We start from the raw sequence: 110,963 nt of genomic DNA, 5'->3' as shown, positions 1-110,963 counted from the left end.
GCCGGATCGACTTCAAGAGCTTATCGAGCAGTGGCGCGACGACCCTTCGGCGACTTATCAGACGTGGTTCCTGTGGGATGAACGGCTGAAGAATTTCCGGTCCATCCGCCGGGGCATCGGTCAGGTCGTCGAGGAGATCGAGGCGGGCCGGTTCGGCGTCGCCTATCGTGGCTCGTCGCTGGAGACCATCGTCCATTCGGTCGCCGAACAACGCCAGATATTCAGGGGCGCCGACCACGCGTTCCTGTGGAAGCCCAAGCTCCGGATTCCCGACATCTACGAGAACCCGCCCAACCAGCGCGCCTTTGGCCGTCTGCTGCATCACTGCAGCTGCTGTTCAACCGGCACCGAGATCCTGTCCGGCATCCGCACGATCGATCAGCTCAAGATCAAGGGCCTCGGGCCGGCCGTGGCCAACCTGATCTACTTCCTGCATCCCACGCACGCCCCGCCGTTCAACACCGCCATCGTCAATGGCTACAACGCAATCACCGGGTCGAAAGTGAAGCTGGGCAGTTGGGAGCACTATCTGGCCATGCGTGAGGGAATTCTGGAACTCAACGCCCGCTATCGCGACCTGCTGTCAAACGACCTGGGCGCCATCGCGGGCTTCCTGTTCGATGTCGGGTCAGGACGATACCCCGCTCCGCCCCTGGAAAGCGAAGATCTCTCTGACCGTGACTGGGATCGGCGGCTGGCTGAAGCCCGGGCTGAAGCGGTGAAGTTCGAGAAGACCGCGCTGCAGCAACGCGACACTGATCGCACCCACACCGAAGTTCAGGCATGGATCCGGGATCTGGGGCGAGCGCTCGGCTATCGCGTGTGGATCGCCGCCAATGACCGCAGCCGGCCTTATGACGGCGCGCGTCTCGGTGAGGGTTGTCTGGACCAGCTGCCCGCGGCGCTGGCGAACGGCGCGGGTGCAGAGTCGATCCGCCTCATCGACGTCCTCTGGCTGGAGGCCGGCGCGGATCGCGTGACAGCCGCCTTTGAGGTCGAACACTCCACCACGATATATTCTGGCGTCGTGCGCATGCTGGACCTCGCCCTGTCTGGCGAGCTCCATACGTCCGCAGGCCTGTTCCTGGTGGCGCCAGAGAGCCGCGAGGGCGATGTCCGCGCCCAGTTGCGGCGGCCCGCCTTCAGCCGGATCGCGGACCTTGACGTGCGCTACCTTCCCTATGGCGAACTGGAACGGCACCGGGCTTCAATCGCCCGCTTCGGGACCGACCTCCGGGCGCTGACCGAAATTTCGCACCGTCTGATCTAGATCGGCATAGGACCGACAAGGAGACCGCCGCGAAAAACGCCGACCTGGCCGAAGGCGAGCGGCAGGATGGCGATCTCAGGCGACGCCAACCAATGGTTGGGATGCCGAACCTGGCGTCGCTCACAATCGCGGGCCAGTAATCGCGCACGACACGAATGGGTCGGAACACATAGCGATGCGGTCGCCGTCACCCCCCGTCCTTCAACCGAGCTCGGCCTGTGTTTCCAGTGGCGCGCGAAGTCGCTTCGGCGACTACCTTCTCATGCTGAGCACATATGCGCGGCCAGAGAGCCGCGGCTTCGGGGCAGACGATGCCGAACACCCGCCGAAGACTGGCGACGTAAGCCTCTGCACCGTCGAGCAGGCGCACGGTTGTTCGCTGGCCTTGCAGCCGGCATAGGCCGCGCCCCAGAAGCAGCACTATGCCGCCGTCGAGGTGCCGCTGGCAAACAGCGTTGCGAAGGTGGGGCGAAGCGGAGGACGTCCGCATCCATTCCGACGCAGCGATCAGACGCGCGCGATCTACGGGCTCCAGGGTAAAGTCGTAGTAGGGGATGCTGGCATTCGCGTGATTGTGAAGCCGCCACCATTCTGAATCGAGAGGTTCGAGCCAGAAGTTCAGTTTTCCTTGTCGATGCAACCCAGAACGAAGTGGAATGGGCTCGCGCAGGCCATCGCCAAAGCCGACATCGGCCAAGTAGGGTTGGTCGAGATCAATACGAAGGAGCGGATGTACTCCCTCTTCGGAACGGTTCCATCGATCACGCTTGATGACGGCCGCCAAGGTTCTCACACGATATCCCGCCGCCTCGAGCGCACCCGCGAACAATGCGTTCATCTCGAAACACCAACCGCCTCGATTGCCCCTTACAAGCTTGTCAAAAGCTCTGTCACCATCAACGCTTAGCTCGCGACCGAGCAGCACATCGAGGTTTTCATAGGGGATAGTCCGCAGATGGGCGCGATGCATGCGCCGCAGGAATGCCAGGTCCGGCGCACAGCGTCGTGGAATGCCGATACGTTGCAAGTAGGCGTCGAGGTCCACGGGGCTGAAATCCTTTTATGTTTCGATCCGGAGGACCCAGACCAGCATCGGGAGAATGGTTAATGGGATCGCTGGGCCGGGCCCGCATCGACGCCGGGTCCGCCAGCGCCAGGGCAGGCGCGCTGCGGCCAGGCCAGAGTCAGGGTCCATGCTTCTCGACAATGGACAGCAGCTTTCAAGCGCTGCGCCGCTCTACCCCCCGATCGGTCAAGACGCGCTCCTCGATCCGCACCCGCCAGGCGATCAGCAGCGCGTTGAGCAGGCTGAACCCCACGACGACGCCGACCTGGCCGAAGGCGAGCGGCAGGACTGCGATCTCAAGCGACGCCACCCAATAGTTGGGGTGACGCACGAACCGGTAGGGTCCCGTCCTGACCAGAGGCGCGCCCGGCAGGCTGACGATGCGGGTGGTCCAGAACCGGCCCAGGGTGGCGATGACCCAGACGCGGGCGAGTTGCAGCAGCAGATACAGACCCAGCAGCCAGAGGTTCGGCGTAGTGTTCCAGGGCGTGAAGATAGCGATGGCCGCCAGCCAGCCGCCGTGCAGCAGGATGAACAACGGATAGTGGCCCGCGCCGATCTCCACGGCCCCGGCGGCTTTCAGGCGGCGGGTGTTGCGGGCCGCCAGCCACAGCTCGGCGAGCCGCTGGGCGACCACCAGGGCGAGGACGGCCGGCAGCCAGATCATGGATGGATCAGCATCACGGCGGTGGTGAACCCGGGCCCCAGGGTGGTCAGCAGCAGTGGGCCGGGCTCGTCGGCGTCCAGCGCCGCCTTCAGCACGAACAACACCGTGGCCGAGCTCATGTTGCCGTGGGCGCGCAGGGTCTCGCGAGTGTGGACCATCGCGCCGGCGGTCAGGGCGAAACAGTCCTCAAGCGCGTCGATGACCTTGGCCCCGCCGGGATGGCAGACGAAGCCGCCGACGTCGGCTGTGGTCAGTCCGTTCCGGGCCAGGAACGTCTCGGCGATGGGCTTGAAGTCGTCCTGAACCAGGCTGGGAATGTCGCGGCTGAACACGACCTTCAGCCCGTCGTCGGCCACGTCCCATCCCATGACGTCCAGGCTGTCGGGCCAGGTGTGCTCGTGCGACGCGCCGACGACCGGCCCGATCGCGTCTTCGCGACACGAAACGACGGCCGCCGCCGCCCCGTCCCCGAACAGGGCGGTGGCGACCAGATTGGATTTGGAACGGTCCTGAAAGCGGAACGTCAGGGCGCACAACTCGACCACCAGCAACAGCACCCGGCTGTCCGGCGCGGCGCGGGCCATGCCGGCGGCGCGGGCCAAGCCGATGACGCCGCCGGCGCACCCCAGGCCGAAGATCGGCAAGCGGCGCACATCGGGGCGGAACGGCATGACTTGCATCAGCCGCGCCTCCAGCGACGGCGTGGCGATGCCGGTGGAACAGACGGTGATGATGGTGTCGATCTGACCGGCCGTCAGACCGGCCTCGTCCAGGGCCTTCTGAGCCGACTCGGCCATCAGCGCCACCGCATGCTTCAGGAACAGGTCGTTGCGTTCGGAGAAGCTGTGCGGCTTCAGATACCAGTCGATCGGGACGCAGGAGTGCCGCGTCTCGATCAGGGCGTTGCGATAGATCGGCGCCAGGCGCTCAAAGCCGCCATGCGTGGTGGCGAACATCTCCGCGCCGTTGGCCGCCACCTCCTCCTGACGCAGGAGGTGCGCCGGCCAGGCGGTGGCGAGACTCGCCAGATGCGCTTCAGGCGACCGTCCGGCGTCGCCGCTCCCACGAGAGCAGTTCCCCGTCGGGGTTGGAGCCGAGGTCAAGGCGCCCGTTTTCGAGCCGCGCGCGCCGTCTTCACGTCCCTCGAAATCCGGATCCACAACAGGATGAACCCCGACACGACGATGCTCAGCGTCAAGGCCGTGGTGATGATGATCAGAGGGTGATTGAAATCCTCGCCGTCGTTCCAGTCCATGACGTGGAGACGCCAGAAGAAGTCGAAAATCCGCCAGACGCCCGAGCGGCGCGTCACCACCTCGCCGGTGGCGGGCGACAGGTAGAAGGAGGTCTTTTCGCGGTCTGCGAAGTCCACCCGCCAAAGCGGCCCGGTCCGTCCCGTCTCCTCTGGCGCCGTTGTCAGGAGAACGGCGCCCGAAACCCCCGCCTCACCCTTGTAGGCGCGCTTGGCGAAGGCCGAGACCTCGGCGGCGGACATCGGTCCGAACGGCCGACCTGTCGCGGCGGACACGATGACCGGCTCGCCCGCCGCCGGCTTCAGGGTCCAGGCCGGCCCCCTCGGCGTGGAATGAAGCTCCGCCTGGACGGGCGCGACGCCGGCCCGACGGGCGATCTCGCCGAGGGCCGGAAGCGCGCCGAGCTCCAGCGGACCCGGCTTGAGTTCGACCGCGCGATGTTCGCCGCGCACCGTCTCGATCGGGATGGCCGTCATCACCAGACCGCCGCCGACCCAGAACAGCACCTGAAGACCGACGACCAGCGCGATCCATTTGTGCAGCTGGGTGGAGAGCTTGAGAATCTTCATGCCCTAGCCGTGACGCGCGAACACACGCGTGCCGCCGCTCTTGAGGATCAACAAGGTCTCGTAAGGCTCCCGCCGGCCGTCGGGCGTCTCCATCCCGGGCGATCCCAGCGGCATCGCCGGCACCGCGAGACCCACGGCCTCCGGACGTTCAGCCAGGAGTCTGCGCACATCCTCCGCCGGCACATGACCTTCCAGCACATATCCGCCAATCAAGGCCGTATGGCAGGACGCCAAGGACTCGGGAACGCCTTGGGCGCGGCGGACCGAGCCGGGGTCGGTCACCTCGGTTATCCGCGCCTGAAACCCCGCCGCTGTCATGTGTTCGACCCATGCGCCGCAGCAGCCGCAGGTGGGCGATTTGTAGACGGCGAGGTCGGACGAAGGACGAGGGGTTTGAGCGCAGGCCGCTGCTGCCGAGGCGCTGACGCCGAGGATCAGAAGGGAGCGGCGCGAAAGCGACTTTATCATTGGCTCATTACTCTGGTGATCGGGAGGCCGGGCAACCCGTTTCCGCGTCTTCAGGTCGCCCGGCGCAAGGGCCGAGCCGAAGAGTGATAGATGGCGAACCTCCACTCGTCGCCCCGCTTGCGCAGGACGCTTGTGGCGACGCCGCGGCGCTCGATCGGTTCGCGCGCCGTGTCCTTGAAGGTGATGTGATAGGTATAGGTCTCGCTCACGAATGCGGTATCGCCGTCGATCTCCACTGTCATCTCGTGGTTGCGAAACTCGAAACCCGCCAGATCGGTAAACTCGGGTCCGAGATGGTGCTCGAGGTAATAGGCGAAAGTCCCCTCTACGCCGCCGTTCTCGAAAATCGCCGAGTCCTCCCAGAACAGAGCCGGGGTCTGTGACACGTCCATCCGGGTAATGGCGTCCTTGTAGGCGGCGACGACGGTTCGGACCTGCGCCTCGTCAGCGGCTTGCGCATGGCCGGGAGCGTGTGCCGAGCCTGGGGTGTGGGCCGAGCCGGGGGCGTGAGAGTGGGGCGCCTGGGTCTGGGCCTGGGCGGAGGTAGCGAGGACGGCGGCGAGCGCCGATCCGGCGAGTGCTGAACGAAACGACATGGATCAAAGCTCCTGGTTAGCCGCGGCCGCGAAAGCGTCCTGGTCCGGCGAAAGTGGATGGAAAACTATGGGGCGGGCGACGCGTGTCCTTGAGGCCGTCAGAACATAAGATGTCTCACGCCGTGGGTCAGCATCCCGCCCAGCAGGCCGTTGACCATCACGGCGGCGGCGGTGAGCGTCAACAGGCCGACGTAGATCAGCTCACGCCGGCGTCCCGGTCGGCGGACCCAATGCTCCTTCGCCCACCAGCTCAACAGGCCCAGAACGGCGATCGAGGTGCCGAGCCACCGGTGATAAGCGTGGGTCGCGTCGTCCTTGCCGGGGAGGCCCATGGCGAACCACCCCAGCGCCACCGCGGCGAGCGCAGAGATCGCGGCCAGGGCGATAATGACGCGGGCGCCCTGGGTCAGGACAGGCCGGCGGAGCGTCAGCGCGGCGATCTCGAGAAGGGCGGCGACGAGGAACAGCGCGATGGGGAAATGCACCGCGGCCGGATGCATGGCCCCGAGCCAGCGATACAGGCGCTCGGGCATGGGCTTGGGAGCCTCGTCCGCCATCATGGCTCCGTGGTCCATGTCCTGGGCCATGCCCGGCATGGCCATCACGCCGCCGTCCGGAACGGCGGCCGTCGGCGTGGCGACCTGGGCCCGAGCTGCTGCGGCCTTCTCGTGGGCCTCATGCGCGTACGCCGGCGCGCTGACTGAAAGCGCCAGCGCCAGGGCGAGCCCCGGCAGAAATTTGCGTATCGCCATTGTTCTCTCACATCCTGTGCCTTCTGCTAACTACGCATCCGGGAAGCCGTCCCCTCGATTGAGGGATTCCGCCCGTTTCGGCGTAGTAGGGATTAGGGGCGCTAGGAGAGTGTTCGATGACGCGTAATCTGGATGATCTTCTGAATCGATCGGCGGCCATGTCCGCCGGTCGGTCGCTCGACGGGCTCGAGCCGCTCGTCTGGCGCCGGGTCGACGCGCTTCGCGGCGAAAGGCTGACCGGGCAACTGCGCCTTGGCGCCGTCGCCATGGCCCTGGTCACCGGCCTGACCGTGGGCGGCGTCGGCGCGGTCGCCGCTCCCCGACCGCGTGGGGATATGGCCATCTTCACGGTCGATGCGGGTCTGTCGCCCCTGGTGCGTCTGGAAGCCGGCCGGTGATGCGCGGCTGGCGGGCGATCGCACTGACCGCCGTGCTGGCGGCTGTCGCCAGCGGCGCGGGCACCTGGATCAGCGCCAGTTGGGTGCTCAGCCGGCGCGAACCGCCGTCCCTGCACGACATCGTCCACCATGACTTGAAGCTCTCGCCTGATCAGCTGACCCGTATCGAGGCCGTCGAAGCCCGGTTCGCCGCCCGCCGGCCCGCGCTCGAAGCCGACATCCGCGCGGCGAATCTGGAACTGGCGCGCGCCATCCAACAGAGTGATGGCGACGGACCCCAGGTCCAGGCCGCGGTGGACCACTTTCACGTCGCGATGGGCGCCCTGCAGAAGGAGACCATCACCCACGTCTTCGAGATGCGGTCCGTGCTGACGCCGGCCCAGGCGGAGGTCTTCGACGACCGCATCGTCGCGGCTCTTACGCCCAACGAAGACTAGCGGTCCGGGTGGAGAGTTCAGCGGACCTGTCAGCCCGCGCCGCCGGGGGCGACCGGGCGGCCTTCAGCGAATTGATGCGGCAGACCAAGACGGCTCTGTTCCGCTTCATCCGGCGCTATGTCGGCGACGAGCAGGAGGCATGGGATCTGTTGCAGGAGACCTATGCGGCGGCCTGGATCAACATTCGCCGTTACGATCCGACGCGCCCCTTCGAGGCCTGGATCCGGACCATCGCGCTCAACAAATGCCGGGACTGGAGCCGCCGCGGTCTTGTCCGACGGCTCATCCGGGGCGGCGTCGATCTCTCGTCGCCGGAAGCCATGTCCGTGCCGGACGGGGCCGAGTCGGCGGATGAACGGATGGAGGCCCGCGACCGGCTCGCCCGGCTGAACGAGGCGATGAGCCGTTTGCCCCCTCACCTCAAGGCGCCGCTCCTGCTCACCACGATCGAGGGACGCAGTCAGGCGGAAACGGCCGGACTGCTTGGCGTCTCTACAAAGACGGTAGAGACCCGCGTGGCGCGCGCCCGTCGCAAATTGTCTGAGGCCCTGGACGGCACGGCCGCCTTTCGGGCCGTTCCGGACTGAAGGCTTCCGGCCGTTCGTCTATGCTCGCTGATCGCTGCATTCCTACGGGAGCCAGGGCCGGTCGATCCATATCGGGCGAGGGCTGCGGCTCGCGCCCGCGTACTCCATTATGAAGGCGTCGCTCACTCTCGCTCGACGGCCGCCCATTTCTTCAGGAGCTTGCCACATGAGACTCTCGATCCTCGCCGCCGCTGCGGCGTTCACCCTGGGCGCCTGTCAGCCGGCCGCCGAACCTCAGCCAGTCGAGGCCCAGCCGGCGCCGGACGCCTCGGCAGCGACGCCGATGGACGCCGCGCCGGTGGTTGCGCCCGAGCCGACACCGCAGCCGCAGGCCGCCGCGCCAGCGCCCGCCACGGCCCCGCGGGCCTCGACACCGCAAGCCCCGGCGGCCCGGCCCGCGCCGGCTCCCGCTCCGACGCCGCCGCCCGCCGATCCGATGGCCGGCCATGACATGTCGAAGATGGACGGCATGACCATGCCGCCCAAACAATAGTTCGCGTAAGCATCAGGAGCTTTCTCATGAACCGTTCAATCTTCGCCAGCCTCGCCGCCGTGGCGGCGCTGGCTCCCGTCTCACTCGCCCACGCCCAGAGTCATTCGCACGCCGGCGTGTCAGCCCAGGAACACGCCGCCGTGCAGGCGCCTGCCAACGGCGTCGTCACCGCGCCGGCGGACAACGCCATGCTGGCCGCCGCCCCGACGGCGTTTTCGGCGACATTTCCGCACGCCATGACCCTGACGTCGCTCAGGCTGACGGGCGCCGCGGGCCAGCCGGTCGATGTGGTGGTGTCATCCGAGGCGCCGCCGGCCACAACCGTCACCGCGCCTCTGCCCACGCTTGCGCCGGGATCCTATTCCGCCGCCTGGGCCGCGAAGGGCGCCGACGGCCATCAGATGAACGGCGTCGTCCGTTTCATGGTTCACTGAGGAGTCGGCCTCCCGCCCCCTTGGGGGGCCGACGCCTGATGTGGAGGAACGCCGCGCAACCTGCTGCGCGGCGTTTTTCGTCGTGGATGGGCTTCCGTCGCCTCCCGGTCCGGGCGCCGGAGGTCACCCTCCGCCGTGAGCATTGTCGGCTCCGGGCGGTCGCAACCCGGCGCGATCACTCGCTCCAAGGCGGCCTCGCCGCTCCGGGGAGATGGGTCGCCAGGCTCGCCAGGGTCCGGACCACGACGTGGGCGTCCCCTGAACCGCGTCCAACAGCTTCGCCAGCCTCCGGATCGTACAGAATTGTGAAACAGCCCAGCGCCATGGCCGGGCGAATGTCCCATACCAGACTGTCGCCGACGACGCAGACCTCTGCCGGTTCGACGGCCAGGGCGGCGAACATTCGCCTGAACGCTGCGGGATCGGGCTTCCCCACGCCGACCTCGCCTTCAATCTGGATGTGGTGGAAATGCGAAGCCAGGCCGAAACGCTCGATCTTGGCGCGCTGCAGGGGACCGGCGCCGTTGGTGAGAAGCGCCAGCCGGTATCCGGCATCCCGCAGATGGACCAACACGGCGTCCGCCCCGGGTTCGAGCCGCATCTGCCGGTCGCGATGAAGGCTGAAGGCGTCGGCGAGGCGTTCGGCGATTTCCGGAGAGGGCGTCGCACATCCGTCGCGCCGCAGGGCCTCAAAGGCCTTGGCCGCGATGATGCGCCTGGCCTGCCTCGGGGCTCCGCGGCCGATGGCGTGGCTTTCCGGATCGCTCCAGAAAGCCCGCCCCGCCTCCGTCAGGGCCCGCGCCGCATGGTCCGGAGCCAGGTCGCCAAGCTCGGTCTGGTACAACTGACAGACCCTACGCCACGCCAGGTCCGGGCGGCGATAGGCTGAGATCAAGGTGTCATCCAGATCGATAGCGACGGCCCGGGTTCGCCGAGTCGCTGTCATTGGACCCCACCCGGCCGGACACCAGCGTGCGCAAGACACTGGCTATAGTGGCGCACTGACCCACGCGAGGGCATCCTCATGCCCCCCCGCTGGTTGACTGCGCGGGCCCGGCGCCAAGATGAACCCGCCAGCCTTCGCTAGAACCAGGCCCGAATGCCGACGACCAGTCGGGTGTCTTCCGCGCTTCGCCCGTCAGCTTCCAGAAAGTCCGCCGTATTGCCGAAGCTCCTGGTCCATTCCACGCCGACGTAGGGCGCGAACTCCTTGCGGAATTCGTACCGCAGCCGGGCCCCAACCTGGAGCGAGGACAGGCCAGATCCGATACGGAGCTCGGGGATGTCCTCCGCCGACAGCACCACCTCGGCCCGGGGCTGGACGATCCAGCGATTGGTGATGCGCTGATCGTATTCGGCCTCTCCCCGCGCTGTCAGTTCGCCCTTGTTGGACAGGAAGACAGCTCCATCGACCTCGAACCAGTAGGGCGCCAGCCCCTGAATGCCGACGACGAGATCTGTCCGGTCGCCTTCGGGCCGGTAGGTCTGCCGCAGGCCGGTCTGGAAGTCGAAGAAGGGTCGGAACGCCCGGCTGTAGAGGGCTTGGATCTCGGCCTCCTCGACCTCGCCGCCAAAAGCGCCCTCCCCTTCCGACTTCCACCAGAAGCGATTGATGTCGCCGCCGCTCCAGCCCTGGGCATTCCAGGCGTAGCCTTCCTCGTCGTCCCCGAAGGTCGCTTCCAGCTGGTCGAGGATGACCGCCGTCGTGCGGACGTTTCCATGCTCGACTCGGAGCTGGGCGCGGGCCGCCGCCATTTCGGCGGGGTCGAACAGCAGGTCGGCGGCGTTGGTCGGCCCACTTGTCGCGCCCGCCGGAGCCGGGGTTTCCGGCGGACGTCCCGGATTGTCCGCGCTGGTCGGGACGTCAGGCGGCATGGCCATTGCGGACATGTCGTAGCCCGCCGGCGTCTGGCCCATGGTCGACATGTCATGACCCGCCGGCATTGCTGGAGCGGGAGTCTGGCCCATCGTCGACATATCGTGACCTGCGGGCATCGCCAGCGCGGGCTGGGTTTGACCCATCGTTGACATGTCGTGCCCCGCCGGCATCGCCGGAGCGGGCGGGGTCTGGCCCATGGTCGACATGTCATGGCCAACATGCGGGGACGCGGCGGCCGGAGCCGGCTGCGTCTGGCCCATCGTCGACATGTCATGGCCGGCGTGAGGGGACGCAGCGGCCGGAGCCGGTTGGGTCTGGCCCATAGCCGACATGTCGTGCCCCGCCGGCATCGCCGGAGCGGGCGGGGTCTGGCCCATGGTCGACATGTCATGGCCAGCATGCGGGGACGCGGCGGCCGGAGCCGGCTGCGTCTGGCCCATCGTCGACATGTCATGGCCGGTGTGAGGGGACGCAGCGGCCGGAGCCGGTTGGGTCTGGCCCATAGCGGACATGTCGTGCCCGGCACGAGCGGACGCCGCGGCCGGAGCAGGCGTCTGGCCCATGGTCGACATGTCGTGTCCCGCCGGCATCGCCGGAGCCGACAGACGGACGGGCACCGCGCCCGTCGGGCACGTCGGCGCTCCGGGCATGCCTATCCGGGATGCATCGGCGGTGGGGGAGCCGCGCGCGACGCAACCCCCCGGAAGCGCCTGACGAACAGGCGCGGGCATGGCATGCCCGGCGTGGCTCTGCGCCAGCGCCGGTGTCCCCGCCGCCGCGGAAGCCGCTGCGAGGATCAGGGGAAGGATGGCGACCGACGTCTTCACGATGCGGCTCCTTCCATCGGACGGACCGTGACCACGTTGAACATCCCGGCATGCATGTGCAGCAACAGGTGACAGTGGAAGGCCCAGTCGCCCGGATTGTCCGCGGTCAGGTCGAAGCTGACCTTGCCGCCCGGCGGGACGTTGACGGTGTGCTTGAGCGGCTGGTGACCGGCCGGGCCGCCGGTGACCAGCTCGAAGAAATGGCCGTGCAGGTGGATCGGGTGCGCCATCATGGAATCGTTGACCAGGGTCACGCGCACCCGCTCGTCCCGCTCGAACCGGATCGGCTCGACCAGCTCGCTGAATTTGCGGCCGTCGAAGCCCCACATGAACCGCTCCATGTTGCCGGTCAGGTGAATCTCCATCGTCCGGGACGGGGGACGCTGATCCTTGTTGGGCGCGAGCGACACCAGGTCCGTGTAGACGAGGACGCGATGCGGCACGTCCTGAAGCCCGATCGGCCGCTCGCCCATGCGATTGGCCGGCGCCATGGCGATGGCGTCGACGCCCACCCCCACCGCCATGTCGGGCGGGGCGTTCTCCGGATCGCGCATGTTCATGCCGGACATGGAGCCGTGGTCCATACCGGACATCGTCCCGGCGGGGGCCTGGGGGGCCATGGCGCCGTGATCCATGCCCGCCATGGCCGCGCCGGGCGCGCCCGTCATAGCCCCGTGGTCCATTCCGGCCATCGCTCCGCCCGACTGGGCTCCCATGGCCCCGTGATCCATTCCGCTCATGCCCCCCATGTCTCCCATGCCCATGTCCTTCATGGTCAGGTTGGGAACCTCGCGAAGCGGCGGAACCTCGGCCGTCATGCCGAGGCGGGGCGCCAGGGTGGCGCGGCCCATGCCCGAGCGGTCGATGGCTTCCGACACGATGGTGTAGGCGCGGTCCTCGGTCGGCCGAACGATGACGTCATAGGTTTCGGCGGCGGCGATCTGGAACTCGTCGATCTCGATCGGGCGCACGTTCTCGCCGTCGGCCTGGACCACCGTCATGGGGAGGCCGGGGATGCGGACGTTGAAGATCGACATGGCCGAGGCGTTGATTATGCGCAGCCGCACCCGCTCCCCGGGCCGGAACAGGCCGGTCCAGTTCTCCTGGGGCCCATGGCCGTTGATCAGATAGGTGTACGTCGAGCCGTTGACGTCGAGGATGTCGCGCGGATCCATCCGCATCTCGCCCCACATCCGGCGCTCCTCCAGGCTCATCCGGTCGCTGCCGTCCAGCAGGCCGGCCAGGGTGGTGCGCTGCCGGTTGAAGTAGCCGGGACTCTTCTTGAGCTTCTCGAAGATTTCGTGCGGATGCATGAAGCTCCAGTCCGACAGCACCAGCACGTGCTCGCGGTCGTAGCCGACCGGATCCGCCCCGGCCGGATCGATGACCAGGGGTCCGTAGTGGCCGAGCGCCTCCTGCAAACCCGAGTGGCTGTGGTACCAGAAGGTGCCCGACTGCCGGACCGGGAACTCGTAGACGAAGGTTTCGCGCGAGCGGATGCCCGGGAAGCTGACGCCGGGGACGCCGTCCATCTGGAACGGCAGCAGAATGCCGTGCCAGTGGATCGAGGTGTCCTCGTCGAGCTGGTTCGTCACGGCCAGTCGGACGTTCTGCCCCTCGCGAAGGCGAAGCACAGGAGCCGGGAGCACGCCGTTGATCGTCGTCGCCATGGCGGTGCGCCCGTTCACGGTGAACGGCGTCTGGCCGACCGTCAGATCGATGTTCGGGCCGGTGAGGGTCGGCAGGTCCGCCCGCAGCCCCGGAGACCCCGTCTGGGCCCAGGCGGGCATCAAGCCCTGCAAGGCCGCAAGACCGCCTCCGGCGACGGCGCCGCGCAGCAGCGCTCGACGATCCAGCTTCATGGGATACTCCTGAAAGTCATGGTCGCGCCTCCTGAGGCGCGATCTAAAAGGTTTTACGCAAGCGGCGCGGCCCGCCCTCGCGACACGCTGCCGCAGAGCCGACCGCGCCGGCGGCCCTCGCGGCCGCCCGCCGGATTACCGCCGCGCCAGAAGGGCCTTCATCTGGGCGATTTCCCGCGCCTGGGAGCTGACGATCTCCTCGCACAGACCGAGCACCTCGGGATCTTTCAACTCCGCTTCGTTGCACATCAGGATGGCGCCGGAGTGGTGGGGTATCATCGAACGCAGGAATTCCGCATCCCCGACCGCCGCCTGGGTCCGCATGCCCCAGAAGCTGACCGCGAACACCAGGGCGGCCGCCCCGCCGATCAGTAGATTGGTCCGCTTCGACGGATACATCGATCGCATGAACACCAGCATGAGGATGGCCATGGGAGAGACCATCATCAGGGTCATGTAGACGTTGTTGAGATTGAAGTAGAAGTGATCGAGGGATGCGATCATCGTGTACATCACCAGGTACATGATGATGAAATCAAGGACGAGCTCGATCGCGAATGATCGATAGCTGCCCTTCATGGCCTGCGTGTGATTCATGCCCGTCATCTTTTCCATGTCCCTGCCCCTCTTTCAGTCAAACACGCTCCGCCCGTGAGAGCCGCGTCAGGACCCGCCGACCGGGTGGGCCGCGAGCCAGGCGCGCATCTCGGCGATGTCGGCGGTCTGCATCTCGATCGTCTTCTGCGCCATGCGCCGGATGCCGGCGTCCTGGCTTTCGCGGAGCGCCACCTGGGACATCTCGAGCGCGCCCTGGTGGTGAGCGATCATCTTGCTGGCCCACATCCGGTCCGTGTTGGCCCCGGTCGCCGACATCATGGCGTCCTTCATCTTCGTTTCGGCCGGCGCGAAGGGAGGTTCCCCGCCCCCGCCCGGCGCGGCCGCGCCGGCGGCGGCCCCGACCCGCGTCTCGAGCCAGCGCCGCAGCTCGGCGATGTCCGTGGTCTGCATTTCGACGGTTTTCTGGGCCATCCGGCGAATGTCGGCGTCCTGGGTGTCCCGCAGCACGATCTGGGACATGTCGAGCGCGCCCTGGTGATGCGGGATCATCTTGCGCGCCCAGGTTTCGCCCGCATCGGCTCCCGTCGCCGCCATCATGGCCTCGTGCATCCTGGTTTCGGCGGCGGAGAACGGCGTCTGCGCCATCGCCATGGGCTCCGAAGCGTGCGCGGACTCTTCGGCCTTGGACGTTGCGGGCGGCTCCGCCGCGGGGCTGCACGCCGTCAGGACGAGCGCGGAACAGCCGGCGAGCAGGAGGGACGGGCGGGTGACGATCGGGTTGAACATCGGGGATCTCCGCTTGGGACGGTCGCCAGCCGGATCGCCAGGCGGCCAGACAATGAGGTGCGCCCGGCGACGCTGCATCCGGGCGGGCGTTGCGCTCGCCCGGACGACTGTCCCCACCGGACATCGAAGCCAGCGTAATCCGGACCCGCCGCCACGGTTCCACCACGATTAAATATGCCCGAACACCGTCGGATCATGCGAGGGATCAACCGCCGGGATGCGTAATGGGCTGACGGCTGTCATGGTTTTCCCCGGCGGTCTCGAGCGCGCCAGTCGATGGTCAAAGCCTGACCGCCCGAAGCCGCAGCGCATTGCCGATGACGCTGACGGATGACAGGGCCATGGCCAAGGCCGCCAGGGCCGGCGACAACAGCAGGCCGAAGACCGGATAGAGCAGGCCCGCCGCGATCGGGATGCCGAGCGTATTGTAGCCGAACGCGAACACGAGGTTCTGACGGATATTGCCCATCACCGCCTTAGACAGTTTGCGCGCCCGGACGATGCCCTGCAGGTCGCCCCCCAGCAGGGTGACGCCGGCGCTCTCGATCGCCACATCCGACCCCGCGCCCATGGCCACGCCGACGTCGGCGGCGGCCAGGGCCGGGGCGTCGTTGACCCCGTCGCCGGCCATGGCCACGACCCGGCCCTCGGCGCGCAGACGCTCGACGACGGCGGCCTTGTCCTGGGGCAGGACCTCGGCCTGGACGTCGTCGATGCCGAGCCGGCGCGCCACGGCCTCGGCCGTGGTGCGGTTGTCACCCGTCATCATCACAAGGCGCAGCCCCGCCGCCTTCAGATCGCGGATGGCCTGGGCGGTCGTCGCCTTGACCGGATCGGCGATGCCGAGGACGCCGGCCGCGGCCCCGTCCACGGCCACAAAGATGGCGGTGGCGCCGTCCCGGCGAAGCGCCTCGGCCTCGGCCTCGAGCGGCGCGACGTCGACCCCGATTTCCCTGAGGTAGCGGCCGTTGCCGAGGGCCACGCGGCGGCCATCGACCATCCCGGTGACGCCCCGTCCGACCGGACTGTCGAACTCCGACGCCTCCGAGAGGACGAGGTTCCTGTCGCTGGCAGCGCGGACGACGGCGTCGGCCAGGGGGTGCTCGCTGCCCCGCTCAAGGCTGGCGGACAACCTCAGAAGCTCGACCTCGTCGAAACCGGCCGCGGGCCGGATCGCCGTGACCGATGGCCGTCCCTCGGTCAGGGTGCCGGTCTTGTCGAGCACCAGGGTGTCGACCTTCTCGAAGCGCTCCAGCGCCTCGGCGTTCTTGATCAGCACCCCGGCCTGGGCCCCGCGTCCCACCCCGACCATGATGGAGATGGGCGTGGCCAGGCCCAGGGCGCAGGGACAGGCGATGATCAGCACCGACACCGCGGCCACGAGGGCGTACGACAGGCGCGGCTCGGGTCCGGCCAGGCCCCAGACGACGGCCGCGAGAACCGCGATCGCGATCACCGCCGGGACAAACCAGCCCGACACCTGGTCGGCCAGCCGCTGGATGGGCGCGCGGCTGCGCTGGGCCTGGGCGACCATCTGGACGATCCGGGCCAGCAGGGTGTCGGCGCCCACCTTGTCGGCCCGCATCACGAACGAGCCGGTCTTGTTGAGCGAACCGGCGACGACCTTGTCGCCGACCTCCTTGGTCACCGGCATGGATTCTCCCGTGACCAGAGATTCGTCGATGGTCACCCGGCCGTCCAGGATTTCGCCGTCGACCGCCACCTTTTCGCCGGGCCGGACGCGCAACCGGTCTCCGACGGCGACCAGGTCGAGCGTCACATCCTCGTCGCCGCCGTCGTCACGCACGCGGCGCGCGGTCTTCGGCGTCAGATCCAGCAGCGCCCGGATAGCGCCGGACGTCTGTTCCCGCGCGCGCAACTCCAGGATCTGGCCCACCAGAACGAGGACGGTGATCACCGCCGCCGCCTCGAAATAGACCGGCGCGCTGCCGTCCATTCGCCGGACTGCCGCCGGGAACAGGCCCGGAGCCAGAACCGCGACCACGCTGTAGACCCACGCCGCGCCAACGCCGATAGCGATCAGCGTGAACATGTTGAGGCTGCGGTTGCGGATCGAGGCCCAGCCCCGCTGGAAGAAGGGCCATCCGGCCCACAGCACCACCGGCGTCGCCAAGGCGAACTGGATCCAGTTCGAGGTCTGTCCCGGTATCCGCATCATCAGGCCGGTCAGATGCCCGCCCATCTCCAGAGCGAAGACCGGCAGGGTCAGCACCAGGCTGACCCAGAAGCGGCGGGTGAAGTCGATCAGTTCGTGATTGACCGGCGCCTCGGCGGTCACCGTCTCCGGTTCCAGCGCCATACCGCAGATCGGGCAGGAGCCGGGGCCTTCCTGGCGCACCTCCGGATGCATCGGGCAGGTGTAGATCGCGCCCGGGACGACGGGCGCAGGCTGCGGCTTCTCGCCCAGGTATCGGTCCGGCTCGGCGACGAATTTGGTCCGGCAGCCCGCCGAGCAGAAGAAATAGTCCCGGCCTTCGTGAGCGGCGCGATGCGCCGCGGTCGCCGGATCGACGGTCATGCCGCAGACCGGGTCGACGGCCTTCGCGCCGCTGTCGGCCGTGTGGGTCGAACAACCGGCGTGACCGTCCGGATGGGAATGCGAGGACGTGGACATGGCGGGCTCCTGAATCGGCTGGACGCCAAATATACCCCATTGGGGTATCGCGCAAGATACCATCATAGGGTATAGGGAATGACTGGAATGAGGAATTGGATGCAGACCCTGACCAAGCCCAAGGTGATGAACCGTCTCAACCGGATCGAGGGACAGGTGCGCGGCATCGCCCGGATGGTCGAGGATGACCGATACTGCGTGGACGTGCTGACCCAGCTGCAGGCGGTGCGGGCCGCCCTGCTGCGTGTCGAGAGCGAGGTCCTCAAGGATCACCTCGACCACTGCGTCATGGGCGCGATGACCGGCGACGATCCGGCCGAGCGCAAGGCCAAGGCGAACGAACTGATCGAGCTGCTCGGACGCGCCTCGCGCTAGTGCGACAGGGTGTCAGACACCCCGTCGGAAGGGTTCGGCGAGTTGCCGGAGATATCCTCTGGGGTAGTCGGGCCGACCGGACACGCCGATCTGGCCCGTCCGAGGCGTGTCGGCCCCCGACCGGAACGTTCCCAGCAGATGGTCCCACAGGCTGGTGAACAGGCCGAAATTGACGTCACCCTCGGTCTGCGACGCCAGATGATGGTGTCGGTGGGCCGGGGCGACCGCCCATATGTAGATCAGCGGTCCGATCTTCATATCGACGTTGGAGTGCTGAAGGATCAGTTGGATCGCCACGGCGAAGGCCAGAAGCCAGGCGACGTCCGAGGGCATGCCGAGGAGCACCAGCGGCGCAACACCGGCCGTCAATTCTATCGCCTGATGGAGGGGATGTTTCAGCAGGCCGTTGAAACCATACATCCGTTCGACGGAATGATGCACGGCGTGCAACGACCAGAGCGCCGGGATGCGATGGCTGGCGTAGTGCGCCAGGGTGATGCCGAAGTCCGCCGCCACTATGGCGACCGCCAGTTGTCCCCATAGCGGCCAGCCGGACGGCCAGACGTCGAGACCCGGGATCACGCCGGACACAAGGGGCAGGGCCAGAACCGAGAGGACAATCGACGCCTCATTGACCGCCGCATGGATCAAATCGCGGCCGGCGTCCCCGTGGGGTTGATTCCAGACGGGTTCGTAGGGCGCCAGACGCTCGGCGGCGAACGAGACCGCCAGCGCCAGCCCGAGCAGGATCGGCAGACTCCACGGGGGCGCCCCGCGCTCGGCCAAGGTCACCGCGGCCCCAAGGAATCCCGCGAAGAACACCGGCGCATAACCGAGACGGACGAGAAACCGGGCGAGGGGCATCGGAGGGCTCCAGGGACGCCCCAGGATGACGCGGCCGGCGGGCGGCTTATTGAACGAACCGATTGTCCGCAGAACGCACGACGCTCGACGCCTGCAAGGGCGTCACGCCGAACATGCGTTTCGTGACGCGGTTCAGATGCGCCTGGTCGGCGAAACCGCCGGCGATCGCCGCCTCCACCAGGCCCGCGCCCGACGCCATCTCATGCCCGGCCCTCTGCAGCTTTCGCCATAGCAGCCATTGCGACAGCGGAGCCTGCATCTGCGCCTGGGCCAGAACCCGGAGGCGCGCGGGGGACAGGCCGACCGCCCGGGCCGCCCGGGCGACGGCGCCGGGCGCCGGGTCTTCGGACGCCTTGAGGAGCGCCCCTTCAAGGCGTGGATCCAGCTTCACTTCCTTGACGCCGAGCCCTTCTCTGAGGCCCGCCACGATGCGGTCCGGCTGGGCCTCAGGGCTCAACAGGGCCGTCACGGAGGGCGGAGCGACGGCCGCGACGGCCGGCGCGATCAGCGCCAGAAGGCTCGAGGCCAACGGCGTGTGCGTCTCCAGGTAAAACAGCAGGACCGACCCGCCCTCGTCGGTCATCCGATGGCGAACCCGCGGGCCGATGACGATCGCCTGACCGCTCAAGGTGCGATGGTCTTCCAGAACCACGCGGACCGAGCCCGTGCGGGCCACGGCCAGCTGTATCGCGACATGGGCGTGAGCGGCGTGCGCTTCATGCGGGCCCGCATAGGCGGCCCATCCGTCGCCCATGGCGAAAACTGCGCTCGATGAAGGCGAAGCCATAGTGTCGCGGCGTCCGCGCCGGTCCCATCGCCGACGGCAGTTGTCATCGCGCCTTCCGGCGAAACCCGCAAGCCGCGCACCATGAGCCCCTCGCAACGGGTAGGAGCGGACCATCGCCGCTTTGCCGGGCCCACGGCACCGCTGGACTGGCGCCTGACGCGGCGGGACGAGGGATGTACGTATCCGATGCGTATCCCAGATAGGTGGACCGTCGTGTTCCGCCCGCCTTGGGGGGGCCATTGCTCATGACGTCCGTACCGCCGACCCGCGACGGCTATCCGGCCGAGCTGAGAGCCCTGACCAGTCTGCGGGCCTTCCTGGCCGTGGGCGTGGTGCTGTTCCACTACCAGCTCCAATGGGATCCGGCCTTGGGCTTCAGCCCGATCATCGAGCGCAGCCGGCTGGCGGTGGACGCCTTCTTCATGTTGTCGGGCTTCATCCTGGCCCACGTCTACGGGCCGGCGTTCGCCGCCGGGACCTTCAGCTACAGGCGCTTCCTCATCGCCCGCTTGGCGCGGCTCTACCCCCTACACGTCTCGGTGCTGGCCAGCGTGCTGGTCATGGTCCTGGGCGCCACCGCGGCCGGGGTCCGGTTCGACGCCGACAGCTATCCGCCGCTGGCCTTCTTCCAGACCCTGTTCCTCGTCCAGGCCTGGTTCCCGACGGACGCGGTCATCCACTGGAGCGGACCGAGCTGGTCGCTGTCGGCGGAATGGTTCGCCTATCTCCTGTTCCCGGCCTTCGCATGGCTGGCCCTGCGGTTCCGGGCTCGCCCCTGGGCGTTGCTCGGGACGGGGGCGGTGGCGTTCGTCGTGTTCGACGCCCTGTACGTTCAGGCGTTCGGCAAGGTCCTGCCCCGGGCCGAGGATTCCCTCGGCATTCTGCGGATCGTCCCGGAATTTCTGATCGGCATGGCGCTTTACGCCCTGGGCCATCGCTGGCGCTGGAGCCGGCCCGTCGCCATCGCCGCAGCCCTGTTCACCACCTTGGTCCTGCTCGGCGCCATGCAGCTGTCGCTGGATGACCGCATCATCGTCGCCCTCTCAGCCCCCGTGATCCTGACCTGGTCCCTGCTTGCACGCGCGGACTGCGAGGGCCCCCTCGCCGCCCCGGCCCTGGTCTTCGCCGGCGAGGCGTCCTTCGCCCTCTATCTCGTGCACATGCCGGTGATCGTAGCCTGGAAGGGCGTCGTCGCTGAACTCCGCGGCATCGACAGCGCCTTCCGGATCACACCGATCGAACTGACCGGGTTGTTTGTCGCCACGGCGTTGATCGCGGCCGCCCTGCATCTGCTCGTCGAGAAACCCGGCCGCGCCTGGATTCGACGCCGGTTCGAAAGTCCTCGGACCTGCCCCTGACGCGAGCGAGGCCCCGGGTCAGGCCGGCCGGCGCGAACTCCGAAAAAGAAGGTTTCCATCGGCGGAAGGGCGGTGAGGCTTTTAATCGGGAGCCCTGAGGGTCCGGGCGTTATTCGGTTGGAATCTGACCCATCATCGGAAAGCGCGTTCTTCATCGAACGCCTCGCTCAAAGCACCGCCCCCTCCGACACTGCCGACAAATCCGAACCTTTGGCGGGCTGGGCTCCCGCGCCGTTTGCTTTGGATCAAAGCGCCGTTCGCCAGCGCCGGTAGAAGGGAATCGAAGACTGTCTTCGGGAGGACCGGCCACATGAACAAATCCCTTGCTCTCGTGAGCGCCCTGGCGCTGGCCGTCAGCGTTTCAGCCTGCGCGACCACCGCGCCCCCGACGGCCGAACAACGGACGTCGTGCGAACAAATGCTCCGCACCATGGGCGAAGGCGCGACCCACAGTCACAGCGCTGAAAAGAGCGGCGGCGTGAGCCCGATGGGAATGACCCACGCCCAATGCCGACGCATGCTGGGCCGGTAGCGCCGGGTCAGCGAGCCATGACTGTTCGATGACGTCCGCAAAGGACAACGACAACGGCCGAGCACCTTGAGATCCACCGGCCGCGCCGCGGAACGACCCCGCTTCGTTCGGCGGCCACCGGCGCGACCTTGCTCAGCCTTTTTTTGCCCTTTGCGCGAGCGCTATTCGCCGGTGACGAGGACGATCTCATCCGGGGACATTCCCGGCCGAACGCTCATGCCGCGATAGCTGACCTCGACATCGGAGGAGCCGGGATAGTCGGGCGCCGGCGTCAGCCCGACCTCGCGGCAAAACTGGTCCCACTGATCGAAACCCACCGTGACGTACTGCAGGTCGTCGCCGTGATAGACGTCCATCGCATGATCAACCTCGTCCCTGATCGTCATCTGGACTCTCTCCGAAAATCGCATGCCTGCTGACCGACAACGTCGGCGAGGATAGAACGCTCCCCTCAGATCGCCACGGCGATCATTGTGCGCGGTCGAGCTAGATTGGCCAGACCCTGCGCATCTGGCTTCCCCGGTCCGGGGACATCACGCCGCTGCGGCATCCTTTCGCCTGCGCACCCCGGGCAAGCCGGATGGCGGCCTCTTCAGCATCCACCTGATAGTCGAAACTTCCTCGCGCGACGCCCTCGGACATGACGGTCCACCGATCGCCGCTCCTCAACACAAACAGTTCGACGATTTCGCCCGTCACCACCGTCTCCTGGATAGGCGCCGCTAGTGCGACCGCCGCAAATGATCCGGAGCATAGTCCAGAGTTTCGCCCAAAACAGCCCGGAGGCTGGCGGCCAAATCCTTGTTCAAGACGAAGGCGATGGATGCGCGGCCCCACGCCATCTACCTAACCGCAACAGGCCTTCCCATCCACCTGTATCGGCGGACACGGGACATCCGCGTAGGAACAGAAGACGCAGCAGTCGCCGTATTTGGGCTTCAGCATCCGACCGCAGCCCAGGCAGTCGTAGAAATACAGGCAGGCGTCGGTCGGCATGGTCTCGGTCGCCTGATGGCCGCAATGCGGACAGACCAATGTCGACCGCAACTGCACTTCCGCCGTCATTGGCCGGCCGCCAGGCGAAGCAGGATCCAGGGCTCTATCAAGGGCTGCCAGGCCAACGATAGCATCACCAGCACCGTCGCGGCGACGAGGAGCCCGGCGGCCAGTCGCGACGGCCGTCGGCAAGCGTCCTCGCGCCGGCACATGCGGAGGCGGCGCCAGTGCAGCATCCATCCCGCCAGCAGGGCGACGACCGCCAGGACGGTCAGCCAACCCCGCATGCCGGCGATCAGCGCCGCGCCGGCGAAGGATAGACCCGCGAGCGAAAGCGCCAACGGGAGAACGCAACAGGCCGCCCAGGCGAACACGGACGCGGCGGCGCCAACGGCGGCCGTCGCGCTGACAGCCATTTCCGGTCGTCCCGCCCGGCGTGTTTCTGGCAAGTCCACGGTTTCTCCTCGGTCCATCGACCGGTACGATGCAACCCGTAGCGACTACGGGATCAAGCAAAAATGTCGGGACGCGGTTTGACGATCGGACGGCTGGCGGAGAGCGCCGGCGTGAACCTGGAAACGGTGCGCTACTACGAGCGCATCGGGCTGATGCCCGAGCCCGGTCGGACGCCGGGCGGTCATCGCAGCTACGAGCCCGAGCACCGACAGCGGCTCCGGTTCATCCGCCGCTCTCGGGAACTGGGGTTCGGGCTCGACGCCATCCGACGCCTGATCGCCCTCAGTGAATCCGGGGTCGAAACCTGCCGCGAGGTGCGCGACATGGCGCAGGATCATATCGCCAGCGTCGATGCGAAGATCGCGGATTTGCAGCGGCTGCGGCGGGTATTGAGACAGGCCGTCGCCGACTGCAGCGACGGAGTGGCGGTCCGCTGTCCGGTCATCGAAGAGTTGGGAAGCTGAGTCCCGACGACGGCCCGCCAGGCGAGCCCGGTCCCCGGCATCGGATCATTTCGCGGCTTCCTGCAGCGACTGACCGGCTGGCCCCCGCCACAGGACGATGGCGGGCGGCTACGCCATCGACAGATGTGCCCCGGCCAGCGACGCCGACCGGCTGCTGTGCGACAGTCCGGCCGCCAAGGCGCTTGGCGCCCCCGCATGCCAAGGGCTCGGCACGGACCCTGCACCACCGGTGTCGATCCTCAGTGACGGTTCAACCCGGGTGTTCGACTGTGACGACGGCGCCTGACGCCCTGGACGCGACGCGCGTCGTCTCCGCATCCATGGCGGCGCGGTTCGCGCCAGAGGTTTTGAGCCAAGTCTGGACGGGGCGGTCGAAGCTGTAGCGGAACACGGCGGCGGCGGCGAAGGCCCCGGCGAAACCCACGGACCAGAGCGCCCAGCGGACGCCGGACGTCAGAGACTCCTGACCGAGGGCGTCGAGCAGGCCGAACCAGACGATGCGGGTCACTTCATTGGTGAGGAACATCGAGAACGACATCAGGGCCAGATGTTCGATCAGGCGCGAGGGCCTGACCACGGGGATGGCTCCGGCAGCCCAGATGATCGCTGTCATCAGGCCAAGAGACAGCAGGCTGAAGCCGCCAAAGGCCTGCAACATGACCAGTGCGACGGCGGCGCTGACGCCGATCCCCGCCGCAAGGCGCGGCGCGACATGGACGCGCGCGCCGTAGAAGGCCGCTGCGACGCCGAGCAGGAAGAGCGGCAGGGCGCGGAGGATGCCGTACCGCATCGGCAGGCGATAGATCGGATCGCCGAGCCACAGCGAGGCGGCGAAATCAGCGACGACGACCACCGTGACCGCTCCGATCACCACCAGGGCGGGCGGCCAGCGCCAGAGCGCGCGACATATCCATGGCAGGAGGAGATAGCAGCCGATCAGGGCCGAGAGCGTCCAGGTCGGGGCGTTCCACCCCTGCCCGCCTGGCACGCCATAGGCTTGGACCAGCAACACCTGCGCGGGCAGTTGCGACCAGTCGAACCATCGCGGATTGCTGGGCGCGACGCCCGCCAGCGCGGCGCCGCCGACGATGGTCACGAGGATGAGACTGACCACAAGGTGGGCCGGAATGACGCGCAGCAGGCGCTGGCGTGCATAGGCGCGCAGCGAGGCCTGCCCGGCGGCGAGGCGGTCGCCATAGATGCGGGCCAGGACGTAGCCGGAGTCGATGATGAAGAAGTCGGTGAGCAGATAGCCGCGGTCGAACACCGGATGGATCTGCGGCAGCGGAACCGGCGAGGCCTCGCGGAAATGGTAGAGGATGATCAGCGCCCCGACGATGAACCGGAGCGCGTCGAGCCAGCCGCCGCGGGCGATGCGCGTCGGGATCGGCTTCATCGGCTCGTCGTCGGCGCGAGACATGCCGAACCCTAGTCCCGGAGCGGCCAAGGAAAGGTTAGCGGCCGCGCACCGTGGACCGGCGGAACCTCAGCCCTCCGCCTTGTCCGCCCCGACGGGCTGGGCGGCAGTCGTATGCCGATGGGGAGGTATGACGATCTCCGCTCGGGCGGCGAACAGGCCTGCCGATCCGATCAGCCAGAGCACGCCAATCGCGCCTGCGATCATCCGTCCTCCGCGATCCCGAGGCCCCAGAATCAGACAGGCGACGCCGACGCCGCCCAGGATCACGGCATAACCCAGATACAGGGGGACGCCGTGAGACCCGGACAGGATGAAGGCGAGGCAGAAGACGACGCCGGCCGCCGCGAGGCTTGCCACCCCTGCGACCACCAGATCCAGGGTCAGATTTGGCTTGGGCGGGGGCCTCGGCCGCGACCGTCTGGTCTTGGCGCGGCCCTCCTTCCAGCGAATGTCGCGACTCCGGACGGTGAACCGCTTGCCGGCCACGGCGTCAGGGCCTGACGCCAGGGAGCGGGACGTCCTCATGGCGCGCCAGCAGGATCCTCATCCTGATGATCTCGGCCTCCTGGGCGGCGATGATCTCACGCGCGAGGCTTTGGACGTTCGCGGCCTCGCCGTGCTCGACAGCGATCTTCGCCATGGCGACGGCGCCTTCGTGATGCGCGACCATGCCGCGAAGGAAGTCGATGTCGGCGTCGCCCGTATAGGCGATGGCCATCTCCCGGTGCATCCGGTCATTCGCTTCGCGATAGGCCTGTGTGGAGGGTGCCTCCCCTGGCGTTGCGCCCTGGGTCTGATGACCACCGACAGCCCGGGTGGATGACGGGGGCGTCGAGTCCGCTGCAGGCCGTGACCGTGCCGTCAGCATGCCGTAGGCGAAGGCCGACAGCGCCAGGAACACGGCGATAACGGAAACCCATCCGATGCGCTTCATGACGTCGCTCCCTTCGGGTCCGGAGCCGCGGTGGCGGGCCCCTCAGTCGACCGGGCCGCCTTAAGGTGGGGGTCGCGGTAGCCGAGGAGCCGAAGCGCATTGAACACGACCAGAAGGGTCGAGCCCTCGTGCATGGCCACCGCCGGTCCGATGCCCAGTCCGAAGATGGTGGCGGGCACGAGGAAGGCGACCACCCCAAGGCTGACGACCAGGTTCTGCAGGATGATGCCGCGGGTTCGGCGACTGAGGCCGACGGCGAAGGGCAGTTGCGAGAGATCGTCGGACATCAGGGCGACATCCGCCGTCTCCAGGGCGACGTCGGACCCGGCGGCGCCCATGGCGATGCCGACAGTCGCGGTGGCCATCGCGGGGGCGTCGTTCACGCCGTCCCCGACCATCGCGATCTTGCCCTCGGCCCGAAGCCGCTTGATGGCGTCGACCTTGTCCTCGGGCATGAGATCGCCCCAGGCCTCGGTCAGGCCGACCTGGCCGGCGATGGCCTGAGCCGCCTTCTGGTGGTCTCCCGAGATCATGATCATCCGTGACACCCCCAGCCCGCGCAGGGCGTCCAGCGCCGTACGCGCTGCAGGCCTCGGCGTGTCCAGAAGGCCGATCACGCCGAGGTCGCGTTCGCCCCGGCGCACGACCATCAGGGTGCGACCCTCGAGCCGCAGGCGCGTGACGGCCGCCTCCGCCTCATCGCTGAGCGGGCCGACCCCGTCCACGCCGAACATCTCCGGCTTGCCGATCCAGACCGGCTCGCCTTCGAACCGGGCGGTCACCCCCTTCCCGGTCAGGCTTTTGAGCTCCGAAGCCGCAACGATCGCCCCGCCCTTGAGGCGCTCCAGCCCGTCGCGGGCGATCGCCTCTGCCAGGGGGTGATCGCTCAGCCGCTCGACGGCGACGGCGGTCGTCAGGAGGTCAACGTCCTTCGCGCCGCCCACAGGAACGAGGTCGGTGATGCGGGGGCGTCCTTCCGTCAGGGTGCCGGTCTTGTCGAATGCGATGGCGTGGAGCGAGCCGAGGTTCTCCAGGGGCGCGCCGCCCTTGATCAGCACGCCGGCCCGGGCCGCGCGCGCGACACCCGAGAGGACGGCGCTGGGCGTGGCGATGGCGAGGGCGCAGGGACTGGCCGCGACCAGAACGGCCATGGCCCGGTAGAAGCTGTCGCGGAACGGCTCGTCGACCACAACCCAGGCGAAGAGCAGGACGAAGGCCAGGCCGAGGACCACGGGCACGAAAATCCGTTCGAAGCGGTCCGTGAACCGCTGCGTGGGAGACTTCTGGGTCTCGGCCTCGCTGACCATGCGGACAACCTTGGCCAGGGTCGTGTCCGTGGATTTGCGCGTCGTCTCGATCTCGATCGCGCCGGCCCCGTTGATGGTGCCCGCGAAGACGATGGAGGCGAAGCCGATCTGCGCCGGCCGGGCGCGGGCCGCAGCGGCGTCGGGAACCGGCTGCTTGTCGACCGGCATGCTCTCGCCGGTGACCGGGGCCTGATTGATGCTTGTCGCGCCGACCACGACGAACCCGTCGGCCGGCAGCCGTTCGTTGGGACGCACGACCACCGTGTCGCCGACCGCGACCTCCTCGACCGGAACTTCCACGACCTGGTCGCCGCGCCGAACATGCGCTGTACGGGGCGCGAGGTCGGCCAGGGCTTCGATCGCCCGTTTGGCGCGGCCCATGGCGTAGTTCTCAAGGGCGTGGCCGATGCTGAACAGGAACAGGAGCAGCGCGCCCTCCGCCCAGGCGCCCAGAGCCGCCGCCCCGGCGGCGGCCACGAGCATCAGCGTGTCGATCTCGAAACGCCTGTTTCGGAGGTTTTCGAAAGCCTCACGAGCCGTGAATAAGCCGCCGAAACCATAGGCGATCACATAGAGGGACAGAGGCAGCCAGACCGGGACGCCGGGCGCTAGCTTTTCGAGACCGAAGCCCAGGGCCAGGGCCCCGCCGCTCGCCAGGGCGAAAATCACCTCGGTGTTGGACCCGAAGACGCCGCCGTGCGCGTGCGGGTCAGCTCCCGCCTTTTCGCTCGCATGGTCGTTTTTGTCGCCCTCGGCGTGACTGTGACCGGCCATCAGCGTGTTCCCTCTTCTCGGGATTTTCGGGCGTCTTCCAGGATCTCAAAGCCGCCCTTCGCGGCGATCAGCGCCACGAGGGCGCCGACCACCAGGTCCGGCCAGGATCGGCCCAGCCAGAGAACGAGGCCGCCCGCGACCAGGATGCCGCCGTTGGAAATGAAGTCGTTGAAGCTGAAGGTCTCGGCCGCCCGCATGTTCACATCGTCGACCTTGATCCGTTTCAGTAGCAGCAGGCACCACAGGTTCACGCCGGCGGCCACCACGGCCATGACCATCATGGTCGGCCCGAGCGGCTCGGCCCCGGTCAGCCACCGCCGCACGACATCGGCGATCACTCCGGCGGCGAAGATCAGGAGAAGGACGCCCGAAGCGCCGGCGGCGCGGGACTTCCAGGTCTCGGAGCGGCCCACGGCCAGGAAGCTGATCAGATAGACGACGCTGTCGGAGGCGTTGTCGAGCGCATTGGCCAGCAGGGCGCTGGAATCAGCCAGCCAGCCCGCCAGGCCGAGCCCGACGAACAGGGCCGCGTTGAGCACCAGCACCCACAGGAGGGTGCGTCGCTGATCACGTTCGGCCGCTGGGGTGCTCACATCATCGCTCCGCTCAAGCCGGATCGCTCGCCGCGTCCGGCCAGCGCAGGACTTCGACGGCTTCCAGGGTGACCGGGCCGAGGTGTTCGAGATCGGCCAAGGTCTCCAGGAACGCCCGGAGTCTGGATTCGTGATCGAGCAGTTCGACGATCAGCGACTGATCGTCGTCCAGCACATGGCGGCGGTGCAGGTGGGGCGTGTGGCCGAAGCCGACAAGCGCCCTCAATACAGTGGCGCCGGCCACGCCGGCGGCCCGCGCGCGCTCCGTCACGATTTCAAAAACCTTGCGGTCGCCGAAATAGGCGGCCTCGTCGGTGTAGATGCGCATCAGTTTGATGGGGTCGGACATGATCGCCTCCTGAAGGGGAATCCCCGCCGCCGATGCGACGGCGGGGACCGTGACTATTCCGCCGGAACCGGCTCTGCGGCCGGCGCGTCGGTGGGTCTGGAACGCCGCCCCTCGGTCAGACCGAGGACCAGCCGGCTCATGGCCGGCAGGACCAGCAGCGTCAGCAGGGTCGCCGTGACCAGGCCGCCGATGACGACCATGGCCAGGGGTTTCTGCACCTCGGCGCCGGTGCCGTGGGCCAGGGCCATGGGCACGAAGCCGATGGCCGGGACGAGACCCGTCATGATGACCGGGCGCACCCGCTCCATGCAGCCCTCGATGATGGAACGGGAGAGCTCCATCCCGTCATCGAGCCGCTGCCGGATCGACGACATGACCACCAGGCCGTTCAGCACCGCGACCCCGGCCAGGCAGATGAAGCCCACCGCCGCCGACACCGAGAAGGAGATGCCGGTCAGGGCCAGGGCGAAGACGCCGCCCGCCAGACCGAGCGGCACGGTGAGGAAGACCGCCACCGCCCGCCCGAACGTCCCCACGGCGAGGAAGAGCACCGCGAAGATGGCCAGGAAGCAGATCGGCACGACCAGCGACAGGCGGTCGGAGGCCGCCTTGAGGTTCTGGAACTGGCCGCCCCACTCGATCCACGAGCCGGCCGGCAGGGCGACCGTCTCCACCTTGGGCATGGCCTCCCGGACGAACGACCCGACGTCGCGGCCGCGGACGTTGGCCTGGACCACGACGCGACGCTTGCCGTTCTCGCGGCTGATCTGGTTCAGCCCCTCGGCGAAGCGGAACGAGGCCACCTGCCGCAAGGGCACCGAGGCCCGAACGCGGCCCTCCTGCTCCGGCAGCATCACCGGGATGGCGCCGATGGCGTCGAGGTCGTGGCGGCTGGCGTTGGGCACGCGCACCACCACGTCGAAGCGGCGGTCGCCCTCGAACAACTGCCCGGCCTCGCGCCCGCCCATGGCGGCGGCCACCGTATCGGCCACCTCCTCCACAGTCAGGCCGAAGCGCGCGATCGCGGCCCGGTCGAAGGTCACATCCAGAGACGGCGCGCCGTCGGTCTGTTCGACCTTGACGTCGGCCGCGCCCGGCGTGGCGTTCAGCTGGGCCGCGATCCGGTTGGCCGTGGCCGTCAGCTTGTCGAGATCGTCGCCATAGAGCTTGATGGCGACGTCGCCGCGTACGCCGGCGATCAGTTCGTTGAACCGCAGCTCGATCGGCTGGCTGAGCTCATAGCCCTGACCGACCTGGGCGTTGGCCGCGGCCTCGACCCGCTCGATCACGTCCTCCTTGGTGTTCACCCCTTCCGGCCACTGGTCCTGCGGCTTGAGGATGATGAACCCGTCGGAGATGTTCGGCGGCATGGGATCGGTGGCGACCTCGGCCGTGCCGGTCTTGGAGAACATCACCTCGACCTCGGGCAGGGCGACGATGGCCCGTTCGACGCCGCGTTGCATGCGGATCGATTGCTCCACCGCCGTCGATGGCACCCGCTGGGAGGCCATGGCGAGGTTGCGCTCGTCCAGGGTCGGGATGAACTCCTGGCCGAGCATGCTGAAGATCACGCCGGCCACGGCGAATAGGGCCAGACCGCCGCCCACGAAGGGCCAGGGCCGGGCCACGGCCTGACGCAGCACGGGCTCGTACTTCGCCTTGATCCAGCGGATGACGAACACGTCCTTTTCGGAGACCTTGTTGCGCATCACCAGGGCGACCATCGCCGGGATGAAGGTGATGGACAGGATGAAGGCCGCGACCAGGGCCAGCATCAAGGTGATGGCCATGGGCGAGAAGGTCTTGCCCTCGACGCCCTGGAAGGTCAGCAGCGGTGCGAAGACCAGCAGGATGATGGCCTGGCCGTAGACGGTCGGCTTGATCATCTCCTGGGTGGCGATGGTGGTCTCCTCCAGCCGCTCGCGCAGGGTGAGAAGACGCCCCTCGTGGTGCTGGCGTTCGGACAGGCGTCTCAGACAGTTTTCGATGATGATCACCGAGCCGTCGACGATGAGGCCGAAGTCGAGCGCCCCCAGGCTCATCAGATTGCCCGACACCCCCATGAAATTCATGCCGATGGCGGTCATGAAGAAGGAGATCGGGATGATCGCGACCGCGATCAGGGCGGCGCGGACGTTGCCGAGCAGCAGGAACAGGGCGATGGCGACCAGAATGGCGCCCTCGATCAGGTTGCGCTGGACGGTCGAGATGGTGGCGTTGACGAGTTTGGAGCGGTCGAGGACAGGTGTGACCTTGATGCCCGGCGGCAGCGACCGGATCGTCGTCTCGAGCTGTTCGCCGACCGAACGGGCGACCGTGCGGCTGTTCTCGCCGATGAGCATCAGGGTAGTGCCGATGACGACTTCGTGGCCGTTCATCGTCGCTCCGCCGGTGCGCAGGTCGCCGCCGAGGCGAACAGCAGCGACGTCGCGCACGGCGACGGGAACGCCGCCGCGCGTGGCGACGATGGCTTCCTCGATCTGGCTCAGGCTGCGGATACGGGCGTCGGCCCGCACCAGATAGGCCTCCCCGCCCCGCTCGACGAAATTGGCGCCGACGGAGAGGTTGGCGGCCTCCAGACCCTCGGCCAATTCGCTGAACGAGACGCCGTACTGGGCCAGCCGGGTCGGGTCGGGTTCGACGACATACTGTTTCTCGAAGCCGCCGATGGTGTCGACGCCGGCGACGCCGTTCACCGTCCGCAGTTGCGGCGCGATGATCCAGTCCTGAACGGTCCGGAGATAGGCCGCCCGGGAGATGTCGTCGGTCAGACGATCGCCCTCGGGCGTGAGGAAGGACCCGTCGGACTGCCAGCCCGGCTGGCCGTTGCGCACCGTCGCGCCGCGCCCGCCCGGGTTGGTGTAGTCGATGGCGTACATGAAGACTTCGCCCAGACCCGTGGTGACGGGTCCGATCTGGGGCTGAACGCCCTCGGGCAGGCTTTCCTGGGCCTGGACGAGGCGTTCGCTGACCTGCTGGCGCGCGAAATAGAGGTCGACGTTCTCCTCGAAGATCACCGTGACCTGCGAGAACCCGTTGCGCGACAGCGACCGCGTTTCCTGCAGGCCGGGAATGCCGGCCATGGCCGTCTCGACCGGGAAGGTCACCCGCTTCTCGATCTCGACGGGCGAGAGCGAGGCGTCCTGGGTATTGATCTGAACCTGGTTGTTGGTGATGTCCGGCACGGCGTCGATGGGCAGTTGGGTCAGCTGCCAGGCGCCGTAGGTGGAAACCATCAGCACGAGGGCGATGATCATCCATCGCGCCCGCACCGACAGGGCCATGAGGTTGGCGATCATGGCCTAGTGCTCCACTTCGCCGGCGCCGAGCGCGGCCTTCAGCAGGAAGGCGTTGCGGGTGGCGACGGTCTGCCCCGCGGTCAGGCCGGAGGTGATCTGGGCCCGGCCGGCGCTGCGCTGGCCGACGATGACCGGCGCGGCGGTGAAGCCGTTGGCGGTCCTGACGAACACCACTTCGCGGCCTTCGACGGTCTGAATGGCTTCTTCGGGCACCGAGACGCCCTCGGTCGTCCCGGCGTCGCGGGTGTAGATCCGCACCGCGATCGCCTGGCCGGGACGCAAGCCCCCCAGGCCCGAGACGCTGAGAAGGACGGTGGCGGCGCGGCTTTCCGCGTCCACGCCCGGGGTGATCGAGCGCACCGTCGCCTGGACCTCGCCTTCCGGCAGGGTGATGGTCGCCCGGTCGCCCGGAGCGATCCGGCCGGCGTCGTCAGCGGAGACCGAGGCCTGCACCTCGATCTGACTGGCGTTGGCGACGTGGAACAGTTCGGTCCCGGCCGTCACGAAGGCGCCGAGCGTCGCGTTCGATTCCGTCACCCGTCCATTGATCGGGCTGACCACGCCCGTGCTGCGGCCGTCGCCGGAGACGCGGGCGGCGGCGGCGGCGGACGACGTCCGGCGGGATTCCGCCTCGGCCTCGGCCAGGACGGTCTGGGCGGCCTCGAGATCCTGCCGCGCGGTGATCTTGGCGTCGAACAGGCGCTGCTCGCGGGCGAGCGCCTGCCGCGCCGCCGTCAGCCGGGCCTGGGCCGTCGCCCGCTCAGCGGCGATCGAGGAGGCTTCGCGGCTTTCGATCAGGGCGACGGTCTGTCCGGCGCGAACGCTGTCGCCGAGGCGGAGCGAGACTCGTGTGATCACGCCGTCAGCGCGGGCCGCGAGGACGGCCTCGCCCTGAGGCGTGCCGACGACGGTGCCCTGGGCGACGATCTCGGCGCTCAGCGATCCGCTGCCCACCGGCGCCACGACGATGCCGGCCGCCTGGATGCGGGCGGCGTCCATCTCCAGGGCCTCGCCGGCGCCGTGCTCCTCTTCCGCCTCGGCGCTCGCTTCCGGCGCGGCGTCCGGACCGCGGGTCATGCTCCAGACGGCGAACCCGCCCCCCAGGAGAATGACCGTCGCGGCCGCTCCGGCCAGCAGACGTTGCTGGTTGGTCAATCTCTTCATCGGGCGGATCCTTCGGTTTCGGTGGCGCGGGTCAGGGCGGCGACGGCTTGCGCGCGCTCCAGCTCGGCGGTGATCATGTCGGCCTGGACGGTGTTGAGTGCCTCTTCGGCGTCGAGCACGTCCAGCAGGGTGAAGCGGCCGGCCGAGAAGCCTTCACGCGCGATGCGCACGGCCTCGATCGCTTCGGGTTCGGCCTGGGTTTCGAGGAAGGCGAGTTGCGCCTCGGCCGTGCGCAGCGCGGCCTGGGCGTCGCGCGTCCGCCGGATCGCACCGGCGAGGGCGGCGTTGCGGCGGGCCTCGGCTCCGGTCCGCTCGGCGTTGGCGGCGGCGATATTGCCCTGGTTGCGGTCGAACAGACCGATCGGCATGGAGGCGCCGAAGACCAGGGCCGTGTCGTCCGTGCCCCGGAACTGTCGGGCGCCGACGCTGACGGTCACGTCGGGGCGGGACAGGGTCCGTTCCCGATCGACGACGGCGATCGAGGTCGCCACCTCCGCCTCGGCGAGCCGCACGTCGAGCGCGCGGGCCGGATCGATGACGGCGGCCGGCGAGGACGGAATCTCCGACGCGATCGGTTCAGGCAGGTCTTCGCCGCCGCCCCACAGGGCGGCGAGCGCCCGCTGGGCTTCGGCGTATTCGGCCTCGGCGGCCCGGACCCGTCCGACCGCTTCCAGGGCGGCGGTGCGCGCCCGCAGAGCGCGCAACGGCGGCTCGCGGCCGGCGTCGACCAGTTCGGTGGCGATGGTCTGAAGATTGTCGGCGCGCAGGAACTGGTCGCGAGCCAGTTCGACCCGGCGGTTGTCCGCATAAGCCTCGGCATAGGCGTCACGCACCTGCTGTTCCAGATCGGCGCGGGCGACGGCCAGGCGCAGCCGGGCGGCGCCTACCTCGGCCTGGGCGGCGCGCTCGCGGGCGGGCCGCTTGCCGCCGAGTTCGAACCGCTGGCCGACGCTCAGGGTGCTTTCGGCGTCATCGACGCCGGAGAAGCCGCCGGTGCCGGCGAAATTCTCGACCTCGAGGCCGAGTTCGGGATTGGGCCGGAAGCCGGCCTGCTGGGCGCGGCCGACGGCGGCGGCGACATCGGCTTCGGCGGCGGCCAGGGTGGGCGAGGAGGCCGCGGCGCGAGACAGCGCCTCGCCCAGGGTGACGGGTTCGGCGAAGGCTGACCCTGGGGCCAGCATGGCCAGGATCGCCGCGAGGGCGATCGCGGCTCCGCCGGCCGCGGGGTGCGGCAGACGGCGTTTAGGGGATGGCATAGGTCCTGTTTCCCGGATGGTTGACGTGGAGGGCGCGCGTTCGCGCGCAGTCCCGTCAGCCTCTGGGAGGGCGGTCTGGTCCGGCGGGCATGCGGGACGGCAAGCCGTCCACCAGCGGCAGAGCGTTCAGGTCCACCCCGGCATGGGTCATGACCGGCGCTTCGGGTGATTGCGGCACAGCGATGCCGCCGTGGTGGCAATGGCCGTGAGCGCAGATGGCGTGGCTGTCGGGTCCGCTCCCGTCGCTGTCATCGCCAGGAACGTCGGCGATCAGGCTGGCGGCGGAGGACGTGGCCGCTTCGGGACCGCAGGTCGCAGCGTCGACGGCGGAGACCAGGACGAACAGGGACAGGAACGCCGCGAGCAGCGCCGTCATCAGTCCATGTCTGACCGCAGGGAATCCCATGCGGTCCCATACCATGATCGGTCGCCGCTTCAATCGCGTCATCGTCGCACCGTCGGCGGCGCGGCCTCCACGAGGGGTCGCTCCGCCCGATAAAAGGAGATCGACCCGGTCAGCGTGGGCAGCGTCCCGCTCTCTCGTACATTGGCGAATCCCGCTTCACCGATCAGCCGAGGCAGAACGCCATCGGCGTTCGGCTGGGTGTTCTCGTAGCCGTCCAGCGACTGGACGATGCGGAACAGCGTGCGCATCACGCCCGCCTGACGCCCGTAGTCGGCGATGTGAAGCGTTCCGCCCGGCTTGAGCGCCCGTAGGCTCGCCGCAATTCCCCGGCGCTTCTCCTCCATCGGCAGTTGATGGAAGACCAGGCTGGAGACGACTGTGTCGGCGACGCCGTCGCCGACGATCGCGGCGAGGTCGCGGGAGAAGCCCTCGACGAAACGGATGTCCTCGCCGGCGGCATCGGCCTTCGACTGTGCGCGCCTGAGGATGTCGCCGTCGGGATCGACGCCGATGATGCACGCGCCCGGCGCCCGTTGCGCCAGGCTCACGGCGAAAGAGCCGGTTCCGCAACCGAGGTCGATGATCGTCTCGCCCGGCTTCGGCGCGACCTGGTCGAGCAGCCGCGCCCGCCACACGCGCTCGCGCGTCAACAGAGCGATGGCGGGATCATAGAAGCCGCTGAGGGCCGCATGGCCGAGCGCGGGGGTGAAGCTCGCCGTCACGCCGCGGCCTTCAGCTCTTCGCGGGACTGGCGAATGATCGACCAGCCGGATTGCAGAAAGACGACCCCCAGGATCGCACCGGCGATGAGGTCGGGCCAGCGGGACGCGGTCAGCCAGACGGCGACGCCCGTGGCCGCGACCACCAGGCTCTGGATCAAATCGTTGCGCGTACACAGCCAGACCGAGCGGACATTGGCGTCGCCCTCGCGATGCCGCACCAGCAGAAGAGCGGCCAGGGCGTTGGCGACGAAGCCCAGAGCGCCCAGTCCGGTGATGACGAAGCCCTCCGGGGCCGCCCCGGTCGTGGCGCGCCAGATCGCATAGCCCAGGATGAACAGGGCCAGCGCCGCCAGGCTGGCGCCCTTGACCAGCGCGGCGGTGGATCGCACGGCGACCGAGCGGCCGATCACGGCCAGGCTGATGCCGTAGGTGGCGGCGTCGGCCAGGAAGTCGAGGGCGTTGGCGCCCAGCGAGGCCGAACCCTGCACGGCGGCGCCGCCGGCGATAGCCACGAAGGCCAGGCTGTTGATGGCGATCACCGCCATCAGGATACGGCGATACGCCGGGGTGGCGCCGTCGAACTTGACGGTCGCGCCGCAGCCGCAGCTGGAGGCGGCCGGTTCAGAGGATAAGGGATGTTCGGTCATGGAGCTCCACCTGTCATCCTGAGGATGCATCCTCCAGCCGCTCGAGGATCAAGAGCAAAAATGCACACCGTCCCGCGTGGCTCGATCGTCCCCAGAAAAGGCTTGATCCTCCAGTGGCTGGAGGGTGCACAAGAGGGCGGCAACAGGAGACCCCATGATCACAGTGTTCCCGGCGCGTCGCGGCCCAGGCCGTCTCCAGGCGACTGCGCTCGCGCTCGCCGCCGTGATCGCCGCCATCGACCAGGCGGCCAAGGTGCTGGCGCGCGCCCGACTCGAGACCGCGGTGGACCTCACACCCTTCCTGACGCTGCGGCTGGGATTCAATCCGGGCGTCACCTTCGGCCTGTTCGCCGACGCCGGCGCCGCGGGCCGCTGGGCCTTGAGCGGCGTCACCCTGCTGATCATCGGCGCCCTGCTGGCGTGGATCTGGCGGACCCGCAGCCCTCTGACCGCGGCGGCCGCGGGCCTTCTCGTCGGCGGAGCCTTCGGAAATCTGGTCGATCGCCTCCGGTTCGGCGCGGTGACCGACTTCATCGATCTGCATTGGGGCGCCGCCCACTGGCCTACGTTCAACCTGGCCGATGCGGCCATTGTTTGCGGCGTGGGCTTGCTGCTGATGACGGCCCGAGGCGTGAACGGCCAGGCCTCGTCACCGATCCAGGGACGGAGCGCGCTATGACGCCTTCCGCCGAACAAAAGGCCATCCGGGTCGGGTCGGCGCTCGCTGTAGGCCTGACCGCCGCCGTTGTGGCGCTGGCCTGGCTGTGGCTTCCGCCGTCGCTGCTGGGCGCCTCGACGGGCATGGCCACCGCCGATCGGCTCGCCTACGCCCTGAAGGCGGATCTACTGGTGTTCCTGTGGCTTGGCGGCTGCCTCCGGACCGTCGCCAGCATTCGTTATCGCTCGGACGCCGACCGGGCGGGCGCCGCCTATGGCCCGCCCAGCGCCCGGCTCGCCGTGCCGGCCGCCGTGCTTCAGAACTCCCTCGAACAGACCGTCCTGGCGGTCGGCGCCCACCTGATCCTGGCCACCGTCCTGCAGGGCGAGGAGATGATCCTGCTGCCGGTTCTGGTCGCCCTCTATCTGGTCGGCCGGGTGCTGTTCGCGATTGGCTACGCCAGGGGCGCAGGCGCCCGCGCCTTCGGCATGGCGCTCACCGGCGCCTCCACGATCGGCGCCTTCGGCATCACCCTCGTCCTGCTGGCGCTTGGCCGATGATCCGGTCGAAGATGACCCTCCCGCCTTTCGGCTTCTGTTCATCAGGCTTCCGACCCATGGTGGCGCGATGACCCCGCCCTCCCCTGTCTCGTCCGGGCTGCGCCCGATCGGCAAGCTCGCCGCCGCCACCGGCGTCAAGATTCCGACTATCCGGTTCTACGAAGAGATCGGACTGCTTCCCGCGCCGCCGCGCACCGCGAGCGACCGGCGCATGTACGACGACGACGCCGAGCGCCGCCTCTCGTTCATCCGACATGCGCGTCAGCTGGGGTTTGATCTGGACTCGATTCGCTCCCTGCTGGACCTGTCCGATCATCCGGACCGGCCCTGCGCCGAGGCGAACATCATCGCCGAGCGTCACCTCGCGGAGGTGAAGCAGAAGATCGCGCAGCTCAAAGCCCTCCAGCGCGAGCTTTCCCGGATGACGGCGGAATGCGCCGGAGGGCGGGTCTCGGCCTGCAAGGTGATCGAGGCCCTGCACGATCACTCGGCGTCCGTTTAAGCGCGACAGTCTCGCGGCTCGACTGCTATTGCGAGGCGCTCACAATCAGGTTCCCCATGCATTCTTTGCTCCGCCTGCTCGCTCTGCTGCTGTTCGCCTCGGGGCTGGCCGCGCCTGCCTTGGCCCAAGCGCCGTCGTCCGCCGCCGAAGCCCAGGTCGCCTGGCGACTGCTCGACTATGTGGCGGTCGACTACGCCGGCGCCGTCGCGAACGGCCAGGTGACCAACCCGGCGGAATACGGCGAGATGGTCGAGTTCGGCGGCCAGATCCGGACGCGCCTGGACGCCCTGCCGGCCAACCCGGCCAAGGCCGGTCTGGTGAGGGACGCCGTCGCCCTGCACGGCGCCATCCGCGACAAGGCCGACCCGCGCGTCGTCGGCGACCAGGCGAAAGCCTTGGCCGCCGCGGTGCTGACGGCCTATCCGAGCCCGCTCGCGCCCTCCTTCCCGCCCGATCTGGCCCGCGGCGCGACGCTCTATGCCGAGCAATGCGCGGTCTGCCACGGCGTCACGGGCCGCGCCGACGGCGCCGGCGCCGAAGGGCTTGATCCGCCTCCGATCGCCTTCGCCGATGTGGAGCGCGCCCGCCAGCGCAGCGTGTTCGGCCTCTATCAGGTGATCGACCAGGGCCTCGACGGCACGGCGATGGCCAGCTTCGCGCACCTTCCGGCCGAGGACCGCTGGGCCCTGGCCTTCTATGTGGGCCGTTTCGCCTTCACCGACGCCGAGGCCGCCGAAGGCCAACGTCTGTGGGAAAGCGACCCGGCGATCCGCGCCGCCTACCCCGATCTGGCCGCCGTCACCCAGGCGACGCCGGCGGATCTGGCGAGCCGGATCGGCGAAACCAGGGCGCGGGCGGTCACGGCCTATCTGCGTCGTCACCCCGAGGCGACGGCCCGTCCCGAGGGCGCGACCCTGACCCTGGCCCGGACGCGTCTGGCGGAAAGCGAAGCCGCCTATCGCCGGGGCGACCGCAAGACCGCCACGGACCTCGCCCTCTCGGCCTATCTCGACGGCTTCGAACCGGTGGAGCCGGCGCTCGGCGCCCGGGACGGCGCGCTGCTGCGTCGGGTCGAAACGGCCATGACCGAACTCCGCGCCTCGATCAGCAAGGGCGCGCCGCCCGAAGAGGTCGCGGACCGCGTCGCCCGATTGAACGCCCTGCTGGACACCGCCGAGCGCGCGCTCGCGCCCCAGGAGGCCGACAATCTCGCCAGCTTCCTCGGCGCCTTCACCATCCTGCTTCGCGAAGGTCTGGAGGCCTTGCTCATCGTCGTGGCGATGATCGCCTTCCTCAGGAAGGCCGACCGGCCCGAGGTGCTGCGCTACGTCCATGGCGGATGGGTCGCCGCCCTGGCGGCCGGCGGCGCGACCTGGGCGGCCGCGACCTTCTTCATCTCCATCAGCGGCGCCAGCCGGGAGCTCACCGAAGGGTTCGGCTCGCTTCTGGCGGCCGTCGTGCTCGTCTCGGTCGGCATCTGGATGCATGGCAAGTCGCACGCCGACGCCTGGCAGACCTATATCCGCGACAAGCTCTCCGCGGCGCTTTCGAGGCGCTCGGCCTGGTTCCTGTTCCTGCTCGCCTTCGTGGTGGTCTACCGCGAGGTCTTCGAGACCATCCTGTTTTACGCGGCGATCTGGAGCCAGGGCGGCCACCTCGGCATGCTGGCCGGCGCCCTGACGGCGGTGGCGATCCTGGCCGTGGTGGCCTGGGCCCTGCTGGCCTACAGCAAACGCCTGCCAATCGGCCAGTTCTTCTCCCTGAGCTCGATCCTCATGGCCGTTCTGTCGGTCATCCTTGTCGGCAAGGGGGTGGCGGCGCTGCAGGAGGCCGGCTGGCTCGATGTCCATCCGCTGGCCTGGATTCCCCGCGTGGAGATCCTCGGCCTCTACCCGACGGTCGAAGGCGTCGCCGTTCAGCTGCTGACGATCGTCATCCTCGCGGTCGGCTTTGCCCGGACCTCGGCGCCGAAGGCCGCCCGTCCCGCCCATTGAGCGGCCGTCTCCGTCTGCGGCCCTGAGACCGCGGCCCGTCGGCAAAGGCTTGGGAGGCGCCTGGGGACGACGGCGCCGATACCCGCACGGTCGGCGGATACCGGAGGTTCGGGGCTGCAGCCGGTGGTGTGCTACAGTCGAGCCCTCAACGTCGAAGCCGGTATGCGGAGATTAAGAACCCCATTCTCCGCATTTCACGCGGAGAATGGCCTTGTCCTTGCGGCGAATAACGCCCATATTCTCCGCAAGGAGTGCGGGGAATGGCGCAATACATCCACGAAATCGAAGGCTGGCCCCGTCTGGACTGGCGCGCAGACGCGCTCGCCGATCGTCTCGCAGCCGTCCGTCACCGCCAAGGCCTTCTGCTCGGCCGGATGCACACGCTCGGCTTCGACCTGCGCGCTGAAGCGGTTCTCGAAACCCTCACCGAAGATGTCCTGAAATCCAGTGAGATCGAGGGCGAGTTGCTCGACAAGGATCAGGTGCGATCCTCGATCGCGCGCCGCCTCGGCATGGATATCGGGGCCCTCGCTCCCGCGGACCGCAACGTCGACGGCGTGGTCGAGATGATGCTCGACGCGACCCAGAACTTTGCGTCTCCGCTTACCGAGGAACGACTGTTCGCCTGGCACGCCGCCCTGTTTCCGACCGGGCGCAGCGGCATGACCAAGATAGTCGTAGGCGCCTGGCGCAACGAGAGCTCCGGCCCGATGCAGGTCGTCTCAGGCCCTTTCGGACGGGAGCGCGTGCACTATGAAGCGCCCCCCGCCGCCCGTTTGCAGGACGAGATGCGGGCGTTCCTCGACTGGTTCAACGGCGAGCCGCGGACTGACCCGGTCCTCAAGGCCGCGATCGCCCACCTGTGGTTCGTGACCATCCACCCGTTCGACGACGGGAACGGCCGGATCGCGAGGGCGATCGCCGACATGGCGCTCGCCCGCTCCGAGAAAAGCGCCCAGCGCTTCTACAGCATGTCCGCCCAGATCCGGCTGGAGCGCAAAGACTACTACGCCACCCTGGAGACGACCCAGAAAGGCGCGCTCGATGTGACCCTCTGGCTGGACTGGTTCCTCGGCTGCCTCGATCGCGCGTTCGACGGCGCGGAAGCCACCCTGACCCATGTGATGCGCAAGGCGCGCTTCTGGGAGGCGCTCGCAGGTCAGACGTTGAGCGAGCGCCAGAGCACGGTCATCAACCGGCTGCTCGACGGCTTCGAAGGCAAGCTCACCTCGACCAAATGGGCCGTGCTGACGAAGTCCTCGCCCGACACGGCCTTGCGCGACATCAACGATCTGATGGACCGTGGAATCCTTGTGAAGGATGACGGCGGCGGACGCAGCACGAGCTACTCCCTGGTCGATCGAGGATAGGCGGCTCCACATCGCGTCGGCGGAGCCACCACATCGGGCGGCTCCGCCCGAGCGGGCGCGTCTCGACAGGGATGATGCAACTCGCCAGTTCTGGCGAGTTACCGCCGAAAACCTGCTTATTTCGCCAGAAGTGGCGAGTTACGACCTTCGCAAACCTTGCGACGCCTCAAGGCGCCGCCGAGGCGCCAGGTCAGCGTCCGTAGGAAGCTGGGAAGCCCCTGAACATCAACGCGAGGCGCGGGGTTGTTCGTCGTGCTCAAGGCGACGTCAGGCCTGACGGGCGATGGCGATGGCGGAGAGATCTGAGGCGGCATCGACCGGAACCCCGGCCGCCTTGCGCTCCGAATAGCGGTCCACGAGCTGGACGGCGTGCGGCCGGGTCAGGACGGTGAAGCGCACCAACTCCTCCATCACGTCGACGATGCGCTCATAATAGGCCGAGGGCTTCATGCGGCCGGCCTCGTCGAACTCTTGGAAGGCCTTGGCCACGCTCGACTGGTTCGGGATGGTGATCATTCGCATCCAGCGTCCGAGCAGGCGCAGGGTGTTGACGGCGTTGAAGCTCTGCGATCCGCCGGACACCTGCATGACGGCGAGCGTCCGGCCCTGGGTCGGGCGCATCCCGCCCAGGCTCAACGGCAGGTGATCGATCTGCAGCTTCATGACGCCGGAGACCTGGCCGTGCCGTTCCGGACTGCACCAGACCATGCCCTCCGACCAGAAGGCGTGCTCGCGCAACTCGCGCACCGCCGGGTGGTCGTCGTCGACGGACGCGCCCGGCAGGGGGAGGTCGGAGGGGTCGAAGATGCGGGTTTCGCATCCCATCCGTCGCAGCAGGCGGGCCGCTTCCTCGACGCAGAGACGCGAGTAGGACCGCTCGCGCAGCGACCCGTAGAGAAGCAGGATGCGCGGCGGGTGGTCGTGCGGGCCCAGGCCGCGGGCCGGATCGGCGGACAGATAGGCCGCGTCCAGAGCCGGAAGATGTTCCTGATCCGGCAGCGATCGCAGGCGGGCGAAGGTCATCACAGGTCCTTGGTCAGATAGGCGGCCGATGCCGGGCAGAGGTCCGCGAACTCGCGGGTTCGCCGGATCGCGGCGCGCGGCTTCCCGATCGGCGGCGAGGAAGCCGTGTCGGGTGAAGAAGGGTTCGGCCGTGGTCGTGAGCAGATGGAGACGTTCGCCGCCCAGGTCCCGGGCGACGCTCTCGGCGGCGGCCAGCAGCCGGCTTCCCAGACCTCGCCCCCTTCCGGCCCGCGAGCACGACCAGGGAGCGAAGCAACAGATCCCGCCCCTCACCTTCCAGCCCCACATAACCCGTCAGGGCGCCGTAGTGGTCGGCGCTGAAGTAGCGGCCGGCGCCCGGCTCCGGCAGGCCCGCGCCTCGCAGGGTCGCGAGCAGGCCGGCGTCATCGGCGTCCAGGAGATGCAGACTGACCATCAGCCGGCGTCCTTCGGCGGGGCCGTGTCCGGGAACCAGCGCCGGCCCATCCAGAGCGCCACCGAGACCAGCAGGATCAGCACCGGCACCTCGACCAGGGGGCCGATGACGGCCGCGAAGGCGACCGGCGAGGTCAGTCCGAACGCCGCGATGGCCACCGCGATGGCCAGCTCGAAATTGTTCGAGGCCGCGGTGAAGGCCAGGGCGGTGGTGCGCGGATAGTCGGCCTCGATCAGCCGCCCCATGAGGAAGCTGACCACGAACATGACGAGGAAGTAGATCGTCAGCGGAATGGCGATGCGCAGCGCATCCAGCGGCAGGGCCACCACCTCGCCGCCCTTGAGGCTGAACATCACCACGATCGTGAACAGCAGGGCGATCAGGGTGATCGGTCCGATGCGCGGCAGGAAGCGGCGCTCGTACCAGTCCGCGCCCCGGCGGGCGATCAGGCTGCGCCGGGTCAGGAACCCGGCCAGGAAGGGAAGACCGAGGTAGACCAGCACCGCGCCGGCGATGGTCCAGACGCTGACGTCCACCACGCTGCCCTGCAGCCCGAGCAGGGGCGGCAGGACCGTGAGGAACACCCAGGCATAGAGGCTGAAGAACAGGATTTGGAAGATCGAGTTGAAGGCGACGAGACCGGCCACATACTGGTTGTCGCCCCGCGCCAGCTGGTTCCAGACCAGCACCATGGCGATGCAGCGCGCCAGGCCGATCAAGATGACGCCGGTCATGTATTCCGGCTGGTCGCGCAGGAAGATCACCGCCAGCGCGAACATCAGCACCGGGCCCAGCACCCAGTTCTGGAACAGCGACAGGGCCAGCACCCGCCTGTCGGCGAAGACGCGCGGCAGCTCCTCGTACCGGACCCTGGCCAGCGGCGGGTACATCATCAGGATCAGACCGATGGCGATCGGGATGTTGGTCGTGCCGATCGAGAGGCTGTCGACCCAGGTCGGCAGGCCCGGAGCCAGCGTCCCCAGAGCCACGCCGAGACCCATGGCCACGAAGATCCACAGCGTCAGCCAGCGGTCGAGAAAGGACAGGCGACGCGGCGAGGCGTCCGCCACGGGAGTATCGATCATCGCTTCACCCGCTGTCCGGCGGCGTCGATGATGACCTCGCCGTCCTCCTTGGTGAAGGGCTTGAGATCATCGGCGGGCAGGAGGTCCAGAACGGCTTCGGACGGTCGGCACAGGCCGACACCGAGAGGACTGACGACGATGGGCCGATTGAGCAGGATCGGATGGGCCTCGATCGCGTCGAGCAGTTGATCGTCCGTCAGGCCGGGATCCGCTAGGCCCAGCTCGGCGAAGGGCGTGCCCTTCTCGCGCAACAGGTCGCGCAGCGGCTTGCCGGACCGTTGGGCCAGCCAGGCGACCATGGTCCGCGACGGCGGGGTCTTCAGATACTCAACGACATGCGGCTCGATACCGACGTGGCGGATCAGCTCCAGCGCGTTGCGCGACGTCCCGCAGGCGGGGTTGTGATAGATGACGATGTCCATATCGAGCCTCAGTCGCAGCACGCCAGTTCGGCCAGGAGCGGCGCGCACAACTCCGAGCGGCCCTGGCAGCAATCCTTGAGCAGGAACATCACCATCCCGCCGATCCGCTCCAGATCGGCGCGATAGACGATCCACCGGCTGTGGCGCTCGGACGTAATCAGTCCTGAGCGCGACAAGACGCCGAGATGAGCCGACATGGTGTTGGCCGGCACGGCGAGCTGGTTGGCGATCTCTCCGGCGGCCAGCCCCTCGGGCTCGTGACGCACCAGCAGGCGGAAGGTCTCCAGCCGGGTGGACTGGGCGAGGGCGGCGAGCGCCAGGATTGCGTCTTCGGATTCCATATTTCCAAATTAATGGAATTGTGATTCCCGGCAAGCCTTTTCCGGCTGCTCCAGTCGGGCCGCCGGAACAGGGTCAGCGGCGCATGTGAACGTCGAAGGCGCCCGTCTGGCCGGCGGCGACCTCAGTCCGGCAGGTGCCGGGCGGCGATTTGAAAGGGCACCGGAACCAAAGGTCGTCGAACTCCAGCACCAGCGGCCCGTCCGCCGACGCCTGATACTCGCATCGTCCCCCCGTTAATGCTGCGCGCGGCGATGACCTGCTGTTCGTCCCGCGCGCCGCAACTCCCGCTGCAAGGAACGTCCGCCGATCTGCGAGCGCGCCTGCCTCAAAAGACCGGCGCTCGGATGTCTTTCACCGCTCGAAGCAGTCGCTTTAGGGCGCTTCGGCAGGGCGTGAGTCGCGAGTAGGGAATTGACTGAGCGCGCGGGCCAGCCAGTCCGGTAGATGCGGCCTGACTAAAATCAGTTCTCCGAACGCCGAAGGTCCCAGCTTTCGCTCCAGCGGCCCGACTGCTGTCTGAGCCTTCTCGGGACCCAGCCAGGCCAGCGCCCGAACTGCATCGCCGGCTGGCCGGTCAGCGAGTAAAAGTTGCCATGCGGGTGCATGCCTGAACTCGACGATCTGACCGTCGACACGGAGTTGCCGGCTCGGCCCGTTGGTCAGATAGATTGTGCGGATCGGCACCTGGGTTGTTAGGCCCAGGGAGTTCGCCGCCGCCGCGCCATGGGTGACGATGATCTCTCCTCGTCGCTGGCTGATGGCGCGAGCGACCTTCTCGACCGACGGTGCTCTCAGGCCGAAGCGGGTTTCCAACGGGCACACGTAGAGCCCTCGACCGACGCGTAACAAACTGCTGCGGCGCGCCAGCCGCGATAGCGCCCTATGCACCGCCGCACGGCCTCCCAGGTGCAGGAGCGATCCGGTGGTGATCGACGAGCCTTCGGGCAGCGCTCCGACGCTTTTCATGATCTGCTCGGCCAAAGCTCGCATGCCCACCGCTCTCCGACGCATCATGAGGGCCCCATTGGGAGGGGATGTAACCTTCGAGCAGCCTCAGCGGTAAGTCTGACAGGATCATTCGAACCGACAGCGGGGGCGGGGTCGCCGAGGCTATCACTAGGCGCCCACGCCACGGTCGGGCAGATAAGCCAGTGCGTCGGCCAACGCATAGGCGGTCTGTAGCTCGAGCCCTTCTCGACTGCGCCGTCGACGGCGGCTGGGCAGCCCGTCCATACCTCATGGACGGTCCAGCCCTCTTCATTCGGCCGAATGTCGTAACGTGAGCTTCGGGAGATCATGCCTTGGCAGCCTCGAGACCTCAACTGCTGGCGTTGGGGTTACGACAGGAGAAGGAAGGGCCATGTTATTCGACGGCCGACTGCGCCCTCAGGTATGCGGCGAAGCTCAAGCAGTTCGCGCGGTCATGATGTCGGGCTCCTTCGCTTCATATCGCTTCTAAAGCCGTTTCCAGTTGCCGCAGGCGTCCGGTCATCGCGTTCACGACCGATGTGTGGATGTCGACATGGAAGTCTGCCGGCATGCGGCCAAGGGCACGTTCCGCCGCCGGGAGGGCATCACGGCGGATTTCATCCAGAACCTGTCTGATGATCGCCTGACCGAGTCCGGCTTCCTTTGCTGTCTCGACAAAATGACGACCGTGCACGTCGAGAATTTTGTAATGGCGGTTCGCTCCAACCGACATTGCCAGCGTGTATTTGTTGTGCGGGATTCGCTTTGCGTCGAAGGCTGGCTGCGCACTTAGAACGTCATAAAACGGCGTCAGCTCGAAGCGGCCGCCGGGACGGATAAAGACGCTGAAGTTCTTGCCATGCCCGTCGGTGGCGCCGATCAGCCAGAAGATGATCTGACTCTTGAGGAAGGCGGCCTGATCCCTGAGCGGCTCATCGCTTCCCTGAAGCAGCGTCATGATATCGACCGCGCTCGGCCCTTGCTGGTTTTGATACTTCCGGCTCGAAGGAATCGACAGCGCCTGACAGCAATCCTCCTGCGGAAGGCGCAGGAGTTGGCTGTCGCCTCGCCAGCGCCGATCAAAGCGCTCGACGACGAGAACACGGCGCGCGCCGAATGTCGCCATTTCCGTCTGAGCGACCTGGAGGCCGAACCCTTCGAGAAGTTTCAAGCAGTAGTGTTCATTCTCGACGCTGTTTGACAGATCGATCATGCCCCAAGGCGTCGGGATTTCTCCGAGCTGGGGTTTGAGGATGTGGGTCGTCGGCGTCGTGCCGACTGGGCGTTTCCAACGGCCCTCATGAAACAGCAGCGCCGTTTTTTCCTGAGCGCCCGCCACCGAAATCCGAAACTCCTGTTCGGTATCGATGCCGAGCGGCGCGCGCGCGAGGTTGGCCAGGATCGCCTCGATCTCTTCGTCGCTGACCGGCTCGCCTTCAATCGGCGGAAATGCGTCGATCACCACTCCGTCGGGCAGGAACTGCAGGGCCCCCACGCAGTCGCGGCCGATCTGCTCCAACAGACTGTAGGAATCCGTGCCTTGCGCGCCCGTCTTCTCAGCTACGAGGCGGCGAACCGTCGGATTGTCCGGCAGAAGGTTGTCGAAAACCGCGACAACCCGCTCGCCCCGGAAGGTGGCCTTCCTTGGCGGCAGCGACAACGAGATCGGGAAGTGCGGCGGCCAGTCCAGCCAGCTCTGATCGTACTGAAACGCGATCGCGCCACCCGGCTCTTTGTCCAATCGCCCGACCAGACGATTGTTGATGAGCACATTGAGCGGCGCATGGGTCTTGCGACGCCCCATCAGAAGATGTCCTCGATATCGGTGGATGAGCTTTTCGATCGAGGACCGATTGTCATCTCCAGATCGAGCGCCGCGAGCAGATCGCAGATCGATGAGATTTTTGCGCCGTTGTGGCCGCTTTCGATCTTGGAAATCAGCTCTTGGCGCATGCCTGATCGTTCGGCGAGTTCTGTCTGACTCATCCCCTTCAGCTTTCTGAATCGCTGTATGAGGTTGCCAACTTGGCCGGGGGAACGAGCTATCCGGTTCATGGGAGTCTCCTTCCCATCACTATGCGGGAAATCGCATAATATAGCAATATGTGACTTAGCGCATAGAATTGAATTATGCGTAACGTGACATAATTTTATTCTATGCGCGTTTTCGCATAGAACCCGTGATTCTCAACCCTGAACTGCCGCTCGGCGATCCTCGGCGGAGTGGCGTCGGGAGGGTTGATCGCGATAGTAGAGCGGACGGGTGGCGCAGCAGGCGCGATCGTAGAGCCCGCGGTTGTCGGAATCGGTCCGCCAGAAGGCTGCCGCGGATCGCCGGCCCGCCGCTAGTCCTATGCGCAACTTTCGATTACGACCGGCCTTTTCGGGGGGATCAAATCACAATGGCCGATCAAGGCGCAGCGCGCATCAGGCGCATGATCAAGAAGACGGAACTACGCCAGATGGTGCCGCTCGCGGACAGCACCATCTGGGAAATGGAACAGCGCGGCCAGTTTCCGCGGCGGTTCGCGCTCACGCCGCGCTGCGTGGTCTGGGATCTCGCCGAGATCGAAGCGTGGCTCATGCTCCGGCGGGAAAATCCCATCCAGCGGGCGCCGCATCCCGACGTCCGCAAGCGCGTCGCCCGGCCGGTGAAGTTGGTGAACAAGGACTGACGGGCTGACCGCCGCGTCGACGGGCACCGCACGGGCGCGGTTCGCACGGCCTTCGTCCGCCACGGCAGGCGTGTGGTCCCCATGCGAGAGAATCCGCAGGCCGCAAGGCGCGACATCCTGATCGGTCGTCGTCGTCAGGGAAGAAGGGGTCTGCGTCGTCGCGACTCCACCGTGGTGACAATGGCCGTGCGAGCAGATGGCGTGGCTGTCCGGATCACCGGCGGCGACGGGGTCGGTCGGGGCTTCGGTGACCGCCTCTGAGGTGTGAGCGCTCGCTTCGGGGCGCAAATCGCGGCCTCTAGGGCGGACACAAGGACAAACAGGGCCAGAAACGACGCAAGCAACGCCGCCATCCAACCATCCCTGACCGAGGAGAGTCTTGTGCCGCCCTATAACACGGGCGGCCACGACCGCAATCGCGCCAACGTCGCAGGACGGGGGTGCGACGGTTGCAAAGAAGGCGGAGCGGCTTGATGCTCTGTGGGCCGGGCGAGCGTCGCGCGAACGCCCGCCAGCGCGTCGATCTGTCCCGAAGTCCTCGGTTGCGTGAGCGCCGCACCGCGAGTAGATGCCGGTCGGGGATTCCGTTTGCGAAATTCGATTCGTTCCTTCTGCATCTTTCTGTGCACCGCTCTTCTGGCGGTGACGATGCTGCATGGCATGATGGATGCGCAGCACGGCATGGCTCATGCCGCCGATTGGCCCGCCGTAGCGTTGGTCGAAGTCGACACGGTGGCGGACCAGATCGCGGATCATGTCCACGTCGCGCCGGACGATCAATCCGGCGACGCCACCCCCGAGGACATCGATAACGAAGGCCCCCTGGGTCACGGACACCAGGTCGGCGGCGACAGCCACGGGGCGCTCCCGGGAGCCGAGTATCCGCTAGATGACGGCCTGTCTTTCAGGCTTGCCGCCCGTACGCCCGGCGAGGCTCCGGCCTTGGGCGATCTGAGCCGGGACGGGCCCGAATATCCTCCGAAACGGATGCGCACGGTCGTCTGAACCGGCGCGGCCGTTCGGCTGCGCGCACCTCGTTTTCCGGAGATTTCCTTGAACACCCCGATTACCGGCCTGGCCGGATCGTGGGCGCGTCTGGCGGCCGTTTCGGCGCTGGCGCTTCCACTGGCGGCGTTGCCGTCTCTTCCTGCGCTCGCGCAGACCCCGCCGTCGGCCGCGACGGAAGCGGCCGCCCTGACCCTGGAGGGCGCGCTCGCGCGCGCCGCCGGCGTCGATCCGGGCTTGCCCGGCGCGGAGGCGCGGGTTCGCGCGGGCGACGCCGCTGTGCGCCAGGCCGACGTCCGGCCCAATCCGACGCTGGGCTTGATGGTCGAAAACCTGCCGACGCTGGGCGGCGGCAACATCATCGACCGCACAGAGACGACCCTGTCCTATGAGCAGCGGTTTGAGCGGGGCGGCGATCGACCGGCCCGGGTGGCTCTGGCCCGGGGCGAAGTCGCCGTCGTCCAGGCCGAAGCGGCGATCAGACGACTGGATCGTCTAGAGCAGGTGCAACGCGCCTGGGCCGAAGCGCTTTTCGCCCAGGCCGAACTTGAGATCGCTCGTGAACGTCTCGCCCTGGCCGAACGCTTCCAGATCGAAGTGCAGCGTCGTGTGGACATGGCCCGCGATCCCCTGTTCGCCGGCGCCCGCGCCGAGGCCGAACTCGCTCAAGCCCAGATCGACTTCGACCAGGCCGGAATTCAGGCCCGGCTCGCCCGCGCCACGCTCGGACGGTTCTGGATCGGCGCCCCGGATTTTTCTCTCGATCCGGCCGACTTCGAGGACACGGGCGCCGCCCGAGAAATGGCAGGCCCGGCCTCCGGGATTGACCTCGCGGTTCTGGCCGCACAGCGGGATGTCGCTCAAGCCAGAGTCCGCGTGGAACAGGCGCGCTCCACCCCTGACGCCACGGTCAGCGTCGGCGTCCGCCACTTCTGGGACGGGCAAGATCTTGGCCTGGTGGTCGGCGGGTCCATCCCGCTCGGCCGCTACGATCGAAACGAGGGGGCCATTGAGCGCGCCAGGTTCGAAGGCGTCGCCGCCGAGGCCGACATGGCGGCTCTCCGGCAGGAACGGGAACGCGAGATCGCCCGGCTACAGGTGCTTCTCGCCTCGCGGGCTCTGGAAGCGCAGCGCATCGCCAACGAGACCTTGCCTCAGGCCGAGCGCGCCGTGGCCCTCGTCCGCGACGGCTTTGCGCGCGGCGGTTTCACCTACAATGACGTCATCGCCGCCCAGACCGCGCTTCTCGCTACCAAGGCCCGCCGCGTCGCGGTTCTCAAACAGTTTCACATCGACCGCGCCCGCCTTGACCGGCTGACCGGCGCGCACGCCGACCTGCTCGGCCTGGAGATCCGCTCATGATCCGTCACACTCCCTCGCGGCGCGTGATCGCCGCGTCATTGCTGGCCCTTGCGGTCGGCGTTTCAGCCTGCGGACAGGGCGGGGCTGAAAAGGCCGAAGGCGCGGAGGCCGCGGAGGCCGCTGACTATGAGCGGGGCCCGCACAACGGCCGCCTGCTCAGGGACGGCGACTTCTCCCTGGAGATCACCATCTTTGAAGAGGGCCCCGAGCCGCTCTATCGCCTCTACCCTTACTTGAAGGACAAGCCGCTGGATCCGCGACAAGTCCAGGCCTCCATCGCCCTGACGCGGCTGGGGCCCAAGGTCGACCGTTTCGCGTTCACGCCGACCGCCGACTATCTCGCGAGCCCCACTGTGGTGGCCGAACCGCACTCGTTCGACGTCTCGGTGGCGGCGACCCATGCGGGCAAGCGGTCGACCTGGACCTATCCATCCTATGAGGGCCGCACGGTGATAACCGCCGACGCCGCCCGGGCAGGCGGGGTCACGACGCAGAGAGCCGGCGGGGCGGTGCTGGGCGAGAGCCTGCCGCTCAGCGGCCGGGTCGAGATCACGCCCGAGGGACAGAGCGAAGTCCACGCGCGCTATCCGGGACGGGTGGTGGCGATGAACGTCCAGCTGGGCCAGCGCGTCTCGCGGGGTCAGGTGCTGGCGCGCGTCGAGTCCAGCGACAGTCTGCAGACCTATTCCGTCACCGCCCCGATCTCGGGAATGATCACGGCCAAGAACGTCAACCCCGGCGCCATCACGGGCAATGGCGAGCCGATGCTGACCATCGGCGATCCGACCCGGCTCCACGCTGAATTCTTCCTCTATCCCCGCGACGCCGAACGCGTCCGGGTCGGCCAGCGCGTCGAGATCACCAGCCTGGCGGGCGAACATCGCGCGCTCGGCGTCATCGAGGCGGTCCTGCCGTCCAGCGACCCCATGAGTCAGACCCTGGTCGCCCACGTCGCGCTGCCCTATCAGGGCGGCGTCTGGCGGCCGGGACTGGGGGTCCGGGGCGCGGTCCAGGTCGGTCAGGGCGAAGTTGCGCTGGCGGTCCAGACCAAGGCCATTCAGCCGTTCCGCGATTTCCAGGTCGTCTACGCCAAGGTCGGCAACACCTATGAAGTGCGGATGCTGGAACTCGGCCGCCGCACGCCGGAATGGACCGAGGTGCTGGGCGGTCTCGAACCCGGAACCGAATACGTCGTCGACGGCGCCTTTCTCATTCGCGCGGACATCGACAAGTCCGGCGCGAGCCATGACCACTAGGGGGCGCGCAGACCATGCTTGAACGCATCATCGCGCTGTCGATCCGCTTCCGCTGGGGGGTCATGGCGCTCGTCCTTCTGGCCTGCGCGGTCGGCGTCTGGAGTTTCCAGCGCCTGCCGATCGACGCCACGCCGGACATCACCAACGTCCAGATCCAGATCAACACCGAGGCTCCCGGCTACTCGCCGCTGGAGGCCGAACAACGCATCACCTTCCCCGTCGAGACGGCGGTCGCGGGCGTACCGGGCCTGCAATACACCCGGTCGGTCTCGCGCTACGGGCTGAGCCAGGTCACCGTCATCTTCGACGACGGCACCGACATCTATTTCGCGCGCCAACTGGTCAACGAGCGGCTTCAGAACGCGCTCGGCCAGCTCCCCCCAGGCGTTACGCCCGAACTCGGCCCCATCGCCACCGGCCTGGGCGAAATCTTCATGTACACGATCGACGCCGCGCCGAACGCGCGTCGCCCGGACGGACAGCCCTATACGACCGAGGATCTGAGAACCCTGCAGGACTGGGTGATCCGACCGCAGCTGCGCAACACCAAGGGCGTGACCGAGGTCAACACGATTGGCGGATATGAGCGTCAGTATCACGTCACGCCCCAGCCCGATCGTCTTTCCGCCTATGGCGTGACCATGGCCGAGGTGGTCGATGCGCTGGACAACAACAACGCCAACGTCGGCGCCGGCTATGTCGAACGCTTCGGCGAGCAGTATCTGATCCGCGTGCCAGGTCAGGCTTCGACCACCGAGGATCTGGGCAATGTCGTCATCGCCACGCGGGGCGGGGTTCCGATCCGCATCGCCGATGTCGCAGACGTGGGCATGGGCGAAGAACTGCGCACCGGGGCCGCGACTGAAGATGGCAAGGAGACCGTGCTCGCCACGGTTCTGATGCTGGCCGGCGAGAACAGCCGTGTGGTGGCCCGGGCCGCCGCCGTCAGCCTGGAGGAGGCCGCGCGCGCGTTGCCCGAGGGGGTGACGGCATCGCCGGTCTATGACCGGACAGACCTGGTCGAGCGCGCCATCCACACGGTCGAGAAGAACCTGCTGGAAGGCGCCCTGCTGGTCGTCGTCGTGCTGTTCCTGCTGCTCGGCAACATTCGGGCGGCGTTGATCACGGCGGCGGTCATTCCGATCACCATGCTGATGACCATCACCGGGATGGTGCAGACCGGCACGTCCGGCAATCTGATGAGCCTCGGCGCGCTCGACTTCGGCCTGATCGTCGACGGGGCCGTCATCATCGTGGAGAACTGTCTGCGCCGGTTCGGCGAGGCCCAGCACCGCCTAGGCCGCATTCTGACCCGGGAAGAACGCTTCGATCTGGCGGCCTCGGCCTCCAGCGAGGTCATCCGGCCGTCGCTGTTCGGGGTGATGATCATCACCCTGGTCTATGTGCCGATCTTCGGCCTGACCGGGGTAGAGGGCAAGATGTTCCACCCGATGGCGATCACCGTCGTCATCGCCCTGACGGCGGCCCTGCTCCTGTCGCTGACCTTCGTGCCGGCGGCCGTGGCCATGTTCGTCACTGGCAAGGTCGAGGAAAAGGACAGCTTCGTGATGCGTTGGGCGCGGGTGGGCTATCAGCCGGCGCTCGATTTCGCATTGAAGACCCGGGGTTTGATGATCGGCATCGCCGTGGCGCTTGTGTTGCTGGCGGGCTTCGGCGCCTCACGGATGGGTTCGGAGTTCGTGCCCAATCTCGACGAAGGGGACATCGCCATGCATGCGCTGCGAATCCCCGGCACCAGCCTGAGCCAGGCCATCCAGATGCAGACCGCACTGGAAGCCAGGATCGCCGAGTTCCCCGAGGTCGAGCGGGTGGTCGCCAAGATCGGGACCGCCGAGGTCGCCACCGATCCGGTGCCGCCCTCGGTCGCCGACACCTTCATCATGCTGAAGGACCGCTCCGACTGGCCCGATCCGAGAAAGCCCCGCGGCCAGCTGGTCGAGGAGATGGAAGCCGCCGTGAACGAAATACCCGGCAGCAAATATGAGTTCACCCAGCCGATCCAGATGCGGTTCAACGAACTGCTCTCGGGCGTGCGCGCCGACGTCGCCATCAAGGTCTTCGGTGACGATCTGGACGAACTGCTCAGGCTCGGCGCCGAGATCGAAGGCATCGTCTCGACCGTCGAGGGCGCGGCCGATCCCCAGACCGAACAGATCACCGGCCTGCCTGTGCTCCAGATCACCCCGAACCGCGCCGCCATGGCGCGCCTGGGGCTGAGCGTGAACGACGTCCAGTCGGTCATCTCCACCTCCATGGGCGGCACGACGGCGGGGCAGATCTTCGAGGGCGACCGGCGTTTCGACGTCGTCGTTCGACTGCCCGAGGATCTGCGGGCCGACACCGACGCCATCGGCCGCCTGCAGATCCCGTTGCCGGCAAGCGAGGGGCAGGCGCGCCAGTTCGTGCCCCTCGCCGAAGTGGCGACGATCGAGCTCACGGTCGGTCCCAACCAGATCAGTCGCGAGAACGGCAAGCGCCGCATCGTGGTCACGTCCAACGTCCGCGACCGCGACCTGGGCTCCTTCATCGGGGAGGTTCAGGAGCGGGTCGACACCGAGGTGACAATCCCCGCCGGCTATTGGGTCACCTATGGCGGCACCTTCGAACAGCTGATCTCGGCAGCCAAACGGCTTCAGGTCGTGGTGCCGGCTGTGCTGCTGCTGATCTTCGGCCTGCTGTTCGCCCTGTTCCGCTCGTGGAAGGACTCGGCGATCGTCTTCTCCGGCGTGCCCCTGGCGCTCACCGGCGGGGTGGCCGCCCTGATGATGCGCGATCTCCCGCTGTCGATCTCGGCCGGCGTCGGCTTCATCGCCCTCTCCGGCGTCGCCGTACTCAACGGCGTCGTCATGGTCAGCTTCATCCGGGGCCTGATCGAGGAGGGCAAGCCGATTCCCGAAGCCATCCGCGAGGGCGCGCTGACCCGTCTGCGGCCGGTGTTGATGACCGCCCTGGTCGCCAGCCTGGGCTTCGTGCCCATGGCGCTCAATGTCGGAACGGGGGCCGAGGTGCAGCGGCCTCTGGCCACTGTGGTCATCGGCGGGATCATCTCATCGACCCTGCTAACCCTGCTCGTGCTCCCGGCCCTCTACAGCCTGGTGCACGGCCGCGACCGGCCCGAGGATCGCCCGCGTCCCGCCTGGCTCGACCACCTGCCGTTCCGCGTCAAAGGCAGGCGGAAGTGACGGGGATCGGCGATCGCCGCGGACCCAGGGCTTCCACGTTCCGTCCCCAAACCTTCGAAAGGTTCTCATGACAGTTGCGTATCGCCGCGACCGCTGGTCGTGGCTTCAATCACCGGCCATGGCGCTGGCCGCCGTCCTGCTGTTCTTCCTCATGGACGGAGCCATGGGTCAGGCGCTGGCCCATGGCGTCGCCGAGGGCGACAAGGGCTATATCCAGGAAACCTCCGGCTTCCTGTTCTGGCCGTTCGTCTACCTGGGGGCCAAGCATATGGTCACCGGCTACGACCACCTGCTGTTCCTGCTCGGCGTCATCTTCTTCCTCTACCGGATGAAGGACATCAGCCTCTATGTGACGCTGTTCGCCATCGGCCACTCCACCACCCTGCTGCTCGGCGTGCTGACCGACATCAGCGTGTCCAGCTATCTGGTCGACGCCATCATCGGCCTGTCGGTGGTCTACAAGGCGCTCGACAATCTCGGAGCCTTCCAGCGGTGGTTCGGCTTCCAGCCCAGCACCAGGGGGGCGACCCTGATTTTCGGCCTGTTCCACGGCTTCGGCCTCGCCACCAAGCTGCAGGACTTCAACCTGTCGCCGGACGGACTGATCGGCAATCTGGTCGCCTTCAACATCGGCGTCGAGGCGGGCCAACTTCTGGCCCTGGGCGCCATCCTCATCGTCATGGGATTCTGGCGCAAGACCGGCAGTTTCTGGCGGCACGCCTATGCCGCCAACGTCGTCCTCATGACTCTCGGCTTCATCCTGACGGGCTATCAGCTCGTCGGCTTCTTCGTCGTCTGACCGGAGACCTCATCATGTACAACGCCAATAAACCCACCGACGCGGACCTGCCCTCGACGCGCAAGCTGCTGAAGTCCACCGGCATCGCCGTGGCGGTCGCCACGGGGTTGCTCGTCACGGTCGTCCTCCCCGCCGAATACGGCGTCGATCCGACCCGGGTCGGTTCACTGTTCGGCTTGACCGAAATGGGCCGGATCAAGGTCTCGCTCGCCGCCGAGGCCCAGGCCGAAGACGTCGCGGAAGCGACGGCCGCCGCCACAGGCGGTTCGCTTCCCGTCGCGACGGCGGCGGCACCGACGCCGGCGGGCGCTGCCTTGGCGACCCCGGCGGCTCTGCGCTCCGACCGGACTGTCCTGACCCTGGCCCCCGACCAGGGCGCCGAGATCAAGCTGGTGATGCAAGCCGGGGCCACGGCGCGCTTCACCTGGACCAGCAGCGGCGGGCGGATCAACTACGACACCCACGCCGACCGGCCCGGAACCGCCTATCACGGCTACAACAAGGGCTCGGCCGAGCGGGTCGAGGATGAACTGACCGCCGCCTTCACCGGCAGCCACGGCTGGTTCTGGCGAAATCGCACGGGCCAACCCGTGACGATCACCCTGGTCACCGAGGGCGCGTACAGCGAGATCAAACGGGTCGTCTAAGCAACCGGGTCACCCCTTCGTCGTCGGCCAACGATCATGGCGTTCGTCGATGACGAAGGGATGGGCGTGGTCCGCGTCATCTCCCGCCCGGCCTTCACGCCTGTGAAGGTCGTCGGCCGGCAGATTCATATGGCTGTGGGGAAGGTTCTCGGGATCATGGGCGGGCCAGATCAGCAGGCCCAGGACAGTTCCGGTCGCGCACAGCCCCGCCAGCACCAGGAAGGCCGCGCCCGGATCGACCGCGGCGCTGACCAGACCCGCCACGGGATAGGCGATCAGCCAGCAGGCGTGGGACAGGGCGAACTGGGCCGCGAATAGCGCGGGCCGATCGTCCGCGTTGGATGACCGGCGCAGAGCTCTCCCCGCCGGGGTGATCGTCAGCGAATATCCGAAGCCCATGATCACCCACAGCGCCAACAGCGCGACGTAGCTCACGGCCAACCAGGTCCCCGCCAGCAACACTCCGGTCATCGTCGCCGCGCCAAGCACCATGGCCGAGCGGTCGGTCAGCCGACCGAGCAGTCGCGGCAGAAACACCGCCGCGGTCATGGAGCCGCCGCCGAACGCCGCCAGGGCCCAGGCCGTCGCCTGGCCCGAGAGACCAAAGCGCGACTGAACGAGAACGACGGTGTTGACGAACACCATGGCTCCGCCCGCCGCGGTCGCCAGGCTGATGGCCAGCAGGCCCCGCAGGCGCGGCGTCAGGGCGAACAGGCGCATGCCGCCGGTGAGGCGTTGCAGGAAGGGCTTCTGGGCCGCCTTGCCGAGCTTGGGCAGGACAGCGGTGACCACGAACAGAGCGGATACCACGAAACCCACGGCAGTGCCCGCGAACAGGTTGCTGTAACTCATTACCGCCAGCAGCAGGGCCGCCAGCACGGGACTGGCGACGCTTTCCAGGTCGGCGGCGAGCCGCGAGAGAGACAGGGCCTTGGTATATTTCCCTTCGTCCGGCAGCAGATCAGGGATCATCGCCTGGAAGGCCGGCGTGAATGCGGCCGAAGCGACATAGAGCACGGTCATCAGAGCGTAGACCTGCCAGGCCTCGCCGACGAACGGCAGGGCGGCGGCCACGCCGGCGCGCACCCCGTCCAGAGAAACCAGCAGCACCTTCCTGGGCAGCCGGGCCGAAAGTGCGCTCGCAAACGGCGCCACGCCGATATAGGCGATCATCTTGATCGCCAGGGCCGCGCCGAGGATTTCGCCCGCGTTCGCGCCCGCGAGGTCGTAAGCCAGCAGCCCGAGCGCCACGGTCGCCATCCCGGTCCCCAGCAAGGCCGAGACCTGGGCAATGAAGAGGTGGCGATAGCCGGCGTGGCGAAGTGGGGAGAACATCAGGAACCGTCTGAAACGCGCGGATGAAGCAGCTAGTCATATCCCCTCCAGGGGGATAGCATTACATCATGGCTCACGTCGCTCATGAATCCCACCCCGAGATCGTCAATCGGCTGAAACGCGCCGAGGGGCATCTGCGCAAGACCATCGGCATGATCGAGGCGGGACGCAGCTGCCTCGACCTGGCCCAGCAACTTCATGCGATCGAAAAGGCGGTCGCAGCGGCCAAGAAGACCCTGATCCACGACCATATCGACCATTGCCTCGCGCACGCTTCGGACGGCGATCCGGCGGAAGCCCGACAGGCGGTCGTCGCGTTCAAGGCGATCACCAAATATCTCTGACAGCGGCCAGGCGGCGCGCCCTCGGCCCGTCCGCGGTCTCCGAACGGCCCGCCCCCGCTCGGCAGGCGAGAGGCGGCGCGCGCAGGCCAGTGGATGAGCGCAGGATGGCCGCGACTGATTCTTAACCCACGCCCTGTCGTCCTTTTCAGCCCCCGAAAACACCCAGGTGTTCGAGCAGGATCGTCAACCCGAGGACGACCAGCGCCAGACCTCCGAAGAGTTCGGCGATCTCGCCGAAGCGCTGGCCGACCGCCCGGCCGATCAGCATGCCGAGCGTGGTCAGCAGGAAGGTCGTAAAACCGATCGAAGCGGCGATGACCCAGATGTTGGCGCCGATGAAGGCCAGACCGACGCCAACGGCGGCCGCATCGATGCTGGTCCCGACCGCCGTGGCGATCAGTCCCCACGGCCCCGACCGGCGTGGAGCGTCATTCTCCTCCTCAACACGGGCGCGGGTCGCCTCCCAGATCATCTTTCCGCCCACGGCGGCCAGGAGGCCGAAAGCGATCCAGTGGTCGATCCGTTCGACCAGGCCGGCGGCGACCATGCCGAGCGCCCAGCCGATCACCGGCGTGATGGCCTCGATGACGCCGAACACCAGGCCCGCCTTGAGCGCCCCGGGCAGGGTCGGCCGATGTGTGGCCCCCCGTCCGATGGCGGCCGCAAAGGCGTCCGTGGACATGCTGAGGGACAGGATAGCGATGGCGACGGGGGTCATTGCGGATTTCCACCGGGCGACAGACAGCGCTTCCCACTCCGGCCGGTGCGGCGGTGGGACGCGCTGGTCTCGCTAGGCGGCGGTTCCGCTGGTCGGACCACGCGTCGAAACGCGAGCGTGTTGATCCGACCCCGGCGATCAAACGCCGGAAGCTACTCCCCAACAGGAAGCGGCCTTCTAGAGGGTCTCGCGCGCCGCCGCAAGATACTATAGGGGAGTATCCATGGCGCACACCTCCGCGAACAAGAAGAAGCTCGTAACCCGGGTCCGTCGCATTGCGGGACAGCTGGGTGCAATCGAACGCGCGATCGAGTCCGAGGCCGGCTGTTCGCAAATTCTGCAGCAGGTCGCCGCGGCGCGGGGAGCCATGGGCGGGCTGCTGGAGGAACTGATCGAGGATCACCTGCGGCACCACGTGGCCCGCCCCGATCTGAACGAGGCCGAGCGCCGGAGCGGGGCCGACGAACTGATCGCCATTATTCGTCGCTATTCAAAGTAGCCGGGCCCATGGCGACGACGACCGCCGACGATCGACCTCGCGACCGGAAAATCAGGATCGCGCAACCGGCCAAACCTTCTGGGCCGGCATGACGTCACCCGCATTCAGCCAGAAAATGGACTGTCCAATGGGCGAACAATCCGGCCGCAGCCTCCCTGCCCTCGCCGACCAGGCGGAGGCCCGCACGATCGTCCCGGCCGCCCCGAATTGTGAGGGCGGTTCCGGGCAAGCCCCTGTCGACGCCGGTCATGACCGCGATCACCACGATCACGACCATGACCACGACGACGATGGTCACGATCACGAGCATCCGTTCGAGTGGCCGGAGGCGATCCGCATCGGTTTCGTGGCGGTGACAGCGGCGCTCGTGTGGTTCCGGGTTTGGGAGCCGCTTGAAGGGATCAGCCTGATCGGAGCCGTCGGTCTGCTGGTGGGCGGCTGGCCGATCCTGAAGGAAGCCTTCGAGAACGTCCTTCAGCGTCGCATGACCATGGAACTGTCGATGACGATCGCCATCGTGGCCGCGGCGGCGATCGGCGAGTTCTTCACGGCGCTGATCATCACCCTCTTCGTGCTGGTGGCCGAGGTGCTGGAGGGTTTGACAGTCGGCCGCGGCCGCAAGGCCATCCGCGATCTGCTGGAGTTTCTACCCCGCGAGGTCTCGGTTCGCCGGACAGGCGCCATCCGAACCATTTCGGCCGAGGAACTCAACATCGGCGACGCGATCCTCGTCGCGCCGGGCGGACGTATTCCGGTCGATGGCGCGGTCTTGTCAGGCCATTCGTTCGTGGATGAGTCCCGCATCACCGGTGAATCCATGCCGGTGGAGAAGACGGAAGGGACCGCTGTCTTCGCGGGATCCATCAATCAGTCCGGCGCGCTCGAAGTTGAAGCCCAGCGTATCGGCAGGGACACAAGCTACGGCAAGATCATCGAGGCGGTGGAGCGCGCGGAGCGCTCCCGAGCGCCGGTTCAACGCCTTGCGGACCGCATGGCGGGCTACCTCGTCTATTTCGCCCTCGGCTCGGCTGTCCTGACCTATCTGATCACCCAGAATATCTATTCCACGATTTCAGTGATCATCGTCGCCGGGGCCTGCGGCATCGCCGCCGGCACGCCCCTGGCCATCCTCGGCGGTATCGGTCGCTCCGCCCGGCTCGGCGCGATCATCAAGGGCGGCGTCCATCTGGAGACGCTCGGCAAGGTCGATACTGTCGTGCTCGACAAGACGGGAACGCTGACCTTCGGCCGGCCCGAGGTCCAGGCGGTCGTGACCGTGGCCGGCGCAACGCCGGACGACCTTATCGACGCGGCGGCTTCGGCCGAATTGCGATCCGAACATCCCCTGGGAAAGGCGATCATCGCCTACGCCCTGGGCCGGGGACGAACGGTGACCGAACCGGAACACTTCGCCTACACGCCAGGCCGAGGGATCGTCGCCAGGGTGGGGGACTCCGTGATCCTTGTCGGCAATCAGGCCTGGATGCAGGACAACGCGGTGTCGATCCCCGGCGCGCTCAGCGTCGGCGTCCAGGCGGCCTCAGAGGTATACGTCGCCCGGAATGGTCGCCTGCTGGGCGCGATCGCGGTCGCCGACACCGTACGACCGGAAGCCAGGCGCGCCATAGAAGCGCTGCATGGCCTCGGCATCCGCACCCTTCTGCTGACCGGCGACGTTCTTCCCGTCGCCCAGGCCGTGGGAGCCAGCCTCGGCATCCGGGACATCGAAGCGGGCCTACTCCCGGAAGACAAACTCGCCCGCATCCAGACGCTCGTGGGGCAGAAGCGGATCGTCGCCATGGTGGGCGACGGCGTGAATGACGCACCCGCGCTGGCCGCCGCGAGCGTCGGCATCGCCATGGGCTCGGGAACGGACGTCGCCCAGGAAAGCGCCGATGTCGTCCTTCTGGGAAATGATCTCGTGCGCCTCGTCGACACCTTGCGGATCGCGCGACGGACGCGTCGGATCATCTGGCAGAATTTCGCCGGCACCCTGGCCATCGACGCCCTGGGGATCGGTCTGGCGGCCGCGGGCTTTCTCAATCCGCTGTTCGCCGCCTTCATCCACGTCGCGTCGGAGCTCGCCTTCATTCTCAACTCGGCCCGGCTCCTGCCCGCCGTGGCCAGAACGGATGAGGCGATCCCCGCGCCGACAGCGATCGGCGTCCTGCCTGCGGCGGCCACGCCATGAGTTCTGATTCGCCCTGCATCGACGTCTGTCGCTTCGATGGCCGAACCGGCTGGTGCGTGGGCTGTGGCCGTTCGGTTCCGGAGATTCGATCCTGGCGCAAAATGCAGCCACGGGCCCGACAGCTGATCCTCAAGGATCTCACGCGACGCCTGCGACGGCTGAAGGATCAGGGGCGATCCCAGGCCGATCGACCCTCCGCGGCCCCCGCCGATCTGTTCCAGAACCGGGAGAGATGATCCCGGGAGACGCGAACAGCACGCCCGGGCTTCGTCACGGGTCGAGCGCGCTCGGGCGGTGCGGATGGCTCGCGGTTACCGGGCGGTCGCGATCTTGCCTCCGGTCGCCGGGCTTCAGAGCGACGCGCCCACCGCCGCGCCCACCGCGGAGGTAACCGCCATGGCCAGAGCGCCCCAGATCGCCACCCGCCCGGCCGCGCGCAACCGGCCTGCCCCGCCGGCAGCGGCGCCGATGGCCCCAAGCCCGGCGAGCGAGACGAGCGCTCCGGTCGCCACGGCCGGCGCGACCCAGGTCGGGGGCGCTCCAAGCGCGATGAGGAGGGGCAAGCCGGCGCCGGCGGAGAATGTCACGGCCGACGTCAGGGCCGCCTGCACCGGCCGCGCCTTCATTCCGGGAACCAGACCAAGCTCGTCATGGGCATGAGCGGCCAGCGCGTCATGAGCCGTCAACTGGCGGGCTACGGCGGCGGCCGTTTCGTCGGTGAGGCCACGTCGGACATAGATGGCGGTGAGTTCGGCGACCTCAGCCTCGGGGTCGGCGGCGAGCTCGTCCGCCTCGCGCTCCAGATCCGCCGCTTCGGTATCCGATTGGGAACTGACCGAGACGTATTCACCCGCCGCCATCGACATCGCGCCTGCGACCAGACCGGCGATCCCCGTCAGCAAGATGTCGCTGGGCCGCGCCGCCGCCGCAGCCACGCCGACGATGAGGCTGGCGGTGGAAACGATCCCGTCGTTGGCGCCGAGGATCGCGGCGCGAAGCCAGCCAATCCTCTCCACGAGGTGTCTTTCCCGGTGCAAAGGCATCCCCCTCGCTCCTGTCTGGACCGCATCTTCAAGGCCGAAAGGTGGAGCGGGTCAATACCATCAGTAACCGACAACGACGGTACTTGCCGTTTCGCGAATGCTTCGCATTTTTAGAGTAGATTTGTTTGAGGGCTTGGCTGGTTATTTGCGTATAAAGGTGAGAGGTCGCCCTACCGGAGCGAACCTCGACCTGCCCCCAGGAGACTGCCTGATGTCAACAGACCGAAGCCTGCTGACCAAAGCCCTGCACGGGCTCCTGGCCATTGCGGTGATCCATCAACTGGTGATTATCAATTTCATGATCGCGCCGAAGCCCGGACGCGCCGAAAACTTCGCGTTCGAGCTTCACGAATGGGTGGGCCTTACCAGTCTCGGACTTCTGCTGGCCTACTGGTTGTGGACTTTGGTCCGTCGGGGCGAGGCCCGCTTCGGGCTTCTGGTTCCATGGTTCTCGCCGAAAGCGACCCTCGCCGTCTGGCGTGACTTCCGCCTCCACCTGTCCGCCTGGCGGCGTGGACGGCTGCCTGACGTCGGCTCTCACCCCTTCGCGCATGCCGTCCACGGCCTCGGTCTGATCGTGGTCAGCGTCATGGCCGTCACAGGGACGATGACCCTTCTCGCCGTCCTGCCCGAAGCGGTCCGCACGGCGGGATTGGGCGTCCATGAACTGTTTTCCAAACTCGTCTGGGCGTATCTCGTCGGTCACGCCAGCCTTGCGATCCTGCACGAAGTCGCGGGCCACCGGCTTTTTCGACAGATGTTCTGGTCACGCTGACGAAGAGCCTTTGCTCGCTCCGTCAAGTCGCTGGAGGATCTCTGTCTGGATTTCGAGATGCCGGATGATCTCCTCCACCTCGAGCTCGGCCTTCTGATTGACGGCGAAATCCTCGTCGGCTCTGGCTTCCGCGTGACGCCCCTGAATGTTCTGGCCCACCATGATCAACGGCATCAGGAGGATCTGGATGAGATTGGAGATGAACAGCCAGAGCACGAACCCCATCGGGGGGTCGAACCGGAGATGAACCGGGGCCAGCAGGTTCCAGCCGAGCCAAAAAACCGACCACGTGGCGATCATCAGGAAGAACCCCATGGTTCCGACCCGTGTCGTGATCGTGATGGCGAAGCGGTCGAGCGGAGACAGCCGCTCTCTGGTCTGTTCGTTGATGTTCCGAAGGGTCGACCGCCGCTGTCTGAGCGCGTTCAGGCCTAGCAAGTTGGTCGGACGATGCATGATTGTTCCTCGGCCTGTATTCCACACTCAGACGCGTCGCGACGATCAGGACCCTCACGGTGAACCCGGAGCAAGCGTGTTTCCAACTTGTAATGCGCGCGAGAGCATTGGCGAAGGTTGGCCGGCCTAGTGTTCGATCACGCCCGATGCTGGGCGAATGGAGACGTCACATGACTCGCAAGAAACTCATTTTCGGTTTGTCGGCGGCGGCGCTGATCTCGGCCGCGGCCATCGGCGGGGCGGCGGTCGCCGCCAATCCGGGCCCGCCTGGCGAGGACGAACGCGATGAGATTGCCGCCGTCAACGGCGCGCGCGTCTCGCTGGCCCAAGCCGTAGCCATCGCGGAACGCCAGGGATCGGGCAAGGCCATGGAAGCCTCGTTCGACGACGAAAACGGCCGTAGCTGGGAAGTCGAGATCGCAAGCGGCGACCGCGTCGCCACCTATGCCGTGGATGCCGCCAGCGGGGCGGTGAGCGCGGTCGCCGAAGAAGCCGACGAAGCCAACGAAGGTCCCGAAGACAACGATTGACCAGGACGCCGTCCCTCATCGGGGGGCGGCGGTTCCTCACCGAGTGGCCCAAATGAAACTCCTCCTTCTCGAAGATGACGCCGAGGCCGCCGAGTTCGTGCAACGCGGGCTCGCGGAGGCCGGGCATACGGTCGATCTCGCCACTAACGCCGACGACGGGCTGCATCTGGCGCTCGAGGGCGCGCATGACGTTCTGATCATCGATCGTATGGTGCCGGGCGGCGACGGCCTGTCCGTGGTCCGGGCGGTTCGCGACGCGGGCAAGGCCACGCCCGTCATATTCCTGACCGCGGTCGGCGGCGTCCGCGACCGTGTCGAAGGCTTTGAGGCGGGCGGCGACGACTATCTGGTCAAGCCCTATGCGTTCAGCGAACTGCTGGCGCGGGTGCAGGCCCTGGGCAGGCGCTCGCCGTCCATCGATCTGAGACCCGTCCTCGACGTGGGAGATCTGCAGCTTGATCTCGCCGCCCGGACGGCGCGGCGCGGATCGACCCGGCTGGACCTCACGCCCCAGGAATTCAGGCTTCTGGAGTTTCTTGTCCGCCATAGCGGTCAAGTCGTCACCCGGGCCATGTTGCTGGACAAGGTCTGGGGATTTCACTTCGATACGAAGACCAATCTGGTCGACGCCCATATGAGCCGGCTCAGGGCCAAGGTCGATCGGCCCTTCGGTCAGGATCTCATCCATACGGTCCGTGGCGCGGGATACATGATCGATGACTGCGCCTAGATTCCTGGCCTCGTCCGCCCTGCGGCTGGCGGCCGTGTTCGCCGTGATCTTCGCGCTCGGCGGCGCCCTGATGTTCACAGCCTTCTATTGGTCGGTCGCCAGCTATGCGAACGCTTCGATCCGCGATGACTTGCGAACGGAAACCCGGATTCTGTTGTCGGACGGCGGCGCTGAGAACCCTGCGATCCTGGCGCGCCGGGTCGCGTCTCGAATCCAGGCCGCCGACGCGCTGAAATACCTCGTTCTGGACGCCGAGGGCCGCGTCCTAGCGGGCGGGCTTCCAGCAAGGCCCACCGTCGCAGGCTTCAGCGAGGTCACGGCGCCGGCGCCGCCGGACGGTCGGGAAACGTCCGGCGAACTGGCCACGATCGAGGTGCTGGTCACTCAACTCCCACGGGGTTCCCTTGTGGTCGGCAAGAGCAACTACGCCATTCACGAACTGCGCGAGTGGATGGGGCTCCTCACGATCTGGGGCGTGATCGGCATGACCGTGCTCGCGGCGATCGGAGGATTGGCGTCGGGCGCCGTCCTGGCCCGCCGGCTCGACCGCGTGAACGCGGCGACGGCGCGGATCATGCAGGGTCATCTGAGCGACCGAATGCCGCCGATCGGGCTCGGAACCGAGTTCGAGGCGCTGCGCCGGAACCTCAATCGCATGCTGGACCGACTGGAGGCCTCGATGGAGGCGATACGTCATGTCTCGTCCGATATCGCCCACGATCTGCGCACCCCGCTGAACCGGCTGCGGCATCGCCTGGAACATGCGAGGGCGAACCTCACCACGGTCGAGGCCTTTCAGGCGACGGTCGATCTCTCCCTCACAGAGCTCGACCAGACGCTCGACATCTTCGCGGCGCTGCTCCGGATCGCCCAGATCGAGGCGGGTGCCGGACGGTCGAGCTTCGGCCCGATCGACGCCGGCCAGATGATGCAACGGGTGTTCGAGGCCTATCAGCCGGTCGCCGAGCAAGCCGGGCACGTGCTGGGGTTCAGAACGGAAACCGGGGCCGCAATCACCGGAGATGAGGATCTCCTGGTTCAGATGGTGTCCAACCTGGTCGAAAACGCGATTGTCCACTCGCCCGCGCCGGCTCACATCGGCCTCGACGCCCGCATCGAGGACGGCAGGGTCATCCTCGCGGTTCGGGACAACGGCCCGGGAATCCCGTCGGCCGATTTGTCGAAGGTCACCCAGCGCTTCTATCGCCTCGATCACAGCCGTGGATCTCCGGGCTCCGGCCTGGGCCTCGCCCTCGTGGCCGCGATCGCCGCCCTGCACGACGCCCGACTTTCACTTCAATCCGGCGAGCCCGGCCTGGTCGCTTCGATCGGGTTCGAGCGCGCGACTACAGAAAGCCTTGCCGCATGACCCATGCCGGTTCTCCTCCGATCGCAGATACGGCGAGCAAGGTCGCCACGGTCACCTTCGCCTTCTGGGTCATGAAAATCTGCGCCACCACCGTCGGCGAAACCGGCGGCGACCTGCTGTCGATGACGCTCAACATCGGCTACGCCGCGAGCTCGGTGGTGTTGATCGGCTTCTTCGTCGTCGCCCTCACGCTCCAGTTGAGGGCCCGGCGGTTCCACCCCTTCCTGTACTGGGCCGTCATCCTCGCCACGAGCACGGCGGGCACGACCCTCTCGGATTTCATGGATCGAAGTCTCGGCCTGGGCTACGCGACCGGCGCGACCCTTATCGCCACGACGCTGGTCGCCGTGCTCGCGGCCTGGCGCCTGACGACGGGCTCGATCGCCGTCGATCACATCCGCGATCCGAAGATCGAAACCTTCTACTGGATCGCGATCCTCGTCTCCAACACCCTGGGCACCGCCCTTGGAGACTTCCTGGCCGACAGTTCGGGTCTCGGCTACGGACTCAGCAATCTGCTCATCGCGGCCGGGATCGGCCTGACCGTGCTCGCCTACTTCTTCACCCGTATCTCGCGCACGGTGCTGTTCTGGATCGCCTTCGTGCTGACCCGACCATTCGGCGCGACGATGGGCGACCTGCTCACCAAGACGCCGGACAAGGGCGGCCTCGGCTTCGGCACCATTGGATCAACGGCGGTGTTGCTCGCCATCCTGATCGCCATGGTCCTGATGACGAGCTGGAGCCTCCGGGCCAAAAAGCAGCGAGCCGTCGCTTGACCGCGCCGCGCCCGGAGGCGGGCGAGCGCACCGAAAAGCCGCAGGGCCTCCACTGGCGGATGACGGGCCGGCCCCTGCCCGCCTTCTTCTGTGCCGCCCTCGGTTCATGGAGCTTTCCAAAGCCGTATCTGCGTCGGGTCTCACAGCCGATCACCGTCGCGGTCTCGCCATGATCATCAAACGGATCAGACGCTGAGACTGCGGTGAACGGACACGCTATCCTCATTGCCGTCGCCGCCGGATGCGCGGTGCGGTCGCCACTCAAGACGGGTTCCAGATGACCACCTCAGGCTCGGTTCGCCCCCTCGACCTCCGCCGCGTTCAGTTGATCCGCAAGGCCGTTCTGCTGGTCGCGATCCTGTCTGTCGTGGCCCTGGCCGCGATCACCCAGTCCATCGGCGGCGAGACGGAATGGCACGAGGGCCTCGAAACATTCGGCATGGCGGCGATCATCATCTGCATTGTCGGCCGGGCCTGGTGCTCGCTCTACATTGGCGGGCGCAAGAAGGCCGAGATCGTCGATCGCGGACCCTATTCGGTCAGCCGCAATCCGCTCTATGTCTTCAGCTTCCTCGGCGCCTTCGGCATGGGCGCCCAGACCGGCAGCGCGACCATCGCAGGGCTCTTCGTCCTGATCGCCGTGCTGGTGTTCGCCGCCACGGTGAAACGCGAGGAGGCGTGGCTCGCCGACGCCTTCGGGCCGACCTACGCAGCCTATGTCGCGCGCACGCCGCGCTTCTGGCCTAATTTCTCGATGTGGCGAGACCAGGAGATCATCGAGGTGAGGCCCCGGTTCTTCCTCACGACGCTCAGAGACGGTCTCGTCATGCTGCTGGCCCTCCCCCTGTTCGAGAGCCTTGAGCATTTCCAGCAAATCGGTTGGCTCAGGGTCCTGTTGAACTTGCCCTGAAGCCGGATAGGTTGAATCCGACCGCTTGCGGCACGGGCGGTGAGGGAAGGAGTGATCCCTTGGCCATAGACCCCGAAGTCATCCAGTTCACCGTGATCCGCGGCGATGGCGATTGGCGCGTTCTCCGCGATGGACGGAATTCCGGACAATTCGACTTCAGCGTCGACGCGATCGAGTCCGCGTTGGTCCGGGCGACGACGCTGATCGACAAGGGCGCTCGGGTCGAGGTTTTTGTCCAGGACGCGGCCGGCCAACTTCGACAGGTCGATCCGGTCGGCGGCGAAGTGCTGCACTGATGGTCGTCCAAAGCTTGCGGCCGCCCGGGTCGACCGGGCCTGGACCCGATGCCGGACCGGGGCATCTGGGTTGGACGTGCCGTCAAGCGGTCAGCTCATCGGCCGGTCCTGAAATCTGCGCTGCCCGCACTGACGCCGGTGTTCGCGGCTAGTAGCTGCCGTCGTTCGGCGCCGGAAACCTTGATTGACGCATCCGTGCGCCGGCGCGCTGCAGAGTCTCGATCTGCCGCTCGACCGTCTCATCAAGCGTCTCGACCAATCGGACTCCGATTTCATCGCCACGTCGCCAGGCGACATCCGCCATATGCACGGCGCCGCCCGGCTGGATCTCCAGGCGCAGTCGGCCCGTCAAGACGACGCGGGAACTCAGGCGAAGCCGCGCGCCGTCCTCGTGGAGGTCGCGAAGGATCGCGTCCACGACCTCGTTCCAGGGACCGTAAGTAATCCGGCAGCGCAAAACGCAGCGCTCCCGTTGAATGGAACGACGGTCGGCGTCGGCTTGGGCGGATTTCGATCCTGTCCTCATGGGCCTCAACTTGCCCGGGCGAGCTTTCAAAACCATGAGCGTCGGTCGGCTACTCGTCTGGATGCGTCGATCCGGGCTAAGACCAACGGCATGAGCGCACCCCTCAGGTCCGGCCTTCGAGCGGTCCCCCGAAGCATCTGGGCGATCGGCTTCGTCTCCATGTTCATGGACGTCTCGTCGGAGATGATTCACAGCCTCCTGCCCGTCTTTCTGGTGACCGGCCTTGGCGCGAGCGTCGCGCTCGTTGGACTGCTAGAAGGCGTCGCCGAGGCCACGGCGTCGATCACCAGGGTTTTCTCCGGCTGGCTCAGCGACCGCCTTGGCCACCGCAAATGGCTGGCGGTGGCGGGCTATGGCCTGGGCGCCTTGACCAAGCCGATCTTTCCGCTCGCGGTGACCCCGTTCGAGGTGTTCGGCGCGCGATTCGCGGACCGCGTCGGCAAGGGCATTCGCGGCGCGCCCCGCGACGCCCTGGTCGCCGACATCGCGCCGCCCGGGATCCGCGGGGCGGCGTTCGGTCTGCGCCAGTCCCTCGACACGATCGGCGCTTTCGCCGGCCCCCTCGTGGCAATGGGCCTCATGTTCGTTCTCGCAGGCGACATCCGCGCGGTATTCGCCTGGGCCGTGGTTCCAGCCGCGCTTGCGGTCGTGGTGCTCATCTTCGCGGTCCAGGAGCCCCGCCCCGTCGACGGCGTGCGTCATCCGCGACCGCCGATCCGATGGATCGATGTGCTCGCGATGGGCGGAGCGTTCTGGTCTGTCGTCGCCCTGGGCGTGGTGTTCACCATGGCGCGGTTCAGCGAGGCCTTCCTGGTGTTGAGGGCGCAGGATGTCGGCCTCGCCATCGCTCTTGTGCCCGTGGTGATGGTGGTGATGAATGTGGTCTATTCGGTCGTGGCCGCGCCCGCCGGGAGCCTGTCGGACCGGATGGGTCGACGTTGGCTGCTCATCCTGGGCCTCGCGATTCTGATCGCCGCCGACATGGTCCTTGCCTTCGTGGCGACTATTCCCGGTGTTCTGATCGGGGTCGCCCTGTGGGGCCTGCACATGGGCCTGACCCAGGGATTGCTGGCGGCTCTGGTGGTGGATACGGCCCCGTCGCACATGCGTGGAACGGCCTTTGGTCTGTTCAATCTCGCCAGCGGCGTGACCTTGCTGGCGGCCAGTGTCGTCGCCGGCTTGCTGTGGTCCCGGATGGGACCGGAGACGACCTTCCTCGCCGGCGCCGTGTTCGCCCTGCTGGCGACGGCAGGGCTTGTGTCTATGGTATCGCGTCGTCCGGGCGGAGGGACGGCGGCCCTCTGAGCGGCTTCCTGGCCGTTAGTCGCCGCCCTCGACCGCACTGGAATCATCAGTCGGCTGAGGACTTCATCCGCCCCACCCCGTCGAGTTCCTCGAAGGCCTTCGGCGCACTCGAGGTTGAAGTTCTGCGGTTCGCCGGACACCTGTGCCGCCAAGGCACTGGCCCGCCGACGCTCAGCGATGGTCGCGATCTGAAGGGAAGGCAAGGCCTGGTCTGTGAGACCTCGGATCCTCCCGGGAACCGCCACTCTGGGGCCTGTCTGCAGGCCGGGGAACAGATCATATCCGCTCCAGCGCCCCCTTAAGCTTCGCCGCGACCTCCGCCGCCTTGTCCGACAGCGCCGGATTTCCGATCGCCTGCATGGAGGCGACCGGATCGATCGCGGCGACCTCGATCATCCCGTCTGGGCGTTCCTGCACCACCACATTGCAAGGCAGCATGGTGCCGACCTTGTCCTCGAGTTGCAGCGCCTCATGCGCCATCGCCGGATTGCAGGCGCCCAGGATGAGATAGGGTCGGAAGTCCACGTCGATCTTGGTCTTCAACGTCGCCTGAACGTCTATTTCGGTGATGACCCCGAAACCTTCCTGCTTCAGCGCCTCGCGAGTCCGGCCGACCACCTCGTCGAAACCGCCCTCGAGGGTCCTGGAAAAATAGTAGGTCACGGCTTTGTCTCCGTTGCAGATATCGCGTGGCGATCAATCGTCGTTGGGCTCATCTTGAGACGCGTCGGTCATCCAGCCCCAGCGCTGGAAGATTTCCGCGCCCGCCGGGGATTGAAGGAACTCCAGAAATTTCTGGCTGTCCGAATCCTCGCGCCCCAGCGTGGTCACGACCGCGCCCGTGTCGCGATAAATCCGGTAGGGCTCCTCGACCTCGACCAGATCCGCCACCTCCCGATTGGCCACCTGCCAGATGTTCCAGATGATCCAGGCGTCCAGGGTGGGGTCGGCGACCCAGGCCGTCCTGGCCTCGGCGCTGTTGGGAGCGAACAGGACGATGTTCTTCCTGAGCGCGCGCACGCTGCGGATGTCGCCCGCGCGTCCGGCCATGTCTTCCCACAGGCCGTCCTGTCCTGCGCCGTTAACCACCACGATCCGGTGGCCCGGCTCGAACAGGTCGGCCAAGCCTTCGATCGTACCCGGGTTGCCCGGACGCACCAGGATCGCCGCCTGGCGCAGATAGAGGGGCTCGACGTTTGCGGCTTCGATACGCCCCTCCATGGCGGTGACGAAGTCGGTCATCATTGTCTCCGAGCCGCTGAAGATCACATCCGCGTCCAGCTTGGCGTTGGCCAGCCATTGCGGCGTCGGACCGGCGACGACGGTCACCTCGCGTCCGTACGTCCTCGTGTAGGTTTCGGCGGCCTCGCGCATCGCCGGGGCAGGCCCGCCCGGCCCGTAGACATGCAACGGATCGGCCAGGGCTGCCGTGGCCCACAGGAGCGACGCGAGCGCGCCGCCGACGATCAGGATATGCGACTTCATGGGGCGGTCCTTATTGATGGCGCCAGGCCGACGCGTTGCAGTCTCGCAGGGCCGTAACGAACGGCGGGTCGCCTTGATCCGTCGGTCGCGCCGCCGCCAGATTCGCAGGGTCTACTCATCCGCCCTCGACGAGGAAGTCCGCGCCGACCGGTCGACCCAGGACCTCGCCCACCCAGGCCCGCAGATCGCGTCCAAGCGCGGGATTCGGGCGCTCCGCGCGGTAGACGAGATCGCCTGAGTGGAGGGCGCGCGCGAGCAGCGTAGCGGACAAGCCGCCGGCGCCGACCCGGTCGAAATGCCGTCCGTAGTTGGCCGCGACCACCGGCGCGTAAAGCGCCGGATCGGCCGTTAGCCGCTCCGCGGCGTCGCGGTAGGCCTCGACGACGACCTCGAGCTGCCGGCGCTTCTCGCTCACCCCCAAGACCCTGTCCGAAACATGCAGGCCGCCGAGTGGTAACTGGTCGGCGGGGAAGGCAGCGAACCCTGAGAAAATCGCCTGCAGGTCCAGGGCCGTGAACGGCGCCGCCGGCGCGGCTGCCGGCGGCGTTCTTGATCGGGCGACCAGGCCCGTGCTTCCCGGACTGGGCACGGTGATGGCGCCGGCCCGGCCCGACATCATGCGCTGCATGCCCGCTTTGATCGGAAGATACTCCACCTGGAGATCGTTGACGGGATCGACCCCCTGGCGACGGGCGGCCGCCTGGAAGATCAGGTCTCCGCCGCCGCCTCGACCGGATCCGACCGGCCCGCTGACGATGGTGGTCAGGCCCTTCAGGTCCTGAAACCCGCGCACACCGCCAACGGCGACCTGGAAGAAGCCTCGCCAGGTGGTCAGGGTGTGCAGCCGAAGATCGGGAACGGCGCCGGACAGACCCTTCCGGGCGGCGACATAGGTCATCGCCAGCATCGCATCCGCCTCGCCCGAAGCGAACAGGGCGTCGGCGTCCCGAGACTCGGCGATCGGCAGCAGTCTCACTGGAAGCGAGGGATTTAGGCTCATCGCCAGGATCAGCGGAAACACATGGGGATTGGGGGCCGTCGCGATGCCGAGCCCCGGCCCCGGCCCGTGACCCGCCACCGCAGTCCCGGCGTAGGCCGCCGCGCTCGCCGCGACGCTGACCGCCAGGAGCCGTCGCCGGTCGAGCCTGGTCGTGAAATCTCTTTCGCCGTCAACCAACTGTGTCATCTGGCGTTTCCTTTGATGATTGGGCGTCATCCAGAGCGCCCGAGACTTACGCCAGCCTTAAGAACCTCCGGTCGCCTGAAAACATCGGTTAGACAAACCCAAGCGCATCGGCGCTTCGATAGAGCATGTAGATGGCCACGACGAAGATCAGCGCCGCGAACACCGAGTTCAGCGCGCCCTTCTTGTCGGAAAGGTGCCTGGCCAGTCGCGAGCCGAACAACCCGCCCACCACGCCGCCGCCGACGAAGGCGAAGGCCAGCGGCCAGTCGACCCAGCCGGACAGGGCGTAGTTGAACGCCGTGGTCAGGCCAAAGGCCGTCACGCCGACGAGCGACGAGCCCACGGCGTAATAAATCGGCATGCGGGTCGAATACATCAGGCTGGGCACGATCAGGAAGCCGCCGCCGATCCCGAAGAACCCGGACAGGATGCCGGTCGCCGTTCCTGTGCCGATCCCGAAGAACCCGGACAGGATGCCGGTCGCCGTTCCTGTGCCGATCAGCTTGGGGGCGTTCTACCGCGTCAACAGGACCGTCGCATCGCCCGAAGCCGATCGGCCGCGCATCATCAGCGCGCCCACGACCAGCATCAGCACCGCGAACAGGGCCAGCAGCTGTTGTCCGTCTATGGCCTTGCCGAGGGTGGAGCCGACCAGCGCCCCGATCACGCCGGCCCCGGCGAACAGGCCGGCGATCTTCCATTTCACCGTGCCGCCGCGAGCATGGTTGACCAGGTTGGCGGCGGCGTTGGCGGCGACCGCGAACGCGCTGGTCCCGATCGCCAGATGCGGATCCTTCACGCCCACCAGATAGACGATCAGCGGCACGGCCAGAATGGATCCTCCGCCGCCGACCAAGCCGAGCGAGAAGCCCACGACCGCGCCGGCGCCGGCACCGAGGAAATATTGAAGCAGGCTCAGGGTCGTCACGGCCCGGGTCCCTGGGCCGCGGGCGCGGGCATCAGATGGGTCCTTCGAGGCGCGGCTTGAGGCCGGTCACATCATGGTCGGCGCCTTTCGCCGTCGCGATCAGGGCAGCCGCCCGCTGCTCGTCCTTGCCTACGAGGGCCCAGAGCTTCGTCGTGCGCGCGCCCGGGCGGCAGAAGCCGAGGATCGGCCCGGGCAGATCGGCCAACGCTACCCTGAAGGTGGCGACGTCCGCTTCCCCGATCGCGTCGCCAACCACGGGGATGTGGCGAAACTCAAGACCGGCGGCCTCGGCCGCGGCGGCGATCTCGGCGGCCGCGGGCTGCCTGGGCGCCTCGCCATCGGGGCGGTTGCAGATGACGGAACGATAGCCCCGGGCGGCGAGGGACGGCAGGTCCGCCGGACTCAGCGGCGGCGAGATCGAGAGGGTTTCATCGAGCGGGCGAATGTCCATGACGGTTCTCTCCTGGGCCGGGTGGCGGCGGGGGCGAGGGCGGCGGCGCCTTGCGGCGTCCGTCGTTCAACCCAGGCTGACCGGAAAATAGTTGGCGGGAATACGGAAGAACACACGACCGTCGGCCTCCGCCTCGGGCAGGACGCCGCCGCGGATGTTCACCTGAAGGGCGTAGAGCATCAGTTTGGGCAGCGGCAGGGTCGCGTCCCTCGCCTCCCTGAGGGTGACGAATTCGGACTCGGAGCGCCCGCCGCCGACGTGGATGTTGTCGCGGCGCTGATCGGCCACGGTGCTGAAGCAGGCAGGTTCCCGACCGTCCGGCCCGTAGTCGTGGCCGACGAAGACGCCGGTTTCTTCCGGCAAGGCCAGGATGTCCTGGATGCTGCCGTACAGCACGTGGGCGTCACCGCCCGGAAAGTCGGCGCGGGAGGTGCCCGCATAGGGCATCATCAGGGTGTCGTGCACGAAGGCGCAGCCGCCGACGACATAGCTGATCGACGCCAGGGTGTGGCCGGGGGACAGCATCACCCGGCCCTCCAGTCCGCCGATCCGGAAGGTGTCGCCGGCGGCGAACAACCGGTCCCACTGACGCCCGTCGGTCGGAAAGCTTTCGGGGAGCCGGTAGATGTCCTTCCACAGGGCCTGGACGCCCCGAACCTTTTCGCCAATGGCCGTCGGTGCCCCGAGCTTCTCGTGAAGATAGGGAGCGGCGGAGAAATGGTCGGCGTGCGGGTGGGTGTCGAGAATCCACTCCACCTTCAGGCCGGCCTCGCGGACATGGTCCACAAGCGCGTCGGCATTGCGGGTGGAGGTGGCGGCGGCCTTTTCGTCGAAATCCCACACCGGGTCGATGATCGCCGCCACGCCCGAGTCCGGATCGCTGACCACATACTGCCAGCTGCCGGTCTTCTCGTCATGCAGCGCCGCCACCTGCGCGCCGCCATGGCTGATGTATCGCATCGATGATCCTCCGGCGTGACGGATGCCGTCAGGCGCAATAACTTCCATGATTGCGCAAAGGATGCGGGATGAACGGCGCGAGGGTCAGACGACAATGACGCTGGGGGGCCGCAGACCGTCGCCGACGACGTTCCTTGACAGCCAGCGTCGCAGGGCCGTGATCGCATCGATTTGCAGATCGCGACGCCCGGTTCCATATCGCCTGGGCACGCCCTGGGTGGTGACGAAGGCGCAAGGGTAGACGCGCTCCGGATCGACTGGCTCATCGCCGACAAACAGGCGATCGACGCGCTCGCCCTTCGGGTTCTCGAGTTTCACGAACACCGTCAGGCCGCGGCAGCGCTTTATGTAACCGCCCATCTGGGCATAGGGGTCGGCGGCGAAGGTGCGCTCGAGATTGTCTTCCAGAAGCTCGTGAATCTCCGCTCCGGTCAGATCGACCCGGGAGACCGGCGGGTTCATCGGAATGATGTTGTAGAGATCGTTCAGGGTCACCGGGCCTGGCGCGACCGGCGCGCCGTAACGCCACCCGTTGGAAAAGGCGATCTCGACCTCGGCCGCCGCCGCGATCGCGTCGAGAAGGACGTCGTCCATCGGCGCGCTGGGCATGGCGTAGCGGTGCAGCGGCCGGGTCGTGCGGCCGACCACTTCGGAGAGCCTGTCCCGGTGCGGCGCCATGGCGTTCTCGACCAGGGCCGCCATCTCCGGATCCTCGGGCCAGCCGTCGTCAACGGGGATCAGCTGGTGGCGATGGCTGACGATCCGCCCCGCCTCGACGTCCAGGTCGAGCCGTCCGACGAAGGCGCCGTGACAGCCGGACTGGAAGATGATCGCACCGTTCACCACCACCGGCTCATGCATGCGGTTGTGGGTGTGGCCGCTGTGGATGACGTCGATGCCCGCCACGTCGTTGGCGAGCTGGACGTCCTGGGGAAAGCCGAGGTGCGACAGGACCACGACGAGATCGACGCCCTCGTCCGAGCGCAGCGCCGCGACGTGATCCCGGCATTCCTCGACGCCGATCTCGAAGCGCAGTCCCTCGCTGAAACTGGGGGGCATGGTCTTGTCGACGATGGGACAGGCCAGTCCGACGACCCCGACCTTGAGTCCGCCGCGGTCGAACACGCGACGCCCCTCAAAGGCTGGAGCGCCGTCCGATTTGCGAAAGACATTGGCGGCCAGCACCGGATAGTCCAGCTGCGCGGCGAGCCTGGCGAATCCGGCCGGCCCATAGGCGAACTCCCAGTGCGCCGTCATGGCGTCGATCTTCAGGGCGTTCATCAACGGAACCAGGGCCTCGCCCTTCGACTCCAGGGCGACATGGGTGCCGTGGAAGGTGTCGCCGTTGTCCAGGGTCAGAACGGCGCCCTCCGACTCGACCCGCGCCTTGGCGAAGATCGAGGCGATGCGTGCCAGCCCGCCCAGCCTCTCGAACCGCCAGCCGCCTCCGGTTCGCACCAGTTCTGGATGAGGCTCGAGATAGCCGTGCAGGTCGTTGAGCTGAAGCAGGGTCAGATGGGCCAAGGCGGTCGTGCTCCGTTCAGCGGAGCGGCTCTCCCGCGCGGATGCGGGCGATCACCGCCTGTAGCTGCGCCAGGGGCATACCCCCGGGGATCAGGTTGCCGTTGATGATAAAGGCCGGCGTGCCCTGAAGGGCCAACGCGGAGGCCTCGCGTTTGTTTCTGTCCAGGACGGCGTCGATCTCGGCCCGGTGGGTCTGGAGGTCACGATCCAGCCGGGTCATGTCCACGCCGGCGGATTCAGCCAGGGTCCGAATGTCGTCCTCGCCGGCGATGCGATTGGCCGAGCGCATGAAGGCGTTGTGAACGGCTTCGTATTTGCCCTGATAGCCAGCCGCGAGCGCGGTCCGCGCCGCGGCCGTGGACGGCTCGCCGAAGATCGGCCAGTCCTTGTAAAGAATGCGGACCTTGGGGTCGGCTTCGAGCAGGGCCGCCAGTTCCGGGTTCATCTGGCGGCAGTAGGGGCAGTTGTAGTCCATGAAGCCGATGATCGTGACGTCGGCCTTCTCCGCCCCGATGAACGGCGCGGCCGGCGTCCGCAGCAGGTCGGCGAAGCCGACGCTGGTGACGAGGGCACCGTCCTGCGTGGCCGTGCCGGCGGATTCCGTCGTGGAATTCTCGGCTCCCGCGGGGTTGCAGGCGGCGAGCGCCAGGGCGCCCAGGACGGTGGCGACCATATGATGTGTGTTGAGCATGCTCTTCTCCAGTGCTGTCTCGAATGATGTGGAACCGTCAGCGGGCGATGGCCTGCAGTTCGGCGTCGATCTGTTCGGGCGAAATCTCGCCCATGTGCGACTTTCGCAGGGCGCCGTCGGCGTCGATGAACAGCGTCACCGGAATGCCGAGGGTCCCATAGTGTCTCGGCAAGGCCATCGCCTCGTCGAGCAGGACGGTGTCCAGCTCCAGGCCCTGGCCGTCGAGGAAGCGGTTGATGGTTTCAGCACCTTCGCCCTGGTTGACGAAGAGGAACCGGACGTCCGGATTGGCCGCCTCGGCGGCCGCCAGGACCGGCATTTCCCGGCGACACGGCGGGCACCAGGTGGCCCAGACATTGATCACGGTCGGTCGGCCGTCGCCCTCGGCGAGGTTCAGCGGGGCGCCGTCGATCTGAGCCAGGGTAAGGTCCGGCATCGGCTTGGCGTCGGTCTGGGCGGTCAGTTGGTAGGCGACGTTCCAGACGAAGACCGCCGCGATCACGGGAGCGAGCCCATAGGCCATCAGACGGCGCTGTTTGAGAATTAAAGGGCTGGCGAGGCCGACCGCGACCAGGGCCCAGGGCCAGGAGAAACCGCCCTGCCAGACGGCGAAAATTCGCAGCAGGTCCCCTTCGAAATAGGACCAGTGACCGATCACATGAGCCAGGCGCGCTATGGCCACGCCGCCCAGCGCCACCACCGTGCTCCAGGGGTTGAACCGTCCGCTCACCCGGCTCGCGAGAATCCCTGACACGATCAGGAAGGCCGCCACGCCGAGAATGATGGCGAACCGTTCGGCGGACAGGACCAGAGGCCCGATGACGATCGCGCCCATCTCAGCCTCCCTGCGCCAGGGTCAGGGCGTCAAGAACGCCCTTGGCTCCGGTTTCGCCGACGATCCGCGTATCGGCGGGCTCGCGCGCTTCGGCATCCAGGAAGATCATCGTCGGGGGACCAACCACGGCGAAGGCTTCCATCAGGGACCGCGCCTCGACGTCGGTCTTTGTGACATCGACCTTGATCAGAGAGACCTCCCCCAGACGGGCCCGGACTTCGGGATCCTCGAAGACCTCGCGTTCGATGACCTTGCAGCTCACGCACCAGTCCGCCGTGAAATAGACCAGCGACGGCCGTCCGGACTGGCTCGCCAGGGCGGTCGCCTGTCGCAGCCCGGCCTCGTCGGTCACCACGGTTTCGGTGTAGTCCGGGGGAGCCGCCGCCGCCCGGACGCCGCCGAAGGGCTCGAGGGGTTGCAGGGGATCGGTCGCGCCCGCGCCCGCGCCCACCAACAGCATCACGCCCCAGACGGTCGCCGCCAGCCCCGCGACACGCGCCATCCGCGCGCCGAGGCCGTGCGCCGGATCACGCTGGAACAGCCCGAGCGCCGCGGCCGCCATCAGAAGGAGCGCGGCGCCAGTCACCAGGGTCACGACCGGCGGCAGGATGCGGGATCCCAGCCACCAGGCGGTCGCCAGGAACAGGAAACCGAAGACGGCCTTGACGCGGTTCATCCAGGGGCCGGCTTTGGGCAGAAGGCGCGCGCCCATGGTGCCGAACATGATCAGCGGCACGCCCTTGCCGAGACCCAGGGCGAACAGGGCGCCGGCCCCCAGCGCGAGATCGCCGGTCTGGGCGATGTAGAGCAGGGCTCCCGCGAGCGGCGCGGTGACGCAGGGCCCCACGATCAAGGCGGATACGAATCCCATGCCCGCCGCGGAGGGCGCCGAGCGTCGGCCCGTGCCCCGGTCCACCGACAGCCGCGACGTCCAGGCGGACGGCAGCTGGAGTTCGAACAGTCCGAACATGGACGCGGCCAGAACCACGAAGACCAGCGACAGCGCGCCGACCGCCCAGACGGATTGCAGCGCCATCTGCAGATTCTGCCCCGACCAGGCGGCCGCCATGCCCAGAAGCGCGAAGGCGGACGCCAGGCCCAGAACATAGGACCCGGACAGGATGAAACCCCGCCGGGGGTCGCGCCCGTCCACGCCCCGTCCGATCACGCCGGCGAGGATGGGGTACATGGGGAAGACGCAGGGCGTGAACGCCAGCAGAATTCCGAAACCAAAGAAGGCCAGAAGCACCCAAGGGGCGCCGCCGTGCAGGGACAGGGATTCCACCATTCCGCCGCCCGACTGGAGTTGCACCTCGCCGGTTCCGGAGGCGACGGGACCCGGGGCGGCGACGCCGCCGGGGCTTTCGGCGAACGACGCTTCGGCGGCGGCGATCGCCAGGGCGCTGGCGCTCGCCGCGACCGCGTCCGAAGGGTCGCTGGTCGCCAGGGTTTGCGCGGGCGCCGCGCGGCCTTCCGGCAGAACCGGCAGGGCCACGGTCTCGGTGACGGGCGGGTAGCAGATCGAGTCCTCGACGCAGCCCTGATAGGTGATGTTGACCGTTTGGGAAGAGCCGGCGCCCTCGAGCGTCGCCTGGGTCAGGGTCGCCTGGCCGGCGTCGCGCCAGATTTCGACGACGCCGAAGCCGGGGTCGTCCTTTTGTTGGCCCGGAGCCAGGTCCAGGGCGAGCGCCGTCTTGCCGTCCGCCGCCGTGGCCACGGTATGGCCCCGGTAAAGATAGTGTCCGGGCGCGATGCGCCACGCGAAGGTCACATCGCCGGCCTCGGTGCGGGTGACCGAGAGGTCGAAGGCGTCCTGCGGAGACAGGGGCGCCTGGGCTGCGGCGGGCAAGGTTCCGGCCAGCGCCATGATCACCAGGGCGAGGGCCAGTCTCACGCCGGAAATGAAGGCGAAGCGCTTTTTCATGCGGCGTCGATCGTCATCGCAGCTTAAGTCAGCCTTAAGCCTGGAGGCCGATCCGATCGCCATGCGCATCCTTGCCGTAGAAGACGACCCCATTCTCGCCAACGGCCTTCAGGTCGGTCTGACCACCTATGGCTGGACCGTCGATGTCGCCGGCACCGTCCAGGACGCCCTGGCCGCTCTGGACTGTTCCAGCTTCGACGCCGTCGTGCTGGATCTCGGCCTGCCGGACGGCGACGGTCTGGAGGTGCTGCGCTTCGTCCGACGCCGCGAGATGGCGGTGGCCGTGCTGCTCCTGACCGCCCGGGACTCCGCACCCGATCGCGTCGAGGGCCTGGATGCGGGCGCCGACGACTACCTCGGCAAGCCTTTCGATCTGGAGGAGCTCGCGGCGCGGCTGAGAGCGGTCCGTCGCAGGGTCCTCGGGCGGGCGTCCGCGCCCTTGAAACACGGCGATCTCGTTCTCGATCCGAAGGCCCGTCTCGCCTGGCTGGGCGACCGGGACGTCCCCCTCTCGCGCCGCGAGTTCGCGATCCTGGAGGCCCTTATCGAGCGTCCGGGCCAGGTGCTGTCGCGCGGACAACTGGAAGAGAGGCTCTATGGATGGCAGGAAGACATCGGCAGCAATGCCGTGGAAGTGCACATCCACCATCTGCGCGCCAAATTCGGCGCCGATCTGATCCGAACGATGCGCGGCCTGGGATACGCCTTGCGATGAGCTCGATTCGCCTCAGACTGTTCGTTATCCTCGCCCTTGCCTCGACGGTCGTCTGGAGCCTGGCGGCGGGCTGGGTCTATGTCCGCACCCAGCACGAGGTCGAGCGCGTCCTCGACGCCCGCCTGATTGAGGCCTCGCGCATGGTGTCGTCCCTGCTGTCCAGCGGCGATGTCGCCCGCGTACCGTCGGACGCCGCGGCGCTGGCGTCCGCCACGAGCCGAACCTCCTACGCCCGCCAGCTGTCCTGCCAGATCTGGTCGCTTGACGGCGCGCTCATCGGTCGTTCGGACGGGGCTCCGGGTTCGCGTCTCACGACCGCTGCGACGGGGTTCTCCGAGACGGTGATCGACGGGGAGCGCTGGCGTGTCTACGCCGTCGAGAACCGCGAGGCCGGCGTCCGCGTCCTGGTCGGCGACAATCTCGGCATGCGCGACCATCTGGTTCAGAGCGTGATCGCAGGCCTGATCGCCCCGGCCGGGCTGGGGCTGCTGGCGATGGCGGGCCTGATCTGGATGTCGGTGGGTCGCGGCCTTGCCCCGATCCGGTCGGTCACCCGCGCCATCGCCGCGCGCGACGCCGATGACCTGACCCCGGTCATGACGCCCGAGGCCGCCGACGAACTCAAGCCGTTCACCGACGCCCTGAACGGCCTCATCGGGCGTCTGGACGCGGCGCGACAGCGCGAGTCGCAATTCATCTCCGCTGCGGCGCATGAACTGCGCACCCCCCTCGCCGGCCTGCGCGTCCAGGCCCAGATCGCCGCCGCCGCCAAGGACAAGACCGTGCGCGACGGCGCCCTGGCGCAGATGACCGAGTCCGTCGATCGCACCGCGCGACTGGTCAGCCAGTTGCTGGAAATGTCGCGCAGCGAGGCCCTCTCATCGACCCTGGAGGAGCGACGCTGGATCCCGCTGGCCGACCTCTGGCCGGATCTCATCAAGCGGGCGGGAGACCACCCCGGCATCGCGATCCATCGGCCCGGCCCCTTGAGCCTGCACGCGCAACCCCATCCGCTCTCCGTCATCCTCGGCAACCTGTTGTCCAACGCCGCCACCTATGCCGAATCCCGCGTCGAGGTCCGCCTGGAGGCCGACGGACATTTGACCCGACTGATCGTCGAAGACGACGGCCCCGGCGTCGGCTTCTCCGATCTGACCAGCCTCGGCCATCGCTTCTTCCGGGCGGCCAACGCCCGTCCGGGCGGCAACGGCTTGGGGCTGTCAATCGCCCAGGCCTGCGCGCGCGCTCAAGGCTGGCGGATGGACTATGCGCGCTCGGCGCTTGGGGGGCTGCGGGTTGACCTGATCATGCCCGTAACCGACGTGCGCGCCGAGGTCTGAAAAGACCTTGCCGCCAGAACGTCGGAAACATCGACGTTCGTCAAACGCCCCGTCCCAACCCCAATCACGGTCCGCCCCGACCTGACGCCGGATTTGCTCTCGCCGCGGAGCGACCGGTGGTCGTAAAAATGGTGGACCGAATCCGGCCTTAAGACTGCCTTAAGGTAGGACGTGTGGCTCCTGCGGCAAAACGTCGGGAGAAAAACGCATGAAGCTCGGAATGATCGCGGTCGCGCTTGGACTGGTGGTCGCGGCCGCGCCGCGCCCGGCTCTGGCCCAGGATCGCGCCTTCACCCTGTTGCACACCAACGACATGCACGGGCGTCATACGCCTTTCCCGGTCGCGCCGGGCGACGCCACCGCCCAGACGGGCGATCCCGGCCGCGACCCGGCCCAGTTCGACCGGGCCGCCATGATCGGCGGCTTCGCCTACCTCGCCTCCGCGATCGAAAACGTGCGCCGGAAAGTCGGACCCGACTCTGTGCTGCTCGTGGACGGGGGCGACACCTTCAGCGACGACCTGGTCGGCAACGCCACGCGAGGCGAGGCGATGATCCGGCTGATGAACGCGGTCGGCTATCGCTTCATGGCCCTGGGCAATCACGATTTCGACTACGGGCTGGACCGGACCCGGGAACTTCAGGCCATCGCCGACTTTCCGATGCGGGGAGCCAACGCCCTGATGGACGGCGAACCCATATTCGGACGGCCGTGGGAGATGTTCGAGGTCGGCGGCGTCCGGGTCGCTGTGCTGGCCCTTAGCTATCACAACACCGGCGAGACCGGATCCAAGGCCAACACCCGGGGCGTGACCTTCACCAACGGCATCGACGCGGCGCGCGCCTTTCTGCCGCAAATGCGCGAGGCCGCCGAAGTGGTTGTGGTCCTGTCGCACCAGGGCACCGCCGTAGATCGCGAGATGGCGCGACAGATTCCCGACATCGATCTGATCGTGGCCGCTCATTCCCACGACCGGATCGATCCCCCCGAGCGGGTGAACGGGGTCTGGATCGCCCAAGCCGTGTCCGATGCGGCCGCTCTTGGCGAGCTGACCGTCACCGTGGACGCGGACGGCGAGGTGTCGGCGGTCGAGGGCAAGGTGACCGACCTCTGGAACGACCGGATCGACCCGGATCCCCGCATCGCCGCCCTGGTGTCCGATCTGGACGGACCCCATCGCGCCCGCCTCGATGAGGTCCTGGCCACGGCCTATGATCGGATCGGACGCCAGTACAAATCTGAAAGCCCCTTCGACGTTCTGGTCGGCGACCTGATGCGCGAACGCACGGGCGCGGACATCGCCTTCATGCCCGGCGTCGGTTACGGCGTTTCCGTCACCCCGGGACCGGTCACGCGCGATCGCCTGGTCACCCTGCTGCCCCATCCGACGAGGATGGTGACCCTGCGTTTGACGGGCGCCCAGGTCCTGTCGATCCTCGAACAGAGCGCCACCAACCTCGGACCCGAAGATGTCTTCGACCGCGTCGGAGGCCTGGTGCAGACCTCCGGCATCGGCTGGACCTTCGACCTTAACCGTCCAGCTGGACGGCGCGTCAGCGACGTCACGATCGATGGCCGCGCGATCGAAGCCGACCGGCTGTATCTCGCCGCCACCAATGTCGGCATGCTGGAAGGGCTGCATCGCTATGCCGCCTTCGCCCAGGGCCAGGACACCCAGGTGCATGATGTCAGCGTCACCCAGGTCGTCGAGGAGGGGATGGTTCGCCGCGGCGTCCTGACCGCCCCTGCCATGGGTAGGATTCGTCGTATTGGACCCGTCGCCCGATGATCGCACCGCTCCTCGCGGTCTTGGCGATATCCCATCCGGCCGCGGCGCAGTCGGCGCCGGTGATCGCTCCGGAGGCCCCCGCCACACCCTCGCGCTGGACCGTATCTGGCAGCCTGCGGGTTCGCGCGGAAACCCTGGCGGGCCAGTTCCGTCCGCGTTTCGCCGAACATGACGACGTCCTGTTCACCCGCGCGACCCTGGCCGTGGGCTACGACGCCGGTCGCGTTCGCTTCGGGACCGAATTGTACGATTCTCGGGCGTTCGGACAGGATCCCCTGTCCTCCGTGGGCACCAGCGAGGTCAACGGACTCGAACTGGTGCAAGCCTTTGCCGATATCGATCTCGGCGGCGACGGCGACAGCGTTCTCCGCCTGGGCCGGATGACGATGGACGTCGGGTCCAAGCGGCTGGTCTCGCGACAGAATTTCCGCAACACCACCAACGCCTATACGGGCGCGCGGCTTCAGACCCCGCTGGGGGGCGGGAACCTGACCGCGTTTTGGGTCATGCCCCAGTACCGCTTGCCCGACGACCGGGCCGGCGTGGAAGGCCATGCCGTCGAATGGGACCGCGAAAGCACCGACCTGCAGTTCTTTGGCGCGTCATGGGTGGGATCGCTCGATGATCGGGCCACCACCCTGGAAATCTACGGCTATGGGCTGAACGAACAGGATGACCCGGCCCTGCAGACCCGGGACAGGCGGCTGTTCACGCCCGGCTTTCGCTTGCGTCGGGGGCCCGGGACCGGTCGGGTGGATTTCGAGCTCGAGGCCGCGGGACAGGTCGGCACGGCCCGACGGACGGCCGCCGTGGCCGACACGCGCGATCTGGACGTCGGCGCCTGGTTCATGCACGCCGAAGTGGGCCGAACCTTCGATCGCGTCTGGAAGCCCCGGCTGGCGGTCCAGTATGACCACGCCAGCGGCGACGAAGGCGGAGACCATTACGCGCGGTTTGATCCACTGTTCGGCGCCCGTCGGTTCGAGTTCGGCCCCGCCGGTCTCTACGGGCCCGTCTCGCGCCAGAACCTGAGGTCGCCTGGCGTCCGGGTCGAGGTCAGGCCCTCCCCCCGGTTCGAGGCGATGGCGATGTACAGGGGGCTCTGGCTGGACAGCCCGACCGACGCCCTCGGCCTGACCTTGGTCGCCGACCCTTCGGGTCGCTCCGGGCGGTTCGCCGGGCAGCAGATCGAAGCGCGGGCGCGATATGCGCTGCGACCCGATGGCGCCTGGCTGGAAGTCGGAGCGGCCCGGCTGTTCAAGGGGCGGGTTCTGATCGACGCGCCCGGCGCGCCCGATACCGGCGATACCGTCTATGGATATGCAGATGTCACCGTCGCATTCTGATCCGGGAGAACGCGCGTGTCGGTGACGATCGGCCTTTTGCTGGCTCTCAGCTTCCTTGTCTCCCTGCTGGCGCTGGCCTTCCTGATCTGGGCGGTGACCAACCGTCAGATGGAACTGCACCAGGGTCAGGCCTATACGGTGTTCGTCCCCGGCGAGGCCGGGCAGGCCGACGACGCCACCATGGCCGGCGACGACCCACAGGCCCTCGGCCCGCACCACTATGACACCGCGCGGGCGGGGATCGACGCTGTCTCGCGACGGCCCGTTCTGGTCCTGCTGGCGAGCGGCATCTTCTGGCTTGTGCTGGGGTCCGTGTTCGGGGTCATGGCCTCGCTCAAACTGCACTGGCCGGACTGGCTTTCGGCCTATGGTCCCCTGACCTTCGGGCGGGTCCGGACCCTGCATCTGAACATGGTGGCCTACGGCTGGCTGTCGCTGACCGGCATCGGGGTGGCGATATGGATCGCGCCGCGCATCTTCCACACCGCGCTGCGTCATCCGCGCCTTCCGATCCTGGGCGCCGCGCTCTGGAACATCGCCCTGGCCGCCGGGGCCGCGGCCATCGCTTCCGGCTGGACCGACGGCGAGGAATGGCTGGAGATTCCCTGGCAGATCGACATCCTGCTGGCCGCCGCCGGGGCCTGTTTCGTCCTGCCCCTGCTGCGAACAGCGCTGAATCGCAACGTCGGCCACATCTATGTGACCGGCTGGTACTATCTTGGCGCCCTGTGCTGGTTTCCGATCCTGTTCTTCATCGCCAACCTGCCCGGCCTGCATTCGGGCGTGCAGGAAGCCACCGTGAACTGGTGGTTCGCCCACAATGTCCTGGGTCTGTGGCTCACCCCCCTCGGTGTCGGCGCGGCCTATTATTTCATTCCCAAGATCATCGGCAAGCCGATCTATTCCTACAGCCTGTCGCTGCTCGGCTTCTGGGCCCTGGCCCTCTTCTACAGCCAGGTCGGCATCCACCATCTGATCGGCGGCCCGGTCCCCACCTGGGTCGTCACCCTGTCCATCGTCCACAGCGTGATGATGTTCGTCCCGGTGATCGCCGTGGCCGTCAATCAGCACGTCACAGTCGCGCGCAACCTCTGGGTCTTCAAGGCTTCCATCCCCCTCAGATTCATCTCCCTGGGCGCGCTCATGTACACGGCGGCCTCCTTCCAGGGGTCGATCGAGGCGCTGCGCAGCGTCAACACCGTGACCCACTTCACACAATACACGGTCGGCCACGCCCATCTCGGCGCCTATGGCTTCGTGTCCTTCGTTCTGTTCGGCGCCGTCTACCACACCCTGCCGCGGCTGACCGGTCGCGCCTGGCCCTGGCCCAGGTTGATCGCGGCCCATTTCTGGCTCGTGGTCGCCGGCTTCGCCGTCTATTTCGTGTCATTGACGGTGGGCGGCGTCCTCCAGGGCCTGGCGATGCTGGATGTGACCCGTCCTTTCGCCGACAGCGTGACGCTGCTCAAGCCATATCTCGAGGCCCGGTCCGTGGGCGGTATCCTGATGACCGTGGGCCATCTGATCTTCGCGATCCATTTCATGGCCGTGATCGTGCGCGGACGGGCCCCGTCGTCCGCGTCGGACGCCACTGACTCGCCGCCCGACACCGTTCCGGCGACCGCCGCATGAACCGCGTCATTCCCCTCGGCGTCCTCGCCCTCGCCATCCTGGCCTTCGCCACCCTCCTTCTCGTGATCCTCCCAGGCATCCAGATACGGACCGAGCCCCCCACACCGGGTCTCGAGGCCTATACTGCGGCGGAATCGCGCGGCCGCGACATCTATGTCTCGCAGGGCTGCGTGTCCTGTCACAGCCAGCAGCCCCGGTCGCTGGACCAGGCCCCCGACGCCGAACGTGGTTGGGGGCGCGCCTCGGTGGCCTCGGACTATTTCTACGATCAGCCCCACCAGCTGGGCACCATGCGGACCGGGCCGGATCTTCAGAACGTCGGCGCACGGCTTCCCAGCCGGGACTGGCATCTCACCCATCTCTACCAGCCCCGGGCCGTGTTCGACTGGAGCATCATGCCCGCCTATCCCTATCTGTTCGAGATCAAGGACAAGGCGGCCAGGGGCGATGTCGTCGTGGCCATGCCCGGGGGCTATGCGCCCGCGGGCAAGGTCGTCGTGGCCCGCTCCCAGGCCCTGGATCTGGTGGCCTATCTCAAGAGTTTGGACAGGACTTTCCCGGCGCCCCGCGCCGGCGTTCGCGATGACGGCTACAGCGAGAGGGGCGAGCCGCGATGATCCGCCTTCCCTGGACACGGCGAACCCCCGACCCGGTCGAACGACGCGAGACGGACGAGGCCTACGAACCCTATGAGGAGTTCCGGCGCATCCCGCTCCCGGTTCTCTGGATCGCCGTCGCCCTGGCCCTCTGGGGCGGCATCACCCTGTGGGACAACAGCCAGGCCGTCGCGATCGGCCGGTCCGAACGCGCCGCCCAGATGGCCGAATTGCCCCGTCATGCGGTCAATTCCGGGGCGCAGATCTTCGAGGCCCGCTGCTCCTCCTGCCATCAGCCCAACGCCGTGGGGGTTCGCGGCGCCGTGCCGCCCCTGGAAGGCTCAGCCTTCGTCTCGGCCGATCCCCAGGTCGTGGTCCAGATACTGCTGCACGGGATCGACGGCCCCATCGCCGTCAGCGGTCGGACCTTCAACGGCCATATGCCGAACTTCTCCAGCGTTCTGTCCGACGAAGAACTGGCCCGCGTCGCCTCGTACGTCCGCCAAACCTGGGGCGGAGCCGAGGCCCCGGTCACCCCCGCCTTCGTCGCGGCACAGCGTCGCCGGTTCCCTGACCGGGGGCCCTGGCGGGGCGGCGTCGAGATCGTCTCCCGCATGGCGCCGGACCTGGCGCCGCAACCCGTGTTCGTCGCGCCGCCCCCGGCCGCGATTGACGCCGGGGTGATCCGACTGATCAACGAGGGGCGAGGCGACGCCTGGTCCTGTTCGTCCTGTCATGGGACCCGGGGCCAGGGCAGCGAGACCGTGCCCCGACTGGCCGGCCTGCCCTCGGCCTATATCGTCAAACAGCTGAACGACTATATCGCGGGCGCCCGCGAAAACGAGTCGATGGCCATTGTGGCCTCCGCCCTGTCGCCGGACGAGCGCCGCGCGCTTGGGGACTATTATGCGCGATTGCGGGCCCCCTCCACGGCCAGGCCGTCGCTCGGCGGAGACATCGCGCGGGGCGAACGCTTGGCGCTCTATGGCGACTGGTCCAAGAATGTCCCGGCCTGCTTCTCCTGCCACGGCCCCTCGGGCTTTGGGGTCGCGCCGCAGTTCCCGTCTCTGGCCGCCCAGCATCCCGCCTATACCGCCTCTCAACTTTCCGCCTGGGCCGGAGGACAGCGCGACAATTCCTCCGTCGATCTGATGAACGCCGTCTCCCGCAACCTGTCGGACGCCGATCGCCGCGCCGTGGCGGACTATCTCGCCACCTTGCCGCCCAATCCCGCTTCACCTCCTGACGACAGGCGCTAGACCATGTCCGATGACCCCAAATCCCCGCCCCCCGCCACCGGCCCCGACAAGCCGCGCAAGGGCGGCCTCGCCCGCGACGCCATCTTCGCCGTCGCCGGCGGACTGGCCCTCTTCGTGATCGGCACCCTGGCCGTCGACGCAGGCTGGATTCGCGATCGCAAGGGCAGCGAAGGCGGCGATGGACCGGGTCTCGAGCCGGCCGCCTATTTCCAGCCGCCGATGTCCTCGGCCATACCGGACGGTCCCTCCGGCGACGCCATTCGGCGCGGCGAGGCGATCTTCATGAACACCCCGGCGAATGCCTCGGACTTCGTGGGCAACAGCCTGTCGTGCGCGGCCTGCCATCTGGACGGCGGACGACGGCCGGACTCGGCGCCGATGTGGGCCGCCTGGGTCGCCTATCCGAAATATCGCTCCAAGAACAAGCAGATCAATACGATGGAGGATCGGATCAAGGGCTGTTTCACCTATTCGATGAACGCCCAGGCCTCGCCGAGCGGCGGCCCACCGCCCGCTGGCCACGACGTCTACAAGGATCTGCAGACCTATATGCATTTCCTCGCCACCGGGGCCCCCACGGGCGTCGATATGGAGGGCTCGGGCTATCCGGAGCTGCAGAAGACCGCCCTCGGATATGACCCCGTCCGCGGGCAGCAGGTCTTCGCCGCCAACTGCGCGGTCTGCCATTCCGCCGACGGCCAGGGCCAGGCCGACGCCAACGGGCGCACGGTCTTTCCGCCCCTTTGGGGTCCGCAGTCCTACAACTGGGGCGCCGGAATGGCGCGCGTGAACACGGCCGCGGGCTTCATCAAGGCCAATATGCCCCTCGGCCAGACCAACCGGCTGACCGATCAGCAGGCGTGGGACGTGGCGGCCTACATCAACAGCCAGGAACGCCCCAGGGACCCCCGCCAGACCGGTACGGTCGCCGAGAACGCCGCGCGCAACCACACCGGCGCGGAGACTTTCTACGGGCGGATCTATCACGGCCGGCTGCTGGGCGCCGGCGCCCCGCCAGCGGCGCCGGCCGGGGGACGTTAGGCCGGTGCCCGCCGCCGTCACGCGGCAGCTGTTCGCCGTGGACGGCCTGTGGTGCGGCGGCTGCGCGCGAGGCCTGGAAAGCCGCCTCCGCGCGATCGACGGCGTGATCGGCGCCGGCGTCCACTATGTCACCGCCTCGGCCCTGGTGCAGTGGGACCCGGACCGGTGCGACGCGGAGGCCGTCCGTGCCTGCGTGCACGAGGCGGGCTACCGCCTTCTGGAGCGCAGCGACCCCCAGACCATTCGCCTGCGACTGGACCGGGAGGTCCGTTCGCTCACCCTGCGCCTGGTCGTGGCGATCGCCTTCGGCATGTGGTCCATGGCCTGCGCGGTGGTGCTGTATCTGGACCCGGGATTGTCGCCCGCCGCAGCGTGGTGGATCGCCCTGGCCAGCGGCGTCCTGGCCGGGCCCGTTATCCTGTTCAGCGGCGCAGGAATCGGACGGATGGCGGCGCGATCGATCCGTCTTCGCGCGCCCGGTCTGGACCTCTTGATCAGCCTCGGCGTGGTCGGCTCCGTCGCCACCTCGGCGCTCGCCCTCGCTCGCGGGGGGGCACAGGTCTATTTCGACACCGCCACCATGCTGGTCACCCTGCTTGTGCTGGCCCGTTTGATCGAGACCCACGTCCGCCGAAACGCCACGGACGCCACGCTCGCCCTCGGTCGTCTGTTCGACGACACCGCTGAGCGGCGCGATGGCGCGGGCGGCTGGGAGCCGGTGGCCTGCGATCAGCTGGCGATCGGCGATGTCGTTCAGGTTCGAGCGGGCGGCGTCTCGACGGTCGACGGCGTCGTCGTGAGCGGGCGAAGCGCCGTCGATACCGCTATTCTGACAGGCGAAAGCGGCGCGAGCGCTCTTGGGGTCGGCGACCGCATCGCCGCCGGCACGGTCAATCTCGTCCGGGCTGTCGAGGTGCGTGTCGATCGTGTATCAGGCGACCGCGACGTGGACCGCATGGGCGGCCGCATCGCGATAGAACTGGCGGCGCGGGGCGAACCGATCGACAGCGTGAGCCGCGCGGCCGGCCTCCTGACGACCGCCATTCCCGTCGTTTCGCTGCTCATCGTTCTGGTCACCGCGATCCTGACGCGTTCGATCGAAACCGGACTGGTCCGGGGCCTGGTCGTCATGTTGGCGGCCTGCCCCTGCGCCCTGAGTCTCGCGGCGCCCCTCGTCCACTTGCGGGCCAGCGTGATTGCCGCCGGACGCGGCTTTCGTCTGGTGGACGCCGCCGTGGTCGAACGCCTGACCGGGGCCCGTACGGCAATCTTCGACAAGACCGGCACCCTGACGGCCGGTCAGCCCCGGGTCCTGTCGGTCGAGTCCCGGGCCGGCTGGACCGACGCGGAGGTCGTGGCGCTCGCCGCTCGGGCCGAGACGGGTCTCGACCATCCACTCGCCCGGGCCGTGACGGCGCATCATGGCGGTCCCCTCGGGGCTGGAGGATCGCGTGGCTCCCGCGACGCCCGGGGGTTCGACCCCGCCGGTCGCCGGATCCGGGTCGGCGGCGCGCCAGGCGGCGCGGCGGAGGGCGCCACGCGCCTGCGGGTCTGGCTGGACGACGTCCCGGTAGGGGACCTGCTGATCGGGGACGCGATCGATCCCGAGGCCGGAGACACCATTCTGGAGCTGCGGCGGCGCGGCATCGACGTCCTGTTGGCCACCGGCGACGCCGAAGGTCCGGCCCACGCCGTCGCCCGCGCGGTGGGCCTCAGCCCGTCCAGCGTTTTCGCCGGCTGCACCCCCCTGTCCAAGGGCGAACTGGTCCGGCGCGCACGGGGGCCGGTGCTGTTCGTCGGCGACGGCGTGAACGACGGGCCGGCGCTGGCCGCCGCGGACTGCGGGATATCGGTCGCGCGAGCGCACGCCGCGGCGTCGGCGACCGCCGCCGTCGTCATCACCCGGGGCGGGCTGGGCCGGGTGGTCGACGTCTTGGACCTCGCCGCGGCGGCGCGACGCCGGTTGCGACAGAACATCGTGCTCGCCCTCGCCTACAACCTCTTCGCCTTGCCGGCGGCGGCTCTGGGCCTGCTCAGTCCCGCCTGGGCCGCCGTCGCCATGATCGCCAGTTCCCTGGCGGTCACGGCCAATGCGATGCGCCTGATGATCGCCGACCAGGGGGCGTCGCGATGGAACTGAAGAGCCATCCGATGCGGGACCGAATCGTATCGGAAATGCATCTACGCCGAATGCCGCCCCTGACGACGCCGTGCCGGATCCTCCAGGTCCTGCGTCTTGTCGAAGGCGCGGACCGGGAACGGGAATATGCGTCGCTCCTCGCCCTGGCCGAACGATCGGGCGATCAGGATCAGGTGTTCCCGCGCCATGGACGCGGCATGATCGCCGGCGGTCCGGTGTGGCTCTGGGAACGGCACAGCGAGGCCTCGACCTATACGGTCATCTCCTACGCGGCGGGCGAGCCCTTCTCCCTGGAGCCTCATCCGCCCGTTCTGCTGGATTGGCTGGAAACCGCCCCGGGCCTGGTGATCCGGGCGGTCCGGGTCGTGGTCGAGGCCGACGAGCGCCGGGCCGTCCCGGCCGTCGCCGAGCTTGATCCCGAAGACCTGATCAGCTGTCGAAAGGACGAGGCGCGCCTGTGGTCCGACTTCAAGGTCCATGATGACGGCTGGGGGCGTCTGGTGCTGGCCGCGGGCGGCATGCATCCGGCCGATCTGGGACGGCTGGCGCAGCGGGTCCAGGAGCTCGGCAACTACCGGAACCTGGCGCTGCTGGCCTTGCCGATGGTTCAGGAGCGAGCCGCCGACCTCGACCGACTGGAGGCCGCCTTGGTCGCCGTCTCGGAGCGACTGACCCAGGACCGGGACGATCAGACGCTGCTCGACGAGATCAGCCGGCTGTCAGCCGAGGTCGCCAGCCTGACGGCGACCACCGCCTTCCGACTGGGTGCGATGGCGGCCTATTCCGGCATCGTGGCTGACCGGTTGCGAGATCTGGACTGCGTCCGCATCGAGGGATTCCAGCGCCTCGACGACTTCATCGACCGCCGCCTGACCCCCGCGACCCGGACATGCCAGGCGTTCTCGGGACGCCTGGACGCCCTGGCCACGCGGCTGGAACGCGCGACGGCCCTGCTCAGGACGCGGATCGAGATGCGTGTCCAGGCCCAGAACACCGCCTTGCTGCATTCGGTCGAGCGGACCAGCGCGCGCCAATTGAAGCTCCAGCATCTGGTCGAGGGTCTGTCGGTCGTGGCCGTCAGCTATTATGCGCTGGGCCTCCTGGGGTATGGGCTCAAGCCGTTGGCGCATAGCTACGGCGTCTCGCCGGAAGCGCTGGCGGCGCTCGCGGCGCCGGTGACCATCCTGTTGGTCTGGTACTATCTGCGACGTCGGGTCCGTCGGCTTGAGGGCGATGAAGCTCGCGGCCACCCGCCGTCCTGATCCCGTCGGAGACGGCCCCGGGAAACCTCAGCGTCAGGCGGCGCCCATGCCGGGTCTCCGGTTCGGCGCTTCGCCCGCCGGACCCCGGGGCAATGAAGCGTTCTCACTCAAACGTCCCCCGCATCGGATCAGTCGTCACGGCGCGACGCCTCTTAAGATCGACTTAAGCTGAGCCGCGTCTTCGGCTTCCCGAACGACTTGAGGGACCATGATGAGCGTTGCAGCGTCGCATACGACGGCCTTGGGTCGGACAGCGTCATGATGGGGATCGTCCGGATCGCGTTGACGCGTCCGCTCACCTTCATCGTCATGGCCATCCTCATCGCGCTGGGCGGAGCCGTGGCGGCCGTTCGCACGCCCATCGACATCTTCCCCGACATCCGGGTGCCGGTCATCGCCGTGGCCTGGACCTATGCGGGCCTGCCACCGCAGGAAATGGCCGGGCGGATCATCACGCCGTTCGAGCGGGCCCTGTCGGCCACGGTCAGCGATGTCGAACATATCGAGAGCCAGTCCATGCCCGGCGTGGGGATCGTGAAGATCTATTTTCAGCCCGGCGTCGACATCCGCACAGCGACCGCGCAGCTGACCTCGATTTCCCAGACCATGCTTCGCCAGCTGCCCCCTGGCACAAGCCCGCCCTTCATCGTCAACTATGACGCCTCGACCGTCCCGATCGTGCAGCTGGCCCTTTCGGGGGAAGGGCTCACTGAACAGCAGCTCTACGATCTCGGTCTCAATCAGGTTCGACCGCAGCTGATCACCATCCCCGGCGCGGCCGTGCCCTTCCCCGCCGGCGGACGACAGCGGCAGGTGCAGATCGACCTCGACCCCCAGGCGTTGCGCGCCCGCGGTCTGTCGGCCCAGGACGTCTCGCTGGCGATCGCGGCCCAGAACCAGATCAATCCGGCGGGCTTCGCCAAGATCGGCGAGTTCCAGTACAACATAAAGCTCAACAACGCCCCGGGATCGATCGAGGCGCTGAACGATCTGCCGGTGAAAGTGGTCGACGGGGCCACCATCTATATCCGCGACGTCGCCAATGTCCGCGACGGAAGCGCGCCCCAGACCAACGTCGTTCACGTCAACGGTCAGCGCTCGGCGCTGATGACGGTCCTGCGGGGCGGGTCCGCCTCGACCCTGTCGATCGTCGAGGGCATCAAGGCGAAGATCCCTGAAATCGCGGCGGGGCTCCCCGACGCCCTCACCATTCAAACCATCGGCGATCAGTCCGTCTTCGTCCGAGGGGCGCTCGAAGCCGTGGTCGTCGAAGGCGTGATCGCCGCGGCGCTCACCTCGCTCATGATCCTTCTTTTCCTCGGATCCTGGCGATCGACGGTGATCATCGCCCTCTCCATACCCCTGGCCGTCCTGGCCGCGATCGCCGCCCTCTCGGCCAGCGGACAGACGCTGAACGTCATGACCCTGGGCGGACTGGCCCTGGCCATCGGCATCCTCGTCGACGACGCCACGGTGACCATCGAAAACATCAACTGGCATCTTGAGCAGGGCAAGGGCGTGCGCGACGCCATCATGGACGGCGCGGCCCAGATCGTGACGCCCGCCTTCGTCTCCCTCCTGTGCATCTGCATCGTCTTCGTCCCGATGCTCCTGTTGCCAGGGGTCGCCGGCTACCTCTTCGTGCCGATGGCGCTGGCGGTGGTGTTCGCCCTGATCGCCTCCTTCGTGCTGTCGCGAACCCTGGTCCCGACCCTGGCCAAGTATCTGCTTCGGCCGCATGTGCCCGGCCTGGATCTCCATGCCGCCGGCAGACCGGGCTCCCGCAACCCCCTGGTGCGCTTCCAGCGCGCGTTCGAAGCGCGATTCGAGCGGACGCGGATCGCCTATGGTCGGCTGCTGGGCCGGGCCCTCGGGGGCCGGCGCGTGTTCATCCCCGTGTTTCTGGCCGTGGTGCTGGCGTCGTTCGCCCTGACGCCCTGGCTTGGCCGCGACTTCTTCCCCAGCGTCGATTCCGGGCAGATCTCGCTTCACGTCCGCGCGCCCGCCGGCACCCGGATCGAAGAGACGGCGGTCGTCATGGACCGCGTCCAGCAGCGCGTCCGCCAGTTGATCCCCGACAGCGAGTTGCGCTCCATCGTCGACAATATCGGCCTGTCCAGCGCCCCGCTGAACACGGTCTACAACAACAGCGGCACGGTCGGTTCGAGCGAAGGCGACATTCTGATCGCCCTGGAAGAAGGGCATCGCCCGACCGAACGCCATGTGGAGCGGCTCCGGGAGGAACTCCCCAAGAGCTTTCCGGGACTGAGCTTCGCCTTCCTGCCCGCCGACATCACGTCCCAGATTCTGAACTTCGGCTCTCCGGCGCCGATCGACATCCAGATCAGCGGACGTGATCTCGCGGCCAACGCGGCCTATGCGGAAACGCTGCTCCGCCGCCTGCGCGCCGTTCCCGGACTCGCTGACGCGCGCATCCAGCAGTCCGCCCGTTATCCGCAGCTGAACATCGATGTCGACCGCGCCCGCATCGCGCAATACGGCCTGACCGAACGCGACGTCACCGTCAGTGTCGGCAACGCCCTCGCCGGCACCTCGCAGACGGCCCCCGTGTTTTTCCTCAACCCGGAAAACGGAGTCTCCTACCCCGTCGTGGCCCAGGTGCCGGAGCATCGGGTCGGCTCCATCGAGGACCTGCAATCGCTTCCGGTGACCGGTGCGGGCGGTTCGGCCGCGCAAACTCTGGGCGGGTTGAGCGACTTGCGCCGAACTGGCGTCGCCTCGGTGATCAGCCATTACGACATCCAGCCGACGATCAATATCTTCGCCACCGCCCATGGCCGCGACCTCGGCGCCGTGGCCGGTGACGTGAAGGCCGTGATCAAGGATCTCGAGCAGGGCCAGCCGAAGGGCGCCAAGGTCACGGTCCGCGGCCAGTACGCCACGATGAACGCGGCGTTCGCGGGCCTGACGCTGGGGATGATCGGCGCGGTGCTGCTGATCTATCTGGTGCTGGTGGTCAATTTCCAGAGCTGGGCCGATCCGCTGGTCATCATCTCGGCCTTGCCCGGCGCCCTGGCCGGAATCGTCTGGATCCTGTTCGTCACCGGCACGACGCTCTCGGTGCCCGCCCTGACCGGCGCGATCATGTGCCTGGGCGTCTCGACGGCCAATTCGATCCTGATCGTCAGTTTCGCCCGCGAGCGGCTCGCCGTCCTCGGAGACGCCACCCAGGCCGCGCTGGAAGCCGGGCTCGTCCGTTTCAGGCCCGTTCTCATGACCGCCCTGGCCATGATCATCGGCATGTCGCCCATGGCGCTCGGGATCGGCGAGGGCGGCGAACAGAATGCGCCGCTCGGGCGCGCCGTCATCGGCGGGCTGATCCTGGCGACCGCCGCCACGCTGTTTTTGGTGCCCGCCATCTTCAGCTTCGTTCACCGTCGCGCGGGTCAACGCTCCGCAACAGGAAAACTCGATGTCGCCCATGTTCAGTAAGGTTCGCGCGGTCGGGCTGAAACCCGCCCTCGCGGCCGGCGCCCTTGGCGCGGTCGCGATCATCGCCTGGGGCGCGTGGGCGCGCGATGCGAACGACGACGCGCTCGCCGAAGTCTCCCGCGAGGCGGCGATCCCGACCGTCAGCCTGATCCAGGCGACCGCCGCGGACACGGAAGGCAAGCTGGTCCTGGCCGCGGAGATCCAGGCGTGGAACACCGCTGACATCCACGCGCGCACCAACGGCTATGTCGAACGCTGGCTGGTCGATATCGGCGACCCCGTGCGCGACGGCCAGATCCTCGCCGTGCTCGACGCGCCGGAACTCGACCTTCAACTGGCCCAGGCGCGCGCCCAGCATCAGATGGCCCTGGCCGATCTGTCGCTCGCGCGGGCCACCGCCGACCGCTGGGGCGCGCTGCTGGAACGGGATGCCGTATCGCGCCAGGCCGCGGACGAGAAGACCGGCGCCCTGGCCGCCAGCGCGGCGGTCGCCGACGCCGCCCGAGCCAACGTCCAGCGGCTCGCCGCGCTCCGGGGCTTCACACGGCTTGCCGCGCCGTTCGATGGAATCGTGACCAGCCGCTCGGCGGAGGTCGGGGCCCTGGTGACGGCGGGCGTGGCTGCAGCGCCGCTGTTCACGATCGCCGACACGCGTCGAATGCGCGTCCAGGTCCGCGTGCCGCAATCGGCGTCTGCCGATATCCGGCCCGGCATGCGCGCCGAGCTGCGGCTGCCCGAGGCGCCCGGCGAGCCCTTTCCGGCGGTGGTGACCCGGAGCGCCCAGGCCGTGGATGGGCGCTCCGGCACGATGCTGGTGGAACTCCAGGCGGACAACCCGCTGCGGCGGCTGAAGCCCGGAAGCTACGCTGAAGTCACCTTCCCCGTTACCGGCGGCGGCGGCGTCATCATCCCGGCGAGCGCCTTGATCCTCGGCCGCAACGGGCCTTCCGTCGCATCGGTCGATTCCAAAGGCAGGGTGTCCCTCACCCCGGTGCGCCTGGGTCGCGACCAGGGTCGCACCGTCGAGATCCTCGACGGCGTGCGACCGGGAACGCGCCTCATCAATGCGCCACCCGACGCCCTGGCCGACGGCGATCGGGTGAGTGTCCGACAACAACCACCTCGGGGCCGCGCCAATGCTCAGGACTAGGCTGGCCTGGCCTCTCGCGTTCGCCGCGCTTTCGGGATGCGCCCTGGCTCCGCCGCTTGAACTTCCGGTCACCCCGACCCCTTCCGTCTACAAGGCCTTGGCGACGGGGCCGGAGGGGCAAGGCGCCGGCGCGGCCTGGGCCTCGGCGACGCCCGGCGAGGCCGTCCCTCGAGGTGGCTGGTGGAGCGTGTTTCAGGACCCCGTGCTCGACGCGCTCATTCTCAAGCTGGATCGCGCGAGCCCAACGCTCGCGGCGGCGCTCGCCCGATACGATCAGGCCCGCGCGACCGCAGGCCTCGACTCCGCAGGTCTTCATCCCCGACTGACCGTCAGCGGCAGGGTCGAACGCCAACAGCAGTCACAGACCCGCGCGGGCGGGCAGACGCCGACAGACGCCTATGATCAATCCTTCCTCGGCGCGGCGCTCGGCTATGAACTCGACCTCTGGGGCCGGGTCCGCGACGCCGTGGAGGCCAGCCGCGCCGAGGCGGACGCCAGCGGGGCGGATCTGGTCAATGTCCGGCTGAGCCTGCAGGCCACCCTGGCCGACGCCTATTTCCGGCTTCGTGGGCTGGACTCGGAAATGGCGCTCCTGGATCAGACCGTGACGGCCTACAGCCACGCCCATGCGCTCACCGCGACCCGTCACGAGGTCGGGGTCGCGTCGGGGGTGGATGTGGGCCGGGCAGAAGCGCAACTCGCCGGCGCGCGAGCGCGCCGCGTCGACGTCCACCGCCGTCGCGTCCAGGTCGAGAACCAGATCGCGGCGCTCACAGGAGACGCCGCTTCGGAGTTCACCGTCCCCCGGTCCGGCAGCCGGCCTTTGCCGCCCCATATTCCAGGGGGCGTTCCTTCGGAGCTATTGCAACGGCGGCCCGACATCGCCGCCGCCGAGCGTCGCATGGCGGCGGCCAATGCCCGGATCGGCGTCGCGCGGGCCGCCTATTTCCCGGTCCTCAACATCGGTCTGGGAGGAGGATATCAGGCGGCCCATGGCGCGCTGCTCGCGGCGCCCGCGAGTTTCTGGAGCCTGGGTCCCCTTTCGGCGACGATCCCGCTGTGGGACGGCGGCGCGCGAAAGGCGGAGGTCGCGGCGAGCCGGGCCCGTCACGCGGAGCTGTCGGCCGCCTATCGGGGAACCGTCCTTGAGGCGTTTCGCGAGGTGGAGGACGCCTTGGCGGCGGCCCGGGATCTGGCGGAGCAAGCCACGCAGCAACGTCGGGCCGCGGACGCCGCGAAACGGACCGAGGCGCTGGCCCTCATCCTCTATGAGGAAGGCGCGAGCGACTTTCTCGAGGTCGTGACGGCGCAAACGGCGGCGCTCGAGAGCGAGCGTGCGGCCCTCTCGGTCGAGACGTCGCGGATGCAGGCCGCCGTCGCCCTTGTCCGGGCCCTGGGTGGTGGATATTCCGGTCCACAGACCGATCTCTCGGCCCCCGTGGCGATGGAGACGCCCTGATCGGGCCCGCAAGGCGCCGGCGGGTGGGTCTGATGATCCGATGGTGCCGGATATCGGAAGGATCGGCGTCCGGGATTATGAAACCATCTGGCCGGAGATCTGAACACCTGTGGTCGCCTATGCGTTTGGGGCGTGCTCGAACTCGCCGGGAGCTGAAGAAGCCCGTATACCGCCAGACGGCCGCAGGCAGAGTCAGGGCTGGCCATCGGGGAGGATCACGACCATGTCGTTCGCTCAATCGGGTCTCGCGTCGGTCATGGCCAGCAGCCTGACCGCCTGTTCGGTATCATCGTTCCGGCCCGACCTTGAGCGATTGGGGTTTTGGGAAGGGGAATGATCATGGAGCTCGCCCGTGATGATCCTTGGCCTGATGCCCCCTGTCGGCCGGAATGTTTAACCGCGCCTGACCCGTCCGCCGCGGGGCGGACCGGTCAGCGGCCGCCATTCGGCGCGTCACGGGGTCTGACCGCGCCCCGCAGCCTCTTCACAGGAAGACCAACATGTCGGATACGGCCCCGGGCCTGACCCTCATCCCTCACGCCCCCGAGCCTGGTGAGGACTGGGCAGGCGAAATGGGCGCGCGCTGGGTCACCCATCTCGACACATTCGAGGGGATGATCGCCCCGATCGGCGAGGCCCTGCTCGCCCGAGCCGCCCTCGCACCGGGCGAACGGGTCGTCGACATCGGGTGCGGAGGCGGCGCCACGACACTCGCGGCCGCCCGCGCGGTCGCGCCGGACGGAACTGCACTGGGGCTGGACATCTCGCCGGTCCTGTTGCGCCGGGCCCGTCAGCGAGCGGCTGAGGCCGGCGCGATCGATGTAGCCTTCGTCTGTGCCGACGCCGCGGCGGTCCAGCTGGACGCGGTCCCCTTCGACCGGATGATCTCGCGTTTTGGCAGCATGTTCTTCCCGGAGCCCTATCCGGCCTTCGCCAATCTACGCGGCATGATCCGGCCCGGTGGCCGGCTGGATCTGGCCGTCTGGGCCGCGCCCCGCGATAATCTCTGGATGGCCGCCATGGTCGCGATCATGCGCCGCTATATCGATCTGCCACGCCCGGAACCGCGGACCCCCGGCCCCTTCGCCTTCGAGGACACCGAATATCTGGGCGACGTCCTCGCGACGAATGGGTTCTCCGAGATCGAATTCGAGACCTGGAGTGGCGATCTGCCGTTTGGCGGCCCAGGCGCCACGCCGGATCAGGCCGTCGCCTTCGCCCTTGACGGCATGGCATTCCGGAACCGGATCGCAATGATCGAACCAGACTCGGTCACGCGGCTTTCTCGCGACCTCATGGACCTGTACGCTGATCGCCACACCCCGAACGGAGTCATGATGCCGGCCAAGGTCTGGCTCGTCAGCGCCCGGACGTGAACGCGCGTCACGATTGGCAGCCGCGCGGACGGGCGACGGGCCCGCGGGGCCCGCAATGGCTGGACCAGGCCAGGACAGACGGCGACCTGATCTTCTTCGGCTCGGAGATGATGATGACGGATATCATCACCGCCTTGGACGGTCGCATCCGCGCCGAGACCTGGCCGACGCGTCGAGGTTGCGGAGCCATATCGGATCTATCGGGACGCGGGCGCGGTCGTGACCGCAGGCGGCCACCAGGATCCGGACGCCCAGCCCTTCCTTGACTTCCTGAAGTCCGAAGACGGCGCAGCCATCTTTGCGCGCTGGGGCTGACGGACCCGCCAACCTTAAGGCTGCCATAAGGTTGGCGACGCGGTGTCGGTCGCATGGCCGCACACCGCTCCCCCCTCCTGAACCGCAGAATCCTGCTGGCCTCGCTGCTGGCGCCCGGCCCGTCATGGGCCCAGACCGGGATGCCGGCCGGCTCATCAGTCCAACGACTGGCGACAGATTTCTACGCCGCACGCGGCGGCCGCCGCTCCGCCTGGTCCGGCCCGGCGCGCCAGGAGGCGATCCGGGCTCTGGCCCTGGCCGACCGGCACGGCCTTCCGGCGCCGGACGGTCTGGCTCTGGACGAAGCCGAACTCACCCGGGCCATCCTAACCCTGGCCGAGGCGCTGGCGCACGGGCGGGTCGATCCGGCGACGGTCGAGACCTTGTGGGAGATGGATCGAAACCATATCGATACGCCGCCGCTTCTGGCGAAGGCCGTCGAAGACGGGACGCTGATTGAGACCATGGCCGGCCTCGCGCCCCAGGATCGGGGCTACCAGGGCCTGTGCGACGGCTTCCTCCGCTACCGAGGCATCGCCGATCGCGGCGGCTGGCCCGCCTTCGCCCTAGGCGCGACGATCGAACCCTTCGCTTCCGACCCGCGTATCCCCGCCATCCTGCCGCGCCTGCGGGTGGAGGGCGACCTGAGCGATGCGGCGGCCTCGATGCTGTACCCTTCAGCCGTCGAATACGGGTCGGTGCTGCAGGAGGCTGTTCGGGCCTTTCAGGTCCGCCATGGCCTGGAGGCGGACGCCCGCATCGGCCCGGCGACACAGCGGGCCCTGTCGATCTCCGCCGAGGACCGGGCCCGCCAGATCGCGTTGAACCTGGAACGCCGCCGCTGGCTCAAGCGGGACGTGGCGCCGGAGCGGATCGAGGTCAACACCGCCGCCTCCATCATGGTCTACTGGAAGGACGGGCGGCCGGTGCATTCCATGCGGGTCGTAACGGGCGACGCCGATAATCCGACGCCCAGCCTTGAGCGGCCGTTCGCCTCGGTCGTCGCCAATCCGCCCTGGACAGTGCCCACCTCCATCGCCCAGCGGGAAATCCTGCCGCGCGGCCCAGCCTATATGCGGGCGAACAACATGACGATCCAGAACGGCATGGTAGTCCAGCGCGCGGGCCCCAACGCCGCCCTGGGTCAGGTCAAGTTCGAGCTCCAGGACAGCTACGCCATTTTCCTGCACGATACCCCCTCGCGCGGGGCGTTCGACCAGAGCTTCCGCCATCTCAGCCACGGATGCGTGCGGGTGCAGGACGCCGTGGGCTTCGCCCGCCTGCTGCTGGCGCCCGACCCCGATCGGCTCGCCCGCTTCGATGAGGCGCTGGACAGCGGCCGAACCGTCCGTGTGGCGACCGGGCGACCGATCGACGTGCGCTTGCTGTACTGGACCGCCTTCCTCGACGGACAGGGCCGTGTCGCCTTTCGTGAGGACATTTATCGGCGCGACGCCCGGCTGGCCGAGGCTCTGGGCATCGCGCTGCGCCTGCCGCGACCCGACGACCGGCGCGCCGATGCGAACGATGTCGGCCCCTAGCGACGGTTTGGTCCTGCGGCGGCCCCATCGACCGGGGCGTCCACTGTCACGTCCAGTTGCTGGCCGTCTACGACGGCTACGGCTCCTGCCCCTCACGGTCGAACGTGGCAAGATCGTGCTGGGCGAGTGCGGTTGTCGCGGCAAGCTGATGCCCAGCTTCATCAATGGCCTCTCGACGGCACCCAACCAACCCGGCTGGCGTGGCGCCTCACGGCCCAGGCCCTGCCCGAGTCCACTGGCTGGACATGCTGAAGGGCCCCGAGAGGATGGCGGATCCCGAGCACGTCGAACCTGCACTACAGCTCAAACGCGCGACGGCCTGAGCCCGATCATGGACCCCAAAATCGGTCGTCCGAAGATCCCAGTCGATTCAAAAGCGGCAACACGCGCCCACTCGAGAGCGCTCGTCACCGAAACCCGCTGATCCAGCGCTCGACCTCGACCTTCTGTCCGCTCCGCGCAAGATCGAGGCCCGCTTTGGCCAGGATGTCCATGTGCGACGCCGCGATATCGGATCGGCGAGCCATGGCCATGCAGATTAAGAATACGGCCTGGTCCAAGTCGCCGGCCGCAATCAGTCGAAGGGCCCGGGCCTTGGCCGCCTCGACCTCCGACTCAGACCGAGCCGCCGGCGTGTCGAGGTATCTGCCCGCGTTTTCGGTTATAGGCGCCGGTGATCCCGTCAGATGTCCGGCCCACGCCGCCAAGGCCGACCGCTTTTCCGGCAGATAGGTGTGGCGATCGTACACGCCGGTGACAGCGGCGCCCTCGTTAGCCGAATGTCCCAGGACCAGACCGACGACGAAACGGGTGACGCCGTAGCGGCCGGTCAGGGTGGTCGCGCCCGACCGCCGTACGTCATGCGGAGAGCCGACCGCAATTTTTCGGCGGGCGCAGGTGCGGGCGAAAGCGCGCGTGATGGCGTGGGGATCCAGATGTTGGTCGGGCGCCCGGGCTGAGGGAAATACAAACGGACTTTTCGGATCGAGCGCGAAAGCCTCCTCGAGAACGGTCAGGCAATCCGGCCCGAGGGGCACGACGTGCTGATGCTTCGCCTTGGCCCGGGTCGACGGGATGATCCAGACCCTGGCGGCGAGGTCGAACTCCGTCTTGAGAGCGCCGGCGACCTCATTGCGGCGGGTCAGGGTCAGCATCAGAAGCTGGATCGCCAGCCCCATCACCGGCTCGAGGCGCGCATGGACTCCGGCGGTCTTTTCGCCCGGCGCTCTCGGCGTGCTGGCTTCCTCTGCCGCCCGCCAGAGCACCCCTAGCGCGGCGTCGTCGAACATCCGCTCCCGGGATGTCAGGGCGAGCGGTCGGGCAAGACCGGCGGCGACGTTCGATTCCAGCCTTTCTTCGAGAACGCCGAACCCGAGCACGGCGTGCAGGACGCCTCCGATCGACGCGACGCTCGCCGCCGACAAGCCCTTCTCGGTGACCAAGGTGCGCATGAACGCCTTGACGTCGGCGCGCCGGATGTCGGTGAAGTCGCGACCGCCAAGCGGACCCTGAATATGGTTTTTCCAGACGCTGCGCTCATTCTTGATAGTGACCGCGCGCTTCGGTTTGCGCCGGCCGCCGTGCAAGCCGACCTCCGCGGCCGTCCAGTAGGCTTCGGCGAGTTGGTCGAGCGTGTCGCCGGCCTTCGCCTGCTCGCGCGCCCGTTCCCGGGCTGCCGTCCGCTCGCCGACGGGGTCCAGTCCTTCGTGCACCGCGACGCGCATCGTCGCGGCCTTCGCCCTGGCTTCGGCGAGTGAGAGATCCGGATAGAGCCCCACCACCAGACGTCTGCGCTTGCCGCTCGCGGTGAGGTAACGAAGTTCGAACTGCTTGGACGATGACGGATAGACGCGAAGGCTCAGGCCGCGGCTCCCGCCGATCCTCATTTCGTAGGGCGCCGCCGCCGGCCTGAGCGCCGAAATCTGACGGTCGGTGGTAAGCTGGATGGAAGCGCCCATGAACCCTTCCCGGCGATGGAGAACCCTGCAAATGGGATCACCAGCCTAGCGGATAGTGGGGCGGTAGTGGGGCATTTTTGGCAGCACTCGCTGAATAACGCTGAAATGCAGAAAAATTGCGAAGCGAGCAATTTCAACGTTTTATATCTCTCTTGAAATGTAATGAAACGCCCTGAAATGGCTCTTGAGGCGATTCACACCGAGGGGGTCACAGGTTCAATCCCTGTCGCATCCACCATTCCCTTCAGGGGCGCGGCGGTCCGACCCGCGCCGGCTCCCGCGAGGTCCTCCGGAACAGCCTGGCCGATCCGGAGACTCCGTTCCCGGAATCCTGTCACGATCCGGCCTGGCGCCGCCCTCCGGAGCCGCGCCCGCCCCCGGCGGCGGAATTGCGCGGCGCGTGGGTCGATGCTGAACTCGCCCGGGCGGCCTGAAACGGAGACGACCATGACCCGCATCCTGTTCTTCGGCCGTGTCGGCGAAAGACTGGGCCCCGAGGGACGCCTCGACCTGCCGGCCGAAGGACTGACCGTCCGGGAGATCCGCCGCCTGCTGGCGGGGCGCGACGAGGTCGCCGCGGACGCCCTTCTGCGTCCGGATGTCCGCGCCTCGGTCGACCTGGTCGTGGTCGGCGAGGACGACCGGGCCCGGCCGGACCAGGAGATCGCCTTCTTCTCCCTTTTCTCTGGAGGCTGAGATGGCCCTCGACGTCAGACTGGTGTCCGGCCCCCTGTCCCCCGCCGCCGAGCTCGAGGCCTTTCTCGCCGGTCGAACGGGCGACGGCGCGGTGGTGACCTTCACCGGCCTGGCCCGGGATGTGGGCGCCGACGGCTCGGTCGTCGACGCTCTCACCCTGGACTGGTATCCGGGCATGACCGAGCGCTCGATGCGCGATATCGCCGAGGCCGCAGCGGCGCGGTTTCCGGTCCGGGACCTGGTCGTGGCGCACCGCTGCGGCGACATCGTCCCGGGCGAGACCATCGTCTTCGTCGCCGCCGCGGCGGCGCACCGGCGCGCGGCGTTCGCGGCGGCCGACTATCTGATGGACAGGCTCAAGACCGAGGCCGCATTCTGGAAGCGCGAGACCGGCCCGGCCGGCGTCCGCTGGATCGAGCCGGTGGACGAGGATCGCGCCGCCGCGGCGCGCTGGAAGGACGAGACGCCATGATGGCCGGAAGAATCGACGAGTCGCTGCCGTTTCACCCGCTGAATATCGCGGTGCTGACCATCTCGGACACCCGCGACGAAACCACCGACACCTCGGGAGGGCTGCTGGTCGAGCGGCTGACTTCGGCCGGGCATGTGCTGGCCGGCAAGGCCATCGCCCCCGACGAGGTCGACGCCATCCGGGACCAGCTCGCGGTCTGGATCGCGGACCCGGCCGTGGACGTGGTGCTGACCACGGGCGGCACCGGCTTTTCGCCCCGCGACGTGACGCCCGAGGCCGTCAAGCCGCTGTTCCGGCGGGAGATGGAAGGCTTTTCCGTGGTCTTCCACCTCGCCAGCCTCGGCACCGTCGGCGTGGCGACCCTGCAGTCCCGGGCCGTGGCCGGCCAGGCCGGGGACACCTTCATCTTCTGCGTTCCGGGATCGACCGGCGCCTGCCGCGACGCCTGGGACCGGGTGCTGGCCGAGGAGCTGGACAGCCGCTTCCGGCCCTGTTCGCTGGTCGGGCAGATCCCGCGCTTCCGGGGCATCTGCCCGTGAGCGCCCTGACCCACCTCGACGACGCCGGCCGCGTGCGCATGGTCGACGTCGGCGACAAGATCGCGACGGAGCGTCGGGCCGTCGCCGAGGGACGGGTGATCTGCGCGCCCGCGACCCTCGCCCTGGTGCGTGACGGCCAGGCCCCCAAGGGGGCGGTGATCACGACCGCCGAACTGGCCGGAATCATGGGGGCCAAGCGCACCGCCGATCTGATTCCGCTGTGCCATCCGCTGGGCCTGGACAAGGTCTCGGTGACGGTGGCGCTTGACGAGGCCCTGCCGGGCTTCATCGTCACGGCGGAAGCGCGGGTCAGCGGCCCCACCGGGGTCGAGATGGAGGCCCTGACCGCCGTTTCGGTCGCCTGTCTCACCCTGTACGACATGCTCAAGGCGGCCGACCGCGGCATGGTCATCAGCCAGGTCCGGCTCCTGTCCAAGTCCGGCGGACGCTCGGGCGACTGGAGCGTGGGCGACGGAAGCGGACTGTGATCGATTTCGATACGGCCCTGGCCCTGGTCCTGAACGAGGCCCGGCCCCTCCCGTCCGAGAGGGTGGCGCTGGAGGCCGCCGGCGAACGGGTCCTGGCGGCCGACCTGAGGGCGCGGGGCGACGCGCCCCGCACGGCGGTGTCGGCCATGGACGGCTACGCCGTGCGCGAGGCCGATCTGGCCACCCTGCCGGCGCGATTGCCCATCGCGGCGGTCGCCTTCGCGGGACGGGGCGATGTCCCCGTCCTGCCCCGCGGGGCCTGCGTGCGGGTCTTCACCGGAGGACCGACCCCGCACGGGGCCGACCGGGTCGTGGTCCAGGAGATCGTCGGCCGCGACGGCGATGACGCCCTGTTCGAGGTCCCGCCGGGACCGGGGCGCCATATCCGCGCGGCCGGATCGGATTTCCGGGCGGGCGACATCATGCTTCCGGCCGGGACCGTCCTCGGCTTCCGCGCTATGGTCGCCGCCGCCGCGGCCGATGTCGCCGCCCTGTCGGTCGTGCGTCGACCCCGCGTCGCCATCCTGGGCACGGGCGATGAGCTGGCGGAACCGGGGCAGGCGCTGGAGACGCCCGGCGGGATTCCGGACAGCGTCTCGTTCGGCGTCGCCGCCCTGGCGCGACGGCACGGCGCCGACGTGGTCGCCCGCCGCCGACTGAGCGATACGCCCGAGGTGCTGGAGGCCGCCGCCGGCCGCGCGCTCGACGAGGCCGATCTGGTGGTGGTCACGGGCGGGGCCTCCGTCGGGGAGAAGGACCATGCCCGCGCCATGTTCGCCCCCTTCGGTCTCGACCTGATCTTCTCGAAGGCGGCGATCAAGCCCGGCAAGCCGGTCTGGTTCGGACGGGTCGGCGGCGCACTGGTCCTGGGCCTGCCCGGCAACCCGACCTCGGCCCTGGTCACCGGCAGGCTGTTCCTCGCGCCGCTGGTCGCGGGGCTGGCGGGCCGGGATCCGGCCACGCTGCTGACCTGGCGGGACGCGACCCTGACCACCCCGCTGAAGCCCTGCGGAGATCGGGAGACATTCGAGCGCGGCCGTCTGGTCGACGGCGGCGTCGCGGCCCTGGACGTCCAGGACTCAGCGACACAGAAAGCCCTGGCGACAGCCGACGTCCTGATCCGCCGCCGCGCCGGAGCGCCCGCCCTCGGCGCGGGCGACACCGCCATCGTCCTGGACTTCTGACCTGGGTCAGAGGAACCGGCGGGCTCCATCGCCACCGGAGGCGGACAACGGTCAGGCGTAGCGGGCCGCGGCGGTCGCCTTGACCAGGGCGATCACCCGCGTCCCGGGCGCCAGGCCCAGCTGTTCGCTGGCCTGCCGGGTGATCAGCGCCTTCAGCCTCAGTCCGCTCGCTTCCAGCCGCGCCAGGACTCCGTCGGCCCGCATCTCGAGGGCTGAGATCCGCATGGGCAGCCGGTTCTGAAAACTGGCGTCGACCGGCTCGGTCAGGGCGAGGGCGACGTCGCGGGCGTCGACGACGACCCGCAGCCGCTCGCCGGGAGGCACGTCCAGAAGCGGCGACAGAAACGGGATTCCGCCCAGATCGATCCGGCTGGCGTTCCCCGCCGGATCGTGCGCGGTCACCCGTCCGTTGAGGATGGACAGGGGCGCGCTGAGCCCGGCCGCGGCCTCCGCTTCCGGTCTGTCGAACGCCGCGTCCGGCGGCTCCGCCCCCAGGGCCCGGCCATCCCCGACCAGCACCACCCGATCCGCGAGGCGCGCGACCTCCTCGACGGAGTGGCTGACATAGAGGATGGGCGGCCCGTCGCGGGCCAGTCGGTCCAGCCAGGGCAGGATGTCGCCGCGTCGGGCGCCGTCCAGCCCCGCCAGCGGCTCGTCGAGGATGAGCAGGCGGGGTCGGGTCAGCAGGGCCCGTCCGATCGCGACCCGACGGGCCTCTCCGCCCGAAAGGGTCCCCGGCGCGCGGTCCAGCAGGGTCCCGAGCCCCAGCAGGGCCGCCGTCTGGTCCAGGGCGGGATTCCGGTCACGCGCCCGGCGCGCGCCATACAGCAGATTGTCGCGCACGGTCATGTGCGGGAAGAGACGCGCGTCCTGGAACACATAGCCGATGCGCCGTTTCCAGGCCGGAACCGAGAGGCCGGCGTCGCTGTCGAACACGGCCTCCCCGTCCAGCCGTATCCGGCCGCGCACGGGACGGATCAGACCGGCGACCAGATCGGCCACCGTGGTCTTGCCTGCCCCCGAGCGACCGAACAGGCAGGTGATGCGGGCGTCGCTCGAAAACCCGACCTCGATCGAGAAATCCTCGCGGGCGACAAGGGCCGAAACCTCGAGCATCACCGCGTCCCCCCTATGCGACGCGACGCCGCCCGCGCGCCCCACTCCGAGACGAGGAGCGCGCCGATCGACACCCCGACCGAGATCAGGACCAGTCGGAGCGCCGCCGCATCGCCGCCGGGAACCTGGGTCAGGCCGTAGATGGCGAGCGGCAGGGTGCGGGTCTCGCCGGGTATGCTGGCGACGAAGGTGATGGTGGCGCCGAACTCGCCCAGGGCCTTGGCGAAGGCCAGCACCGTCCCGGCCGCGACCCCGGGCAGGGCGAGCGGCAGGGTGATGGTCAGAAAGCGGATGAAAGGCCTCGCCCCCAGGGTCTCCGCCGCGCGTTCGATCCGGGGATCGACCATGTCGAACGACAGCCGCACGGCCCGCACCAGCAGCGGAAAGCCCATGATCGCGGCCGCCAGCGCCGCGCCGGTCCAGTCGAAGGCGAAGACGATTCCCATCGGCTCAAGCAGGCGGCCCAGGGGTCCGTTGCGGCCGAAGAGCAGCAGCAGGGCATAGCCCGTCACCACCGGCGGCAGGATCAGCGGAAGATGGGTGAGCCCCGACAGGAGGGCCTTGCCCGGGAAGCGGGCCCGGGACAGCAGGTAGGCCACGGCGATTCCCGGCGGCAGGCTGAACAGCGTCGCCGTCGCCGCGACCTTCAGCGAAAGGCCGATGATCTGTTGTTCCTCGGGGCTGAGCGCGAACATCCAGACCCCTCAGACAGGCGCAGGCACGAAGCCGAAGCGCTGGAACAGGGCCTGCCCCCCGGCGCCGGCGAGGACATCCAGAAAGGCCCGCGCGCCCTCCGGGTCGCCCGCTCCATCCCGCCGTCGGATCGGCGCCGCCGGATAGACGATCGGCGCGTGGCTGGCGGCGGGAATCTCCGCCACCACCCGGACCCGCGGCTCCACGCGGGCGTCGGTGGCGTAGACCAGGCCCAGCGGGGCCTCGCCTCGCGCCACCAGGGCCAGGGCGGCCCGGACGTCGGCGGCCGGCGCCAGACGGTCCCTGACCCCCGGCCACAGGTTCAGATGGATCAAGGCCTCGCGCCCGTAGCGGCCGGCCGGAACCGTGGTCTCGGCGATCGCCAGCCGGCCGTCGCCCAGCCGTCGTCCGAAGGCGGCGGGCGAGGTCAGGTCCACAGCAGCCCCGGGCGCCGAGACCGGAGCGATCAACACCAGCCGGTTGGCGGCGAGCCGACGTCGGGCGGCGGTCTCGATCAGGCCACGCTGGTCCAGCCAGTCCATCCAGGCCTCGTCGGCCGGGATGAACAGGTCGGCCGGAGCGCCCTGGGCGATCTGGCGGGCCAGCTGGGCGCTGCCGGCGTAGGTCGTCCGGACGATCGTGCCGGAGCGCCGCCCGTGCCCGGCGACGGCCGCATCCAGCACCTCGCGCAGGCTGGCCGCCGCGAACACGTCGATTGGCGCCGATGCGGCGGGGCGCCGGGGCGCGCAGGCGGTCAGGGTCGCGGCCGCGAACAGCAACAACCCGGTTCGCCGTCCGATGCCCGTCTCCGCCTTCGCCATCGATCCGCGCCCCTGTCCGTGCCCAGCCGACCCGGGTTCGTGGCCGCCGACCAGCATGGCCTTGTCCGTCGGCCGCGCAAGGTCCCGGCGGCGCGTCACTCCGACCGGGCGACGCGCCGCGCCGCCCGCAACGTCTTCAGGTCCCTGGCCAGCCGGATCCACAGAAGGATGAACCCCGAAACGACGATGCTCAGCGTCAACGCCGTGGTGATGATGATCAGGGGGTGATTGAAATCCTCGCCGTCGTTCCAGTCCATGACATGGA

Annotated in this window: 113 protein-coding genes and 2 pseudogenes (2 of these 115 only partly in view); 55 read left to right on the top strand and 60 right to left on the bottom strand. The window is 68.0% G+C overall.

All coding sequences use genetic code 11. The annotated features are described in order from the left end of the window. On the top strand, positions 1–1,270 hold the 3' portion of the coding sequence (locus Q8Q71_RS07570) for a type II restriction endonuclease (RefSeq protein ID WP_305758986.1). 2 nt of this gene lie to the left of the window's left edge; 1,270 of the gene's 1,272 nt are visible here — the last part of the coding sequence; only part of the start codon is in view: it crosses the left edge, with 1 base visible at position 1; the stop codon is at positions 1,268–1,270. 187 nt (positions 1,271–1,457) lie between these two features. On the opposite strand, the gene Q8Q71_RS07565 is transcribed toward Q8Q71_RS07570, so the two are convergent. The 7 genes from Q8Q71_RS07565 to Q8Q71_RS07535 form a co-directional block, all read right to left on the bottom strand. Then, positions 1,458–2,315: an arylamine N-acetyltransferase gene (locus Q8Q71_RS07565; RefSeq protein WP_154725694.1), complete on the bottom strand. Its 858-nt coding sequence runs from the start codon at positions 2,313–2,315 to the stop codon at positions 1,458–1,460. A gap of 175 nt (positions 2,316–2,490) precedes the next feature. Beyond that, entirely contained in the window at positions 2,491–3,003 is a 513-nt protein-coding gene (locus Q8Q71_RS07560; protein WP_154725693.1) for an isoprenylcysteine carboxyl methyltransferase family protein, read from the bottom strand. Beyond that, on the bottom strand, positions 3,000–4,106 hold the full coding sequence (locus Q8Q71_RS07555; RefSeq protein WP_305758985.1) for a type III polyketide synthase: 1,107 nt from the start codon (positions 4,104–4,106) through the stop codon (positions 3,000–3,002). The genes Q8Q71_RS07560 and Q8Q71_RS07555 overlap by 4 nt, the downstream gene beginning before the upstream one ends. Continuing rightward, positions 4,103–4,825, bottom strand: coding sequence for a PepSY domain-containing protein (locus tag Q8Q71_RS07550; RefSeq protein WP_154725691.1), 723 nt, complete (start codon positions 4,823–4,825; stop codon positions 4,103–4,105). Before Q8Q71_RS07550 ends, Q8Q71_RS07555 begins: the two co-directional genes overlap by 4 nt. Positions 4,826–4,828: 3 nt before the next feature. Continuing rightward, complete coding sequence (locus Q8Q71_RS17230; protein ID WP_325740787.1) at positions 4,829–5,107, bottom strand: DUF411 domain-containing protein; 279 nt, start codon at positions 5,105–5,107, stop codon at positions 4,829–4,831. Positions 5,108–5,343: 236 nt separating this feature from the next. Then, entirely contained in the window at positions 5,344–5,889 is a 546-nt protein-coding gene (locus Q8Q71_RS07540) for a nuclear transport factor 2 family protein (protein WP_154725689.1), read from the bottom strand. Positions 5,890–5,987: 98 nt separating this feature from the next. Then, complete coding sequence (locus Q8Q71_RS07535; protein ID WP_305758984.1) at positions 5,988–6,641, bottom strand: DUF2231 domain-containing protein; 654 nt, start codon at positions 6,639–6,641, stop codon at positions 5,988–5,990. 116 nt (positions 6,642–6,757) lie between these two features. On the opposite strand from Q8Q71_RS07535, the gene Q8Q71_RS07530 reads away from it, so the two are divergent. From Q8Q71_RS07530 to Q8Q71_RS07510, 5 genes are all read left to right on the top strand, one after another. Beyond that, positions 6,758–7,039, top strand: a complete 282-nt coding sequence (locus tag Q8Q71_RS07530; RefSeq protein WP_230307559.1) for a hypothetical protein — start codon at positions 6,758–6,760, stop codon at positions 7,037–7,039. Next, positions 7,039–7,476 (top strand): Spy/CpxP family protein refolding chaperone, encoded by a 438-nt coding sequence (locus tag Q8Q71_RS07525; RefSeq protein WP_371315940.1) that lies wholly within the window; start codon positions 7,039–7,041, stop codon positions 7,474–7,476. The genes Q8Q71_RS07530 and Q8Q71_RS07525 overlap by 1 nt, the downstream gene beginning before the upstream one ends. 8 nt (positions 7,477–7,484) lie before the next feature. Further along, entirely contained in the window at positions 7,485–8,063 is a 579-nt protein-coding gene (locus Q8Q71_RS07520; RefSeq protein ID WP_230307558.1) for an RNA polymerase sigma factor, read from the top strand. 166 nt (positions 8,064–8,229) lie between these two features. After that, entirely contained in the window at positions 8,230–8,556 is a 327-nt protein-coding gene (locus Q8Q71_RS07515) for a hypothetical protein (RefSeq protein ID WP_154725686.1), read from the top strand. A 26-nt stretch (positions 8,557–8,582) separates the two neighbouring features. Continuing rightward, positions 8,583–8,990: a copper resistance CopC family protein gene (locus Q8Q71_RS07510; protein ID WP_303694479.1), complete on the top strand. Its 408-nt coding sequence runs from the start codon at positions 8,583–8,585 to the stop codon at positions 8,988–8,990. Between the two features lie 175 nt (positions 8,991–9,165). Here the strand turns inward: Q8Q71_RS07510 and Q8Q71_RS07505 are convergent, their stop codons facing one another. The 6 genes from Q8Q71_RS07505 to Q8Q71_RS07480 form a co-directional block, all read right to left on the bottom strand. Next, positions 9,166–9,936 (bottom strand): HAD family hydrolase, encoded by a 771-nt coding sequence (locus tag Q8Q71_RS07505; RefSeq protein WP_303694478.1) that lies wholly within the window; start codon positions 9,934–9,936, stop codon positions 9,166–9,168. Positions 9,937–10,073: 137 nt separating this feature from the next. Further along, positions 10,074–10,958, bottom strand: a complete 885-nt coding sequence (locus Q8Q71_RS07500; protein WP_305758983.1) for a copper resistance protein B — start codon at positions 10,956–10,958, stop codon at positions 10,074–10,076. 734 nt (positions 10,959–11,692) lie between these two features. Further along, complete coding sequence (locus Q8Q71_RS07495; RefSeq protein ID WP_305758982.1) at positions 11,693–13,558, bottom strand: copper resistance system multicopper oxidase; 1,866 nt, start codon at positions 13,556–13,558, stop codon at positions 11,693–11,695. A gap of 135 nt (positions 13,559–13,693) precedes the next feature. Continuing rightward, positions 13,694–14,173, bottom strand: a complete 480-nt coding sequence (locus Q8Q71_RS07490) for a DUF305 domain-containing protein (protein ID WP_305758981.1) — start codon at positions 14,171–14,173, stop codon at positions 13,694–13,696. Positions 14,174–14,221: 48 nt separating this feature from the next. Beyond that, positions 14,222–14,902, bottom strand: a complete 681-nt coding sequence (locus tag Q8Q71_RS07485) for a DUF305 domain-containing protein (protein ID WP_303694475.1) — start codon at positions 14,900–14,902, stop codon at positions 14,222–14,224. A 280-nt stretch (positions 14,903–15,182) separates the two neighbouring features. Then, on the bottom strand, positions 15,183–17,537 hold the full coding sequence (locus tag Q8Q71_RS07480; protein WP_305758980.1) for a heavy metal translocating P-type ATPase: 2,355 nt from the start codon (positions 17,535–17,537) through the stop codon (positions 15,183–15,185). A gap of 99 nt (positions 17,538–17,636) precedes the next feature. Between Q8Q71_RS07480 and Q8Q71_RS07475 the strand changes: the two genes are divergently transcribed. Beyond that, complete coding sequence (locus tag Q8Q71_RS07475; RefSeq protein WP_304879150.1) at positions 17,637–17,912, top strand: metal-sensitive transcriptional regulator; 276 nt, start codon at positions 17,637–17,639, stop codon at positions 17,910–17,912. A 12-nt stretch (positions 17,913–17,924) separates the two neighbouring features. On the opposite strand, the gene Q8Q71_RS07470 is transcribed toward Q8Q71_RS07475, so the two are convergent. Both Q8Q71_RS07470 and Q8Q71_RS07465 read right to left on the bottom strand, forming a co-directional pair. Further along, positions 17,925–18,776 carry a sterol desaturase family protein gene (locus Q8Q71_RS07470; RefSeq protein ID WP_303694472.1) on the bottom strand — a complete coding sequence of 284 codons (852 nt, stop codon included), beginning with the start codon at positions 18,774–18,776 and terminating at the stop codon, positions 17,925–17,927. A gap of 46 nt (positions 18,777–18,822) precedes the next feature. Continuing rightward, entirely contained in the window at positions 18,823–19,530 is a 708-nt protein-coding gene (locus Q8Q71_RS07465) for a helix-turn-helix transcriptional regulator (RefSeq protein WP_303694471.1), read from the bottom strand. Positions 19,531–19,808: 278 nt separating this feature from the next. Here Q8Q71_RS07465 and Q8Q71_RS07460 point away from each other — a divergent pair, with 278 nt between their 5' ends. Together Q8Q71_RS07460 and Q8Q71_RS07455 are read left to right on the top strand one after the other, a co-directional pair. Next, positions 19,809–20,921: an acyltransferase gene (locus Q8Q71_RS07460; protein ID WP_305758979.1), complete on the top strand. Its 1,113-nt coding sequence runs from the start codon at positions 19,809–19,811 to the stop codon at positions 20,919–20,921. 310 nt (positions 20,922–21,231) lie between these two features. Further along, positions 21,232–21,453, top strand: a complete 222-nt coding sequence (locus Q8Q71_RS07455; protein WP_305758978.1) for a hydroxylase — start codon at positions 21,232–21,234, stop codon at positions 21,451–21,453. A 161-nt stretch (positions 21,454–21,614) separates the two neighbouring features. Here the strand turns inward: Q8Q71_RS07455 and Q8Q71_RS07450 are convergent, their stop codons facing one another. From Q8Q71_RS07450 to Q8Q71_RS07435, 4 genes are all read right to left on the bottom strand, one after another. Further along, positions 21,615–21,839, bottom strand: coding sequence for a hypothetical protein (locus Q8Q71_RS07450; protein ID WP_305758977.1), 225 nt, complete (start codon positions 21,837–21,839; stop codon positions 21,615–21,617). Between the two features lie 100 nt (positions 21,840–21,939). After that, the gene (locus Q8Q71_RS07445; protein ID WP_305758976.1) at positions 21,940–22,152 is read right to left on the bottom strand and encodes a hypothetical protein; all 213 of its coding nucleotides are present in this window, start codon (positions 22,150–22,152) and stop codon (positions 21,940–21,942) included. Positions 22,153–22,299: 147 nt separating this feature from the next. Next, entirely contained in the window at positions 22,300–22,518 is a 219-nt protein-coding gene (locus tag Q8Q71_RS07440; RefSeq protein WP_305758975.1) for a GDCCVxC domain-containing (seleno)protein, read from the bottom strand. Then, on the bottom strand, positions 22,515–22,865 hold the full coding sequence (locus Q8Q71_RS07435; RefSeq protein ID WP_305758974.1) for an MFS transporter permease: 351 nt from the start codon (positions 22,863–22,865) through the stop codon (positions 22,515–22,517). The genes Q8Q71_RS07440 and Q8Q71_RS07435 overlap by 4 nt, the downstream gene beginning before the upstream one ends. 102 nt (positions 22,866–22,967) lie before the next feature. On the opposite strand from Q8Q71_RS07435, the gene Q8Q71_RS07430 reads away from it, so the two are divergent. After that, positions 22,968–23,369: a helix-turn-helix domain-containing protein gene (locus tag Q8Q71_RS07430; protein WP_305758973.1), complete on the top strand. Its 402-nt coding sequence runs from the start codon at positions 22,968–22,970 to the stop codon at positions 23,367–23,369. Positions 23,370–23,619: 250 nt separating this feature from the next. Here Q8Q71_RS07430 and Q8Q71_RS07425 read toward each other — a convergent pair whose 3' ends face one another. The 12 genes from Q8Q71_RS07425 to Q8Q71_RS07370 all read right to left on the bottom strand — a co-directional run bounded on the left by Q8Q71_RS07425 (position 23,620) and on the right by Q8Q71_RS07370 (position 36,240). Continuing rightward, the gene (locus Q8Q71_RS07425; RefSeq protein WP_305758972.1) at positions 23,620–24,789 is read right to left on the bottom strand and encodes an acyltransferase; all 1,170 of its coding nucleotides are present in this window, start codon (positions 24,787–24,789) and stop codon (positions 23,620–23,622) included. Positions 24,790–24,855: 66 nt separating this feature from the next. Continuing rightward, the gene (locus Q8Q71_RS07420; RefSeq protein ID WP_305758971.1) at positions 24,856–25,314 is read right to left on the bottom strand and encodes a hypothetical protein; all 459 of its coding nucleotides are present in this window, start codon (positions 25,312–25,314) and stop codon (positions 24,856–24,858) included. Continuing rightward, positions 25,280–25,723: a DUF305 domain-containing protein gene (locus Q8Q71_RS07415; protein WP_305758970.1), complete on the bottom strand. Its 444-nt coding sequence runs from the start codon at positions 25,721–25,723 to the stop codon at positions 25,280–25,282. The genes Q8Q71_RS07420 and Q8Q71_RS07415 overlap by 35 nt, the downstream gene beginning before the upstream one ends. Further along, the gene (locus Q8Q71_RS07410; protein WP_305758969.1) at positions 25,720–27,804 is read right to left on the bottom strand and encodes a heavy metal translocating P-type ATPase; all 2,085 of its coding nucleotides are present in this window, start codon (positions 27,802–27,804) and stop codon (positions 25,720–25,722) included. The genes Q8Q71_RS07415 and Q8Q71_RS07410 overlap by 4 nt, the downstream gene beginning before the upstream one ends. Continuing rightward, on the bottom strand, positions 27,804–28,397 hold the full coding sequence (locus Q8Q71_RS07405) for a cation transporter (RefSeq protein WP_305758968.1): 594 nt from the start codon (positions 28,395–28,397) through the stop codon (positions 27,804–27,806). Before Q8Q71_RS07405 ends, Q8Q71_RS07410 begins: the two co-directional genes overlap by 1 nt. Positions 28,398–28,410: 13 nt before the next feature. Further along, complete coding sequence (locus Q8Q71_RS07400; RefSeq protein ID WP_305758967.1) at positions 28,411–28,746, bottom strand: DUF190 domain-containing protein; 336 nt, start codon at positions 28,744–28,746, stop codon at positions 28,411–28,413. A gap of 53 nt (positions 28,747–28,799) precedes the next feature. Further along, complete coding sequence (locus Q8Q71_RS07395) at positions 28,800–32,045, bottom strand: efflux RND transporter permease subunit (protein WP_305758966.1); 3,246 nt, start codon at positions 32,043–32,045, stop codon at positions 28,800–28,802. Positions 32,046–32,048: 3 nt separating this feature from the next. Continuing rightward, a complete protein-coding gene (locus Q8Q71_RS07390; RefSeq protein ID WP_305758965.1) occupies positions 32,049–33,209 on the bottom strand; it encodes an efflux RND transporter periplasmic adaptor subunit in 1,161 nt (386 codons plus the stop codon). Beyond that, the gene (locus Q8Q71_RS07385) at positions 33,206–34,465 is read right to left on the bottom strand and encodes a TolC family protein (protein WP_305758964.1); all 1,260 of its coding nucleotides are present in this window, start codon (positions 34,463–34,465) and stop codon (positions 33,206–33,208) included. The genes Q8Q71_RS07390 and Q8Q71_RS07385 overlap by 4 nt, the downstream gene beginning before the upstream one ends. Before the next feature lie 55 nt (positions 34,466–34,520). After that, positions 34,521–34,841, bottom strand: a complete 321-nt coding sequence (locus Q8Q71_RS07380; RefSeq protein ID WP_305758963.1) for a hypothetical protein — start codon at positions 34,839–34,841, stop codon at positions 34,521–34,523. A gap of 68 nt (positions 34,842–34,909) precedes the next feature. Continuing rightward, entirely contained in the window at positions 34,910–35,593 is a 684-nt protein-coding gene (locus tag Q8Q71_RS07375) for a class I SAM-dependent methyltransferase (RefSeq protein ID WP_305758962.1), read from the bottom strand. Further along, on the bottom strand, positions 35,590–36,240 hold the full coding sequence (locus tag Q8Q71_RS07370; RefSeq protein ID WP_305758961.1) for a cation transporter: 651 nt from the start codon (positions 36,238–36,240) through the stop codon (positions 35,590–35,592). The genes Q8Q71_RS07375 and Q8Q71_RS07370 overlap by 4 nt, the downstream gene beginning before the upstream one ends. Before the next feature lie 154 nt (positions 36,241–36,394). On the opposite strand from Q8Q71_RS07370, the gene lspA reads away from it, so the two are divergent. The 5 genes from lspA (at position 36,395) to Q8Q71_RS07345 (ending at position 41,324) form a co-directional block, all read left to right on the top strand. Then, positions 36,395–36,919 (top strand): signal peptidase II, encoded by a 525-nt coding sequence (gene lspA / locus Q8Q71_RS07365; protein ID WP_305758960.1) that lies wholly within the window; start codon positions 36,395–36,397, stop codon positions 36,917–36,919. After that, positions 36,916–37,458, top strand: a complete 543-nt coding sequence (locus Q8Q71_RS07360) for an MAPEG family protein (RefSeq protein WP_305758959.1) — start codon at positions 36,916–36,918, stop codon at positions 37,456–37,458. The genes lspA and Q8Q71_RS07360 overlap by 4 nt, the downstream gene beginning before the upstream one ends. 97 nt (positions 37,459–37,555) lie before the next feature. Continuing rightward, positions 37,556–37,960, top strand: coding sequence for a helix-turn-helix domain-containing protein (locus tag Q8Q71_RS07355; RefSeq protein WP_305759021.1), 405 nt, complete (start codon positions 37,556–37,558; stop codon positions 37,958–37,960). Positions 37,961–38,016: 56 nt separating this feature from the next. Then, on the top strand, positions 38,017–39,954 hold the full coding sequence (locus Q8Q71_RS07350) for an FTR1 family protein (RefSeq protein ID WP_305758958.1): 1,938 nt from the start codon (positions 38,017–38,019) through the stop codon (positions 39,952–39,954). A gap of 260 nt (positions 39,955–40,214) precedes the next feature. Beyond that, on the top strand, positions 40,215–41,324 hold the full coding sequence (locus tag Q8Q71_RS07345; RefSeq protein ID WP_305758957.1) for a Fic family protein: 1,110 nt from the start codon (positions 40,215–40,217) through the stop codon (positions 41,322–41,324). Between the two features lie 267 nt (positions 41,325–41,591). On the opposite strand, the gene arsH is transcribed toward Q8Q71_RS07345, so the two are convergent. From arsH to Q8Q71_RS07305, 8 genes and pseudogenes are all read right to left on the bottom strand, one after another. Then, a complete protein-coding gene (gene arsH, locus Q8Q71_RS07340) occupies positions 41,592–42,347 on the bottom strand; it encodes an arsenical resistance protein ArsH (protein WP_305759020.1) in 756 nt (251 codons plus the stop codon). Positions 42,348–42,506: 159 nt separating this feature from the next. Further along, positions 42,507–42,635: pseudogene (locus Q8Q71_RS07335) on the bottom strand (hypothetical protein); the annotation flags it as partial. Between the two features lie 126 nt (positions 42,636–42,761). Next, a complete protein-coding gene (arsB, locus tag Q8Q71_RS07330) occupies positions 42,762–43,847 on the bottom strand; it encodes an ACR3 family arsenite efflux transporter (RefSeq protein WP_291837122.1) in 1,086 nt (361 codons plus the stop codon). After that, complete coding sequence (arsC, locus tag Q8Q71_RS07325; protein WP_291837125.1) at positions 43,844–44,269, bottom strand: arsenate reductase (glutaredoxin); 426 nt, start codon at positions 44,267–44,269, stop codon at positions 43,844–43,846. Before arsC ends, arsB begins: the two co-directional genes overlap by 4 nt. An 8-nt stretch (positions 44,270–44,277) precedes the next feature. Next, positions 44,278–44,610 carry a helix-turn-helix transcriptional regulator gene (locus Q8Q71_RS07320; RefSeq protein ID WP_291838461.1) on the bottom strand — a complete coding sequence of 111 codons (333 nt, stop codon included), beginning with the start codon at positions 44,608–44,610 and terminating at the stop codon, positions 44,278–44,280. Between the two features lie 373 nt (positions 44,611–44,983). Next, positions 44,984–45,601, bottom strand: a complete 618-nt coding sequence (locus tag Q8Q71_RS07315; protein ID WP_291838464.1) for a DUF6088 family protein — start codon at positions 45,599–45,601, stop codon at positions 44,984–44,986. Between the two features lie 454 nt (positions 45,602–46,055). Further along, positions 46,056–47,384 (bottom strand): type II toxin-antitoxin system HipA family toxin, encoded by a 1,329-nt coding sequence (locus tag Q8Q71_RS07310; protein ID WP_291838466.1) that lies wholly within the window; start codon positions 47,382–47,384, stop codon positions 46,056–46,058. Next, the gene (locus Q8Q71_RS07305; RefSeq protein ID WP_291838469.1) at positions 47,384–47,635 is read right to left on the bottom strand and encodes a helix-turn-helix domain-containing protein; all 252 of its coding nucleotides are present in this window, start codon (positions 47,633–47,635) and stop codon (positions 47,384–47,386) included. Before Q8Q71_RS07305 ends, Q8Q71_RS07310 begins: the two co-directional genes overlap by 1 nt. 347 nt (positions 47,636–47,982) lie before the next feature. Here Q8Q71_RS07305 and Q8Q71_RS07300 point away from each other — a divergent pair, with 347 nt between their 5' ends. From Q8Q71_RS07300 to Q8Q71_RS07270, 7 genes are all read left to right on the top strand, one after another. Then, positions 47,983–48,255, top strand: coding sequence for an AlpA family transcriptional regulator (locus Q8Q71_RS07300; protein WP_291838472.1), 273 nt, complete (start codon positions 47,983–47,985; stop codon positions 48,253–48,255). A 588-nt stretch (positions 48,256–48,843) separates the two neighbouring features. Further along, on the top strand, positions 48,844–49,260 hold the full coding sequence (locus Q8Q71_RS07295) for a hypothetical protein (RefSeq protein WP_305758956.1): 417 nt from the start codon (positions 48,844–48,846) through the stop codon (positions 49,258–49,260). 48 nt (positions 49,261–49,308) lie between these two features. Further along, the gene (locus tag Q8Q71_RS07290; protein ID WP_291838478.1) at positions 49,309–50,622 is read left to right on the top strand and encodes a TolC family protein; all 1,314 of its coding nucleotides are present in this window, start codon (positions 49,309–49,311) and stop codon (positions 50,620–50,622) included. Continuing rightward, the gene (locus tag Q8Q71_RS07285) at positions 50,619–51,878 is read left to right on the top strand and encodes an efflux RND transporter periplasmic adaptor subunit (protein WP_291838481.1); all 1,260 of its coding nucleotides are present in this window, start codon (positions 50,619–50,621) and stop codon (positions 51,876–51,878) included. Before Q8Q71_RS07290 ends, Q8Q71_RS07285 begins: the two co-directional genes overlap by 4 nt. 14 nt (positions 51,879–51,892) lie before the next feature. Beyond that, positions 51,893–55,081, top strand: a complete 3,189-nt coding sequence (locus tag Q8Q71_RS07280; protein WP_305758955.1) for an efflux RND transporter permease subunit — start codon at positions 51,893–51,895, stop codon at positions 55,079–55,081. 118 nt (positions 55,082–55,199) lie between these two features. Further along, on the top strand, positions 55,200–55,880 hold the full coding sequence (locus tag Q8Q71_RS07275) for a HupE/UreJ family protein (RefSeq protein WP_349255506.1): 681 nt from the start codon (positions 55,200–55,202) through the stop codon (positions 55,878–55,880). 14 nt (positions 55,881–55,894) lie between these two features. Next, positions 55,895–56,527: a transmembrane anchor protein gene (locus Q8Q71_RS07270; RefSeq protein ID WP_305758953.1), complete on the top strand. Its 633-nt coding sequence runs from the start codon at positions 55,895–55,897 to the stop codon at positions 56,525–56,527. A 9-nt stretch (positions 56,528–56,536) separates the two neighbouring features. Here Q8Q71_RS07270 and Q8Q71_RS07265 read toward each other — a convergent pair whose 3' ends face one another. Continuing rightward, positions 56,537–57,862, bottom strand: coding sequence for an MFS transporter (locus Q8Q71_RS07265; protein ID WP_305758952.1), 1,326 nt, complete (start codon positions 57,860–57,862; stop codon positions 56,537–56,539). A 68-nt stretch (positions 57,863–57,930) separates the two neighbouring features. Between Q8Q71_RS07265 and Q8Q71_RS07260 the strand changes: the two genes are divergently transcribed. After that, complete coding sequence (locus Q8Q71_RS07260) at positions 57,931–58,206, top strand: metal-sensing transcriptional repressor (protein ID WP_300470746.1); 276 nt, start codon at positions 57,931–57,933, stop codon at positions 58,204–58,206. 145 nt (positions 58,207–58,351) lie between these two features. Here the strand turns inward: Q8Q71_RS07260 and Q8Q71_RS07255 are convergent, their stop codons facing one another. Continuing rightward, positions 58,352–58,924, bottom strand: coding sequence for a manganese efflux pump MntP family protein (locus tag Q8Q71_RS07255; protein ID WP_305758951.1), 573 nt, complete (start codon positions 58,922–58,924; stop codon positions 58,352–58,354). Positions 58,925–59,147: 223 nt separating this feature from the next. Here Q8Q71_RS07255 and Q8Q71_RS07250 point away from each other — a divergent pair, with 223 nt between their 5' ends. Further along, entirely contained in the window at positions 59,148–59,423 is a 276-nt protein-coding gene (locus Q8Q71_RS07250) for a metal/formaldehyde-sensitive transcriptional repressor (protein WP_292124877.1), read from the top strand. Positions 59,424–59,517: 94 nt separating this feature from the next. On the opposite strand, the gene Q8Q71_RS07245 is transcribed toward Q8Q71_RS07250, so the two are convergent. Beyond that, positions 59,518–59,727, bottom strand: a complete 210-nt coding sequence (locus tag Q8Q71_RS07245; RefSeq protein ID WP_305758950.1) for a hypothetical protein — start codon at positions 59,725–59,727, stop codon at positions 59,518–59,520. Between the two features lie 42 nt (positions 59,728–59,769). On the opposite strand from Q8Q71_RS07245, the gene Q8Q71_RS07240 reads away from it, so the two are divergent. Further along, entirely contained in the window at positions 59,770–61,614 is a 1,845-nt protein-coding gene (locus tag Q8Q71_RS07240; RefSeq protein ID WP_305758949.1) for a cation-translocating P-type ATPase, read from the top strand. Continuing rightward, positions 61,611–61,850 (top strand): DUF1289 domain-containing protein, encoded by a 240-nt coding sequence (locus Q8Q71_RS17225; protein ID WP_371315937.1) that lies wholly within the window; start codon positions 61,611–61,613, stop codon positions 61,848–61,850. Before Q8Q71_RS07240 ends, Q8Q71_RS17225 begins: the two co-directional genes overlap by 4 nt. 114 nt (positions 61,851–61,964) lie before the next feature. Here the strand turns inward: Q8Q71_RS17225 and Q8Q71_RS07235 are convergent, their stop codons facing one another. Then, positions 61,965–62,657 carry a VIT family protein gene (locus Q8Q71_RS07235; RefSeq protein WP_305758948.1) on the bottom strand — a complete coding sequence of 231 codons (693 nt, stop codon included), beginning with the start codon at positions 62,655–62,657 and terminating at the stop codon, positions 61,965–61,967. 211 nt (positions 62,658–62,868) lie between these two features. Here Q8Q71_RS07235 and Q8Q71_RS07230 point away from each other — a divergent pair, with 211 nt between their 5' ends. Then, complete coding sequence (locus Q8Q71_RS07230; protein WP_305758947.1) at positions 62,869–63,432, top strand: cytochrome b/b6 domain-containing protein; 564 nt, start codon at positions 62,869–62,871, stop codon at positions 63,430–63,432. Here the strand turns inward: Q8Q71_RS07230 and Q8Q71_RS07225 are convergent. Further along, complete coding sequence (locus Q8Q71_RS07225) at positions 63,424–63,888, bottom strand: DUF1003 domain-containing protein (RefSeq protein WP_305758946.1); 465 nt, start codon at positions 63,886–63,888, stop codon at positions 63,424–63,426. The two genes, Q8Q71_RS07230 and Q8Q71_RS07225, sit on opposite strands and share 9 nt — an antisense overlap. 170 nt (positions 63,889–64,058) lie before the next feature. On the opposite strand from Q8Q71_RS07225, the gene Q8Q71_RS07220 reads away from it, so the two are divergent. The 6 genes from Q8Q71_RS07220 to Q8Q71_RS07195 all read left to right on the top strand — a co-directional run bounded on the left by Q8Q71_RS07220 (position 64,059) and on the right by Q8Q71_RS07195 (position 68,502). Beyond that, a complete protein-coding gene (locus Q8Q71_RS07220) occupies positions 64,059–64,418 on the top strand; it encodes a PepSY domain-containing protein (protein ID WP_305758945.1) in 360 nt (119 codons plus the stop codon). 52 nt (positions 64,419–64,470) lie between these two features. Further along, the gene (locus Q8Q71_RS07215) at positions 64,471–65,148 is read left to right on the top strand and encodes a winged helix-turn-helix domain-containing protein (RefSeq protein WP_305758944.1); all 678 of its coding nucleotides are present in this window, start codon (positions 64,471–64,473) and stop codon (positions 65,146–65,148) included. 34 nt (positions 65,149–65,182) lie between these two features. Then, positions 65,183–66,517 (top strand): HAMP domain-containing sensor histidine kinase, encoded by a 1,335-nt coding sequence (locus Q8Q71_RS07210; RefSeq protein WP_305758943.1) that lies wholly within the window; start codon positions 65,183–65,185, stop codon positions 66,515–66,517. Beyond that, a complete protein-coding gene (locus tag Q8Q71_RS07205) occupies positions 66,514–67,296 on the top strand; it encodes a hypothetical protein (RefSeq protein WP_305758942.1) in 783 nt (260 codons plus the stop codon). The genes Q8Q71_RS07210 and Q8Q71_RS07205 overlap by 4 nt, the downstream gene beginning before the upstream one ends. Positions 67,297–67,573: 277 nt before the next feature. Further along, positions 67,574–68,206 (top strand): isoprenylcysteine carboxylmethyltransferase family protein, encoded by a 633-nt coding sequence (locus Q8Q71_RS07200; RefSeq protein WP_305758941.1) that lies wholly within the window; start codon positions 67,574–67,576, stop codon positions 68,204–68,206. Between the two features lie 11 nt (positions 68,207–68,217). Next, positions 68,218–68,502: a hypothetical protein gene (locus Q8Q71_RS07195; RefSeq protein WP_305758940.1), complete on the top strand. Its 285-nt coding sequence runs from the start codon at positions 68,218–68,220 to the stop codon at positions 68,500–68,502. A 148-nt stretch (positions 68,503–68,650) separates the two neighbouring features. Here the strand turns inward: Q8Q71_RS07195 and Q8Q71_RS17220 are convergent, their stop codons facing one another. Next, entirely contained in the window at positions 68,651–69,028 is a 378-nt protein-coding gene (locus Q8Q71_RS17220; RefSeq protein ID WP_371315936.1) for a PilZ domain-containing protein, read from the bottom strand. Here Q8Q71_RS17220 and Q8Q71_RS07190 point away from each other — a divergent pair. Continuing rightward, positions 68,975–70,333: an MFS transporter gene (locus Q8Q71_RS07190; protein ID WP_371315935.1), complete on the top strand. Its 1,359-nt coding sequence runs from the start codon at positions 68,975–68,977 to the stop codon at positions 70,331–70,333. The two genes, Q8Q71_RS17220 and Q8Q71_RS07190, sit on opposite strands and share 54 nt — an antisense overlap. 276 nt (positions 70,334–70,609) lie before the next feature. On the opposite strand, the gene Q8Q71_RS07185 is transcribed toward Q8Q71_RS07190, so the two are convergent. The 10 genes and pseudogenes from Q8Q71_RS07185 to dsbD form a co-directional block, all read right to left on the bottom strand. Continuing rightward, positions 70,610–70,996 (bottom strand): DUF302 domain-containing protein, encoded by a 387-nt coding sequence (locus Q8Q71_RS07185; protein WP_305758938.1) that lies wholly within the window; start codon positions 70,994–70,996, stop codon positions 70,610–70,612. A 33-nt stretch (positions 70,997–71,029) separates the two neighbouring features. Beyond that, positions 71,030–71,818 carry a substrate-binding domain-containing protein gene (locus tag Q8Q71_RS07180; RefSeq protein ID WP_305758937.1) on the bottom strand — a complete coding sequence of 263 codons (789 nt, stop codon included), beginning with the start codon at positions 71,816–71,818 and terminating at the stop codon, positions 71,030–71,032. Between the two features lie 115 nt (positions 71,819–71,933). Continuing rightward, complete coding sequence (locus Q8Q71_RS07175; RefSeq protein WP_305758936.1) at positions 71,934–73,004, bottom strand: hypothetical protein; 1,071 nt, start codon at positions 73,002–73,004, stop codon at positions 71,934–71,936. A gap of 88 nt (positions 73,005–73,092) precedes the next feature. Then, positions 73,093–73,923, bottom strand: a pseudogene (locus Q8Q71_RS07170) (sulfite exporter TauE/SafE family protein). A gap of 40 nt (positions 73,924–73,963) precedes the next feature. Beyond that, the gene (locus tag Q8Q71_RS07165; protein WP_305758935.1) at positions 73,964–74,383 is read right to left on the bottom strand and encodes a TIGR01244 family sulfur transferase; all 420 of its coding nucleotides are present in this window, start codon (positions 74,381–74,383) and stop codon (positions 73,964–73,966) included. 66 nt (positions 74,384–74,449) lie between these two features. Continuing rightward, a complete protein-coding gene (locus tag Q8Q71_RS07160) occupies positions 74,450–75,343 on the bottom strand; it encodes an MBL fold metallo-hydrolase (RefSeq protein ID WP_305758934.1) in 894 nt (297 codons plus the stop codon). A gap of 84 nt (positions 75,344–75,427) precedes the next feature. After that, positions 75,428–76,867: a bifunctional UDP-sugar hydrolase/5'-nucleotidase gene (locus Q8Q71_RS07155; protein ID WP_305758933.1), complete on the bottom strand. Its 1,440-nt coding sequence runs from the start codon at positions 76,865–76,867 to the stop codon at positions 75,428–75,430. Positions 76,868–76,883: 16 nt separating this feature from the next. Next, positions 76,884–77,558 (bottom strand): DsbA family protein, encoded by a 675-nt coding sequence (locus tag Q8Q71_RS07150; RefSeq protein WP_298747965.1) that lies wholly within the window; start codon positions 77,556–77,558, stop codon positions 76,884–76,886. Between the two features lie 37 nt (positions 77,559–77,595). Then, positions 77,596–78,393, bottom strand: coding sequence for a TlpA disulfide reductase family protein (locus Q8Q71_RS07145; RefSeq protein WP_298747962.1), 798 nt, complete (start codon positions 78,391–78,393; stop codon positions 77,596–77,598). 1 nt (position 78,394) lies between these two features. Further along, entirely contained in the window at positions 78,395–80,317 is a 1,923-nt protein-coding gene (dsbD, locus tag Q8Q71_RS07140) for a protein-disulfide reductase DsbD (RefSeq protein WP_305758932.1), read from the bottom strand. A 61-nt stretch (positions 80,318–80,378) separates the two neighbouring features. Here dsbD and Q8Q71_RS07135 point away from each other — a divergent pair, with 61 nt between their 5' ends. The 16 genes from Q8Q71_RS07135 (at position 80,379) to Q8Q71_RS07065 (ending at position 102,731) form a co-directional block, all read left to right on the top strand. Next, the gene (locus tag Q8Q71_RS07135; RefSeq protein WP_305758931.1) at positions 80,379–81,032 is read left to right on the top strand and encodes a response regulator; all 654 of its coding nucleotides are present in this window, start codon (positions 80,379–80,381) and stop codon (positions 81,030–81,032) included. Next, positions 81,029–82,372 carry an ATP-binding protein gene (locus Q8Q71_RS07130; RefSeq protein WP_305758930.1) on the top strand — a complete coding sequence of 448 codons (1,344 nt, stop codon included), beginning with the start codon at positions 81,029–81,031 and terminating at the stop codon, positions 82,370–82,372. Before Q8Q71_RS07135 ends, Q8Q71_RS07130 begins: the two co-directional genes overlap by 4 nt. A 208-nt stretch (positions 82,373–82,580) precedes the next feature. Further along, entirely contained in the window at positions 82,581–84,161 is a 1,581-nt protein-coding gene (locus Q8Q71_RS07125; RefSeq protein ID WP_305758929.1) for a bifunctional UDP-sugar hydrolase/5'-nucleotidase, read from the top strand. Next, entirely contained in the window at positions 84,158–85,507 is a 1,350-nt protein-coding gene (locus tag Q8Q71_RS07120; RefSeq protein ID WP_305758928.1) for an alginate export family protein, read from the top strand. Before Q8Q71_RS07125 ends, Q8Q71_RS07120 begins: the two co-directional genes overlap by 4 nt. Positions 85,508–85,522: 15 nt before the next feature. Next, the gene (locus Q8Q71_RS07115) at positions 85,523–87,139 is read left to right on the top strand and encodes a cbb3-type cytochrome c oxidase subunit I (RefSeq protein WP_305758927.1); all 1,617 of its coding nucleotides are present in this window, start codon (positions 85,523–85,525) and stop codon (positions 87,137–87,139) included. Then, positions 87,136–87,756 (top strand): cbb3-type cytochrome c oxidase subunit II, encoded by a 621-nt coding sequence (locus Q8Q71_RS07110; protein ID WP_298747941.1) that lies wholly within the window; start codon positions 87,136–87,138, stop codon positions 87,754–87,756. The genes Q8Q71_RS07115 and Q8Q71_RS07110 overlap by 4 nt, the downstream gene beginning before the upstream one ends. Then, on the top strand, positions 87,753–88,994 hold the full coding sequence (locus tag Q8Q71_RS07105) for a c-type cytochrome (protein ID WP_298747939.1): 1,242 nt from the start codon (positions 87,753–87,755) through the stop codon (positions 88,992–88,994). The genes Q8Q71_RS07110 and Q8Q71_RS07105 overlap by 4 nt, the downstream gene beginning before the upstream one ends. Positions 88,995–88,997: 3 nt before the next feature. After that, positions 88,998–90,035 carry a c-type cytochrome gene (locus Q8Q71_RS07100; RefSeq protein ID WP_305758926.1) on the top strand — a complete coding sequence of 346 codons (1,038 nt, stop codon included), beginning with the start codon at positions 88,998–89,000 and terminating at the stop codon, positions 90,033–90,035. A gap of 4 nt (positions 90,036–90,039) precedes the next feature. Further along, complete coding sequence (locus tag Q8Q71_RS07095) at positions 90,040–92,175, top strand: cation-translocating P-type ATPase (RefSeq protein ID WP_305758925.1); 2,136 nt, start codon at positions 90,040–90,042, stop codon at positions 92,173–92,175. Beyond that, a complete protein-coding gene (locus tag Q8Q71_RS07090; protein ID WP_371315934.1) occupies positions 92,166–93,437 on the top strand; it encodes a DUF3422 family protein in 1,272 nt (423 codons plus the stop codon). The genes Q8Q71_RS07095 and Q8Q71_RS07090 overlap by 10 nt, the downstream gene beginning before the upstream one ends. Positions 93,438–93,695: 258 nt before the next feature. Next, positions 93,696–96,890, top strand: coding sequence for an efflux RND transporter permease subunit (locus Q8Q71_RS07085; protein ID WP_305758924.1), 3,195 nt, complete (start codon positions 93,696–93,698; stop codon positions 96,888–96,890). After that, on the top strand, positions 96,871–98,040 hold the full coding sequence (locus Q8Q71_RS07080; protein ID WP_305758923.1) for an efflux RND transporter periplasmic adaptor subunit: 1,170 nt from the start codon (positions 96,871–96,873) through the stop codon (positions 98,038–98,040). Before Q8Q71_RS07085 ends, Q8Q71_RS07080 begins: the two co-directional genes overlap by 20 nt. Further along, the gene (locus Q8Q71_RS07075; RefSeq protein WP_305758922.1) at positions 97,994–99,499 is read left to right on the top strand and encodes an efflux transporter outer membrane subunit; all 1,506 of its coding nucleotides are present in this window, start codon (positions 97,994–97,996) and stop codon (positions 99,497–99,499) included. The genes Q8Q71_RS07080 and Q8Q71_RS07075 overlap by 47 nt, the downstream gene beginning before the upstream one ends. 500 nt (positions 99,500–99,999) lie before the next feature. Continuing rightward, positions 100,000–100,875, top strand: a complete 876-nt coding sequence (locus tag Q8Q71_RS07070; protein WP_305758921.1) for a class I SAM-dependent methyltransferase — start codon at positions 100,000–100,002, stop codon at positions 100,873–100,875. A 120-nt stretch (positions 100,876–100,995) separates the two neighbouring features. Beyond that, positions 100,996–101,190, top strand: coding sequence for a substrate-binding domain-containing protein (locus Q8Q71_RS17215; RefSeq protein ID WP_366873035.1), 195 nt, complete (start codon positions 100,996–100,998; stop codon positions 101,188–101,190). Positions 101,191–101,243: 53 nt separating this feature from the next. Beyond that, the gene (locus Q8Q71_RS07065; RefSeq protein ID WP_305758920.1) at positions 101,244–102,731 is read left to right on the top strand and encodes a murein L,D-transpeptidase; all 1,488 of its coding nucleotides are present in this window, start codon (positions 101,244–101,246) and stop codon (positions 102,729–102,731) included. Positions 102,732–103,138: 407 nt separating this feature from the next. Here the strand turns inward: Q8Q71_RS07065 and Q8Q71_RS07060 are convergent, their stop codons facing one another. Next, a complete protein-coding gene (locus Q8Q71_RS07060; protein WP_305758919.1) occupies positions 103,139–104,689 on the bottom strand; it encodes a site-specific integrase in 1,551 nt (516 codons plus the stop codon). Between the two features lie 447 nt (positions 104,690–105,136). On the opposite strand from Q8Q71_RS07060, the gene Q8Q71_RS07055 reads away from it, so the two are divergent. From Q8Q71_RS07055 to Q8Q71_RS07035, 5 genes are read left to right on the top strand one after another with little or no spacing between them, the layout of a single operon-like run. Next, positions 105,137–105,385 (top strand): MoaD/ThiS family protein, encoded by a 249-nt coding sequence (locus tag Q8Q71_RS07055; protein WP_305758918.1) that lies wholly within the window; start codon positions 105,137–105,139, stop codon positions 105,383–105,385. 1 nt (position 105,386) lies between these two features. Continuing rightward, positions 105,387–105,857, top strand: a complete 471-nt coding sequence (locus tag Q8Q71_RS07050; RefSeq protein ID WP_305758917.1) for a molybdenum cofactor biosynthesis protein MoaE — start codon at positions 105,387–105,389, stop codon at positions 105,855–105,857. Next, complete coding sequence (moaB, locus tag Q8Q71_RS07045) at positions 105,857–106,396, top strand: molybdenum cofactor biosynthesis protein B (RefSeq protein ID WP_305759018.1); 540 nt, start codon at positions 105,857–105,859, stop codon at positions 106,394–106,396. Before Q8Q71_RS07050 ends, moaB begins: the two co-directional genes overlap by 1 nt. Beyond that, a complete protein-coding gene (gene moaC / locus Q8Q71_RS07040) occupies positions 106,393–106,884 on the top strand; it encodes a cyclic pyranopterin monophosphate synthase MoaC (RefSeq protein WP_305758916.1) in 492 nt (163 codons plus the stop codon). Before moaB ends, moaC begins: the two co-directional genes overlap by 4 nt. Then, on the top strand, positions 106,881–108,068 hold the full coding sequence (locus tag Q8Q71_RS07035; protein ID WP_305758915.1) for a molybdopterin molybdotransferase MoeA: 1,188 nt from the start codon (positions 106,881–106,883) through the stop codon (positions 108,066–108,068). Before moaC ends, Q8Q71_RS07035 begins: the two co-directional genes overlap by 4 nt. A gap of 51 nt (positions 108,069–108,119) precedes the next feature. On the opposite strand, the gene modC is transcribed toward Q8Q71_RS07035, so the two are convergent. The 4 genes from modC to Q8Q71_RS07015 all read right to left on the bottom strand — a co-directional run. Continuing rightward, positions 108,120–109,184, bottom strand: coding sequence for a molybdenum ABC transporter ATP-binding protein (gene modC, locus Q8Q71_RS07030; protein WP_305758914.1), 1,065 nt, complete (start codon positions 109,182–109,184; stop codon positions 108,120–108,122). Continuing rightward, positions 109,184–109,879, bottom strand: coding sequence for a molybdate ABC transporter permease subunit (gene modB, locus Q8Q71_RS07025; protein ID WP_305758913.1), 696 nt, complete (start codon positions 109,877–109,879; stop codon positions 109,184–109,186). Before modB ends, modC begins: the two co-directional genes overlap by 1 nt. Positions 109,880–109,888: 9 nt before the next feature. Next, on the bottom strand, positions 109,889–110,698 hold the full coding sequence (modA, locus tag Q8Q71_RS07020) for a molybdate ABC transporter substrate-binding protein (RefSeq protein WP_305758912.1): 810 nt from the start codon (positions 110,696–110,698) through the stop codon (positions 109,889–109,891). Between the two features lie 95 nt (positions 110,699–110,793). Continuing rightward, on the bottom strand, positions 110,794–110,963 hold the final stretch of the coding sequence (locus Q8Q71_RS07015; protein ID WP_305758911.1) for a PepSY domain-containing protein. It continues 559 nt past the right edge of the window; 170 of the gene's 729 nt are visible here — the last part of the coding sequence; its start codon lies off the right edge, out of view — the gene reads right to left on this strand; it ends in the stop codon at positions 110,794–110,796.

Origin of the sequence: Brevundimonas sp., assembly GCF_030704825.1 — a bacterium.
Taxonomy (GTDB): domain Bacteria; phylum Pseudomonadota; class Alphaproteobacteria; order Caulobacterales; family Caulobacteraceae; genus Brevundimonas.
The sequence above is the reverse complement of the archived record's forward strand: the minus strand, read 5'-3'. Positions and strand labels throughout refer to the sequence as shown.

What these genes read in the sequence shown, in the direction of transcription:
- Q8Q71_RS07415 (WP_305758970.1), bottom strand. Translation starts at nt 25,723, where the DNA reads ATGAAGCGCATCGGATGGGTTTCCGTTATCGCCGTGTTCCTGGCGCTG.
- moaB (WP_305759018.1), top strand. Translation starts at nt 105,857, where the DNA reads ATGGCCGGAAGAATCGACGAGTCGCTGCCGTTTCACCCGCTGAATATC.
- Q8Q71_RS07535 (WP_305758984.1), bottom strand. Translation starts at nt 6,641, where the DNA reads ATGGCGATACGCAAATTTCTGCCGGGGCTCGCCCTGGCGCTGGCGCTT.
- Q8Q71_RS07120 (WP_305758928.1), top strand. Translation starts at nt 84,158, where the DNA reads ATGATCGCACCGCTCCTCGCGGTCTTGGCGATATCCCATCCGGCCGCG.
- Q8Q71_RS07490 (WP_305758981.1), bottom strand. Translation starts at nt 14,173, where the DNA reads ATGGAAAAGATGACGGGCATGAATCACACGCAGGCCATGAAGGGCAGC.
- Q8Q71_RS07370 (WP_305758961.1), bottom strand. Translation starts at nt 36,240, where the DNA reads ATGACCGAACATCCCTTATCCTCTGAACCGGCCGCCTCCAGCTGCGGC.
- Q8Q71_RS07275 (WP_349255506.1), top strand. Translation starts at nt 55,200, where the DNA reads ATGGCGCTGGCCGCCGTCCTGCTGTTCTTCCTCATGGACGGAGCCATG.
- Q8Q71_RS07460 (WP_305758979.1), top strand. Translation starts at nt 19,809, where the DNA reads ATGACGTCCGTACCGCCGACCCGCGACGGCTATCCGGCCGAGCTGAGA.
- Q8Q71_RS07200 (WP_305758941.1), top strand. Translation starts at nt 67,574, where the DNA reads ATGACCACCTCAGGCTCGGTTCGCCCCCTCGACCTCCGCCGCGTTCAG.
- Q8Q71_RS07450 (WP_305758977.1), bottom strand. Translation starts at nt 21,839, where the DNA reads ATGACGATCAGGGACGAGGTTGATCATGCGATGGACGTCTATCACGGC.
- Q8Q71_RS07100 (WP_305758926.1), top strand. Translation starts at nt 88,998, where the DNA reads ATGTCCGATGACCCCAAATCCCCGCCCCCCGCCACCGGCCCCGACAAG.
- Q8Q71_RS07455 (WP_305758978.1), top strand. Translation starts at nt 21,232, where the DNA reads ATGAACAAATCCCTTGCTCTCGTGAGCGCCCTGGCGCTGGCCGTCAGC.
- Q8Q71_RS07250 (WP_292124877.1), top strand. Translation starts at nt 59,148, where the DNA reads ATGGCGCACACCTCCGCGAACAAGAAGAAGCTCGTAACCCGGGTCCGT.
- Q8Q71_RS07175 (WP_305758936.1), bottom strand. Translation starts at nt 73,004, where the DNA reads ATGACACAGTTGGTTGACGGCGAAAGAGATTTCACGACCAGGCTCGAC.
- Q8Q71_RS07425 (WP_305758972.1), bottom strand. Translation starts at nt 24,789, where the DNA reads ATGTCTCGCGCCGACGACGAGCCGATGAAGCCGATCCCGACGCGCATC.
- Q8Q71_RS07110 (WP_298747941.1), top strand. Translation starts at nt 87,136, where the DNA reads ATGAACCGCGTCATTCCCCTCGGCGTCCTCGCCCTCGCCATCCTGGCC.
- Q8Q71_RS07255 (WP_305758951.1), bottom strand. Translation starts at nt 58,924, where the DNA reads ATGACCCCCGTCGCCATCGCTATCCTGTCCCTCAGCATGTCCACGGAC.
- Q8Q71_RS07550 (WP_154725691.1), bottom strand. Translation starts at nt 4,825, where the DNA reads ATGAAGATTCTCAAGCTCTCCACCCAGCTGCACAAATGGATCGCGCTG.
- Q8Q71_RS07435 (WP_305758974.1), bottom strand. Translation starts at nt 22,865, where the DNA reads ATGGCTGTCAGCGCGACGGCCGCCGTTGGCGCCGCCGCGTCCGTGTTC.
- Q8Q71_RS07080 (WP_305758923.1), top strand. Translation starts at nt 96,871, where the DNA reads ATGTCGCCCATGTTCAGTAAGGTTCGCGCGGTCGGGCTGAAACCCGCC.
- Q8Q71_RS07320 (WP_291838461.1), bottom strand. Translation starts at nt 44,610, where the DNA reads ATGGAATCCGAAGACGCAATCCTGGCGCTCGCCGCCCTCGCCCAGTCC.
- Q8Q71_RS07300 (WP_291838472.1), top strand. Translation starts at nt 47,983, where the DNA reads ATGGCCGATCAAGGCGCAGCGCGCATCAGGCGCATGATCAAGAAGACG.
- Q8Q71_RS07395 (WP_305758966.1), bottom strand. Translation starts at nt 32,045, where the DNA reads ATGATCGCCAACCTCATGGCCCTGTCGGTGCGGGCGCGATGGATGATC.
- Q8Q71_RS07135 (WP_305758931.1), top strand. Translation starts at nt 80,379, where the DNA reads ATGCGCATCCTTGCCGTAGAAGACGACCCCATTCTCGCCAACGGCCTT.
- Q8Q71_RS07315 (WP_291838464.1), bottom strand. Translation starts at nt 45,601, where the DNA reads ATGCGAGCTTTGGCCGAGCAGATCATGAAAAGCGTCGGAGCGCTGCCC.
- Q8Q71_RS07165 (WP_305758935.1), bottom strand. Translation starts at nt 74,383, where the DNA reads ATGGACATTCGCCCGCTCGATGAAACCCTCTCGATCTCGCCGCCGCTG.
- Q8Q71_RS07130 (WP_305758930.1), top strand. Translation starts at nt 81,029, where the DNA reads ATGAGCTCGATTCGCCTCAGACTGTTCGTTATCCTCGCCCTTGCCTCG.
- Q8Q71_RS07525 (WP_371315940.1), top strand. Translation starts at nt 7,039, where the DNA reads ATGCGCGGCTGGCGGGCGATCGCACTGACCGCCGTGCTGGCGGCTGTC.
- Q8Q71_RS07215 (WP_305758944.1), top strand. Translation starts at nt 64,471, where the DNA reads ATGAAACTCCTCCTTCTCGAAGATGACGCCGAGGCCGCCGAGTTCGTG.
- modB (WP_305758913.1), bottom strand. Translation starts at nt 109,879, where the DNA reads ATGTTCGCGCTCAGCCCCGAGGAACAACAGATCATCGGCCTTTCGCTG.
- Q8Q71_RS07540 (WP_154725689.1), bottom strand. Translation starts at nt 5,889, where the DNA reads ATGTCGTTTCGTTCAGCACTCGCCGGATCGGCGCTCGCCGCCGTCCTC.
- Q8Q71_RS07495 (WP_305758982.1), bottom strand. Translation starts at nt 13,558, where the DNA reads ATGAAGCTGGATCGTCGAGCGCTGCTGCGCGGCGCCGTCGCCGGAGGC.
- Q8Q71_RS07125 (WP_305758929.1), top strand. Translation starts at nt 82,581, where the DNA reads ATGAAGCTCGGAATGATCGCGGTCGCGCTTGGACTGGTGGTCGCGGCC.
- Q8Q71_RS07070 (WP_305758921.1), top strand. Translation starts at nt 100,000, where the DNA reads ATGTCGGATACGGCCCCGGGCCTGACCCTCATCCCTCACGCCCCCGAG.
- Q8Q71_RS07385 (WP_305758964.1), bottom strand. Translation starts at nt 34,465, where the DNA reads ATGCCATCCCCTAAACGCCGTCTGCCGCACCCCGCGGCCGGCGGAGCC.
- modC (WP_305758914.1), bottom strand. Translation starts at nt 109,184, where the DNA reads ATGCTCGAGGTTTCGGCCCTTGTCGCCCGCGAGGATTTCTCGATCGAG.
- Q8Q71_RS07345 (WP_305758957.1), top strand. Translation starts at nt 40,215, where the DNA reads ATGGCGCAATACATCCACGAAATCGAAGGCTGGCCCCGTCTGGACTGG.
- Q8Q71_RS17220 (WP_371315936.1), bottom strand. Translation starts at nt 69,028, where the DNA reads ATGAGGACAGGATCGAAATCCGCCCAAGCCGACGCCGACCGTCGTTCC.
- Q8Q71_RS07470 (WP_303694472.1), bottom strand. Translation starts at nt 18,776, where the DNA reads ATGCCCCTCGCCCGGTTTCTCGTCCGTCTCGGTTATGCGCCGGTGTTC.
- arsH (WP_305759020.1), bottom strand. Translation starts at nt 42,347, where the DNA reads ATGACCTTCGCCCGCCTGCGATCGCTGCCGGATCAGGAACATCTTCCG.
- Q8Q71_RS07485 (WP_303694475.1), bottom strand. Translation starts at nt 14,902, where the DNA reads ATGTTCAACCCGATCGTCACCCGCCCGTCCCTCCTGCTCGCCGGCTGT.
- Q8Q71_RS07055 (WP_305758918.1), top strand. Translation starts at nt 105,137, where the DNA reads ATGACCCGCATCCTGTTCTTCGGCCGTGTCGGCGAAAGACTGGGCCCC.
- dsbD (WP_305758932.1), bottom strand. Translation starts at nt 80,317, where the DNA reads ATGAAAAAGCGCTTCGCCTTCATTTCCGGCGTGAGACTGGCCCTCGCC.
- Q8Q71_RS07310 (WP_291838466.1), bottom strand. Translation starts at nt 47,384, where the DNA reads ATGGGGCGTCGCAAGACCCATGCGCCGCTCAATGTGCTCATCAACAAT.
- lspA (WP_305758960.1), top strand. Translation starts at nt 36,395, where the DNA reads ATGATCACAGTGTTCCCGGCGCGTCGCGGCCCAGGCCGTCTCCAGGCG.
- Q8Q71_RS07505 (WP_303694478.1), bottom strand. Translation starts at nt 9,936, where the DNA reads ATGACAGCGACTCGGCGAACCCGGGCCGTCGCTATCGATCTGGATGAC.
- Q8Q71_RS07230 (WP_305758947.1), top strand. Translation starts at nt 62,869, where the DNA reads ATGTCAACAGACCGAAGCCTGCTGACCAAAGCCCTGCACGGGCTCCTG.
- Q8Q71_RS07150 (WP_298747965.1), bottom strand. Translation starts at nt 77,558, where the DNA reads ATGCTCAACACACATCATATGGTCGCCACCGTCCTGGGCGCCCTGGCG.
- Q8Q71_RS07160 (WP_305758934.1), bottom strand. Translation starts at nt 75,343, where the DNA reads ATGCGATACATCAGCCATGGCGGCGCGCAGGTGGCGGCGCTGCATGAC.
- Q8Q71_RS07060 (WP_305758919.1), bottom strand. Translation starts at nt 104,689, where the DNA reads ATGGGCGCTTCCATCCAGCTTACCACCGACCGTCAGATTTCGGCGCTC.
- Q8Q71_RS07475 (WP_304879150.1), top strand. Translation starts at nt 17,637, where the DNA reads ATGCAGACCCTGACCAAGCCCAAGGTGATGAACCGTCTCAACCGGATC.
- Q8Q71_RS07560 (WP_154725693.1), bottom strand. Translation starts at nt 3,003, where the DNA reads ATGATCTGGCTGCCGGCCGTCCTCGCCCTGGTGGTCGCCCAGCGGCTC.
- Q8Q71_RS07305 (WP_291838469.1), bottom strand. Translation starts at nt 47,635, where the DNA reads ATGAACCGGATAGCTCGTTCCCCCGGCCAAGTTGGCAACCTCATACAG.
- Q8Q71_RS07065 (WP_305758920.1), top strand. Translation starts at nt 101,244, where the DNA reads ATGGCCGCACACCGCTCCCCCCTCCTGAACCGCAGAATCCTGCTGGCC.
- Q8Q71_RS07380 (WP_305758963.1), bottom strand. Translation starts at nt 34,841, where the DNA reads ATGACGGCGCTGCTCGCGGCGTTCCTGTCCCTGTTCGTCCTGGTCTCC.
- Q8Q71_RS07090 (WP_371315934.1), top strand. Translation starts at nt 92,166, where the DNA reads ATGGAACTGAAGAGCCATCCGATGCGGGACCGAATCGTATCGGAAATG.
- Q8Q71_RS07235 (WP_305758948.1), bottom strand. Translation starts at nt 62,657, where the DNA reads ATGCCTTTGCACCGGGAAAGACACCTCGTGGAGAGGATTGGCTGGCTT.
- Q8Q71_RS07530 (WP_230307559.1), top strand. Translation starts at nt 6,758, where the DNA reads ATGACGCGTAATCTGGATGATCTTCTGAATCGATCGGCGGCCATGTCC.
- Q8Q71_RS07050 (WP_305758917.1), top strand. Translation starts at nt 105,387, where the DNA reads ATGGCCCTCGACGTCAGACTGGTGTCCGGCCCCCTGTCCCCCGCCGCC.
- Q8Q71_RS07260 (WP_300470746.1), top strand. Translation starts at nt 57,931, where the DNA reads ATGGCTCACGTCGCTCATGAATCCCACCCCGAGATCGTCAATCGGCTG.
- arsC (WP_291837125.1), bottom strand. Translation starts at nt 44,269, where the DNA reads ATGGACATCGTCATCTATCACAACCCCGCCTGCGGGACGTCGCGCAAC.
- Q8Q71_RS17225 (WP_371315937.1), top strand. Translation starts at nt 61,611, where the DNA reads ATGAGTTCTGATTCGCCCTGCATCGACGTCTGTCGCTTCGATGGCCGA.
- Q8Q71_RS07510 (WP_303694479.1), top strand. Translation starts at nt 8,583, where the DNA reads ATGAACCGTTCAATCTTCGCCAGCCTCGCCGCCGTGGCGGCGCTGGCT.
- Q8Q71_RS07085 (WP_305758924.1), top strand. Translation starts at nt 93,696, where the DNA reads ATGATGGGGATCGTCCGGATCGCGTTGACGCGTCCGCTCACCTTCATC.
- Q8Q71_RS07105 (WP_298747939.1), top strand. Translation starts at nt 87,753, where the DNA reads ATGATCCGCCTTCCCTGGACACGGCGAACCCCCGACCCGGTCGAACGA.
- arsB (WP_291837122.1), bottom strand. Translation starts at nt 43,847, where the DNA reads ATGATCGATACTCCCGTGGCGGACGCCTCGCCGCGTCGCCTGTCCTTT.
- Q8Q71_RS07410 (WP_305758969.1), bottom strand. Translation starts at nt 27,804, where the DNA reads ATGGCCGGTCACAGTCACGCCGAGGGCGACAAAAACGACCATGCGAGC.
- Q8Q71_RS07515 (WP_154725686.1), top strand. Translation starts at nt 8,230, where the DNA reads ATGAGACTCTCGATCCTCGCCGCCGCTGCGGCGTTCACCCTGGGCGCC.
- Q8Q71_RS07360 (WP_305758959.1), top strand. Translation starts at nt 36,916, where the DNA reads ATGACGCCTTCCGCCGAACAAAAGGCCATCCGGGTCGGGTCGGCGCTC.
- Q8Q71_RS07480 (WP_305758980.1), bottom strand. Translation starts at nt 17,537, where the DNA reads ATGTCCACGTCCTCGCATTCCCATCCGGACGGTCACGCCGGTTGTTCG.
- Q8Q71_RS07225 (WP_305758946.1), bottom strand. Translation starts at nt 63,888, where the DNA reads ATGCATCGTCCGACCAACTTGCTAGGCCTGAACGCGCTCAGACAGCGG.
- Q8Q71_RS07285 (WP_291838481.1), top strand. Translation starts at nt 50,619, where the DNA reads ATGATCCGTCACACTCCCTCGCGGCGCGTGATCGCCGCGTCATTGCTG.
- Q8Q71_RS07440 (WP_305758975.1), bottom strand. Translation starts at nt 22,518, where the DNA reads ATGACGGCGGAAGTGCAGTTGCGGTCGACATTGGTCTGTCCGCATTGC.
- Q8Q71_RS07265 (WP_305758952.1), bottom strand. Translation starts at nt 57,862, where the DNA reads ATGTTCTCCCCACTTCGCCACGCCGGCTATCGCCACCTCTTCATTGCC.
- Q8Q71_RS07145 (WP_298747962.1), bottom strand. Translation starts at nt 78,393, where the DNA reads ATGGGCGCGATCGTCATCGGGCCTCTGGTCCTGTCCGCCGAACGGTTC.
- Q8Q71_RS07500 (WP_305758983.1), bottom strand. Translation starts at nt 10,958, where the DNA reads ATGGGCCAGACTCCCGCTCCAGCAATGCCGGCGGGTCATGACATGTCG.
- Q8Q71_RS07390 (WP_305758965.1), bottom strand. Translation starts at nt 33,209, where the DNA reads ATGAAGAGATTGACCAACCAGCAACGTCTGCTGGCCGGAGCGGCCGCG.
- Q8Q71_RS07270 (WP_305758953.1), top strand. Translation starts at nt 55,895, where the DNA reads ATGTACAACGCCAATAAACCCACCGACGCGGACCTGCCCTCGACGCGC.
- Q8Q71_RS07205 (WP_305758942.1), top strand. Translation starts at nt 66,514, where the DNA reads ATGACCCATGCCGGTTCTCCTCCGATCGCAGATACGGCGAGCAAGGTC.
- Q8Q71_RS07350 (WP_305758958.1), top strand. Translation starts at nt 38,017, where the DNA reads ATGCATTCTTTGCTCCGCCTGCTCGCTCTGCTGCTGTTCGCCTCGGGG.
- Q8Q71_RS07220 (WP_305758945.1), top strand. Translation starts at nt 64,059, where the DNA reads ATGACTCGCAAGAAACTCATTTTCGGTTTGTCGGCGGCGGCGCTGATC.
- Q8Q71_RS07280 (WP_305758955.1), top strand. Translation starts at nt 51,893, where the DNA reads ATGCTTGAACGCATCATCGCGCTGTCGATCCGCTTCCGCTGGGGGGTC.
- Q8Q71_RS07420 (WP_305758971.1), bottom strand. Translation starts at nt 25,314, where the DNA reads ATGAGGACGTCCCGCTCCCTGGCGTCAGGCCCTGACGCCGTGGCCGGC.
- Q8Q71_RS07465 (WP_303694471.1), bottom strand. Translation starts at nt 19,530, where the DNA reads ATGGGCGACGGATGGGCCGCCTATGCGGGCCCGCATGAAGCGCACGCC.
- modA (WP_305758912.1), bottom strand. Translation starts at nt 110,698, where the DNA reads ATGGCGAAGGCGGAGACGGGCATCGGACGGCGAACCGGGTTGTTGCTG.
- Q8Q71_RS07430 (WP_305758973.1), top strand. Translation starts at nt 22,968, where the DNA reads ATGTCGGGACGCGGTTTGACGATCGGACGGCTGGCGGAGAGCGCCGGC.
- Q8Q71_RS07180 (WP_305758937.1), bottom strand. Translation starts at nt 71,818, where the DNA reads ATGAAGTCGCATATCCTGATCGTCGGCGGCGCGCTCGCGTCGCTCCTG.
- Q8Q71_RS07400 (WP_305758967.1), bottom strand. Translation starts at nt 28,746, where the DNA reads ATGTCCGACCCCATCAAACTGATGCGCATCTACACCGACGAGGCCGCC.